The organism is Streptomyces cellostaticus (assembly GCF_023630175.1).
GTDB lineage: Bacteria > Actinomycetota > Actinomycetes > Streptomycetales > Streptomycetaceae > Streptomyces > Streptomyces cellostaticus_A.
Window position 1 is genome coordinate 1 of the sequence record NZ_JALLIN010000008.1, and the last position, 115343, is coordinate 115343.

Below are 115343 nucleotides of genomic sequence, written 5' to 3' on the forward strand. Positions count from 1 at the left end.
CCGCGGGCCCGGGCACGCGCCCCGGAGCCGCCGCGCGGGGTGTGGGCGCCGGGACACGAGGGCAGGCGGGGGACGAGCCACGAGGACCGAAGCGGGGCGGAGACATGACCTCATCGGTACGAGACCCGTACGCCGGGGCGCCGGACGCCCTGGTCGTCGAGGGTCGCACGGTAGGTGACCGGGCCTTGCTCCGGGCGCGCGGGGAGCTGGTGCACGGCTGCGCGGACACGATGACGAGAGCCCTGGCCGCCCTCCCCGCGGACGTGGGCCGGGTCGAGGTGGACGTGACGGACGTGGCCTTCATGGACGCCTCGGGCCTGCGGTTCCTGGACGTGCTGGGCGAGTACGGGCGCCGGCGCGGCGTGCCGGTCGCGCTCACGGGCTGGCAGGGGCAGCCGCGCCGGGTGCTGGAACTGATGGGCCTGGACGGCACCGACCCGCTGCCCGCGGCACCGCTCGCCGCCTCGGCCGCCCGGGGTGCCTCCGCGGTGGCCCGCGAGCGGGCCGAGCAACTGCGGCTGCTGCGGGCGGAGGTGGCGCAACTGCGGCACGCGATCGACTCCCGCCCCGTGATCGACCAGGCGCGCGGCATCCTGATGGCCGCTCACTCCTGCACGCCCGAACAGGCCTGGCACGTCCTGCGGGAGGCCTCCCAGCGCACCAACACCAAACTGCGTGACGTGGCGGGCGCGCTCACCGCGAGCACGGCACCGGACGGCCCCGCGCCGCCCCGTGACCTGCGTGCCGCGCTGAGCGCGGCGGTGGCCCGCCATGTGCCGCCGGCCCGCGCCGGGCGGTGACGACGGGCGCGGCGGTCAGTACGGGAGGATGCGCCCGGAAGGCGTCCTGCGGTCGATCTCCTGCCCGCGCGGGGCGGGCCGACGAATGACACGTACCCGGATACGACGGTCCATGACGCCCTCCTCCTGCCGGCGCCGCCCCCGCGGCGGCCTCCGGTAGGAGGTGCGTGCCCAGCGCAGGGCATGTCCAAGCCAAATTCACGGCACGTGATGACCGTTCGGGAGTCGTCGACCGAACCACCGCACACCGGCGGAACACTTCACCGGGCTGCCCGGGCACGGAACACACCGGCGAGCCGGTCCGGGGCCGCAGGGTACCCGCGTACGCCGGGGCCGCGCGGACCTACGCATCAAAAGTTCCATTTAATAGGGATATTCCAGAGAATGCGGCTCCCCAGAAGGTAGGTTCCCCGCGTGGAGCGGCCGCCCAGGGCGGATCGACTCCTTTGCGAGCGGCCGCGGCCGCTCGGGGCAGGGTCCCGGGCGAGGGCACACCCGGGTACGGGACACGAGGCAGGGGGCGACGGTGAAGGCACGAGGAGAGCTGAACGAATCCCAGGTGGCGGCTCTGGCCCGGGCGATGCTCGACCGGGCGGCCGCCGTGGCACCGGAACAGGTGGCCGCTGAACGCCCGATGTTCGGCCTGCTGTCCCGGACCTACTTCTCGGATCCCCGAAGGGCACTGGAGGCCCGTGAACTCGCGGGGCACAGCGGTCCTCTGGGTTTCGGCGCGCCCGAGGTCGCGGAGCTGCTGACCCCGCTCTTCCTCGCCGCCGCCTCCGCGGTGGTGGCCGACCTGACCTGCAGGGCCACCGAGGTGTCGCAGGAACTGATGCGCAGGCTGCTGAACCGCGGCGCCCCCGGGCCGGAGGAGGACGGTTCCGCCGACCGGCAGGTACCCGCGCCCGTGGCGTTCACCGGCGACCAACTGCGGGCGATGCGCCGCATCGTCGCGCACACCCTGGTCCGGCACGGAGGGCTGAGCGAGGAGCGGGCCGACCTGCTCGCGGCCGCCGCGGTCGGTGACGCCGCCGTGGGCGAGGTCACGGAGTGACCGACTTCGGAGACGGCGGTCCGGCCGCACGGCGAGCCGGAACGGGCCCGCGAGCGGGGCCGGTTCCGGACCCGGGCCGGTTGCTGCGCGGCCGGACAGACCTGCGGTTCGCCACTCTCGTGGCCGCGGTGCTGGCGTCCAGCGTCGTGGCGTTCGGTGTCGTGTTCCTGGCCCTGCCGTCGTCGGAGCGGATGTTCCAGGACGAGGTGCGGCCCTGCTACACGCGAGCCGAGCGGACCGTGGCGCCCGTCCGGGACGAGCGGGAGCGCCTGAATCTGCGGATGAAGCTCGTCAACCGCTGTGCCAGGCCGTACTTCGCGAGCGAGGCGCGCTGGGTGGGCTCCGGGCTCCTCGTCGAGTCGGCCGTGGCCGGGGTGCTGTACGGGCTGCACCCCTGGTGGCCGACCCTGCGGTGGAGCCGGGCCCGGCCGCGCGACGGCAAGGGACGGGGACGCCGCACGCGGTTGCGGCTCGGCGGACCTGTCACCACCAGGCTGCGTCCGGAGGACGCCGCCGACGTGGTCGCGGAGTTGGACGCGCTGGCCCGCGAGGCGGATCCGAACCGGACCCCGGCCTGGCTGGTGGACGCGCGTGCGCCCACGGTCGGGGGCAGTGCGTACGGCCTGCCGGGACGGCCTCGGGTCCGTCTCGACATGGGACTGGTCCTGCGCCGTCACGAGGACCCCGAGGGCTACCTGGCCGTGGTCCGCCATGAGCTGGCTCATCATCACAACCGTGACGTGGGCCGCACCTACCTCACCATAGCCATCTGGTGGGCGTTCGTGCTGACCGCGCTCATGCCCTTCGTCGTCCTGACCCTCTGTCCGCACGCGCTGCAGAGCACGGGCGGCCCGGTGGAGCTGGGAGCCTTGGGCGCGCCGGGGAAGCTCGCCCACCGGCTCGGCGCACTGGCGGTGCTCGGCCTCACCGTGTATCTCGCCAGGAACGCGATCCTGCGCACCCGCGAATTGCACGCGGACGCGACGGCGCACGCGTGGGACACGGCAGGTGAGGCACTTCCCGACATGGTCCGAACCCTGCCCTGGCCGACCCGGCGGGAAGCATGGCGACTGTGCCTCGCCCGGGTCGGCCGCCATCCGAGCCCGGCGCGGCGCGTCGAGGCGATGGCCAGGCCGGATCTGCTGCTGCGGACCGGTGTGTGGGAGATGGCGGGCCTCGGGCTGGTCGCCGGGCTGGCCCTGGACAACCTGACCCTGCTCGTCGGCAACCTGTCGGAGGAGTACCTCACGGTCGGCCTGACACTCCTGGCCCTGCCCGTCGGAGCCCTCCTCGCCGGGTCCCTGGCGGGTGCGGTGGAGCGCGGCGCCGCGGTCGGGTCCGGCACGAACCGGTTGCGGCACCTGCTGCCGCCGGCGACGGCCCTGGCCGCGGGCTTCGGATGCAGCCGGGTGGTGTCTCTGGTCGCGGCCGACCTGACGGTGTTCGGGCCCAGCACGGGCCAGTTCGCCCTGAGCACCGCCATCCTGGCCGTGGGACTGCTCCTGCTCGCCGTCTGGGTCGACTCCGTCGTGCGGCACCATCGGGGCGCCGACGATCCGGCCGCGGAGCACGGCCGACCCCGGCGCGCGGGAAGAGCCGTCACACTCGCGGCCATCGTGGTGTGGGCCCCTCCGCTGGCCATGTGGCACACCTTCGCGCTGAACCCCGGAGACTTCACGACGCTGTACCTGCGTCCCTTCGCCGCCTCGGGGCACGGCATCGTCTGGTACGAGCGACTCGGCGAGTGGACCGGGGACGTGTACTTCTACCTGCCGTTGGCCATGCTGCGTTCCACCCCCGTTGTGCCGCTCGGCCTCGTCCTGCTCGTGGCGGTGCCCGCGGTACTGGTTCCACGGCTGCGGGCGGGCACCGGAACCGACGTGATCCGCGCGGTGCGCGTCGGCGCCGCCGCGGGGTGCGCGGCGGTCCTGACCGCGACGGTCCTCCCCTTCGCGGCACGCGCCGCGCTGCCGTCCGAGGTCCGTAACCCCTCGGGTCCGGTGCTCGACCTGCCCGGCGGCCTGGCCTTCACCGGGGTGTACACGTACACGTACATGCTGGCCGTCGCGTTCCTCCAGGCGGCGGCCGCGGCGGTCACAGCGGGGACCGGGCGCCGCCTGCGCCCCGTGCTGGTCCCGGTGGCGGTGGCCGTCACCGCGGTGCTGGGCGGGGTCGGCCTCTACGTCGGCCGGGGTGTGTCCGCCTGCGTCCGGCTCACCGGTGGCCCGCCCCACTCGTGCTCCTGGGCGCCCTTCGTGCCCGACGCCGATGCCGGACTGCGCCTGCAGGAACTGGTCACGTGGGGTGCGGTCGCCTCCGTGGCCGCCGGGCTGATCGGGACAGCCGTCGCGGAACTGACCGGACGGCGGCGCGCGGACGACCGTGCGCGCTCGTCGGGCAAGGCGCTCCGGCCGCACCGGTGGGGAGCGGTCACCGTCGGCGCCCTCGCCGCCCTCGGCACCCTGATCGCCTGCGCGGCGGCCGCGGCCCTGCCGCAGGACTACGCCGTGTGGAAACCGGCCGCCGCAACCGACGCTCCGCAGCCCGCGCACGAGCCAGGGGGTGCGGGCGGTTCGTTCGTCCCAGCCGTGGACAGATGCCTGATCGGGTCATGGCACGTGACGGCCTGGCTGCGCACCCTGCGGGTCGGCAGCAGCACGGCCCACGTCAGGGAAACGGGCCAGATCATCACGTTCCGGACCGACGGAACCACGACCTTCGACAACGGCCGGAGGGCGGTATCGCGCGGCGCCCTCGGCGGGCACTCCCTCGAAGTCACCCTGACGGGCGCCACCACGGCCCGCTACCGGGCACGGGGACACACGATCAGCTACTCCGGCGGAGCCGTCGTGCGTCCGGGCTCGGCCACCCTGCTGATCGACGGCGTGCGGCGCGCGCGGCAGGAGGTCACCCCGACGTTCGTGCCCGACCACTACACCTGCGCCGGGGACACCCTTCGGCTCACCCCCGCCGAAGCGGCGGACGCGGGGAACTACGACATCACCCTCCGGCGCGGTACGGGCGCGGGCGCGTAGGGGGCCGGGGGACCCAACTGCCCGTCCCGTTCCCGGCGGTGGGCCGAGCCGGCGGCGGAGTGCGGGCATCCCGTGCGCACACGCCGACCGATACGCCCCGCCCCCTGCGCGTCCCCTGGAACTTGGTCCGAACGCGTGAAGGAGGGTCGCCATCCTGAAGTGGTGACCCCCGTTCTCGCGTCTCCGGAGGTAGAAACGGTTCCCCTGGGAGAAGCCTGGGTGGGGCGGGTGGGACTCGAACCCACGGCCGACGGATTATGAGTCCATCGGGGATCTTGGCGGCTCTTGTCGATCAACGACTATTTCTTGACGTTTTCGCAGGTCAGACAGGTCAGACCGCCCCTTCGCCGGAGGCGATCGCGGCCCAGCGCGCCGAGCCCTGCCGATCCGGGTGGACGAGCGTGGATCAAGGCCGGCTCCCGCGCCACCGCAGAAGGGTTGATCTGCGGGGTCACCGGGTCACTGACGACAGCCGCACCTGGCCGCCGTAGCTCACCTTTCGCGCGGTTCGCTCATCGCGCTCTTGCTGGGGCCGACGTTGATCGAGGTGCCCGACCGCCGTGCGACCGCTGGCGGGCCACCGGGCGCAGCCGCACAGCGACGTCCAGGCCGGTGCCCGGCGCCGGATGCAGGGTAATGGCGCCGCCGGAGGCATCGACGAGGTGACGGACGATGGGCAGACCGAGGCCGGTGCCGTCGTGGTGGGAGTCGGAGGCACGCCAGAAGCGGTCGAAGGCGCGGGCGCGATCGGCCTCGCTCATCCCGGGCCCCTGGTCGACGATGTGCAGCACGCCGCCCGGAACGCGGTGGAGGGTGATGCTGCTGCTGGGCGGGGAGACGCGCAGGGCGTTGGCGACGAGATTGTCGATGATCTGCTCCAGTGCCCCGGGGATCGCCCACACCTGGCCGACGGGCGGCCCGGTGATGTCGATGGCGACGTACTGTTCGGCGGCCAACGACTCCCACATGGCGACCCGATCGGCGAGGGCGGCATCCAGGTCAACGGCTTCGGGCGTGGTGGCGGTGTTCTCCAGACGGGCCAGGGCGAGCAGCCCCTGCACCATGCGGCCAAGGCGTTCCACCTCGCCGACGGCTTCCTCCAGGCTGCCGTGGGCGCGCGGGTCGAGGTAGGACTCGAAGTTCTCCAGGCGCAGCCGCAGCGCGGTCAGCGGTGTTTTCAGCTGGTGGGAGGCTTCCGAGGCGAACGCCTGCTGGGCCTTGAGGAGCTGTTGGAGTCGGGTGGCGGTGCGGGTGAAGGAGGCGGCCAGCCTGCGCAGTTCAGGTGGCCCGGTCGTGGCGTCGGGCGGATTGGTGAGGTGACCGTCCGCCAGCTGCGTGGTAGCGGCTTCCAGAGTGCGCAGGGGCCGGGTGATCCAGCGGGCCATGCTGAATGCAACCAGCGCAACGGCCGTCAGGACGCAGGTGCCGGCGAGCGCCAGAGCACCCCAGATGCGGTGGACGCGAACGGAGACCTCGTCCAGCGGGTAGGTCAGGCGCAGGGTGCCGCGGATCGTGGTGCCCGAGGAGCCGGGCATGGTGGCCGCCAGGACGTCCGTGCCGTTGCTGTCCTTCGTGGTGGTGACGGTGGGCTGATTACGCAGGGCGCGGGCGATGTCCGGCTGGGCGGCGAGGCTGACGCCGGTGCGTCCGGCCGGGTCGGAGTCGGCCAGGACGATGCCCTGCTTGTCGGTGACGATGACCCGGCCGCCGGTGCGCTCAGCGTAGTCGCCTGCCGCATCGGGCAGTTCGTCGAGCTGGCCCTTCTCGATGTTCTCCTCGGTGATCTCGGCGAGCATGGCGGCGTCGCGCTCTATGTTCTGGGAGGCGCGGGCGGTTTCACCGCGGGCGTAGATGTAGCCGAGGGGGATCTCCAGGCCGGCCAGCACGAGCAAGGCCAAGGCGACGTAGCTCAGCAGCAGCCGCCTGGTCAATTGTCCCCCTCGGAGGCTGTTCGGTGGCCGGGGACGGTGAGGCGGAAGCCGACCCCGCGGGCGGTGGTGATCCAGCCCGGGTCGCCGAGCTTGCGGCGCAGGGCGGCGACGTGGGCATCCAGTGTCTTGGTGGGGCCGAAGAAGTGCGGATCCCACACCGTGTCCATGATCTGCTGGCGCGAGTACACCGTCCCGGGATCCTCGGCAAGGTAGGCAAGGAGGTCGAACTCCCGGGGGGTCAGGGCGATGTGCTGTCCGTCGAGGTGGACTTCGCGGGTGCGGCGGTTGACGGCCAGCGGCCCCAGCGCCTGTGCGCCGGAGACCATCTGGCGCACCTCGGGTTCCTCGGGCGCTTCCGCAGTCCCGGTCGGTGCGTAGGCGGGCGCACCGGCGCGTCGGGTGACGGCGCGGATGCGGGCGATGAGCTCCCGCACGCCGAAGGGCTTGGCGAGGTAGTCGTCGGCGCCGAGTTCGAGGCCGACGATGCGGTCGGCTTCCTCGCCCCGTGCGGTGATCATGATGATCGGGACGGCGGAGCGGGCGCGCAGGCTGCGGCAGACGTCCAGGCCGTCCATGTCGGGCAGGCCGAGATCCAGCAGCACCAGGTCCGGCGCGGCTTCGGCGTCGGCCAGGCCGGCGGCTCCGGTGCGGACATGATCCACGGTAAACCCGTAGCGCCCCAGGCCCTCGGTGAGGGGGTCGGCGATCCGGTCGTCGTCTTCGATGAGCAGCAGCCGCATGGCGCCAGGCTCGCACAGCTGTGCCAGGGGAGTTGGAGAGTTCACAGGAAGCCGCCTGGGACCAGGGAGACGTACGGGATGACAGTGGACAAGCAGGTGCCGTCAGGCCGAACGGTGCGGGGTGCTGTCGGCCGGACGGCGGGGCTGGATGGCGGGCGAAGCCAATCGTGGAGTCAGTCGCCGGCGTCGCCGGCGTCGTCGCCGTCCTCGCGTCCCCGCTCACCCGGGCCGTGCTCCTCGTCACGGCCCCGGTCCTCGCCGGCGCACGGCAACGGGCTCGTCTCCGTCGGCGCGGCGCTGGCGCCCGCGCCGATACCAGGCCCAGCGGTGGCCGAGGCGACCGGCGGCAGTGGCTGACCGGTCGGTGATTTCGGCGCGGAGACCTGCGCGGTGCCGCCCGGGGTGGGGTCGGACGAGACGGTGTCGCTGACGGTGGACAGAGCGAGCCCGAAACCGCCCAGCAGGAGCACGGCCGCGGCAACCATCAGAATCGACCGGTGCCGGACGGCCGCCTGCTGCCATCCGTTCGCACCCCATGCCCCACCATGTCCAGTTCCGCGCGCCTTGGCCGCTGGCTGGGGGCGGCGGCTGTCGCACCGGCGATCGCGTCCGACGCCGACGCCGCCTCGGCGGACCAGTCCCGCGCGGCCGACGACGAGGGGTAGTCCAAGGCGTCCTCGGCAAAGCGGTCCCCGTAGCCGACTGGCGCCGACACACCGGGTACCGCATCCAGGATCGCCGTCTCCTCAGCATCCGAGAAGGACGGCGAGGCGTGTTCGGTGTCGGTCGGCATCGGGCTCTCTCCCTTCGATCGACTCAGGCCGCCTCCGTCAGCCGGCGTCCTCCGTCTCCTCGGTGCCTTCCTTCTTGGTGTCGGTGACCTGGAAGGACTTGTCGATGTACACCTCGATCGAGGTGCCGTCCGCCTGCTTCACCTCCACCGCGTACATGCCGGGCTTCTCCGCGTCTTCCTCGGACTTGACGACCGTGCCCGGGTACGCGGCCAGCGCGGCGGCCTCGGCCTTCTGCTTGATGTCCCCGGTGAGCGGCGGCTCCTTCTTGTCGTCGGTGTCACCGCCGGCCTCGCCGGCCGCCTCGGCGCCGCCGGCGCTCTGGGCCGACTGCTGGGTGTCCGCGGCACCGGAGCTGTCGGAGCCGGAGTCGGAGCCGCCGCAGGCGACCAGCGCGAACATCAGCACAGCAGCGGGAGCGGCAAGCACGGCGCGACGGGGCAGAGCACGCATCAGGGTGTCTCCAAACAACTGGGGAACTTGCGGGTTCAGAGGTCTGCTGAACCGGACCTCCTGGGAATGAGAACGACCCTAGGAACCCGATGTTGAGAGACAACCCAACAAACGGAGAGTGAGAGACCAGCAGATTGCCAATCTTCCGCCGACCCTGTCCAGAAGAACGGGACAGCACTCGATTGCGGGATGCAGAGGCGGACAGCAGAGGGAACGAACCGCCCTCTTCACAGGATTCGACGGCAGCCCGAGGAGCCTTCCAGACCGACGCGCAGGTCTGGGAGGATCTCGCGGTTGACCAGCACTGACGACGCCACCCGCAGGGCGCTCGTCCGCCGCGGCTTTGCCCTGGAGTACGCCACCCTCGGCTGGAACGAGACCGGGATCGTGGTGCACCGCATGCCCTTGCCGAGCCGGTCGACCACGCGGGCAACCAGCACCCGCGGCCATACGGTGGCGAGCGCGATGAGCAACTTGCCCAGCGCAGCCAGCCCGTGGCCCGCGCCGATGAGCGGTCGGCGCGAGAACCGGTCGGCCAGGCGCCCCGCAGCGACCTTGGTGACCGATGCGGCGCCCTCGGCCAGGCCCTCGATGGCACCGACCACGGCGGGCGGGGCGCCGCACCCGTGCACGCCGACGCACCCATCTCGGTGACTCAGCGGCTTCCCGACCGGACTACGGCCGCGCCCGCAGGGGCGAAGGTGGGGAGCGCCCCCGCGGCCGGGAGCAGGTATCGCCGGCGTCGTACCGCGCATCTCACCGCGCGAGGTCGGCCAGCAGGTCGTCGAGCAGGGCCTCTTCCTCGATGCGCACACCGAGTTCGGTCAGAGCCGGGCGCAGGTCCGGGTCCCATGCCGCGGTGGCGGGTGTGCCGGTCAGCGGTGGGGCCAGGGGGACGGCGGCGGTCGCGGCTCGGTAGTCGGCGGCCGTGTAGCGCCAGGGCCGCCACGGCACGCGGCGCAGCAGTGCGGTGGCGATGCGCAGGCCGCCCCAGTCGAAGTCGCCGTGGTAGCGCAGGGCTGTGCCGTGGTTGTGCAGGTGGCGCAGCAGGGTGAGGGCGGCGGCCGAGGGCTGGCCCTGGAGGCAGACCAGGGGCGGGCAGGAGGCACCCAGGGTGTCGGCCGCGGTGGCCAGGACGGCCGGATTCTCGCAGACGTGCACCGGGTCGGGTGCCGTGCGGGGCGGGGTGCGCGTGAGCTGACGCAGGGTCAGCACAGCTGGTTCGCCCGCCTCCGCGGCCCAGTCGAGGGCGGGAGTGCCGCGCAGCCCGAGGGTGAGAACGGTGGAGGAGAGGGCGTCCTTGAGGAGCCCGGCCGAGGCCCAGGCCCCGCGGCGCCACTCGGCTCCGCCGCCGTCGGGGAAGCCGGTCATGGCCCGGGCGCCGGACAGGACGAGGGTGGCGAGCGGCGTGCCGTCGTCCAGGGCGTGGGCGTCGCCGAGGGCGGTGGCGGCGAAGGCGGAGAGGGAGAAGGCTGGATCGGCGGGCAGCCGACGCAGCGCCTCGGCGGTGTCGCCGAGCAGTCTTTTCGCCGCGTGCGGGGTGCGGGCGAGCCGGCGTACGAGGCCGTCGCGGCGCAACCGGTCGGCCCAGTCGGCGAGGTCGGGTCTGCTGGTGCGGATCAGGGCATCGAGCGGGACGTACGCCTCCCGCCAGGCCTTCTCCTCCTGCTCCTGTACGTCCGTGAGCCGGGTGACGGGGCCGGTGAGGGCGGTGACGGCGGCGGCCAGGCCGTCGGGACTGGCGCCGGAGCGCCGCAGGACGGCGTCCACCGCGTCGAGGCGCAGGCTCAGCGAACGACCGGCGCCGGGGGCACGGCCCAGCAGGCGTTCGGCCGCGGCGCGCTGCGCGGCGGTGGGGGCGGCCAGGGTGACCAGGCCGGTGAGGGGTTCGTCCCGTGCCATGCGGCGGCGTACCCGGTCGACCAGCCAGGCGAGGTCGGAGCCGCCGAGCAGGCGGGCCAGGCGCTCGCGGTCTACGGGCGCGGTGGGCGGCTGTGGCGTGCTCATGCCGGGCGTCACCTCCTCGTTCACCTCCAAAGTGCGTCCTGGCTCTCGGCAGCGGGCGCGACGGCCTGCTCGGGGAGGGACACGAGCCCGTGGTCCGGCTCTGTGCCCCGCACCCGCTCGGCGCCGTCCCATTCCCAGCGGGTCACCAGGACCGCCGGGATCTCGTCGACGCGGGACAGCTGGGCGATGGCGATGCCGGGGACCTGCGGGTAGCAGGCCCATTCGCGTTCGCTGGTCATGACGACGTCCAGGTCGAAGGCGTGCAGCAGGCCCAGGCACTTGGCGCGGGAGTCGTCGTCGACACCGGCGAAGGCCTCGTCCAGGGTGACCAGGCGCGGGGCGTGGGGAGCGGCTGTGGCGTAGTGCGAGGAGGCCGCCGCGAACAGCGGCACGCTCACGGCGAGGACGCGTTCGCCGCCGGAGGCTGGGCCGGTGGCCGGGACCCACTTGCCGTGCTGATGGCGTTCGATGCCGAACTCGTGCCAGCCGCGGTGGTCGAGGGCTGCGGTGAGCACCTCCAGCCAGCTGCCCGCGGTGTCGTCGGCCTGCCTGCGGGCGATCTCGGCCTGCAGGAACTCACCGACCGCGGCCCGGTCCTCGATCGTCCAGGCGTCGGCGGACTGGCGCAGTCGCTCGCGGACCTGGGCAAGCCCGGCAGGGGCCTTGCGCGAGGGGCGCCAGACGAGGCGCAGCCTCATACCCGTGGAGGTGGGCCGTTCCTGGAGTTCGGCGTTCATGGCCTGGACCTGGCGTTCGGCGGCGCCGATCAGCTCCTGCAGGGTGCCGGCGACCTCGGTGAGCAGGTGGGTTTCGAGGATCTCGCGTTCGTGTGCGGACAGGATGCGGGTCAGCTCGGCAACCTCCGCGGCGAGGGCTTCGGCGAGCTCGGGGACGGCCCGCTCACGGCCCTGGTAAACGATCTCGACGACCATGCCGTCCTCGACCATCCGGGCGGAGGCGCTGTGTCCTCCCCGGGAGAGGGCGTCCTGGAGCTTCTTGTACTCCTCGCTGAGCCGCTTCTGGACGCGCTCCCAGGCGCCGTCGGAGTCGTCGGTGCCGGACAGTTCCGCCTCGATGGAACGGGCGAGGGCGACGGCCGGAGTGGCGGCCCACGGCCCGGCGCCGAGCGGGGGTACGGCGGCCTCGGGCAGGGCAATGGACAGCAGCCCGGTGGCCGCGAACCGCTGAAGGGCGGCGATGGCCTCGGCGCGGGCCGCGGTCGCCTCGCGGACGTCCACCTCAAGGCGTTCGATGTGCCCCTGGGCGAGATGGGCGCGCCGGTCGGCGGCGGTGTGCGCCTCGCGGGCCCGCCGGTGGTCGCTCTCGCACGCGGCCAGCGCGTCGGTGGTCTCGACGAGGCGTCGCTGAAGCTCCGCGACGGCGGCGCCCACGGTCGAGCGCAGGGTGGTGTGGCGTTCATCCGCGGCGGCGGCGAGTCCGGCGGACTCCTCAGCGCGCAGGGTCAGTTCGGCCACCCGGATGCCGGCCCGCTCGGCCTCGGCGCGCTCGTCGGCCAGGGCGCGCACCGCGTCGGCACGCTCCCGCAGAGCGGGCCACAGGGCGGCGAGGACGGCGGTGTAGTCGGCCAGGGCCTGGCGGACGGCGGCCAGGCCCGCCCGGTCCGCAGGCAGGTTCACCGCAGCGGCGGTCTCGGCGAGTTCGGTGGCGGCCTCGGCCTCGTGCCGGGCCGCCTCCTCCTGTTCGGCCGCGCGTTCGTCGCGGCGGGCACGGGCCCGGTGCGCGGCGTCCGCGGCAGCACCAATGAGGGCGTGCGCATGGCGCAGGGCGGCGTCGTCGGGGACGGTGGCCAGCTCGGCGTCGAGGATGTCGCGGCGCCGGTCGACGGCGGTACGCTCGGCGGCGAGCTGGGCCATCTCGTCCGACAGGGCGCCGAGTTCGGTGCGCAGGGCGGCGATCCGGGCCCGGCGCGCCTCCTCGCGGGCGCCCTCACCGACGTACACGGCTGCCGGTTTGGACCAACTGCCGGTCAGCGCCCCGACGCGGAAGCGGCCGTCGGCCACCACCCAGGTGCCTCCCCCGCTCTCGACTTCGCTCGAGCGGGGGGACCCCCATCCGGAGCCGAGGCCCACGGCCGCCAGCAGCCGGGAGACGGTCTCCTCGCCGGCCTCGAGGGCCCGTGCGTCACCGTGGTCGACGGCGGGCCGCAGCACGTCGGCGAGTGTCGGTCCGTTCAGGGGGGCACCCGGCGACAGCAGGACGTCGTGCCCGTCCGCGTGTACGGCGGTGCCGTCGGGGCGTACCCAGGCGTCCAGGAGGCCGGAGGCCTCCAACGCTGCCTCCAGACCCGCGCGTTCATCGGCTCCGACATGGTCGCGGAAGTCCACCAGCCGCCACAGCGGTGCGCCGGGCGCCTGCTCGCGGACGCCGGGCGTACGGGTGTGGGGTACCGTCGGTCCGCACTGGCCGCCTGCCTCCAGCTCGGCCAGGTCCCGCTCGGCCTCGGCGCGCCGGGCCTGGAGCGCGGCGAGTTCCTGTCCGAGGACGGCCGTACGGTCGGCCAGGCGAGCCGCCCGCTCGCGGTGTACCTCACCCGCCCGTTCCCGCGCCGGATACGGCCCCCGGCAGTGGGTGACCCAGTCCTGCACGGCATCCAGCAGTCCGGCCGGGTCGGCGACGGCCAGTTCCTGGCAGGCGTCCAGGTGCGTGCGGACGCGGTCGACGAGGTACCGGCCCACCTCGGCGGCCCGCTCCTCGGCCTCGGCCTGCCGCCGCACGGTGTGGCCGAGCTCGGTCTCGGCCTCGTCCAGGCGGCGGGCGGCGGCGCGCCGCTCGGCGGCGGCCTCGTAGGCGCTCGCCGCCAACTCCTCCATATGCGCGATAGTGCGGTGCCTGCGGGCCACTGCCTCCTCGGCTGCACGCCGCAGCTCGCTCTCCGGCACGTCGCCGGTGCGCAGCTCGCCGTCGAGACGGGCCGCCCCTGCCGCTTCCCGCTCGCGGGTGAGCGTGTCCTTGACCTGCTCCTCGGCCGCGTCGAGGCGTCGCCGGGCCACCTCGAGGCGGCCGAGCGCCCGGGTGTGGGCCCGGGTCGCCTCGTCCCGGTCGGCCTGGGCGCGGGCCAGCTCGCCGGCGGTGCGACGCGCGTCGGCCGCCGCCTGCTCCAGCTCCCGGGCACTGCGCATCTCGGGGCCCTCGCGCAGTGCCGCCTCCTGCGCCCTCAGACGGGTGGCGGTCTGCTCCAGCTGAGCGATCCGCTCGGCGGCCTCCGCCCGGTCGCGCTCGGCCTCCTCCTGTTCTGCGCGGGCCTGTGCCAGGTCGCGGTGGAGCTGCTCGTAGCGTGCGTGCTCGCTACGGGGCAGCCGGGCCCGGCGCCTCGTCGCGACGCGGGCGTAGCGGCGGTAGTGGTCCAGGAACGCGGAGGCGGCCCGCTCGGCCTCGGCGGCGGCTCGCAGCTCATCCTTCTCTTCGTCCAGGGACCGGAACGCCTCGGCCACGTCCGCGACCACCGCCTGGTCCATCGGCGGCAGCGCCTCGGTCAGTGCCCGGGACAGCGCGGCCTCGTTGGGCCGTTTCGACAGCTGCGGCTGGCGCAGCTGGATGAGCAGGTCGACGAGTGCGGCGTAGCGCCGCTCGCCGAGGCCGAACAAAGCCTCGTCCACCGCCCTGCGGTACCCCGTGGCTGTGTCGTACACCACGCCGCGCCCAGCGACGGCCTCCGCGAGCCGGTCCCGCGACAGCGCGGTGCCGGTGGCGTCCAGCAGGCTCAGCTCCTCGCCGATGCGCTGGTCGGTGACCGCGTACCAGTGGCGGGCGATGCCGCGGCCCGCCACCGCCTTCAGCCCGCAGGCGAGGGTGCGGAAGCGGGCATGTCCGGTGTTCTCCTCGACGCGGCCGAACTCGATCCAGGTGTAGCCGAGCCGCTCGGGGTGCGGATGTTCCCCGCCGAGCAGCAGGTTCCACTCCATCCGCTTGCCCGGGTCGGCGTCGGGCTCCACGCGGCGCGCGGACAGGTCGCCGTCGAGGAGGAAGGGAAGGGTGAGGGCGAGGACCTTGGACTTTCCGGTGCCGTTGTTGCCGCGCAGCAGCAGCCGCCCATCGCGGAACCAGAACTCCTCGGCGTCGTAGTAGAAGAGGTCGACCAGGCCGATGCGCAGCGGTCGCCAGCGGCCGGGGGCGGGCTGGGGCAGGGCGGTCACGGCTGCGGTGCCTTTCTCCGGGAGACACGGGAGGTACGCGGGGTACTGCGGCCCGGCTCCACCACGACGGTGTCGCCGACCGCGTACCGGGCGAGCGTGGGCAGCGGAGCGACGCCGGTGGGGGTGCGGGTCACCAGGGCGAGCGCGGTCAGCTTGGCCAGCGCCTGCTCGACCAGCTCCCCTTCCGCGCCGGGCTGCTTGGCGCTCTTGGACCAGAACCCGCCGTGTTCGACGGCGAGTTCCCGCACCCGGTGTTCGAGCTCTTCGCGGCTCACCTCGCCGCCCGCCGCCGCGAGGTGCTCGGCGAGCAGCAGGGTGACGTGCCCGTGAGTGCCCTGTTCGGGCATCCTTACGTCGGTGAGGTCGTCCTGGGGGTCGACCATGGCGATGCCCTCGGCCCGCACCTCCGCCACCAGGCCGGTCAGTTCGCCGACGCGTGCGGTGAGGAAGGCCCGCTGGCGGGTCAGGTAGGCGAGTTCCTCGTCGGTCAGCTCGTCGTAGTACAGCACCGGGTCGTCGAGGAGGTGGCGGGTGAGCTTCTGGCGGATCGCGCGGAACCGCAGCTCATCGCTGTCCAGGGCGCTCTCCGCGGTGAGCCGGGCCAGCCGCTCCTCGAAACCGTCGGCCGTGATCGTCGACGGGCCGTGGCGGGCGGCGAGCAGTCCGGCGAGGACACGGCGCTGGACGTCGTAGAGCACGTCGCCCGTCCCGCTGACGTAGGCGTCCTCCTCCCCGGCGACCCGCCGCAGCACACCGTGGCGCAGCAGCAGCCGTACGACGGCGGCGAGGTCCAGGCGCTCGTCGCGCCGCTCCAGCGTGAACTCGATCCCGGCGGCGGCCAGGTGCGGGTCGGCGGCGTCGAGAACCACCTGTTCGGCGAGGCGGCCGAGCGCGATCTGCGCCTCACCGCGCTCCAGCGCAGCGAGCGCCAGACACAGCAGCACATAGCGGCGGCGGGTGAACGGCGTACCGGCCCGGGAGGCCTCCCGCGCCGGATGGGTCGCATCGGCGAGGCTGCCGGGCGCCTTGCGCAGCCGGGCGGCCTCCGCGTCCACCCTCAGCGACCAGCCGGTGTTGCGGTCGAACCAGTCGCGCAGTTCGGCGGCGTGCTGGCGAACGAGGCGATAGGCATCGGCGTCCGGGCCGTGCGCGAGCAGCAGCGGCTCCTTCAGCAGGGCGCGGGCGGCCTTGTGGAGCTCGGCGGTGCGCCGGCTGTCCAGGACCTCGCCCAGGGGGGTGGTCATCGCTCCTCCCGTGCGGGGGTGCCGGTGGTGAGGTCGGTGATCTCGACGAGGTGGTCGGGGCCGCGGAACACGCCACCCGGGGTGGGGATCTCGGCCGTCGTACCGTCGGTCAGCGCGGTCAGCCGGATCTCCATCGTGCCGTCGTTGCTGGTGGCGGCGGTCGTCGTCATGCCGGGCCGCCAGGTGGCCAGGGCGTCGCCGAGCAGGCGCAGGAGCAGGCCGAAGGCCACCGGGTCGAGCTCTCCCAGTGCGGACAGCCGGGTGGTGCCGTCCGTCGCCAGCCGGGCGCGGGCGGCGGTGATCTCCTCCGCCTGCTTGGCGGCGATCTCAGCGAGCTGGCGCCGCTGTTCGGACCGGTCCTGCACCTTGCGGGGCTTGCCGCGCCGCTCGTAGCTTCCGGTGCGGCGCAGCTGCGGGCTGATCCGCAGTGGCTCGGCCTCGGCCCACGGGGTGGACGCGGCCACCGGGTGGGCCGTGCGCTCGGCGAGCGTGTCGGCGTCGACGGTGAGATGCCGAGCGGGATACAGGCCGAAGGCGGCGCGCCACAGCCGGTGCCGCGCCGAGTCGTCGAGGGCCTCGGCGAACCAGCGGGCCAGCGTGCGGAAGTCCGCCGACCGGTCCGAACGCCCGGCCCGCCGCTCGTTCAACTGCCGTACGACGGCGAGGAGTTGCGGGATCGCCCCGAGGGCGCGTCCGCGCAGCAGCCGGGCCTGGGACTCGCGGCCGTCCGCCGACACGAACCAGGCGGCCAGGCCCGCCCACTTCGCCGCCCATCGTGCGTACGCCCGCGCCTCGGCGCTCTCGGCCTCGTCCGGGGCGGCGTCGGCCGCCTCCCGCGCCGCCGCCAGCCGCAGCAGGGCGTCGACCCGGCCCTGCTCCTCCAGTTCCCCGATGAGCAGGGCGATCCGCCCGCCGAGAGTGATCAGATCCTGGATGAACCGCTCCAGGTACTGGATCAGCCGGTCCTTGTAGGCGAGGAAGACCTCCACCGCGACGCCGTGCAGGTCGATGGTGCGCTGCAGCGACCCCATGAACGCCCGCGCGTTCTCGGCCAGCGCCTCGAACCGGCCGGTCAGCGTGGACAGCGCCAGGTGCGCCTTGGCCGCGTCCGGCTGCCCTTCCCCCTCCTCGACGGCGATCACCAGCAGGGCCCGCAGCTGCGTGACGATGTCGTGCAGCGCCACCGCCTGCAGCGCGCCCTGCCGCCCCAGTGCCTCGCCGTACGCGGTCAGCGCCTGCTCGGCGGCCTCGCCGGCCTGTGTGAGCTGGTAGATGAACCGCTTGCGGTAGAAATCCTCCACCGCCGTGACGCGCGAGGTGTCCGGGTCCGCGCGCAGATTGCCCCACTCGACGAGGCTGTCCAGTGCGTTGACCACGGCGTCCAGGGCTGCGGGTCGCCGCTGAGGGGGCAGCGCCGCGTGCACGTCCTCGGGCCGCAGATGCACCGCGAACCGCTCCTTGGCCGCGAGGAACGCCCCCATCACGTCGCGGTAGAGGGCGTTGTTGGGCGCGGTGAGGTGCGCGAAAGGAGCGTACGAGGCATGGCCGGAGGAGTCGGTACGCGCGGAGGATTCCGCGGACTCGGTGCGATCAGGCTCGGCAGGCTGCGGTGTCATCGTCTCGGCATTGTTCCCGACGCACACCTCGCCCCGACAATCGCGGGCCCAATCTTCACACTGAGTTACCGGGCATGATCAGGCCCGGGCGTCCCGCTGTTCCAGTTCCTTGAGCACCGCGGCCACGGCGGCGAAGTCGTTGTCCACGTGGAGCACGGTGTGGCCGTGGTGGACCGCTGTCGCGCAGACCAGAAGGTCGACGGCGCCCGCAGAGCGATGCTGACCGCGCTGGGTGAGCTTGTACTGGGCGGTGTCCACCCAGCGCCAGGCGTTCTTCGGCACCGGGGAGAGCCCGCACAACGCGTCCAACTCCTCGGCGAGTTCATCCCGGTGCACTGGTCCTGTGGCCGAGTACAAGAACTCGGTACGGGTGGGCTCGCAGATGTGGAACACCCCGGCGGCGATATGCCCCTCCCAGGGGCGCAGGGCCCCTGGGGTGCGGAAGAGGTGCCACAGGGCCGAGGTGTCGAGAAGATAGGTGATCACTCGAAGGCCGCCCGACGGGCACGCTTACGGGCCTCGTGCGCGGCCGCCGCGGCGTCGAACTCGCCTCGCTCACCGCGTGCGGCCAGCTTCTCCGCCGCCTCCAGCCGTCTGATCCGGGCTACGTAGTCCCGCAGGGCAGCATTGACCGTCTCCTTCTTCGTGGACGCGCCCATCAGGCGCATCGCCTCGGCCAGCGCCTCGTCATCGAGATCGATCTGGGTCACGGACATACGGCCACCCCCGCCAGTGAGAGGACACGATGTACATATCCAACGTACATCACCAACATGCGTTGCGTCGTGTCCTGAGTGTGCCGCGGCGACCCGCTCGCGCCCGCATCCGCCATGCTGGGGGCCATACGGCCGTGCACCCCATGGTCGGCCACCACAAGCCTGCACGTTCCCCGGCGCAAGATGCCCTGATCAGCGACATCCGCCGTTTCACCCCTGGCCGCGTGGCTGCACCGCCTCGATGCCGTGAACCTGGCGCAGGTACTGGAGGCACGGCCGGACGCCGCGTCCCCGCCTGCGCTCCGCTCGGCGAGCGAACTGGCCGACCGTCTGCAGCGCCCGGGCTCGGCGTCCCTGGCCCTGCCCCGGATCCCGCTGCCCGCGCTGCAGGTGGCCGAGGCACTCCCCGCGCTTGGGACACCGGCTCCGCGCGACGCCCCGTCCAAGGGCGGCACGGGTGAGGCTCACGGCTGCCGATGACCTTCCCCTGCCACAAGAAGCGCCTCCAAGCGCCCTCCGCCCGTTCCGTGCGCGACGAGGAGCTCAAGGAGCAAATCCAGAAGGTCTACACGTCCAACTACCGCGTCTTCGGGGCCCGGAAGATCTGGCGCGAGCTGAACCGGCAGGGCCACGAAATGGCCCGCTGCACCGTCGAGCGCCTGATGCGCGAGCTCGGCATCCAGGGCGCGGTGCGCGGCAGGCGCGTCATCACCACGATCCCCGGTGGACAGGCCGAGCGGGCGCCCGATCTCGTCGACCGCGACTTCGTCGCCTCGGCCCCGAACCGGTGCTGGGTGGCGGACTTCACCCACATGAAGACATGGTCCGCGACCGTCTATGTCGCGTTCGTCGTGGACACCTTCTCCCGCCGGATCGTCGGCTGGTCGGCGGCCACCGTCAAGGAGACCGTCTTCGTCCTGGACGCTCTGGAGATGGCGGTCTGGCAACGCGACCGCGACCAACAGCTCGTCCGGCCAGATAAGTTGATTCATCACTCGGATGCCGGGTCGCAGTACACATCGTTCAAGCTCGCCGAACACCTGGACGCCGCCGGCATCGCGGCGAGCATCGGATCCGTCGGCGACGCCTACGACAACGCCCTGATGGAATCGACGATCGGCCTGTACAAGACCGAGTTGATCAAACCCCAGCGGCCTTGGAAGACGCTCTCGCAGGTCGAGCTGGCCACCGCCGAATGGGTCGACTGGTACAACCACCGAAGACTCCACGGTGAGATAGGCCACGTTCCGCCCGTCGAATACGAAGCCAGCTACTACACCGAATCCACGAAACCCCAGGTCACCACCACAACCTGAGATCTCTACTGAACCCGGGGCGATTCAGTTCAGGCCCCCACGAGCAGGCGCCGTCATCACTGATCGATATATAAAAGATCTTGTATCTTAGTATACTCTAGTTGATACACGAAGGAGGATGCCCATGAGTCGTACCGTGATCGACCTCGACGACGAGGCCCTGGAAGAAGCGGCCAAGGAACTCGGCACCACGACCAAGCGCGAGACCATCAACACCGCCCTGCGGGAAGTCACGGCGCGTTACCGGCGTCTGCGCGCACTCGACGAGGCCCGCGAGCTTGTGGCCGACGGCGCGCTGGACATGGACCTCCTCCTGGACAAGAGCAAGTACCGGCCCGCGAGCACGGCCGACGCCACCCCCGACACCGGAGCGCATGAGTGACCGTCGCCGATTACCTCATCGACACCTCCGCGCTCGCCCGCGTCCTGCTCCGCCAGAACACGGCCGACTGGGATGACAGGATCGGCGCCGGCCTCGTCGCGATCTGCGACATCACCGAACTCGAGGTCCTCTACTCAGCCCGTTCGGCCGCAGACCGTACGCGTTTGAAGGCGGCGCTCGACGCCCACTACGTCTGGTGCCCCATGCCGGACGGCGTCTACCGGCGCTCCCGCGTCGTCCAGGAACAGCTGACCGCCAAGGGTGAGCACCGCAGCGCAGGCCCCGTCGACCTCCTGGTGGCTGCCGCCGCCGAGGAAGCGGGGCTCACACTGCTCCACTGCGACCACGACTTCGACACCATCGCCCGCACCACGGGACAGCCGGTCCGCACGATGGACCTCAGGCAGTAGAGCCTCCACAGCCGCACAGTCGGCGATGAGGCACAGGGCGGCCCTACGGCAACGGCCTGTCGAGAACTCAGCCAAAGCCCGGGCGCCCGAGCCGCAGGTCGCGTCCCGCGAAATGGTGTAGCGATGTGGAGTTCGCGACTCTCGTGACCCCTTGCTCTCGGTCCCGGGTGGCCGAGGACGCACTTCGGATGCGTGCCAGGCACCCATGTAGCACTGGGCCCGCACCGTGCACCCTGCCCCGAGGTGACCTCGAAGGCAGGTTTCGCCGTACCCGTGTCCTCACAGCGTCCCCAATACGCCTCCGGCTCTTCGCCGAGGCCGCTCCTGGGCTCCTCCACCACCACGCTCCGGCGCGTTCACGCAGGTCAGCGCAACGCCTACCCCCATCCGCAACTCGCCGCCGAGCTCACGAGCAGCGGATTCAGTCCGATGAGCCGGAGTTGACGTTCCAACACTTCAGAAGAGATGTTTCCGCAGGTCACGGCCCTGCGCTGGTGGGGCGGGTGGGACTCGAACCCACGGCCGACGGATTATGAGTCCGCTGCTCTAACCGGCTGAGCTACCGCCCCATAGCGGCGTGTCGCGTACATGTGTGCGCGCCGTCTGCCGCAGCATAGCCGCTCATACGATCTCCTGCTTCGGATGGTCGGCTTCCGGGCTGCCGTCCGACCTCGAGGACTTCTCCAGGTCGGCGGCGGTTCCCACGGACATGAAAAAGGACCCCGGAGGGTCCTCGTCCAACGCGCTCCCCCGACTGGACTCGAACCAGTAACCTGCCGGTTAACAGCCGGCTGCTCTGCCAATTGAGCTACGGAGGACCGAAGCTCCCCCGACTGGACTCGAACCAGTAACCTGCCGGTTAACAGCCGGCTGCTCTGCCAATTGAGCTACGGAGGATCGCCTCGTTGCATCGAACGCACCTACCTGGGTATTCGCCAGGGGGCGCGCGCTCGCTGCGACACATACATTAGCGCAAGCAGGGGGGTGCTCCGCCAATCGGTACTCCCCGGCACCGACGCCGCACCAGAGACCTCGGACATTGGGAAGGGTGGCAGCCATGCGCTACCGGCTTACGTTCCTCGCCGGAGTGGCCCTCGGTTACGTGCTGGGCACGAGGGCCGGACGCGAGCGCTACGAGCAGCTCAAGAAGTCTGCTCGCCGGATCGCGGAGAACCCCGCCGTGCGGAACACCGCGGAGACGGCCGCCCAGCAGGGCCGCCAGTACGCGGGCAAGGCGTTCCACACGGTCAGCGACAAGGTGGGCGACCGGGTCCCGGCGTCGGTGACCCAGCGCGTGCGCTCCCTGCGGGAACGCAACGTGAACGGCACCCCCGAGGACGACTGGGGCACGAGCAACACATAACGCTCTCGCGGCACCCCTGCGCCCAGGGCCGAAGCAAGCGCCGCGATGCGGCAGAATTTTCGCCATGGGGATAGTCGCCGGGTTGGACAGCTCACCCGATTTCACGCGCATCGTGGTCTGCGACACGGACACCGGAGCCGTGCTGAGGCAGGGGTACGCCCCGCATCCGGTCGAGACGCCGGACGGCGGCGGGCGCCCGAGTGACGTGGACCCGCAGGCCTGGCTGCTGTCCCTGGGCGAGGCGGCGGGCGGCGGCCTGCTGGAGGGTGTGCAGGCCATCGGGGTCTCCACCCAGCAGAACGCGCTGGTCCCGCTGGACGCCCAGGGCAACACGGTGCGGCCTGCCCTGGTCGGCGGGGACAAGCGGGCGCAGGTCGCGGCGGCCGACCTGGTCGACGCGCTCGGCGGCCGGGAGGCCTGGGCCCAGGCCGTGGGGTCCGTGCCGCAGGCCGCGCAGCCGGTGACCAAGCTGCGCTGGCTCGCCAAGAACGAACCCGAGAACGCGCAGCGCACCGCCCTGCTGCTGCAGGCGCACGACTGGCTGGTCTGGCAGCTCCTGGGGCGGCCGGTGCGGCGGACCACGGACCGCGGCGGGGCCTCCGGCACCGGGTACTGGTCCGCGGCCACCGGCGGCTACCGGCCCGACCTGGTCGAACTGGCGCTGGGCCACCAGGTGATGCTGCCCGAGGTGATCGGCCCGTCGGACGCGGCCGGCACCACTCCGGAGGGGCTGCTGATCTCCGCCGGGACCGGCGAGACCATGGCCGCGGCCTTCGGTCTCGGGATCGGGCTCGGGGACGCGGTGGTCTCCCTGGGCGCGTCCGGGTCCGTGATGGCCGTGCACCCGGAGGCGCTCACCGACCAGTCCGGGATGATCACCTCCCTGGCCGACGCCACCGGCATGCACCTGCCGGTCGTGACCACCCTGAACGCCGTGCGCACCCTGCGCGGCACCGCCGAACTGCTCGGTCTGCCCGATCTGGAGAGCCTTTCCGACCTGGCGATGAAGTCGACGCCGGGGTCGCACGGGCTGGTGCTGCTGCCGTACCTGGAGGGCGAGCGGACACCGCAGCTTCCGCACACCGCGGGCACCCTGGCGGGACTGCGGCGCGAGTCGATGAAGCCCGAGCATCTGGCGCGGGCCTCGTTCGAGGGCATGCTGTGCGGGCTGGCCGACGCGCTGGACGTGCTGCGCGGGCGGGGTGTCGAGGTGCGGCGGGTGTTCCTGCTCGGCGCGGCCGCCGAGCTGCCCGCGGTCCAGGCCGCGGCACCGTCGCTGTTCGGCGCGCAGGTCGTCGTACCGCAGCCGGCGGACTACGCGGCGATCGGTGCGGCCCGGCAGGCCGCCTGGGCGCTCGGGGTGTCGCAGGGGGCGCTCGATCCGCGCACCCCGCCCGCCTGGAACGGCGCGGCCGCGCAGGTGCTGGAACCGGGCGAGGACCTGGCCGTGGGGCAGGCGGTGCGTCAGCAGTTCGTGTCGGTGCGGGAGCAGACCCACCCCGGAGCGTTCCGTCCGTGACCGCCCGGACCCCGGTGGGCGCGGGGAAACGCCGATGGCTTAATCGGTTGAGGTAACACGGGTGGAGTGTCCGACGATAGGGGCCAAGGGCGCATCGACCAGCCCCTGTCGCCGACTCCGAGAGACGTAGCGTGCTCATACGACTTCTACGGACCTATCTCAGGCCCTACAAAAAACCCATAGCGTTGCTGGTGCTGCTGCAGTTCCTGCAGACCTGCGCCACCCTCTACCTGCCCACGCTCAACGCCGACATCATCGACAACGGTGTCGTCAAGGGCGACACGGACCACATCCTGTCCTTCGGCGCCCTGATGATCGGCATCTCGCTGGCGCAGGTGGTGTGCAACATCGGCGCGGTGTACTTCGGCGCCCGGACCGCTTCCGCGCTCGGCCGGGACGTGCGCGGCGCGGTCTTCGACCGGGTCCAGTCGTTCTCCGCCCGTGAGGTGGGTCACTTCGGGGCGCCGTCGCTCATCACCCGTACGACGAACGACGTACAGCAGGTCCAGATGCTGGTCCTGATGTCGTTCACCCTGATGGTGTCGGCGCCCATCATGTGTGTCGGCGGGATCGTGCTCGCGCTCGGTCTCGACGTGCCGCTGTCCGCGGTCCTCGTCGCCGTCGTGCCGGTGCTCGGCGTCTCCGTGACGCTGATCGTGCGCCGGCTGCGGCCGCTGTTCCGGTCCATGCAGACGCGCCTGGACACGGTGAACCGGGTGCTGCGCGAGCAGATCACCGGCAACCGGGTGATCCGCGCCTTCGTCCGGGACGAGTACGAGCAGGACCGGTTCGCGAAGGCCAACGGGGACCTGACCGACATGCAGCTCGCCACCGGCCGGATGCTCGCCCTCATGTTCCCGATCGTCATGACCGTGGTGAACGTGTCCTCCATCGCGGTGGTCTGGTTCGGCGCCCACCGCATCGACAGCGGCGGGATGGCCATCGGTGACCTGACCGCGTTCCTCGCCTATCTCATGCAGATCGTCATGTCCGTGATGATGGCCACCTTCATGTTCATGATGGTGCCGCGCGCCGAGGTGTGCGCCGAGCGCATCGAGGAGGTCCTGGGCACCGACAGCAGCGTGGTGCCGCCGGTCGCCGCGGTGACCGAGCTGCACCGGCACGGGCGGCTGGAGATCCGCGGCGCGGGCTTCCGCTATCCGGGTGCCGAGGAGCCGGTGCTGAAGGCCGTCGAGCTGGTGGCCCGGCCGGGTGAGACGACCGCCGTGATCGGCTCGACCGGCAGCGGGAAGTCGACGCTGCTCGGCCTGGTCCCACGGCTGTTCGACGCCACCGAGGGCGAGGTCCTCGTGGACGGCGTCGACGTCCGCGAGATCGACCCGGGGCTGCTCGCCTCGACCGTGGGGCTCGTGCCGCAGAAGCCGTACCTGTTCGCCGGGACGGTCGCGACCAACCTGCGCTACGGCAATCCGAAGGCCACCGACGAGGAGTTGTGGCAGGCACTGGAGGTGGCGCAGGCCAAGGACTTCGTCACCGGGCTGGAGGGCGGGCTCGACGCGCCGATCGCGCAGGGCGGCACCAACGTCTCCGGCGGTCAGCGGCAGCGGCTCGCCATCGCCCGCACGCTGGTGCAGCGCCCGGAGATCTACCTCTTCGACGACTCCTTCTCCGCGCTGGACTACGCCACCGACGCGGCGCTGCGCACCGCGCTCGGCCGCGAGATCGCCGACGCGACCGTGGTGATCGTCGCCCAGCGGGTGGCCACCATCCGGGAGGCCGACCGGATCATCGTGCTGGACGAGGGACGGGTGGTCGGCACCGGCCGGCACCACGAGCTGATGGCCACCAACGAGACCTACCGGGAGATCGTGCTCTCCCAGCTGACGGAAGCGGAGGCAGCCTGATGGCCGGGCCCATGGGACGCATGATGGCCGGGGGCGGCCCCGACCAGCGCTCGATGGACTTCAAGGGCTCGGGCAAGCGGCTCGTCGCCCAGTTCAGGCCCGAGCGGGTCACCATCTACGCCCTGCTGCTGTGCGTGGTCGTCAGCGTGACCCTGAGCGTGCTCGGCCCGAAGATCCTCGGCAGGGCCACCGACCTGGTCTTCGCCGGCATCGTCGGCCGCCGGATGCCGGCCGGGGACACCAAGGAGCAGGTGCTCCAGTCGATGCGCGAGCACGGCCAGGGCCAGATCGCGGACATGCTCAGGGGCACCGACTTCACCCCCGGCGAGGGCATCGACTTCGGTGCCGTCGGGCAGGTGCTGCTGCTCGCGCTCGGCACCTTCCTGGTCGCCGGTCTGCTGATGGCGGTCGCGACCCGGCTGGTCAACCGCGCGGTGAACCGCACCATGTACCGGCTGCGCGAGTCGGTGCAGACGAAGCTGTCGCGGCTGCCGCTGTCGTACTTCGACAAGCGCCAGCGCGGTGAGGTGCTCTCCCGCGCGACCAACGACATCGACAACATCGGGCAGACGCTCCAGCAGTCGATGGGCCAGCTCATCAACGCGGTGCTGACCATCATCGGTGTGCTGGTGATGATGTTCTACGTCTCCTGGCTGCTGGCACTGGTCGCGCTGGTGACGGTGCCCCTGTCGTTCGTGGTCGCCACCCGGGTCGGCAAGCGGTCGCAGCCGCACTTCGTGCAGCAGTGGCGCACCACCGGCAAGCTGAACGCGCACGTCGAGGAGATGTACACCGGTCACACCCTGGTGAAGGTGTTCGGCCGGCAGGAGGAGTCGGCGAAGCAGTTCGCCGAGCAGAACGAGGCACTGTACGAGGCCGGGTTCCGGGCGCAGTTCAACAGCGGCGCCATGCAGCCGCTGATGATGTTCGTGTCCAACCTCAACTACGTGCTGGTGGCCGTCGTCGGTGGGCTCAGGGTCGCGTCGGGCGCGCTGTCGATCGGTGATGTGCAGGCCTTCATCCAGTACTCGCGGCAGTTCTCGATGCCGCTGACGCAGGTCGCGTCGATGGCCAACCTGGTGCAGTCGGGTGTCGCCTCGGCGGAGCGGGTCTTCGAACTCCTGGACGCGGAGGAGCAGGAGGCGGATCCGGTGCCGGGCGTGCGCCCCGAGGAACTGCGCGGACGGGTGTGCCTGGAACACGTGTCGTTCCGGTACGACCCGGAGAAGCCGCTGATCGAGGATCTGTCGCTGACGGTGGAGCCCGGGCAGACGGTGGCGATCGTCGGCCCGACCGGTGCGGGCAAGACCACGCTGGTCAACCTGCTGATGCGGTTCTACGACGTCTCCGGCGGGCGCATCACACTGGACGGGGTGGACGTGCGGCGCATGTCCCGGGACGAACTGCGCTCGGGCATCGGCATGGTGCTCCAGGACACCTGGCTGTTCGGCGGCACCATCGCCGAGAACATCGCCTACGGTGCCGGTGTGGAAGGGGGCGCGCGAAGCGCACCCGGTCAGGACGGCGGCGGCCGTCGGGTGGGCGACGTCACCCGGGGTGAGATCGAGGAGGCGGCCCGCGCGGCCCACGCGGACCGGTTCATCCGCACCCTGCCCGACGGCTACGACACCGTGATCGACGACGAGGGCTCCGGGGTCAGCGCCGGTGAGAAGCAGCTCATCACGATCGCTCGGGCCTTCCTGTCCGACCCGGTGATCCTGGTGCTGGACGAGGCCACGAGTTCCGTGGACACCCGTACCGAGGTGCTGATCCAGAAGGCGATGGCCAAGCTCGCGCACGGCCGTACGTCGTTCGTCATCGCGCACCGGCTGTCGACGATCCGGGACGCCGACACCATCCTGGTGATGGAGAACGGCTCCATCGTCGAACAGGGCGCGCACAACGAGCTGCTGGCGGCCGACGGGGCGTACTCCCGGCTGTACAAGGCCCAGTTCGCCCAGGCCGTGGCCGAGGTGGACTGATCCCGCGGCGGGGGCCGCTCACCTGGTGGGCGGCCCCGGTCAGTCGAGGTAGCCCCGCAACTGGTCCGCGAACGTGTGGTCGCGGAGCTTGTTGAGGGTCTTGGACTCGATCTGCCGTATCCGCTCCCGGGTGACACCGAACAGGCGCCCGATCTCCTCCAGGGTGCGGGGGCGGCCGTCGGCGAGGCCGTAGCGGAGCTGGACGACCTTCCGCTCGCGCTCGCCGAGGGTGGAGAGCACGGCCTCCAGGTGCTCCCGGAGCAGCAGGAAGGCGGCCGACTCCACGGGGCTCGCGGCGTCGCCGTCCTCGATGAGGTCGCCGAGGGCCACCTCGTCCTCCTCGCCCACCGGGGCGTGCAGGGACACCGGTTCCTGGGCGAGCCGCAGCACCTCGCGGACGCGCTCGGGCGGCAGGTCGAGCTGGGCGGCGACCTCTTCGGGGGCGGGCTCGTAGCCGCGCTCCTGCAGCATGCGGCGCTGGACGCGGACGACCCGGTTGATCAGTTCCACCACGTGCACGGGCACCCGGATCGTGCGGGCCTGGTCGGCCAGGGCTCGGGACATGGCCTGCCGGATCCACCAGGTGGCGTAGGTGGAGAACTTGTAGCCGCGGGCGTAGTCGAACTTCTCCACGGCCCTGATGAGCCCGAGGTTGCCCTCCTGCACCAGGTCGAGCATGGTCAGGCCGCGGCCGACGTACCGCTTCGCCACGGACACCACGAGCCGCAGGTTGGCCTCGATCAGCCGGCGCTTGGCCATCCGGCCCATGACGACCAGCCGGTCCAGGTCGTGCGCGAGCCGGCTGTCCAGGTCGGGGGTGCCGCTCAGCTTCTCCTCGGCGAACAGTCCGGCCTCCACCTTGCGGGCGAGGTCGACCTCCTCGGCGGCGGTGAGCAGCGGGATGCGGCCGATCTCGCGCAGGTACTGGCGAAACAGATCCGCGGAGGGGCCGCCGGTCTCGGCCCGCGCGGCGACCGCGGGCCCCGCCGGCTCGGCGGACTCGGCGGGCTCAGCGGGCTCAGCGGGCTCCTCCGCCAGCGCCTCGGCGGGTGGCTCCGCCGGCTCACCGGTCTGCTCCTGGCCCGCCTCGGGGTGGCCGAAGGCGCGGCTCTGCGGGGGGACGGCCACGAGGACTCCGGACTCCGCGCCGGGCCCGTCGGCCGTGCCGGCGGCGCTGGTGTCGGTCTGGGTGAGGGTACGGGTCTGCACGGGGGGCGACCTCCTGGGGCAGGCACCGGGGACTCGGGCACCGCCCCCAGTGTGGGGGAAGACACATCGCCGCCACGAGGGGCGTGCGGTGACTTTTTGCGTCCGCTTCGTGACGCGGCGGATATCCGGCCCGGCCGACGCACGGCCGGGACCGGCCCCTCACAGCGCTGCGGCGCCCCGTTCGCGCAGAGCCTGGTCGTACTGCTGCAGGACCCACATCTCGTTCTGCACGGCGGCCAGTTGGGCCGGGTCCCCGCCGGTGGACAGGCGGGTGAGCTGGGACTGGATGTCGCGGATGCGGCGCTCCACGGCACGGCGGCGGATCTGCACCAGCACCGTGCCCGCGTACGTCTCGTCGACGGTGCGGCGCAGGATCGGTTCGACGGCCAGCTCGGTGACCATGGCGCGGGCGGTGTCGTCGGGTGCGGCGTCCCGGACGCGGACCAGGTACCCCTGTCCGTCCTCGACGCCGTACTCGGCGCCGCCCGCCTCCGCGATGGTCAGGCGCACGGCGGCGTAGGGCGGGGCGGTGAACTCGTCCACGCCGTACGCGTCGAAGGCCGGGGAGACCAGGTCGGGGCGCTGGAGGGCGAGTTTGAGCAGCTCGCGCTCGGCCGCGTGGACGGGGTTGCGCAGGGTGAGGGCCGGGCCGGACGGGGCCGCGCCCTGGGGGCCGGTCTCCCACTGCTGCTGCGGGCCGCGGGGCTGCTGCTGCGGGCCCCCCTTGCCGCGTTCGCGGGCCCAGCGGGCGAGCTGGGCGACCCGCTTGACCACGAACTGGGTGTCGAGGATGCCGAGCATCCCGGCCAGCTCGACGGCGACCTCGTGCTGGGCGCCGCTGTTCTTGATGCGGGCGACGATCGGGGCGGCCTCGTCCAGGGCGGCGGCCCGGCCGGCCGGGGTGTCCAGGTCATAGCGGGCGACGATCTGGCGCAGCGCGAACTCGAAGAGCGGGGTGCGCGGTTGGGCCAGGTCGGCGACCGCCTCGTCGCCCTTGGCCAGGCGCAGCTCACAGGGGTCCATGCCGTCGGGGGCGATCGCGATGTAGGTCTCGGCGGCGAACTTCTGGTCGTCCTCGAAGGCCCGCAGGGCCGCCTTCTGCCCGGCCGCGTCACCGTCGAAGGTGAAGATCACCCGGGCGGAGCCGTTGTCCATGAGGAGCCGGCGGAGGATCTTGATGTGGTCGCCGCCGAAGGCCGTGCCGCAGGTGGCGATGGCCGTGGTGACCCCGGCGAGGTGGCAGGCCATGACATCGGTGTAGCCCTCGACGACGACGGCCCGGCTGGTCTTGGCGATGTGCTGCTTGGCCAGGTCGATGCCGTAGAGGACCTGGGACTTGCGGTAGATCGCCGTCTCCGGCGTGTTCAGGTACTTGGGCCCGTTGTCCGCCTCGTACAGCTTGCGGGCGCCGAAGCCGACGACCTCGCCGCCGATGTCCCGGATGGGCCACATCAGACGGCCCCGGAACCGGTCGATGGGGCCGCGGCGGCCTTCCTGGGAGAGGCCGGAGAGCAGCAGCTCCTTGTCGGTGAAGCCCTGGCCGCGCAGATAGCGGGTGAGGTGGTCCCAGCCCTGGGGGCTGTAGCCGACGCCGAAGTGCACGGCGGCCGCCTGGTCGAAGCCACGCTCGGCGAGGAAGACCCGGCCGGTCTCGGCCTCGGCGCTCCGGGCGAGCTGTTCGGCGTACCACTGGGCGGCGATCTTGTGCGCCTCGACCAGACGGATGCGCTCGCCGCGCTGGTGGGCGGGGTTGTACCCGCCCTCCTCGTAGCGCAGGGTGATGCCGGCCTGGGCGGCGAGCCGCTCGACCGCCTCGGAGAAGGAGAGGTGGTCCACCTTCATCACGAAGGTGATGGTGTCGCCGCCCTCCTGGCAGCCGAAGCAGTGGAAGAGTCCCTTGCTCGGGCTGACCTGGAAGGACGGCGACTTCTCGTCGTGGAAGGGGCAGAGCCCCTTGAGGTTGCCGCCGCCGGCGTTGCGTAGCTGGAGGTACTCGGAGACCACGGCGTCGATCGGGACCGCGTCCCGTACCGCCTTCACGTCCTCGTCGTTGATCCGTCCTGCCACGATGCGATTCTACGGGGCCGGACCGACACCCCCCGGCACGCTGCCCGGCGCCCGCGGGGATCAGGAGGCGAGGCCGTCGAGGGGTACGTGGGGGTCGGCGAGCGCGTCGGTGTCCACCCGGGCGCGGGAGCGGATGAGGTTCTGGACGGGCTCCGTGACATCCCACACGTTCACGTTCATTCCGGCCAGTACGCGGCCCTCCCGGAGCCAGAACGCGATGAACTCCCGCTTGCCCGCGTCGCCCCGGATGACCACCTCGTCGTACGACCCGGGCGGTGCCCAGCCGCTGTACTCCATGCCCAGGTCGTACTGGTCGGTGAAGAAGTACGGCACGCGGTCGTAGGCGACGTCCCGGCCGAGCATCGCGCGGGCGGCGACCGGGCCGCCGTTCAGGGCGTTGGCCCAGTGCTCGACGCGGAGCCGGGTGTCGAACAGGGCGTGCGGGAAGGCGGCGACGTCGCCGGCCGCGTGGATGTCCGGGTCGGACGTCCGCAGCCGTTCGTCGACCACGACCCCGCCCCCGTGCGCCCGGTCGGCCAGCTCCAGGCCCGCCGCCTCGGCCAGGGCGGTCCGCGGGGCCGCGCCGATCGCCGCGAGCACCGCGTGGGCGGGGTGCTCCTCGCCGTCGTCGGTGCGGGCGGCGAGGACCACGCCGTCCTGGCCGACGATCTCGGTGAGCCGCACCCCGAAGCGGAAGCGGACGCCGTGGGCGTGGTGCAGCTCCGCGAAGACGTTGCCCAGCTCGGGGCCGAGGACGCCGTGCAGCGGGGTCGCCGCCGGCTCGATCACCGTCACCTCGGCCCCGTACTCGCGGGCCGCCGCCGCGACCTCCAGGCCGATCCAGCCGGCGCCGGCGATCACCAGGTGGCCGTTGTCCCGGCCGAGCGCGGCCAGCACGCGCTTGAGCCGCTCGGCGTGGGCGAGGCGGCGCAGATGGTGCACGCCCGCGAGGTCGGTGCCGGGGATGTCAAGGCGGCGGGGTTCGGCGCCGGTGGCGAGCAGCAGCTTGTCGTAGTGGACGAGGGTGCCGTCGTCGCCGAAGCGCACCGTCTTCGCGGCGCGGTCGATCCGGTCCACGGTCTGGCCGAGGTGCAGCTCGACGTCGTTGCGCGCGTACCAGGCGGGCTCGTGCACGAAGACGCTGTCCCGCTCCTCCTTGCCGAGCAGGTAGCCCTTGGACAGCGGGGGGCGCTCGTACGGGTGGTCGCGCTCGTCGCAGATCAGTATCACCCGGCCGGTGAAGCCCTCCGCGCGGAGCGTCTCGGCCGCCTTCGCGCCGGCGAGGCCGCCTCCGACGATGACGAATGTCTGATCCGCGTCGACCACTTGATGCCTCCTCGTAAGGGTGCCGCCACATGCGAGCGTCCCGCACCGGGCGGGCTGCGGGAAGGGGGAGTGCCCCGATCAGGCCACCGGCGGGGCACTTTCCCGCTGGATATGCCCCGTCAGTCTCGCGTGCAGCGAGCGGGCGGAGGCGTCGGTCAGGGAGGCGATCTGGTCGACGATCACCCGCTTGCGCGCGTGATCGCCGGGTGCCGCGTCGAACAGGGCCCGGAACTGGGGGTCCAGGCCGTCCGGCGCGCGGGCGGTGAGCGCCTCGGCCAGTTCGGCCACGACCACCCGCTGGTCGGCGCGCAGCCGCTCCTGCTCGGCGCGCTGCATGACGTACCGGTCGGCCACCGCCTTGAGCACCGCGCACTCCATGCGGGTCGCGCGGGGCACGACGAGTTCGGCGCCGTAGCGGGTGAGCCGGCCGCCGCCGTACGCGGCCCGGGTCGCGCCCTCCGCGGCCAGGCAGAACCGGCCGATGAGCTGGCTGGTGGCGTCCTTGAGGCGGGCCTGGGCCACCGCCGTGCCGTCGTAGCCGTGCGGCCACCACTGCTGGTCCTGGAGCCGGTCGAGGGCCTCGGCCAGTTCGGCCGGATCGGTGTCCGCCGGAACGTACCGGCCGACGGCGACCTCGAACACCGCCCGCCGCTCGGGTTCGGCGTGCAGGCAGTTCGGGTCGATGTGGCCGGCGTGCAGCCCGTCCTCGACGTCGTGCACCGAGTAGGCCACGTCGTCCGACCAGTCCATGACCTGTGCCTCGAAGCAGGTGCGGGTGCCGGGGGCGGTACTGCGCACCCAGTCGAACACCGGGCGGTCGTCCTCGTACACGCCGAACTTCACGGACGCCGGGTCGGTGGGGTGGGCGCCGCGCGGCCAGGGGTACTTGGTGGCGGCGTCGAGGGCGGCGCGGGTGAGGTTGAGGCCGACGGAGCCCTCGGGGGTGAACCGCTTGGGCTCGATCCGGGTGAGCAGTCTGAGGGACTGGGCGTTGCCCTCGAAGCCGCCGCAGTCGTCGGCGAACTCGTTCAGGGCCTGTTCGCCGTTGTGGCCGAAGGGCGGGTGGCCGAGGTCGTGCGAGAGGCAGGCCGCCTCGACCAGGTCGGGGTCGCAGCCGAGGGCGGCGCCCAGCTCACGGCCGACCTGGGCGCACTCCAGGGAGTGGGTCAGGCGCGTGCGGGGACTGGCGTCCCAGGCCTGGCTGGAGGTCCCCGGTGTGACCACCTGGGTCTTGCCGGCCAGGCGGCGCAGGGCCCCGGAGTGCAGGACGCGGGCGCGGTCGCGCTGGAAGGCGGTGCGGCCCGGCCGTTTGTCGGGTTCGGGCGCCCAGCGTTCGACCGAGGCCTGGTCGTAGGCCGAAGCGGCTGCGGTGCCGGTGACTGCGGTGCCTTCCATGGCTCGACAGTACGGGGCGGTGGTGACAATCGGGGGTACGGGGCGCCGGATCGCCCGCCGGGGTGTGTCGGGCCGCCGCCGCGGGTGCGTCGTGGCGCGCCCGCGCGGCGGAGCCGCACGCCGCCGCGGTCCCGCGCCCGCCGGGAAGGGCCGCCCTCGGGCTCAGGCCGACGCCAGGTCCGCCCGAACCGGCGTCTGCGCCCGGTCGTAGCGGTGCAGGACCAGACGGGCCATCGCCTCGTGGGCGCCCAGGGGGGCCGAGACGATCCACGGCGCCGTCCGTGCGCACTGGGCCGCGAACCGCCCCGGTGCGGTGAAGCAGGAGGCGATCGCCACCCGGTCGCGGCCGCGTGCGGTCAGGGCCCGCACCGCGGTGTCGACCGTCGGGGCGGCCGCCGAGGCGTAGGCGGGGACGACGGGGACGCCGAGGCGCTCGGCGAGGAGGCGGGCCGTGCGGCGGGTGTCCGCGGCCGAGTCCGGGTCGCGCGAGCCCGCCGCCGCGAGGACGACCGCGCCCGTCCGGCGCGTGGCGGCGTCCTGGCCCGGGGGCCAGCCGGCCTCGAGCAGACGGGCGTGCAGGGTGTCCACCAGCAGCGGGTGCGGGCCCAGCGGGGCGGCCACGCGCGTGCGTGCGGGCGAGGCGGCCGCCATCTCGGGGATGTCGCGCTTCACGTGGTACCCCCGGCCGAGAAGCAGCGGTACGAGGATCGCGGGGGTCGCGCCCAGCGCGGCCAGGGTGTCCGGGAGCAGGGGCTCGTTCAGCTCGATGTGCCCCAGGTGGACGGGGAGGCCGGGGCGCTGCTCGCGCACCCGGTCCCGCAGGGCCCGTACGGTCCGCAGCGCGCGCGGGTCGCGGCTGCCGTGGGCGACCAGGACGAGGGCGGGCGGGGCGGGACGGCGGCGTCCGCTCGGCGAGACGAGCCGGAGCCGGTCGGCGAGTCTGCTGCTGATGCTGTTCATGAGGTGCGCCGTGCTGTCGAGATGGAGGATGGACTCGTCGCTGAGGGGGTTCGACGCCGTCATGGCACGATCCTGACGTGGGTACGTTGCGCCGCCGTTGCCGGGCGGTCACGGGTGTTTTCCGCGGCTTCACCGCGTACGGATGCGGCCGGTGAGGCCGATCCGGGCGTCCGGGCGAACCGGATCACCCCGGCCCGCGTCCTCCTGGTCGGAACCGACGCAGGGGGGAACCGCATGACGACGCGCCGACCTCGGCTGCCACGCACCCGCAGGGGGTGGCGGCGGCTGGTGCAGGCCGTGATGGCCGGGTGCGTGCTGGCACTGCTGCCGGCGACCTGGCTGTACGTGTCGACGGCGGACCGGCTGCGGACCGCGGCGGACGTGCCGCGCACCGAGGTCGCGGTGGTGTTCGGGGCCGGGCTGTGGGACGGGGAGCCGTCGCCGTACCTCGCGCACCGGCTGGACGCGGCGGCCGGGCTGTACCGGCAGGGGCGCATCGAGGCGGTCCTCGTCACCGGGGACAACAGCCGTGAGGACTACGACGAGCCCGACGCCATGCGCGCCTATCTGACCCGGCACGGGGTGCCGGACGCGCGCGTCGTCAGCGACTACGCGGGCTTCGACACCTGGGACTCCTGCGTGCGGGCCAAGAAGATCTTCGGGGTGGACCGGGCGGTGCTGATCAGCCAGGGCTTCCACATCCGGCGGGCGGTGGCGCTGTGCGAGGCGGCGGGAGTGGACTCCTACGGTCTCGGGGTCGACGCCAAGCACGACGTGACCTGGTACTACGGCGGGACGCGCGAGGTGTTCGCGGCGGGCAAGGCACTGCTGGACGCGGTGTTCCAGCCGGATCCGCGGTTCCTCGGGCCGAAGGAGCACGGCGTGGCACGGGCGCTCGCGTCCGGCCGGTGACCGGCGCCTCACGGCGGGCGGGCGGGCGCGGGGAGGACGGCTTCCCGGCCGTGTAACAGGGAGCCGCCGCGGGCCGTAACACTCCGGAAGCACGCTGGTCGGCATGGAGACCACCTCGACGCCCACCCACTGCCCGTACTGCGCCCTGCAGTGCGGGATGAACATCACGCCCCTGCCCCAGGGGGGCGTCGAGGTGACCGAACGGCCGGACTTCCCGGTGAACCGGGGGGCGCTGTGCGGCAAGGGCCGCACGGCCGCCCGGGTGCTGTCGCCGGCGGCCCGGCTGACCTCGCCGCTGGTGCGGTCCGGGGGGCGGCTGGTGGAGGCGGGCTGGGACGAGGCGCTGGACCGGGTCGCCGGGGCGCTGTCGTCGGTGCGGGCGCGGGGCGGGCCCGACGCGGTGGGGGTGTTCGGCGGGGGCGGGCTGACGAACGAGAAGGCGTACGGGCTCGGCAAGTTCGCGCGGGTGGTGCTCGGCACCTCGCAGATCGACTACAACGGCCGGTTCTGCATGTCCTCGGCGGCGGCCGCCGGGACCAGGGCGTTCGGCCTCGACCGGGGGCTGCCGTTCCCGCTGGAGGACATCCCGCGCACCGGCTGCGTCGTGCTGGTCGGCTCCAACCTCGCCGAGACGATGCCGCCGTCGCTGCGCTTCTTCCGCGAACTGCGCGACAACGGCGGCACGCTGATCGTCGTCGACCCGCGCCGCACGAGGACCGCCGAGCAGGCCGATCTGCACCTGGCGCCCCGGCCGGGCACCGATCTCGCCCTCGCGCTGGGCCTGCTGCACCTGGTGGTGGCCGAGAACCGCACGGACGAGGAGTACATCCGGGAGCGCACCACCGGCTGGGAGGAGGCCCGGGCGGCGGCGATGGCGCACTGGCCGGAGTACGTGGAGCGGATCACGGGGGTGTCCGTTCCGCGGCTGCGGCAGGCGGTGCGGATGTTCTGCGAGCCGGAGTCCGCGATGGTGCTCACCGCGCGGGGGCCCGAGCAGCAGTCCAAGGGCACGGACACGGTGGGCGCGTGGATCAACCTGTGCCTGGCGACCGGCCGGGCGGGCCGTCCGCTGTCCGGGTACGGCTGTCTGACCGGGCAGGGCAACGGGCAGGGCGGACGTGAACACGGGCAGAAGGCGGACCAGTTGCCCGGCTACCGCCGGCTGGACGACCCGGCGGCGCGGCGGCACGTGGCCGAGGTGTGGGGCGTGGCCCCGGACAGCCTGCCCGGCCCGGGCCGCAGTGCGTACGAACTGCTGGACGCACTGGGCACGGACGTCCGGGCGCTGCTGCTGATGGGGTCCAACCCGGTGGTGTCGGCGCCGCGCGCGGCCCATGTGGAGGAGCGGCTGCGTTCGCTGGACTTCCTGGCGGTGTGCGACGTCGTCCTCTCGGAGACGGCCGAACTCGCGGACGTGGTGCTGCCGGTCACGCAGTGGGCCGAGGAGACGGGCACGACGACCAGCCTGGAGGGCAGGGTCCTGCTGCGCCGCCGGGCCGTGGCCCCGCCCGCCGGGGTCCGCAGCGACCTGGAGGTGCTGCACGGCCTGGCCGTGCGGCTCGGCGTGGAGAAGGGCTTCCCGACCGACCCCGAGGAGGTCTTCGGGGAACTGCGCCGCGCCTCCGCGGGCGGCCCCGCGGACTACTCGGGCATCACCTACCGGCGCCTGGCCGACGAGAACGGCGTCTTCTGGCCGTGCCCGGAGGTGCCGGCGCAGGACACCGGAGCCGCCGGTGCGGCCACCGGTTTCCCCGCGCCGCACCGGCCCGCCCCGGCCACCGCCCACCCCGGCACCCCGCGGCTCTTCCTCGACCGGTTCGCCACCGACGACGGCCGGGCTCGGTTCGTCGCCGTGGCGCACCGGGCCGGCGCGGAGGAGCCGGACGCGGAGTATCCGCTGCTGCTGACCACCGGCCGGGTGGTGGCCCAGTACCAGTCGGGGGCGCAGACCCGCAGGGTGGCCGAGCTGAACGCGGCCGCGCCCGGCCCGTTCGTCGAACTCCATCCGCGCCTGGCGGCCCGCCTCGGCGCGGCCGAGGGCGACCCGCTGGCGGTGGTCTCCCGGCGCGGCCGCGCCGTGGCTCCCGCCCGCATCACCGCCGCGATCCGCCCCGACACGGTCTTCATGCCGTTCCACTGGCCGGGCGAGGGCCGGGCCAACACCCTGACGAACCCGGCCCTGGACCCGGTGTCGAAGATGCCCGAGTTCAAGACCTGCGCGGTGCGGGTGGAGCTCCTCGGACCCCGGACCTGAGGGCTGTCCCGCGATCCCCGGCGGGCGCACGACGACGGCCACGGCACCTCGCCGCGTTGCCGGATCGCCCGGACACGCCCCGTACGAGGACGACCCTCCGCCGTGCGAGGCACCGCATCCGACGCCGTGCGCCGACCCACCGGGGATTGTCCCCGCCGGCCTGGCGATGCTCCTGAGGCCGCCGGCAGAGCCTCGCCGAGCCTGCCCGATCGGCGACCCGGGAAGTCTTGACGGGGTGACGGCGACGACATGACTCCCACCCCAGCGGCCGGGGAACGACAGGACCGGCCACCACGGTGCCGACAGCGTCCCCACACCCCAGGACACGGCATCTGGCCAGCAGGATCCGAGGACGAGGCGAAACCGATGAAGTAGAGCACCACCTGGGCGGTGTCGGTGCCCCGGGACCCCCACCCGGTTCCGGCCCTCGTGAGATGAACGGGCGACAGGCCCACGGCACGCCCGGGACCTTCGCCGCCTCCCGAGATCACGGCGCATACGCTCATGCGCATGGTCGAGCACCACATGGTTGACGTGAACGGCATTCGGCTGCACATCGCCGAAGAGGGCGACGGCCCCCTGGTCGTGCTGCTGCATGGCTTCCCCGAGTCATGGCACTCCTGGCACCGACAGTTCGGCCCGTTGTCCGATGCGGGTTTCCGGGTGGTCGCGCCCGACCAGCGTGGGTACGGACGCAGCGACCGGCCCGACGCCGTCGACGCGTACACCATCCTTCACCTGGTCGGCGACGTCGTCGGACTGGTCCAGGCCCTGGGCGAGAAGAAGGCGTACGTCGTCGGGCACGACTGGGGCGCACCCGTCGCCTGGCACACGGCTCTGCTGCGACCGGACATGGTGCTCGGGGTGGCCGGCCTGAGTGTGCCGCCCCCGTTCCGGGGGACCCGGCCTCCGCTCACCGAGATGGACAAGAGGTTCGGCGGCCGCTTCTACTGGAACTACTTCAACCGCCCCGGCGTGGCCGACGCCGAGTTCGCGAAGGACGCGCGCGCCGCTTTGCGGAAGCTCGTCTATTCGGCCTCCGGCGATGCTCCCGACGCCGACGAGCGCAAGCAGCCGCTGGTTGATCCCGAGCGTGGCTGGGTCGCGAGCATGCCGGATCCCGAAGTACTGCCCGAATGGTTCACCGAGGACGACCTCGACCAACTCACCGAGAGTTTCTCCAAGGGCTTCACCGGGGCCCTCAACTGGTACCGCAACATCGACCGCAACTGGGAACTCACCGCACCGTGGCACGGCGCCGTCGTCACCTCGCCCGCCCTGTACGTCTACGGCGACCGCGACGCCGTCCCGGCCTTTCCCGGCACCCCCGAACTTATCGCGAAACTGCCGGAGTTGATGCCCAATCTGTGGCGCGAGCCCCTGAAGCTGGCGGGCTGCGGGCACTGGACTCAGCAGGAACGCCCAAACGAGGTGAACACGGCCCTCATCGACTTCCTCAGGGCGAACCCCTGACCCGGCATGCGGGCAGATGGTGGTGTGCCCGCTCCGGCGGGTCGGGGGCCGACGGCCGCCGTGAGGGTGCGCGACAGGCCACCTGGCCTTCCTGATCGGCCTGGTCGGGCTCACCGCGGTATCCGTCGCCGACGGCCGGATGCAGGGACGGCGGTGCGGGCGTGGCGGACGGCTGCCGGCGGGGTGACGCCCGACCCGCGCGGCACGGGAACGCGGGGCGGCCGCCAGGTCGAACCCCGTCAGCCGCGTTCCAGCCAGTCCCCGCTCGTGATGCGTCGCCCCCCGGCCCGCAGGCGCAGCGCGACGGCGGGGGACGCCAGGTAGACCCAGGCCGGGGTCGTGGTGCCGTCGGGGCGTTCCACGGGGCGGGCGACCCGTTCGTAGAGGTTGCGGGGGTCGCCCTGGACGTACTCCTCCAGGCGGTCGAGTTCGGTCAGGAGCCCGGCGTAGGACCGCGCTGACGCGGTGACGAGTTCGCCGCTGACCGTGGCGCCGGGCTCCTCGACGGCGTAGGGGTAGCCGGGGCCCTCGTACAGTGCGGCACCCGGGAAACGTCCCGGTTCCTCCCGGTCCGTCCGGCCGCGCAGGAACAGGTCGTGGTTACGCTCGCCGGGGCGGAGAGTGCCGTAGACGAAGAACGGCAGGGGGCCCCGGGCGTCCGGAGTGATCACGGAATCGATTCTCCTCCTGCGCCGCCTTCTCACACATCTCCCTGTAGGCGCTATGGACATGACATGTCATGCCCACTTAAATCTCAGTGGACAGCGCCAACTCCCCCACGCCTCGAAGGCGCCTCCCCAAGGAGACAGATGAGTCGGATACGTCAGCACATCCGGGGTTCCCGTCGTCTCGCCACCACCGGCGTCGCCGCCACCACCGCGGCCCTCCTGGCCGCCGCCCTCTCCCCCGCCGCGCACGCCGACGGCCGCCCGACCCGGGCCACCGCCGTCGAGAACGCGGCCTCGGCCGTCGCGGCCCAGGCGAAGAACCTCGGCCTGACCTCCGCCCAGGACACCAGTGTCCGGGACGTGATCGTCGACGGCAACGGAACCCAGCACGTCCGGTACGACCGTACGTACCATCAGCTTCCGGTGCTCGGCGGCGACTTCGTCGTCCACCTGGCGCCGGACGGCGCCTACCGGAGCGCCGACCGCGCGACCGGGGCCAGGATCTCGGTCCCCTCCACCACCCCGAGACTGTCCGCGCCCAGAGCCGCCGGCCTCGCGGTGAACGCCCTGCGGGCCGCCAACCTCGGGGAGAGGCTGCGGCAGGTGAAGGCCAAGCCCGAGCTGGTCGTCGACGCCCTGCACGGCGCCCCGAAGCTCGCCTGGCGCACCAACGCCACCGGCCGGGACTCGCTCGGCAACCCGGTCGCCCGCACCGTGCTGACCGACGCCGTCACCGGCGCCCAGATCGACGCCTGGGACAGCATCGAGACGGCCACCGGCGACGGCAGGTCGCTGTACGGCGGGACCGTGCCGATGGAGACCACGCAGTCCGGCTCCTCGTACCAGCTCAAGGACCCGACCCGCGGCAACACCTACACCGGTGACGCCGAGGGCAAGACCGACCTGTGCTTCTTCGGGATCTGCTTCATCCGGGCCCCCGCCACCCTCTTCACGGACGCCGACAACCACTGGGGCACGGGGACCACCGCCGACCGCGCCTCGGCCGCCGTCGACGCGCAGTACGGCACCAACGAGACCTGGGACTACTACAAGAACGTCCACGGCCGCAGCGGCATCGCCGGCGACGGCAAGGGCTCGTACAACCGCGTCCACTACGGCAACAAGTACAACAACGCCTTCTGGGACGACAGTTGCTTCTGCATGACGTACGGCGACGGTGACGGCACCACCTTCGGGCCGCTGGTGGCGCTGGACGTGGCCGGGCACGAGATGAGCCACGGCGTGACGTCGAAGACGGCCAGACTGACCTACTCGGGCGAGTCCGGCGGCCTGAACGAGGCCACCTCGGACATCCTCGGCACGATGGTCGAGTGGTACGCGAACAACTCCTCCGACCAGGGCGACTACCTCATCGGTGAGAAGATCGTGAAGCCCGGCTTCGGCAAGGCGGCCCTGCGCTTCATGGACAAGCCGTCCAAGGACGGCAGCTCCGCCGACTACTGGAGCTCGTCGGTCGGCAACCTCGACGTCCACTACTCCTCGGGCGTCGCCAACCACTTCGCCTACCTGCTGAGCGAGGGCAGCGGCGCCAAGACCATCAACGGCGTCGACTACAACTCGCCGACGTACAACGGCTCGACGGTCACCGGCATCGGCCGGGACAAGGTCGGCAAGATCTGGTACCGGGCGCTGACGGTCTACATGACGTCCTCCACGAACTACAAGGGCGCCCGCACGGCCACCCTGAACGCCGCCAAGGACCTCTACGGCGCGGGCAGCGCCGAGTACGACGCGGTGGCCGCCGCCTGGAGCGCGGTCAACGTCAACTGAGCACGGCCGAAGCACGCGTGGGGCGGCCGTCCCGGTCCAGTGGGTACCGGGGCGGCCGCCCTGCTCGTGCGCCGTGCGGCGCGGCCGGACCGCCGCCGTCCGCCGTGCCGGGCCCGGCCGGCGCCGGGCGGGGTCCCACCGCCCCACAGGGGTACCGGTCACCCGTTCACCCCCGCCCCGCACGCCATTCGTGTGCTCTTGCCCGGACCCCCCTCACCCGCCTCTGACCAGCCATGATTCGCCCTCGCTCACCCGTGTGGGGGTCCGGCGCGCCACCCGTTCAGCACGTTACTGACCCATCGTCAGCAAGCGCCGCGGCCCGACTGCGATTTTCCTCGGAAGGGCAGGGGCGTGCCCCTGGAGGAGTCGGAGGAACGAGACGGACAAGTTCTGGGGAGCACCATGCGACGCACCGCCCGTCTGCTGACCGGTACCGCGCTCGCCGTGGCCACGGCGGGACTCGCCACGGCCCCGGCCCACGGCGGCGGGGTTCCGGCAGCGGCTCGCCTGCGGGGCGCTCCGGCCGCGGCCGGGACCGGCAGCCTGCAGGTGAGCCCGGCCACCGCGGTGCCCGGCGGCCGGATCACCGTGAACACCACGGAGTGCGGCGCGCGGGGAACCGCGATCGCCGACGCGGGCTCGGTCGGCGCCGGGACCTTCATGCTGGCGCCCGGCACGAACGAGGGCGAGGCGGTCGGCGAGTTCCGGGTGCCGACGGGTGCCCAGCCGGGGACGTACGAGATCGTCGCGAAGTGCGCCGAGGGCGACCGGCAGGTCACGGGTGACCTGGTGGTGGCGCTCAGCACGGCGCGGATGGGCGCGGCGCACGAGCAGGTGCGGCCGCGGGGAAGCGTGAAGACGGGGGTCGGCGGCGCACTCGGCACCGACCCCGTGCAGACCGCGGCGGGCGTGGCGGCTCTGGCCGTCGCCGCCGCGGGCGGTACCTGGCTCCTGCATCGCCGGGCGAGAGGCGACGGGATCTGACGGACACCCTCCGCTGTCCGTCCGCCGGTACCGCACATCCCGCCCCCTTCGGGTCCGACGCCCCTCGCGGCCCGGAGGGGGCGGGGGTCCGCCCCGTGGCGGGCCGACCCGATGTCGAAGGGCCGTTCGGGGTGCGCCCCGGGAGAGGGGAACTCATGCGCAGAGTCGGGGACACCGCCATAGCCGCCGTCACCGTGGTCGCGCTCGGCTCGGGGACGTGGCTGCTCGCCGCTCCGGACGCGACGCACACGCCACCGCAGCCGGCCGCCGCCGAGGGACGGCCCGACCCGGGCGAGGAACGGCTCGGGGCCGGCGCGCTCGCGCCCTCCCCACCGACCCGCATCCGCATCCCCTCGATCCGGGTGAACGCCCCGCTGACGGGCCTGGGCCTCACCCCGGCGGGCAGCCTCGACGTGCCGCCCGCCGGGAACAAGAACCTCGCGGGCTGGTACGAGGCCGGCACCACACCCGGAGAGACGGGCACCGCGATCGTCGCCGGCCATGTGGACAACGCCGAGGGCCCGGCCGTCTTCTACGACCTGGGCGCGCTGAAGCGGGGAGCCGCCATCGAGATCGACCGGCGCAACGGCGGCGTGGCCGTGTTCACCGTCGACGCGGTGGAGGTGTACCCGGCCAGCGCCTTCCCCGACGACAAGGTGTACGGCGCGGCCCCGCGGCCCGAACTGCGGGTCATCACCTGCGGCGGCGGCTACTCGAAGGCCACCGGCTACCAGGGCAACGTGGTGGTCTTCGCCCACCTGACCGGCAGCCGCTGACGGCCGCGCCCGGGGCCCGCGCGGTGGGCGCGCCCCGGCGTCCGCGCACCTCACAGCCCTCTCCCGGCCCCCGGCAGGACCCTCACACCTCCCGCCCGGCACCACTGAGGGCAGCGTTCCCGCCGGGAAACAGAGGTGATGCGGCCGGGTAACGTCGGCGCAGCACGCTGCGTCGCATGACCTCGAATACGCGTGTGGTGGTGATCGGCGCCGGCCTCGCGGGCGTACGGCTCGCCCGGCGGCTCGGTGAGCTGGGCACGCCCGCGCTGCTCGTCGGCGAGGAGGAGCACCGGCCCTACAACCGGGTGCTGCTCGCCGAGGTGCTGGCCGGGCGGTACGCCCCGGAGGTGATCGCCCTCCCCGCACCCGGCCGGCTCCGCCGCGCCCGGGTCACCGCCATCGACCGGGCGGCCCGGCGGCTGCGGTGCGCCGACGGCTCGCTGATCGGATACGACACCCTGGTGCTGGCCACCGGGTCCAACCCGGTGCTGCCGCCGCTGCGCGGGCTGTTCACGGACCGTCACCTCCCGTCGGCACACGGGGCCGGACGTCCGGCCCCTTCCTGCGGCCCAGGTGCCGGGGGACGTCCGGCGAAGGGGCGGGGCAGCACCGCCGGGCAGCGGCTTCCCGAGGGCGTCCACGCGTTCCGCACGATGGACGACTGCCTGGGCCTGTCGGGGGCGGTGCGGCCGGGCGCGCGGGCCGTCGTCGTCGGCGGCGGGCTGCTCGGGGTGTCCGCGGCCCGCGCGCTGGCCGTGCGCGGCGCCCAGGTGGTGCTCGCCCAGCAGGCCGAGCGGCTCATGGAGCGCCAGCTCGACCCGAACGCCTCCCGGCTGGTGCTGCGGCACCTGACGGACCTGGGGGTGGAGGTGCACACCGAGTGCCGGGTGCGGGACGTGCGGTGCGCCGGCGGCGCGGTCCGCGCGGTGGAACTCGCCGACGGTTACGCCCTGGACGCCGATCTCGTGGTCCTCGCCTGCGGAGTCCACCCGCGCACCGGGCTGGCGGAACAGGCCGGCCTCGCCGTCCGCCGGGGCGTCCTCGTCGACGACGAGCTGCGCACCTCCGACCCGCACATCCACGCCCTCGGCGACTGCGCCGAGCACGACGGCACGGTCTACGGCCTCGCCACCCCGGCCCTGGAACAGGCCGAGGCGCTGGCCGCCCTGCTCGCCGGCGACACGGGCGCCCGCTACTGCGGGACCCGTTCGCTGACCCGGCTCACCCTGACCGGACCCGACTCCCCCTTCGACCTGGCCGCGTTCGGCGAGACCGAGGCCGGCCCCGGCGACGACGTGGTCCAGCTCGCCGACGCCACCCGGGGCACCTACCGCAAGGTCGTCGTCCGGGACGACCGCCTGGTCGGCGGGGTCCTGGTCGGCGAACTCGGCACCGTCGGCGCGCTCGCCCGCGCCTGGGAGGGAGCGGAGCCGCTCCCCGGTGACGGTCCCCTGCTTCACCTGCTCACCAACGACGGAGGCTCCTGATGACCGCCACCCCGGGGGCCACCCCCACGATCGTGCTCGTCGGCCACGGCATGGTCGGCCAGCGCTTCCTCGAAGCACTCGCCGAACGCGGCCTGACCGCCACGCACCGCGTGGTCGTGCTGTGCGAGGAGCCGCGCCCGGCGTACGACCGGGTACAGCTCACCTCGTACTTCTCGGGCCGCACGCCCGAGGAGCTGTCCCTGGCCGACCCGGAGTTCATCGAGGCCCACGGCATCGAGCTGCACGTCGGCGACCCGGCGGAGACGGTCGACCGCGAGGCGCGCGCGGTGACGGCCCGCTCGGGCCTGGTCGTCGGCTACGACATCCTCGTCCTGGCGACCGGCTCCTACCCGTTCGTGCCGCCGGTGCCGAACAAGGACGCCGTCGGCTGCTTCGTCTACCGGACCGTCGAGGACCTCCTCGCGATCGAGGACTACGCGAGGACGAGGGCGGCCACCGGCGCGGTGGTCGGCGGAGGCCTGCTGGGCCTGGAGGCGGCGGGCGCGCTCAAGGGGCTCGGACTCAGCGCCCACATCGTGGAGTTCGCGCCGCGGCTGATGCCGGTGCAGGTGGACGCGGGCGGGGGCGCGGCGCTGCTGCGCACGATCGAGGACATGGGCCTGAGCGTGCACACCGGAGTGGGCACGCAGGAGGTCGTCGTCGGCGCGGACGGGGCGGTCACCGGCATGAAGCTGTCGGACGGCTCCGAACTCGCCACCGATCTGGTGGTGTTCTCCGCGGGTGTCCGCCCCCGCGACCAACTGGCCCGGGACTGCGGCCTGGCGGTCGGCGAGCGCGGCGGGATCACCGTCGACGACCGGTGCCGTAGCGTCTCGGACCCGCACGTGTTCGCGATCGGGGAGTGCGCGCAGGCGTCGGACGGCCGGGTGTACGGCCTGGTGGCTCCCGGCTACGAGCAGGCGGAGACGGCGGCGGCGGCCATCGCCGGGAACGAGGCGTCCTTCACCGGCGCCGACCTGTCCACCAAGCTGAAGCTGCTCGGCGTGGACGTGGCCTCCTTCGGTGACGCGCACGGCACCGCCGAGGACTGCCTGGACGTCGTCTACGCCGACTCCCGCGCGGGCCTGTACAAGAAGCTGGTCATCGGCCGGGACGGCACGCTGCTCGGCGGCATCCTGGTCGGCGACGCGGAGGCGTACGGCACCCTGCGCGCGCTGACCGGTTCGGTTCCCCCCGTCTCCCCCGAGTCGCTCGTCCTGCCCGCCGGAGCGGACTCGGGGGCTCAGCTCGGCCCGTCGGCCCTGCCGGACGAGGCGGTCGTCTGCTCCTGCCACAACGTCAGCAAGGGCGCCATCCGCGGTGCGGTCACCGAGCACAACTGCACCACCGTGCCCGAGGTGAAGAAGTGCACCAAGGCCGGCACCGGCTGCGGCAGTTGCGTGAAGGTGCTGGGCCAGCTCGTCACCGCCGAGCTGGAGGCGTCCGGCGTCGAGGTCGACAAGGGGCTGTGCGGCTGCTTCGGCCGGACCCGCGAGGAGCTGTACGAGATCGTCCGCGCCCTGCGCCTCACCTCGTACCGGGAACTGCTGGACCGGTACGGCCGCGAGGACGCCCGGGGCGGCGACGGCTGCGAGGTCTGCAAGCCGGCGGTGGCCTCCGTCATCGCCTCGCTCGCCCCGGTGATCGGCGCGAGCGGCCATGTGCTGGACGGGGAGCAGGCCGCCCTGCAGGACAGCAACGACCACTTCCTCGCCAACCTGCAGAAGAACGGCTCCTACTCGGTCGTGCCGCGCATCCCGGGCGGTGAGATCGCGCCCGAGAAGCTGATCGTGATCGGTGAGGTCGCCCGGGACTTCGGCCTCTACACGAAGATCACCGGCGGTCAGCGGATCGACATGTTCGGCGCCCGGGTGGAGCAGCTCCCGCTGATCTGGGCCCGCCTGGTGGACGCCGGCTTCGAGTCGGGCCACGCGTACGGCAAGTCGCTGCGTACGGTGAAGTCCTGCGTGGGGCGGACCTGGTGCCGCTACGGCGTGCAGGACTCGGTCCGGATGGCGATCGACCTGGAGCTGCGCTATCGGGGCCTGCGGTCCCCGCACAAGCTCAAGTCGGCCGTCTCGGGCTGCGCCCGCGAGTGCGCGGAGGCCCAGTCGAAGGACTTCGGCGTCATCGCCACGTCCAACGGCTGGAACCTGTACGTCGGCGGCAACGGCGGCGCCACCCCGCGCCACGCCGACCTGCTCGCACAGGACCTGTCCGACGCCGAACTGGTGCGGCTGATCGACCGGTTCCTGATGTTCTACATCCGCACCGCCGACCGCCTGGAACGCACCTCCACCTGGCTGGAGCGCATCCCCGGCGGCCTGGACCACGTGCGGGACGTGGTGGTGCACGACTCGCTCGGGATCTGCGACGAACTGGAGGCCCTGATGCGGGCCCATGTCGCGCACTACCGGGACGAGTGGGCCGAGACCATCGACGACCCCGAGAAGCTGGCCCGGTTCGTGTCCTTCGTGAACGCCCCGGACACCCCGGACCCGGTGGTCGCCTTCGTGCCCGAACGCGACCAGATGAAGCCCGACCTGCCGCTGCTGTCCATCGGCCTGCGACCGGCCGACGACGTCCTGGAAGGAAGCGCCCAGCGATGACCCTGGCACCCGAGACGACCGACCTGCTGGTCCAGCTCCGGCTGGAGGACGGCTGGTTCACCGTGTGCGACCTGCACCGGCTGACGCCCGGCCGCGGTGTCGCCGCCCTGCTGCCGGACGGCCGCCAGGTGGCGGTGTTCCGGGACCGCGCGGACCGGTTGTACGGCATCGACAACCGCGACCCGTTCGGCGGCGCGGCCGTCCTCTCCCGCGGCCTGACCGGCACCCACCGGGGCCGCCCGTTCGTGGCCTCCCCGCTGCTGAAGCAGCGCTTCGACCTGGAGACCGGGCAGTGCCTGGACGACGCGTCGGTCCGGGTGACGGCGTACCGGGTGCGCAGCGCCTGACGTTCCGTGGTGGCTCTCCCCAGGCCGGCTCGCCGGCTCTGCTTCGAGGACGAAGCCCGGCCAGGGGGCAGTCGCCGAGGCGGCTCCGATCCGCACCGGGGCCGGTCGCCATCGGCTGTCAGAGATCTCGGGTCAGAACGCAGTGAGGATCGTCGTTGTCCTCGTCGCCCACGCGGGTCCAGAGCATCAGGGTCTTTCCCTGCCGCAGAGCGCCGAGGACGTCTCCCACCTCATCCCCCTCGGGGCCTTTGGCGTCGAACGACCGCCGGACGGCGGTCCCTGCCCTGCCGGAGCCGGCTTTCCAGGTGCCCGATCCCGACCGGGGTTCCGTCCAGTTCCAGTCCGAGGCGCCCATCCAGTCGCCGCACACGTGGTGGGCGCTGAAGGTTCCGTCCGGCCTCAGCGTCAGGGTGCCGCCGTCGGTGTCGGTCCATGTGGTCGTGAGGTCGGCCGGCTTCAGCACGACGGGTTCGCCCTCGGGCGGCGGCCGGTTCCAGATCCTGCCGCAGGCCGTGAGTGCCAGAGCCAGGGCAAGGAGGACCAGCGCGGTCCGGCGGGAACGCAGCACACTCCACCTCCGGCGCCCTCTGCAGGTCGCGTGCGCGACCAGGTGGATCAAGGACGTGCTCCGCAGCCCGGCACAGAATTTGAACACGTTCAAGTCTGCGTTCCGGTGGAGCCGGAGCCCCACGGGTCGTCGCGGCCGTACCGCGACGAAGTGCGCCAACCGCGTGTCCGCTGCCCGATCTTCCGCCGCACGAGGACGATCGCGGTGCGCGCGGCTTCGAGCCTCATGCCCTGCGCGCGGGCGGGAGAGGGGTGGGCGTCCAGCAGGCTCTCGTCCGCGGCGAGCCTGTCGGCGTGGTTCTGCGGCAGCGCGCTCGCCCGGTAGCTCTCCGGTTCCGCGACGACCGCACCGAACGGCGGGTCCGGGGAGCGCCGAGCGGCGATCCTGAGCCTGCTGACCACGTCGACCAACTCGCGCAGCTCGGCCGTGACGCCCTCCACGGCCGTCGTGAGGGAGCGCGCGAACCCGCCAGTACGGGCGCGAGTGCCGCGCCGTGTACGTGGACGAGCCTGGCCGCTGTGTCAGGCCTCGAGGGCGGCGTAGGACACACCCGTCAGCCGCGCCGAGGCGTCCCAGAGCCGTCGCGCCGCCTCGTCGTTCCGGGCCCAGGGCGCGCGGCCGGACGGTGCCGGGGAGCCGCGCCACATCGCGAACGACGGCCCCCAGAACGAGTCCGGCCGTACGCCGGGCGCGGTCGCCGCGTACAGCGTGGGCAGGGCGCCCGCCTCCGCCGGCTGGGCGAAGATCCGGTTGCCCAGCTCCATCATCCGCTCGGCGCCCCGGCGCCCCTCGGCACGCGGCCCGGCCGTCTGGAGGTTGGTGGCGGCGTACCCCGGGTGCGCGGCGGCCGCGACGGCGTCGGAGCCGTGGGCGGCCAGCCGGCGGCACAGCTCGTGTGTGAAGAGCAGGTTGGCGGTCTTGGAGCGGGCGTAGGCGGTCCAGCGCCGGTAGTGCCGCTCGCCGTCGAGGTCGCGCAGGTCGATGTTGGCGAGGACGTGCATGAGGCTGGACACGGTGACGATCCGGGCGCCGGGGGTGGCCAGCAGGGCGGGCAGGAGCAGCCCGGTGAGCGCGAAGTGCCCGAGGTGGTTGGTCCCGAACTGCCGCTCGAACCCGTCGGCGGTCGTGCCGTACGGCAGCGCCATCACACCGGCGTTGTTCACGAGCAGGTCGAGCCGGTCGTACGGCAGCCCGGCCGCGAACTCCCGGACGGACGCCAGGTCGCCGAGGTCCAGTAGACCGAGCTCCACCCGCACGCCCGGCACCTCGCCCCGCAGCCGCTCGACGGCGCCCCTCCCCCGCGTCTCGTCGCGGCAGGCGAGCACCACGCGGGCCCCCTTGCGGGCCAGCTCGCGCGCGGTGACGTAGCCGAGGCCGCTGTTGGCCCCGGTGACCACGGCGGTGCGCCCGCTCTGGTCGGGGATGTCCTGCGCGGTCCAGCCCATGGGGACCCCTCTCAGGGAACGGAGTGGCCGGGCCGACCGCTCGGCCCGGAACCCGGCGGCTCGGGTGTGCCGATCAGCCTAGGGCGTCGCGTCGCGCCGTGCCCCACTCCCACATGCTGCGCACCACCGGTTCCAGCGCCCGGCCCTGGCTGGTCAGAACGTAGCGGACACGGGGAGGCCAGCCCGGAGTGCGGTGACGCTCGACGACGCCCGCCCCGGTCAACTGGGCCAGCCGCTCCGAGAGGACCTTGTCCGAGAGAGCGGGCAGGGCGGCGGAGAGTTCGGAGTACGTGGCCTGGCCACGGCGCAGGAACTCGCGGACGACGAGCGGCGTCCACCGACCACCCAGCGCGGCGAGGGTGATGTCGACAGGGCACCGCGGTTCGTGGCCCGGCGGAACGAGGGCGCTGTCGGGACAGTCCGCCAGCGGGCCGGCCCGATCACCCGCCGGTGCGTGTCCAACGGTTGGTGAGTCACGAAGCCCCCTCCTAACGTCCGTCGAGAACACCCCGCCAGCTCGCCTCCAGGGGGCCTCGTGCGTATCCACCACCTCAACTGCGGTTCGCTCCGGAAGATTCCACCACTCGGCGGACCGGCTCCGTCCGGCGCCGGGAAGCGCGAACGGGCCCTTGTCTGCCATTGCCTGCTCATCGAGACGGACTCGGACGGGCTGATCCTGGTCGACACCGGTCTCGGCACCGCCGACCTGCGGCACCCCGACCGATCGCTGGGCGCGGACTGGGTCGCCCACGCCCAGCCCGCGCTGAACCCCGAGGAGAGCGCGCTGCGCCACGTCGTCCGCCTGGGGTACGCGCCCCAGGACGTGCGGCACATCGTGCTCACCCACCTGCATCGTGACCACACCGGAGGACTGCCGGACTTCCCTCACGCGCAGGTGCACGTCCACCCCGACGAGTACCGGGCCGTCACCGACCCCACGGCAGCGCACCACCGGCACAGCCTCGACCGCTTCATGCCGGCGCACCGGGAGCACGGCCCGCTGCTCACGCCCTCGGTCGCGGCGGACCGCACGGACTGGTTCGGCTTCCCCGGCGTGACGCGGCCGCAGGGGCCGGCATGCGAGCTGCTGCTGGTGCCGCTGCCCGGCCACTCGGCGGGACACTCGGGCGTCGCCGTGCGCGACGGCCGGGGACGGTGGCTGCTGCACGCGGGCGACGCGTACATGTACCACGGCGAGCTCGAACACACGCCGCCCCTCTCCCATCCCGTCCTCGACCCGGTCCAGCAGGGGGCACAGACCGACGTCACGGCCCGCGACGCGACCCGCGACCGGCTGCGCTCCCTCCGCCGCGACCACGCGGACGAGGTCACCGTCTTCAGCGCACACGACCCCTGGGAGCTGGCCTACTTCACCGCGCCCGAAAGCTGGCCGCCGTCCGAACGGCCGCGCGGACCGCGTCGGCCGTGAAGGTCTCGTCCAGGATGCTCATGCGTTCGCTCCGTTCCCCGGCAGCTTCCCGTACGCCTCACGTCGGTGACGGGTTCGAGCCATTCGTTGCCGGACAGCGTCCTGCGTGTCCTGGCCTCCATGACGGACACCCCGGCCTTCATCCGCAACGGCCGCCTCGACATCCTCGCCACCAGCCCCCTCGGCCGCGCCCTCTACGCCCCCCTGTTCCCCGGCCCCACCGCGAAGACCACCGACATCGCCCGCGCCCGGTTCCTCACCCCCGAAGGCCGCGACTTCTTCCCCGACTGGGAAGCCGGTGTGAACACCACCGTCGTCCTCCTGCGCACCGAAGCAGGACGCGCCCCGCACGACACCGAGCTGACCGGGCTGATCGGTGAACTCGTCACCCGCAGCTGGCTCAACTTCCGTGGACCTGTTGCGGAGCGTTACTGGTGACGATCCCGGTGGCGTGCGCAGGTGAGCGATCGTGCAGGCTGGACGCATGGCCAGTCGCGTGGAGAAGTACCTCGCCCATCTTGATCGGCTTTCCGGAGGAAGAGAGCCCCGCTTCTTCCCTGTCGAATCGACCAAGCAGGGACTGCGGGGTGTGACGGAGATCGTGTACGACAACCTGCCGGACGGGCTTCTCACGGCGCTCACCTACGGCTTGTCGCTGGCAGAGCATCCGGATTGGCAGCACGGCTCGCCGGAACTCTGCCTCAGCGTGAACTCGACCAACGTGATCTGGGCTCACGCGGTGGGCTTCCTCGCCGAGCAGCTCCGTGGAACGTGCCCCTTCAGTTACGGCAGCACCATCGACTTCGGTGAGCGCATCGTGCCCGAATCAGAGATGACGGCGTTCTGCGTGTTCGCGCCGCTGGTCCTCGGCAGGGACGACTACCTGGGCATCGACGTCGGCGTTCCGGGACACGAGGGGCACGACGTGATCAACGTTCAAGGGATGTACCCCATCCACGAGGTCGAAAGGCAGTTCATCGACGAGCACGGGCTTGAAACCTTCTGGAAGAGCGACTGGGAGCCCACCGACGTGCTCCGGCGCCCCGCGATCTGATCCGGGGAGGAGTCTGAACGGACCAGCCACACCCGGAAGGCACAACGAGGGCACAACGGCTTCGCCCGGGCTCAACGGCGACCAGGGCCGGCAATCGCCATTTCGCCTGCTCGGCGGCGTAGCTTGAAGTCCCCGCAGATGATGTGTGAAGGGGCGGCACCCCCGCACAGGGTGCCGCCCCTCCTTGGTGCGCCGGAGCCGCCGTCGATCGGTGTTGAGGGTCGGGGACCGACGACGGCTCCGGGGCCTGTTGGGGTCAGCGGTGGTCGCTGCCCGCCGACTGGGTGGCCGCCCGGCCCGCTTCCAGGCGGGCGACCGGGATGCGGAACGGGGAGCAGGAGACGTAGTCCAGGCCGGCCTCGTGGAAGAAGTGGACCGACTCCGGGTCGCCGCCGTGCTCGCCGCAGACGCCGAGCTTGAGGTCGGGCCGGGTGGCGCGGCCGGCCTGGGCGGCCGCCTTCACCAGGGAGCCGACGCCGTCCTTGTCGATCGTCTCGAACGGGCTGACGCCGAAGATGCCCTTCTCCAGGTAGGCCGTGAAGAAGCTCGCCTCCACGTCGTCCCGGGAGAAGCCCCACACCGTCTGCGTCAGGTCGTTGGTGCCGAAGGAGAAGAACTCGGCGGCCTCCGCGATCTGACCGGCGGTCAGCGCGGCGCGCGGCAGCTCGATCATCGTGCCGATGGCCAGCTTCAGCTTCGTGCCGGTCGCCGCCTCCACCTCCGCGATGACCTGGTCGGCCTCGTCGCGGACGATCTCCAGCTCCTGGACCGTGCCGACCAGCGGGATCATGATCTCGGCGCGCGGGTCGCCCTTGGCCGCCCTGCGCTCGGCGGCGGCCTCGGCGATGGCGCGGACCTGCATGGTGAACAGGCCGGGGATGACCAGGCCGAGACGGACGCCGCGCAGACCGAGCATCGGGTTCTGCTCGTGCAGGCGGTGGACCGCCTGGAGCAGGCGCAGCAGGTTCTCGTGCGGCTCCTGGCGGGCCTCGGCGAGGGCCACCCGGACGGAGAGCTCCGTGATGTCGGGCAGGAACTCGTGCAGCGGCGGGTCGAGCAGGCGGACGGTGACGGGCAGGCCGTCCATCGCCTCGAACAGCTCGACGAAGTCCTTCTTCTGCAGCGGCAGGAGCTGCTTCAGGGACTCCTCGCGCTCCTCCTCGGTGTCGGCCAGGATCAGGCGCTCGACCAGTTCCCGGCGGTCGCCGAGGAACATGTGCTCGGTGCGGCACAGGCCGATGCCCTGGGCGCCGAACCGGCGGGCGCGCAGCGCGTCCTCCGCGTTGTCGGCGTTGGCGCGTACCCGCAGCCGGCGCTTGCGGTCGGCGAACGCCATCATCCGGTGCACGGCCTCGACCAGCTCGTCGGCGTCGTCGGCGCCCGGGTGCATCCGGCCCTCGAAGTACTCCACGACCGGGGAGGGGACCACCGGGACCTCGCCCAGGTAGACCTTGCCGGAGGAGCCGTCGATGGAGATGACGTCGCCCTCCTCGACGACGTGGCCGCCCGGCACCGTCATCCGGCGGCGCTTGGTGTCGACCTCCAGCTCCTCGGCGCCGCAGACACAGGTCTTGCCCATGCCGCGGGCGACGACGGCCGCGTGGGAGGTCTTGCCGCCGCGCGAGGTCAGGATGCCCTCGGCGGCGATCATGCCGTCCAGGTCGTCGGGGTTGGTCTCCCGGCGGACCAGGATGACCTTCTCGCCCGAGCGGGACCACTTGACGGCGGTGTAGGAGTCGAAGACCGCCTTGCCGACCGCGGCGCCCGGCGAGGCGGCGATGCCCCGGCCGACCTTCTCGACCTTGGCGGACTCGTCGAAGCGCGGGAACATGAGCTGGGCGAGCTGGGCTCCGCTGACTCGCTGGAGCGCCTCGGTCTCGTCGATCAGGCCCTGGTCCACGAGCTGGGTCGCGATCCGGAAGGCGGCGCCGGCGGTGCGCTTGCCGACGCGGGTCTGGAGCATCCAGAGCTGGCCGCGCTCGATGGTGAACTCGATGTCGCAGAGATCCTTGTAGTGGTTCTCCAGGGTCTCCATGATCTGCATGAGCTGGTCGTACGACTTCTTGTCGATCGACTCCAGCTCCGCGAGCGGGACCGTGTTGCGGATGCCCGCCACGACGTCCTCGCCCTGGGCGTTCTGCAGGTAGTCGCCGTAGACGCCCTGGTGGCCGGAGGCGGGGTCGCGGGTGAAGGCGACGCCGGTGCCGGAGTCGGGGCCGAGGTTGCCGAAGACCATGGAACAGACGTTGACGGCGGTGCCGAGGTCGTGCGGGATGCGCTCCTGGCGGCGGTACAGCTTGGCGCGGTCGCCGTTCCAGGAGTCGAAGACCGCCTTGATGGCGAGGTCCATCTGCTCGCGCGGGTCCTGCGGGAAGTCCCGGCCCGCCTCGGCCTTGACGATCTTCTTGAACTTGGTGACGAGCTTCTTGAGCTCGGCGGCCTCGAGGTCGGTGTCGACGGTGACCTTCTTGGCGGCCTTGGCGGCGTCGAGCGCCTCCTCGAACAGCTCGCCGTCGACGCCGAGGACGGTCTTGCCGAACATCTGGATCAGGCGGCGGTAGGAGTCCCAGGCGAAGCGGTCGTCACCGGCCTGCTTGGCCAGTCCCTGCACCGACTTGTCGGAGAGGCCGATGTTGAGGACGGTGTCCATCATGCCCGGCATGGAGAACTTGGCGCCGGAGCGGACGGAGACCAGCAGGGGGTCGTCGGCCTGGCCGAGCTTCTTGCCCATCTTCTGCTCGAGGGCGTCGAGGTGCGCACTCACCTCGTCACGCAGTGCCACGGGCTCCGAGCCGCTGTCGAGGTAGACCTTGCAGGCCTCGGTGGTGATGGTGAACCCGGGAGGGACCGGCAGGCCCAGGTTCGTCATCTCGGCGAGGTTGGCGCCCTTGCCGCCGAGGAGGTCCTTGAGGTCCTTGTTGCCCTCGGTGAAGTCGTAAACGAACTTCGCTACGTGGGGTTCTTTGTTTTCCGACACGGGTCTCGACTCCTTGAGGCCGCGGTGGCTGCCCTGACGGCGAGGAACATACCCAGATCGAAGGCACCTGGGTACGTCCACTTGTGCGTCATGCGCCTGTAACCGCGCGGCCGCCAGTGGATTGAAAGTCAAGGCTTGGCAAGTGGAGAGGCCTCGATGTTTTCACTTCTTGAACGCATCCATGCCCCCAGGCTCGGTTATCCGCTCATGTGAGCAGCTCCCGGCACGTCTGATTTCGATCGATGAACGATCAAAGGGTGGCACCCAGTGCCACCCTTTGGAGAAGTGCAGCCGCCCAAGATCCGCTCATCTGAGCGCTACCCTTATCAAGGGTGGCGAGAATCACGCTGTCACACAGAGCCGGATTTCACCATGCGGACGCCGCGACGCCCGGTTCACACGCCGAGCGCGGTGAGCCGTTCCTCCACCCGCTGCGGCGCGTACAGGTGCTCCACGACCAGCGCACCCGCACCGACCAGCGCGGCCCGCTCACCCAGGCGCGAGGTCACGACGTCCAGGTGGGCGGTGGAGCGGGGCAGCGCCCGCTGGTAGAGCAGCTCGCGCACGCCGGTGAGGAAGGGGGTGCCGGCCAGATCCCCGGCGATCATCAGCACGCCCGGGTTGAGCAGCGTCACGACCGTCGCCAGTACGTCACCCACTCGGCGGCCCGCCTCCCGGGCCAGCGCGGCCGCCTCGGGGTGCCCGGCGGACAGCAGGTCCCGCACGTCCGAGCCGGAGGCGGCCGGCACCCCGGCCTCCGTCAGCCGCCGGGCCACGGCGCCGCCGCTGGCGACGGCGGCGAGACAGCCGTACGAACCGCACCGGCACAGCGCATCCGCGCCCACCCGGATGTGCCCGAGGTCGCCCGCGCCGCCGTCCACGCCCCGGTAGATCGAGCCGTCGACCACGACCCCGGCGCCGATCCCGGTGGACACCTTGACCAGTACGAAGGCCGCGCAGTCCGGGTGCCCGGTGCGCTGTTCGCCGTACGCCATGAGGTTGGCGTCGTTGTCCACCAGTACCGGGACCGCGGGGGCGCCGGTGTGCTCGGTGAAGGCGCGGGACAGGCGGCCCCGTATGTCGTAGCCGTCCCAGCCGGGCATGATCGGCGGCTGCACCACCCGGCCGCTCTCGCGGTCCACCGGCCCGGGCACCGCGAGCCCGATGCCGCAGACCTCCCCCGCCCCGTGCCCCGCCTCGGCCAGCGCCCCGGCGAACCAGCCGCCGAGTTCGCCGAGCACGGCCTCGGGCCCGTCCTCGATCACCAGGGTGCCGGAGCGCTCCGCGAGCATCTCGCCGGTCAGGGTGAGGACGGCGGCCCGGGCGTGCCGGGTGTCCAGGTCGGCCACGAGGACCACCGCGTGCGAGGCGTCGAACTCCAGGGTGATGGAAGGGCGCCCGCCGAGCGGTGAGCCGACCGGTCCGCCGGCCCCCTCGCGCAGCCAGCCGGCCCGGAACAGCCGGTCGAGGCGCTGACCGACGGTGGCGCGGGACAGGCCGGTGGCCTGCTGGAGCGCGCCGCGTGTCACGGCTCGCCCACTGCGCACCAGTTCGAGCAGATCGCCGGCGCTCGCCTGGCTTCCGCTCCTCCCGGTCCTGCCCGGCCGTCCGGTCATGCGCACCCCCTTGTGTTTTCCAAGCATGCATTACATATTGAGTTTTGCGTGTTAAATAGACGTAACCCTGCGCTACGCACAGCCAAACCTGGCCGGCCGGACGTCTTCGGGGAGCCCCGAGTGGATCGCACTGCCCAGCTCACAGCACACCTCCCGGACCGGGGGTTCGCATACGATCCGCCGGCGACGGCCTCGCCCCTGCACACCGGGGCCGCCCGGGTGCTGGCGGAGAACTGGACGGGCACGTCGACGGTCCCCTCCCGCAGCCTGTACCCGCACCAGTGGTCGTGGGACTCCGCCTTCATCGCGATCGGGCTGCGCCACCTCTCGCCGTTACGGGCGCAGACGGAGCTGGAGACGCTGCTGGCGGCCCAGTGGGGCGACGGGCGCGTCCCGCACATCGTCTTCAACCCCTCCGTACCCCTCGACGCGTACTTCCCGAGCCCCGACTTCTGGCGCTCCTCCACCGCCGGACGCGCCGCCGGCGCCCCGCGCACCGTACAGACGTCCGGCATCGTGCAGCCACCGGTGCACGCGCTGGCCGCCTGGCTGGTGCACCGCGCCGATCCCGGCCTGTCCCGGGCGCGCGGCTTCCTGGCCCGGGTGTACCCGCGGCTGGCCGGCTGGCACCGGTATCTGCTGCACCGGCGTGACCTGGGCGGGAGCGGCCTCGTCTCCGTCGTGCACCCCTGGGAACAGGGCATGGACAACAGTCCCTGCTGGGACGCCCCGCTCTCCCGGATCACCCCGGCCCCGGCCCGCTCCTTCCGCCGCGCCGACCTCGACCACGGCGCGCCGCAGGACCGGCCGACGGACCTCGACTACGGGCGGTACGTGCGGCTGGCGGCGGACTACCGCGCCGGCGGGTACGCCGACGGCGGCGGGGACTTCGCCGTCGAGGACCCGGCGTTCAACGCACTGCTGATCGCCTCCGAGCAGGCGCTGGCGCGGATCGCCGGGGAGCTGGGGGCGGCCGGCACCGCCCGGTACGCACGCGCGGAGCGGCTGACGGCTGCCCTGGTGGAGCGGCTGTGGGACCCGGCGAGCGGCGTGTTCCGCTGCCTGGACCTGCGGGGCGGGGGCCAGGTTCCCGGGCGGAGCGTCTCGGGTCTCGTGCCGCTGCTGCTGCCGGGGCTGCCCCGGTGGACCGCGGACGCGCTCGTCCGCACGCTGTGCGGGCCGCACTTCGGGCTGGGCACGAGCACCGAGCTGGTCCCGAGCTACGACCTCCTCGACGAGGCCTTCGACCCGCACCGGTACTGGCGCGGCCCGGCGTGGTTCAACACGAGCTGGCTGCTGGAGCGGGGCCTGCGCGCGCACGGCCACCCGGAGCGGGCCGACGCGCTGCGGGCGGCAGTGCTGCGCCTGGCCCGGGCGGGCGACTTCGCCGAGTACGTCGATCCGCACACCGGCGAGGCCTGCGGCGCGACCGGCTTCGCCTGGACCGCCGCGCTCGCACTGGACCTGCTGCACCGGGGACCGGAGGGCGACGACGCGGCCGGCACCGGGGACGGCGACGACATGAGGGACAAGGGAGGGGATCGGGGATGACGGATCGGCAGCATCTGCTCGTGTACGGGGCGACGTTCGCCGCCGTGGGCGACCGGGGTGACATCAGCGGGGTGCGGGGCTGCGGCTCACCGGACGGGCTGTTCGTACGTGACGCCCGGCATCTCAGCCGGTGGCAGCTCACCGTGGACGGCGCGGTGCCCGAGGTGCTCGCCCCGGTCACGGACGGCGACGTGGCCCGCTGTGTGCTGGTACCGCGCGGGGGCCGGCAGGAGCCGCCCGCGTGCACCCTGTTCCGGGAACAGGCGGTCGGCGACAGCTCGTTCGTGGAGTCCGTGCTGGTGACCGGCAACCGTCCGGTGCCCACCACGGTCCGCCTCGCCGTCACCGTGGACGCCGACTTCACCGACCAGTTCGAGCTCCGTTCCGACCACCGCACCTACGCCAAGGCCGGTGCCGTGCGCTCCCGCACGGTGCTGGACGACGGCGTCGAGTTCACCTACCGGCGCGCCGAGTGGCACTCCGTCACGACCATCACGGCCGACCCGGCCCCGGAGGCCGTCGAGGAGACCGGCACCGGCGCCCGCCGCCTGGTGTGGACCCTCGAAGTGGCGCCGCACGGCACCACCGAGCTGGTGCTGCGTGTGATGGCCCGCCCGCACGGCGACCGGCGTGCCCTGCGCGTGCCCCGCTCCCCCGCCGCGGTGAACGAGCAGCTCGCCGCGGCGGAGAGCCGATTCGTGGAGGGGGTGGCCTTCCCCACGGGCCGGCCGGAGCTGGCGGCGGCCTGCGCCCGGGGCCTGGCCGACCTGGCCGCGCTGGAGATCCCGGCGACCGGGCCGGACGGCGAGGAGCTGCGGGTGCCGGCGGCGGGAGCCCCCTGGTTCCTCACCCTGCTCGGCCGGGACGCCCTGCTCACCTCCCTGTTCACGCTGCCGTACCACCCGCGGCCCGCCGCCGCCACGCTGCTCGCGCTGGCCGCGGCCCAGGCGACCGGCGCCGGAGTGTCCTCGGCCGCCCAGCCCGGCAAGATCGTGCACGAGGTACGGCACGGGGAGCTGGCGCACTTCGGGCAGGTGCCGTTCGGCCGCTACTACGGCTCGGTCGACGCCACCCCGCTGTTCCTCGTCCTGCTCGGGGCGTACACCGAGGGCACCGGCGACGCCGCCCTGGCCCGGCGCCTGGAACCGCACGCCCGTGCGGCGATCGGCTGGATGCTGGACCACGGCGGGCTGACCTCGCGCGGCTACCTCGTCTACCGGGCCGACGAGGGCGGCCTCGCCAACCAGAACTGGAAGGACTCCCCGGGCGCGATCTGCTGGGCGGACGGCACCCGGCCCACCGGGGCGGTGATGGCGGCGGGCGCCCAGGGCTACGCGTACGACGCGTTGCGCCGCACCGCGTGGGTGGCGCGCACGGTGTGGGGCGACGCGACGTACGCCGCGCTGCTGGAGCAGGCGGCGGGCGATCTGCGGGACCGCTTCCAGCGGGACTTCTGGATGCGTGGGCGCTCCTTCCCGGCGCTGGCACTGGACGGCACCGGCCGCCAGGTCGACGCGCTGGCCTCCGACGCCGGGCATCTGCTGTGGTCGGGGCTGCTGGACAAGGAGTACGGGGAGGCGGTCGGGCGGCGGCTGCTGGAACCGGACTTCTTCTCCGGCTGGGGCGTCCGCACGCTCGCCTCGGGCCAGTCGGCGTACCACCCGCTCTCGTACCACCGCGGCTCGGTCTGGCCGCACGACAACGCGCTGATCGCGCTGGGGCTGGCCCGCTACGGCCTGCACGACGAGGCCCGGACGGTGGCGCAGGCGCTGGTCGACGCGGCGTCGGCCAGCGGGCACCGGCTCCCGGAGGTGCTGGCGGGCTACGGCCGCGACACCCACCCGGAGCCGGTCCCCTACCCGCACGCGTGCGCCCGCGAATCCCGTTCGGCGGCGGCCCCGCTCGCCCTGCTCACGGCGGTCGGCGGGGTCTGAGGGGTGCCTTGACCAGGGGTTTGCCCGGTGTTTGCCCGGTGCCGTGAACAGCGGTGAGCGGCCACCCGTACGACATGGGCGGCGGGCCAGGCGGGCCGGGGTTGCTTCGGCCCTGCCCATCCTCCCAGCGTGGCCCGCCGCCCATGTCACGGGTCTCGCAGGGAAGGACCTCCGGGTTGCCTCAGCACACGAGTACGCGCCAGTCACCGGATACGGCCGGAGGAACCGAGGCCGTCCTCGACGAACAGGAACATCGGGAGGAGGCCGAGCGGACCGATCAGCCGGGGCAGGCCGAGCCGGCCGCCACCGCCGACCGGCCTCCCGCCCCGGAAGCAACCGGCGCGGAAGCGGCCGCCCCGGAAGCAGCCGCCCCGGAAGCAGCCGGCGCGGAAGCAGCCGGCGCGGAAGCAGCCGGCGCGGAAGCAGCCGGCGCGGAAGCAGCCGGCGCGGAAGCAGCCGGCGCGGAAGCAGCCGGCGCGCAAGCGGCCGGACGCGTTCGCCGTGTCCGGGCCGCCTGGTCCGCCCGGGCCGAGCGCTGGCGGCAGGCGCATCCGGGGGCCGCCCGGGCGCTGTCCGTGACCGTCACGGTGCTGGCCGCCGTCCTGGTCGTCGCCGCGCTGGTGCTGCCGAACACCGTGGTCGGGCTCGGGCCCGCCAAGTTCACCCGCATACCGGGCGAGGCGGTCATCGGCGCCGCCGTGCTGCTCGCGCTGCCGCGCCGCCCGCGTGTGGTGCTGGCCGCGCTGTCCGGGGTCGTGCTGGCCGCCATGACGGTGCTGAACCTGCTCGACATGGGGTTCAACCAGTACCTGGGCCGCCCCTTCAACCCCGTGCTGGACTGGAGCCTGCTCGGCGACGCCCAGTCGTACCTGGAGGACTCGCTCGGCCGCACGGCCACCCTCGCCGCCACCGCCGGCGTGATCGTCCTCGTGCTGCTGCTGGCCGTCCTGCTGGCTCTGGCCACCGTCCGGCTGGGCGACCGGCTCGCCCGGCACGGCGCGGCCGCGACCCGCGGCACCATGATCGCGGGCGTCGCCTGGATCACCTGCTCCGCCCTGGGCCTGCAGATATCCGGTGTGCCGGTCGCCTCCGACCGCACCACCACCGCGCTGAAGGTCGAGTCCCAGCGGGTCTCGGACACCCTCAGGGACGAGGCGCAGTTCCAGAAGATCGCCGGGGAGGACCGGTTCGGCGGCACCCCGGGCAGCCAGCTCGTCCCCGACCTGCGCGGCAAGGACATGGTCTTCACGTTCATCGAGAGCTACGGCCGCAGCGCCATCGAGGACCCGATCATCGCCCCGGGCGTCGACACCACCCTGGACGCCCGCACCAAGGCCCTCGCCAAGGCCGGCTTCCACGCCAGGAGCGGCTGGCTGACCTCCGCGACCTACGGCGGCAGTAGCTGGCTCGGGCACTCCACCACCATGTCGGGCCTGTGGGTCAGCAACCAGCAGCGCTACCGCACGGTCATGGCGAGCGACCACCTCAGCCTGACCGAGGCCTTCAAGAAGACCGGCGCCTTCGACACCGTCGGCGTGATGCCGGGCGTGCAGAAGGGCTGGCCCGAGCAGAAGTGGTACGGCCTCGACAAGGTCTACAACGCCTTCCAGCTCGGCTACCGGGGCCCGAAGTTCAGCTGGTCCACGATGCCCGACCAGTACGCGCTCCAGCAGTACGAGGAGCGGGTGCACAGCAAGCGCCCCTCCGACGGGAAGTCGCGGATGTCACTGCTCATCCTGACCTCCAGCCACCAGCCCTGGGCGCCGGTGCCGAAGATGGTCGGCTGGGACGAGCTGGGCGACGGCTCCGGGTTCAAGGAGATGGAGGCGGCGGGCGACCGGCCGGCCGACGTCATCGCCGACACCACCAAGTCGCGTGAGCAGTACGGCAAGTCGATCCAGTACTCGGTGACCGCGCTGACCGAGTGGCTGGAGCGCCACGGCACCGACGACACCGTGCTCGTCTTCCTGGGCGACCACCAGCCGATCGCCCGGGTCAGCGGCAACCACGCCAGCCGTGACGTGCCCGTCTCCATCGTGGCCAAGGATCCGAAGGTGCTGGACCGGATCGCCGACTGGCACTGGACGCAGGGGCTGCGTCCCGCGCACGACGCCCCGGTGTGGCGGATGAGTTCCTTCCGCGACCGCTTCCTGACGGCGTACGGCTCGGTCCCGCACCCCGAAAAGGGCTGATCAGCCGCCGGAGGTGTCCAGCTCCGCGTCCTCGCCGACGCCCGCGCAGTCGTACGGGTCCTTCAGCCAGCCGTCCGGCAGCACCACACGGTTGTTGCCGGACGTGCGGCCGCGGGGTCCGTCGGCGCCGGTGGGCCAGGGCTGGTCCAGGTCCAGCTCGTCGAGACCGGCCCGCAGTTCCCGGAGCGAGGAGGTGATCGCGAGCCGCTTGCGCATCTCGGAGCCGACCGCGAAGCCCTTCAGGTACCAGGCGACGTGCTTGCGGAAGTCGACTACGCCCTTGGACTCGTCGCCGATCCACTCGCCGAGCAGGGTGGCGTGCCGGACCATGACGTCGGCGACCTCGCGGAGGGAGGGCCGCGCGATGTCGTTCGTCCGGCCCTCGAAGGCGGCCACCAGGTCGGCGAACAGCCACGGCCGGCCCAGGCAGCCGCGGCCCACCACCACGCCGTCGCAGCCCGTCTCGCGCACCATGCGCAGCGCGTCCTCGGCCGACCAGATGTCGCCGTTGCCGAGCACCGGGATCTCCGGGACGTGCTCCTTCAGGCGGGCGATGGCCCCCCAGTCGGCGGTGCCGCCGTAGTGCTGGGCGGCCGTGCGGCCGTGCAGCGCGATCGCCGTGACGCCCTCCTCGACGGCGATGCGGCCGGCGTCGAGATAGGTGATGTGGTCGTCGTCGATGCCCTTGCGCATCTTCATCGTGACCGGACGGTCCCCGGCTCCGGAGACCGCCTCGCGCAGGATGGCCCGCAGCAGGTTCCGCTTGTAGGGCAGCGCGGAGCCGCCGCCCTTCCGGGTCACCTTCGGGACCGGGCAGCCGAAGTTCAGGTCGATGTGGTCGGCCAGGTCCTCCTCCGCGATCATGCGGACGGCCTTGCCGACGGTCGCCGGGTCCACTCCGTAGAGCTGGATCGAGCGCGGCTTCTCGGTCGCGTCGAAGTGGATCAGCTGCATGGTCTTCTCGTTGCGCTCCACCAGCGCCCGGGTCGTGATCATCTCGCTCACGAACAGGCCCTTGCCACCGCTGAACTCTCGGCACAGGGTGCGGAAGGGAGCGTTGGTGATACCGGCCATGGGGGCCAGGACCACCGGCGGCCGGACGGTGTGCGGGCCGATCTGCAGGGGGGACTCGGGCGTGGGCATTCCCCCATTGTCACGTATCCACGGAGATCATGTAACAGTCATTAGTTAACCGCACTATCGAAATCCCGTAGCATGGCCCCATGCCCGAGCCCAGTCACCGCCGACGCCTGCTCGTCCTCGCGATCTGCTGCATGAGCCTGCTGATCGTGAGCCTCGACAACACCGCCCTGAACGTGGCGCTGCCCTCGATGCAGCGCGAGCTGCACGCCACCACCTCCGGCCTGCAGTGGACGATCGACGCCTACACGCTCGTCCTGGCCTCGCTGCTGATGCTCGCGGGCTCCACGGCGGACCGGATCGGCCGCAAGAAGGTCTTCATGTCGGGCCTGGTGATCTTCTGCGTCGGCTCGCTGCTCTGCTCCCTCGCGCCGAGCCTGGAACTGCTGATCGCCTTCCGCACGGTCCAGGCGGTCGGCGGCTCCATGCTCAACCCGGTCGCCATGTCGATCATCACCAACACCTTCACCGACGCCCGCGAGCGGGCCCGTGCGATCGGCGTGTGGGGCGCGGTGGTCGGCATATCCATGGCGGCGGGCCCGCTGGTCGGCGGCCTGCTGGTGGAGTCGGTCGGCTGGCGCTCGATCTTCTGGGTCAACCTCCCGGTCGGCCTCGCGGCCCTGCTGCTCACCCTGCGCTTCGTCCCCGAGTCCCGCGCGCCCCGGGCCCGCCGGCCCGACCCGGTCGGCCAGCTCCTGGTGATCGCGCTGTTCGGGTCCCTGACGTACGCGATCATCGAGGCGCCCGACGCGGGCCCCGGCACGGTGGCGCCCTTCGGCGCCGTGGCCCTCGCCGCCCTGCTCGGTCTGCTCGGCTACGAGCCCCGGCGCGCCGAACCCCTGATCGACCTGCGCTTCTTCCGCTCGGCTCCGTTCAGCGGGGCGACGGTGACAGCGATCAGCGCGTTCGCCGCACTGGGCGGTTTCCTGTTCCTGTCCACGCTGTACCTGCAGAACGTGCGCGGCCTCGACGCCCTGCACGCGGGCCTGTGGATGCTGCCGATGGCCGCGCCGACGTTCCTGTGCGCGCCGCTGTCCGGCCGGCTGGTGGGCAGCCGGGGGCCGCGGCTGCCGCTGCTGGTGGCGGGCGCGGCGATGACCGCGAGCGGCGTGCTGTTCGCGGCCTTCGAGGCGGAGACGTCGAACCTCACCCTGTTCACCGGGTACGTGCTGTTCGGCATCGGCTTCGGCTTCGTGAACGCGCCGATCACCAACGCGGCGGTCTCCGGGATGCCCAGGGCCCAGGCCGGGGTCGCCGCCGCCGTCGCCTCCACCAGCCGGCAGCTCGGGCAGACGCTGGGCGTCGCCGTGGTCGGCGCTGTGCTGGCGGCCGGGGTGGGCTCCGCGCCGTACCGGGACACGTTCGTCGCGGCGGCCCGGCCCGGATGGTGGATCCTCGCGGGGTGCGGTCTGGCCGTCCTGGTCCTCGGCTGGGCCAGCAGTGGCCGCTGGGCCCGGCGCACCGCCGAGCGGACCGCCGGCGCACTGGAGTCGGCGGACCTGAGGGACGCCGTGGGAGCCGCGGCGGGCCGCTAGTGCCGGTCAGGGTCTGCCCGCCGAGGAGCGGCGTCCGGTGGGTGCTCCCGGCGTGCCGCCGGGGCCGCGGCGGGGCGAAGCTCGGCCGACGCGGCACTGGCGCTCCGGGACTACCGCGGACCGGCCGCCAGTGCGGACAGCATCTCCAGGCGCTCCCGGGTCTCCTCGTTCTTCGGCGCGTACGTGACCATCCGGGGCCCCGGCTGCGGACCCAGCCACAGGTCCGTGTGCTCCAGGGTCAGATGGCCGACGTACGGGTTGAGGAACTCCTTGGTCTTGGAGCGGTTGCCGACGACCTCGTAGCGCTCCCAGTTCTCGCGGAACTCCGGGGACTCGCACTCCAGGCGTTTGAGCAGCATCTTCCAGGCGGGCTCGCCGAGGTGCCCGGCCATGGAGGCGCGGAGCCGGGCGGCCATCAGGCGCATGGTCTCCTCCAGGTGCACGATGGCAGCCCGCCAGTCGCTGTGGGTGTACACGAGGAGGATGCAGTTGCGGTCCTCCGGCGGGACGGCGTCCAGGTCGCCCATGAGCCGGGCGTAGGTGCGGTTGTAGGCGAGGATGTCGTACCGGCTGTTCTGCACGCAGGCCGGGAACGGCTCCAGCGCGCGCAGTGTCTCGCGCAGGGCGGGGGTGACGCTGGGGCAGCTCGCGGCCGGTGTCGGATCGGCGGCCGCGGCGAGCTGGAAGAGGTGGGCGCGCTCGCTGGCGTCCAGCAGCAGGGTGCGGGCCAGGGCGTCCAGGACCTGGACCGAGACCTGGATGTCCCGGGCCTGTTCGAGCCAGGTGTACCAGGTGATGCCGACCGCGGAGAGCTGGGCGACCTCCTCCCGGCGCAGCCCGGGCGTGCGGCGCCGGGTGCCGCGGGGCAGCCCCACCTGCTCGGGTGCGATCCGCTCGCGCCGGCTGCGCAGGAAGGCGGCCAGCTCGTGCCGACGGATCTCCGCGCCGCGCGGCGGCCGCGGGGTGGCGGTCACCGGTGCAGTCGTCGTCATGCCCTCAGGGTGCCGTACCGCGGATCCTGTTGCCAGGTACTTCTTCTACCAGGATCAGGACACTCTGGTACCAGCCTGGGCGCGGGCGCAGGCTCGGTGCCATGACAGAGACCGTCACCCCTCCCGCCGTCCGCGCCCGGGCGGCCGCGCCGCCCGCGCTGAGCGGGCCGGGGCTGTTCACCGTTCTGCTGGCCGCGGCGCTGCCGCTGGTCGACTTCTTCATCGTCAATGTCGCGCTGCCGACCCTCGGCGCCGATCTCGCCGCGGGCGAGGCCGTGCTGGAGCTGGTCGTGGCCGGGTACGGGGTCGCCTACGCCGTGCTGCTGGTGCTCGGCGGGCGGCTCGGGGACCTGTTCGGGCGGCGCCGGCTGTTCCTGGTCGGGATGGCCGCCTTCGGGCTGACCTCACTGGCCTGCGGGCTCGCCCCGGGCGCCTGGAGCCTGGTCGCGGCGCGGGTCGCGCAGGGTGCCTCGGCCGCCGCGATGCTGCCGCAGGTGCTCGCCACCATCCAGGCCGCCACCAGCGGCACCCGCCGGGCGAAGGCCATGAGCCTGTACGGCGCCACGGCCGGGCTGTCCATGGTGGCGGGCCAGATCCTGGGCGGGCTGCTGGTCGCCGCGGACATCGCCGGGAGCGGCTGGCGGGCGATCTTCCTCGTCAACGTCCCGGTCGTCCTGCTGGGGCTGGTGCTGGCCGTGCGGTACCTGCCGGAGACCCGCTCGCAGCGACCGGAGCCCGTCGACGTACCCGGCACCGTCCTGCTCGCCGTGTCCCTGCTGACCCTGCTCGCCCCGCTCACCGAGGGCCGCGCGGCGGGCTGGCCGCTGTGGACCTGGCTGTCGCTGGCCGCGTTCCCGTTCGCCGCGGCCGCGTTCTACGCGGTGGAGCGGCGGGCCGACCGGCGGGGCCGGACCCCGCTGGTCCCGCCGAGCCTGTTCGCGCTGGCGTCGCTGCGGCGGGGGCTGGCGCTGATGGTGCCGTTCTCGATCGGCTTCAGCGGGTTCATGTTCGTCATCGCGCTGGCGCTGCAGCAGGGTGCCGGGCTCGGTCCGGTGCCGGCGGGGCTCGCGCTCGCGCCGATGGCCGTGGCGTTCCTGTTCGTGTCGCTGGCCGGGCCGCGCCTGATCGCCCGGTACGGCTCCCGGGTGGTCACCGCCGGCTCCGCCCTGCAGGGCGTGGGTGTGCTGCTGATCGCCCTCGCCGCCTGGCGGGACTGGCCGCACCTGGGCTTCGGCTCGCTGCTGCCGGGTGCGGCGGTCGCCGGTGCCGGGCAGGCGCTGCAACTGCCCAACGTGCTGCGGATCGTGATGTCCGAGGTGCCCGCGGTCCGGGCCGGGGTGGGCAGCGGTGTGATGGTCACCACCCAGCAGTCGGCGTTCGCGCTCGGTGTGGCCACCCTCGGCACCCTGTTCCTCACCCTGGTCCCGCACCAGGGCATGCGGGACGCGCTGGTCATCACGCTGCTGGTGCAGCTCGCGGGCATCGTCCTGACCGGCGTGCTGAGCCTGCGGCTGCCCCGCCGGGTCGGCTGAACCGGACACGGCCGGGGGCAACTCGCCTCCGGGGCAGCCCCGTTGATGTTGGACTTGCTGCACACTCCTTGCGGTCGGACGTGCCGGACACGGGGAGGCGTCATGCCGCGGGGCGACAGCACGAGCAAGGTCAGCCGGTGGGACGGGCACGGCCGGGAGCACGTGGTGCGGATGCGGCGCACCGGTGTGCTGCGCACGATCGGATGCGACACCTGCGGCTGGACCCGGAACGCCCGGTTCCTGCCCTGGCTGAAGGCCGAGGAGCATCTGACGGCGGCCCACCAGGCGACGGTGGACCCGGCGCGGACCCGGCATCCCTCACGCTGACGGCCGGCGCCTGTGGCCGTTCACCCGCCCGCTGTCCCCCGGCGCCAGGTGCACCCCGCGCGCTTCGTCCCGGCTCACGGGTGCCTTCCGGGGTTCGTCCCGTGCGGGGGAACGGGACCGGTCGCCGCCCCTGCGCGCCGCGGCCGCTCAGCCCCGGCCGTCGGCCGCCCGCAACCCGCGCAGCAGCAGGGCCACGACGGCTGTGAACTCCTCCTCGATGCCGGGCTGCTGCCACTCCCGGGCGTAGCACGGGTCGTGGAAGCGGCCGGTGGCCTGGAAGACGGCGCGGGCCGTGCTCGCGGGGTCGGTGGGGGCGAAGGCGCCCGAGGCGAGGCCCGCCTCGAGGATGCGGGTGAGCTGGCCGGTCAGGTCGGCGAGGTGGTCGCCGACCACGGTGCCGTTCTCGTCGGTGAGCACCGTGTAGGTGGCGAACAGTTCCGGGTCGCCGCCGGCCTTGTGCCGCTTGGCCTCGAACAGGGCCGCCAGCCAGTCCCGCAGCCGGTCCTCCGGGGCGCCGGTCCCGGCGGCGATCCCGGCCAGCCGCTCGGAGGTGCGGTCCAGCCACCGCTTGGTCACCGCCTCGCGCAGCGCCGCCTTGGTGCGGAAGTGCCGGTAGACGCTGCCGTGGCTGACGCCGAGCGCGCGGGCCACGTCGACCACGGTGGCCTTGGCCGGGCCGTGGCGGCGCAGCACCTCCTCGGTCGCCTCGAGGATGCGCTCGGCGGTCAGGGTCTCGCTGGTCGGTGCCATGCCCTAGACCGTACCGGGGGGCCGGATCAGCGTTCGCTGTCGAGGAGTGCCATCTGCGCGCTCGGGTAGCGGTCGCCGGCCGCCGCGTCCGCCGGGACGGCCTCCTCGATCGCGGCGAGGTCGGTCCCGTCCAGGACGACGTCCAGGGCGCCCAGCGACTCGGTGAGCCGCTCCCGGGTGCGGGCGCCGACGAGCGGCACGATGTCGTCGCCGCGCGAGAGCACCCAGGCGATGGCGATCTGCGCGACCGTGACGCCCTTCTGTTCGGCGATCTTGCGCAGTGCCTCGACCAGGTCCAGGTTGTGCCGGAGGTTCTCGCCCTGGAAGCGGGGCGAGAAGGAACGGAAGTCCCCCGCGTCCAGCCGCCGGTCGCGGGAGTAGTGCCCGGAGATCAGGCCGCGGGAGAGCACGCCGTAGGCGGTGACGCCGATACCGAGCTCCCGGGTGGCCGGCAGGATCTCCCGCTCGATGCCGCGGGAGATCAGCGAGTACTCGATCTGGAGGTCGGCGACGGGCGCGGTGGCGGCGGCCCGGCGGATGGTCCCGGCGCCGACCTCGCTCAGGCCGACGTGCCGGACGTACCCCTTCTCGATCAGCTCGGCGATCGCGCCGACGGTCTCCTCGATGGGGACGTCCGGGTCGAGGCGGGCGATCCGGTAGACGTCGATGTGGTCCACGCCGAGGCGCTGCAGGGAGTACGCGGCGAAGTTCCGTACGGCGGCGGGCCGGCCGTCGATGCCGCTCCAGTTGCCGTCCGGATCGCGCAGGGCGCCGAACTTCACACTGACCAGCGCCCTGTCCCGGAGGGCCGCCGGTGCGGTGCGCAGGGCCTCGCCGAGCAGCATCTCGTTGTGGCCCATGGCGTAGAAGTCACCGGTGTCCAGCAGCGTCACGCCCGCGTCCAGGGCCGCGTGGACGGTCGCGATGGACTCGGCGCGGTCGGCTTCGCCGTACAGCGCGGACATGCCCATGCAGCCGAGGCCGAGGGCGGAGGTCCGGGGGCCGGTGTTTCCGAGGTTTCGGGTTCGCGTCGTCATGCCTCCACCCTGCCATGACGAGTGACAGATTTCAATATCTGTCACTCCATACTTGTCAGCGAGTGGTGGGCTGCGGGGACCTCGGCCGGCCCGCCACGTCCCGGACCGGCCCACTCGCCGCCATCGACGGAGCGCGGGGCGCGTTCGGGCGTACACAGCGCGAACGCCCGCCCCCCGGCCGGGGAGCGGGCGTTCGGATGTGCGTGCCGCGGGCCTCAGCAGCCCAGGAGGCGCTGGGCCAGGTAGCCCTCGATCTGGTCCAGGGACACGCGCTCCTGCTTCATGGTGTCGCGCTCGCGCACGGTCACCGCGTTGTCCTCGAGCGTGTCGAAGTCGACGGTGACGCAGAACGGCGTGCCGATCTCGTCCTGGCGGCGGTAGCGGCGGCCGATGGCGCCCGCGTCGTCGAACTCGATGTTCCAGTTCTGGCGCAGCGCCTGGGCGAGACCCTTGGCCTTGGGCGAGAGCTCCGGGTTGCGGGACAGCGGGAGCACCGCGACCTTCACCGGCGCGAGGCGGTGGTCCAGGCGGAGCACCGTGCGCTTCTCCATCTTGCCCTTGGCGTTGGGCGCCTCGTCCTCGACGTACGCGTCGAGGAGGAAGGCCAGCATGGCGCGGCCGACACCGGCCGCGGGCTCGATGACGTACGGCGTCCAGCGCTCCTGGGCCTCCTGGTCGAAGAAGGAGAGGTCCTGGCCGGAGGCCTTAGAGTGCGCGCCGAGGTCGTAGTCGGTGCGGTTGGCGACGCCCTCGAGCTCGCCCCACTCACTGCCGCCGAACTGGAAGCGGTACTCGATGTCGGCGGTGCGCTTGGAGTAGTGGGAGAGCTTCTCCTTCGGGTGCTCGTACCACCGCATGTTCTCGGTGCGCAGGCCGAGACCGGTGTACCAGTTCCAGCGCTGCTCCATCCAGTACTCCTGCCACTTCTCGTCCTCGCCCGGCTTGACGAAGAACTCCATCTCCATCTGCTCGAACTCGCGGGTCCGGAAGATGAAGTTGCCGGGCGTGATCTCGTTGCGGAAGGACTTGCCCATCTGCGCGATGCCGAACGGCGGCTTGCGGCGCGAAGTGGTCTGGACCTGGGCGAAGTTGGTGAAGATGCCCTGGGCGGTCTCGGGGCGCAGGTAGGCGACGGAGCCGGAGTCCTGGGTCGGGCCGAGGTGCGTCGACAGCAGGCCCGAGAACTGCTTGGGCTCGGTGAACTGGCCCTTGTTGCCGCAGTTCGGGCAGTTGATGTCGGCCAGGCCGTTCGCCGGGGCGTGGCCCTTCTTCTCCTCGTACGCCTCCTCGAGGTGGTCGGCGCGGAACCGCTTGTGACACGAGGTGCACTCGGTCAGCGGGTCCGTGAACGTGGCGACGTGGCCCGAGGCGACCCAGACCTCGGAGGCCAGGATGACGGACGAGTCGATACCGACCACGTCCTCGCGCGACGTCACCATGTAGCGCCACCACTGGCGCTTGATGTTCTCCTTGAGCTCGACACCCAGCGGTCCGTAGTCCCAGGCGGCACGCTGTCCGCCGTAGATCTCACTGCAGGGGAAAACGAAGCCACGGCGCTTGCTCAGGCTGACGATGGTGTCGATCTTGTCGGCGGCCACGGTGCTCTCTTCATTACGACGACGGGCGTTGAAGCGAGATGCTTCCAGCGAATGATTCAGGTTACCGGCGCATGCTCCCCCACAACCAAATCGGCCCCCTGTCCACAGCCTCACCCGGGCGTTGTTGACAACGGTTTCCATGTTTGTTGAAAATGACTGTCATGAACAAACGTCGACGCCGCGCGTCCTTCCGAATAGGCACGGCCGGATCCGCCGTCGCGGTCGCCACCGCGCTGGGCCTCGCGACCCTCACCGGCTGCTCGACCGGCAGCGCGGCCGCGGGCGACCCGGACAGGTTCCATGTCGTCGCGTCGTTCTACCCGATGACCTTCCTGGCCGAGCGGATAGGCGGCGCTCACGTCGACGTCACCACGCTCACCTCGCCCGGCCAGGAGCCGCACGACCTGGAGATCAGCCCCAGGCAGATCGGCCGCCTGGAGCAGTCCGACGCCGTGCTGTACCTGAAGGGCCTGCAGCCGAGCGTCGACGACGCGGTGGCCCAGTCCCCGATCCGGACGAAGATCGACGCCGCGTCGCTTACCACCCTGAAGCGGCACGGCGACGAGGTGGGCGGCCACGCGGCCGAGCACGACCCGCACGAGGGCGAGGAGCCCGGCGGCAGGGACCCGCACATCTGGCTCGACCCGGTGCGCTACGCCCAGGTCGCCGAGGGTGTCGGCAGGGCCTTCGAGAAGGCCGACCCGGACCACGCCGCCGACTACCGCGAGAACACCGCGGCCCTGGTGAAGAAGCTGGACGCCCTGGACACCCGGTTCCGGGACGGCCTGGCGAAGACGGACACCAGGGTGTTCGTCACCACCCACGCCGCCTTCGGCTACCTCGCCGAGCGCTACGGGCTCACCGAGGAGGCCATCAACGGCCTCGACCCCGAGTCGGAGCCCAGTGCGGCACGGATCAGGGACCTGCAGCGGATGGCCGGGGCCGACGGCGTCACCACCGTCTTCTACGAGACGCTCGTCAGCGACCGGACCGCGAGGACCGTCGCGAACGACGCCGACCTGCGGACCGACGTCCTGGACCCGCTCGAGGGCATCACGGCCAAGTCCCGCGGCACGGACTACTTCTCGGTCCAGGAGGCGAATCTCACGGCGCTCCAGCGGGCCCTGGGCGCCAAGTGACCGGCACGGAGGGGAAGATCATGGACGAACCCGTCATAGCGATGCGCGGCGTGACCGCCGAACTCGGCGCGCGTCCGGTACTGCGCGGCATCGATCTCACCGTGCGCCGCGGCGAGGTGGTCGCGCTGCTCGGCGCCAACGGCTCCGGCAAGTCCACGGCGATCCGCGCGATCATCGGCCGGGTGCCCGCCTCGGACGGCACCATCGAACTGTTCGGCACCCCCCGCCGCGGCTTCCGCGACTGGGCGCGCGTCGGCTACGTGCCGCAGCGCACCACGGCCGCCGGCGGGGTGCCGGCGACGGTGAGCGAGATCGTCTCCTCGGGCCGGCTGTCCCGCACCCGGTTCGGTCTCTTCCGCAGGGCCGACCGGGAGGCCGTGCGCCGCGCCCTGGAACTGGTCGGCATGGCGGACCGCGCCGGAGACCCGGTGAACGCCCTCTCGGGCGGCCAGCACCAGCGGGTGCTGATCGCCCGGGCCCTGGTCGCCGAGCCCGAACTGCTGATCATGGACGAGCCGATGGCCGGTGTCGACCTGGCCAGCCAGGAAGTACTGGCCTCGACCCTGCGCGAGCAGGTCGCCCGGGGGACGACCGTCCTGCTCGTCCTGCACGAACTGGGCCCCCTGGAGCCGCTGATCGACCGGGCGGTCGTCCTGCGCGACGGCTGCGTGCTGCACGACGGCCCACCGCCGAAGGCCGTGGGACAGCACGCCCTGCCCGGCCACGACCACGTGCACCCGCACGCGCCCGCGGGCACCGAACCGATCCGCACGGGACTGCTGAGCTGATGGAATTCCTGAACTACGCCTTCATGCAGCGGGCGCTGCTCGCGGCCGTCCTGGTCGGCGTCACCGCGCCCGCGATCGGCATCTTCCTCGTCCAGCGCCGCCAGCCCCTGATGGGCGACGGCATCGGGCACGTGGCGATGACCGGCGTCGGCCTCGGCTTCCTGCTGAACGCCTCCCCGGTGTGGATGGCCACGGCCGTCTCGGTGCTCGGTTCGGTCCTGATGGAGCTGATCCGCTGGTACGGCAGGACGCGCGGTGACATCGCGCTCGCCATGCTCTTCTACGGCGGCATGGCGGGCGGCGTGATGTTCGTCAACCTCGCGCCCGGCGGCTCCAACGCGAACCTGACCTCGTACCTGTTCGGCTCGCTGTCGACGGTCTCCCCGTCCGACGTGAACGCGATCACGGTGCTGGCCGCGTTCGTGGTGCTGGTCACCCTGGGGCTGCGCCGCCAGTTGTTCGCGGTCAGCCAGGACGAGGAGTTCGCGCGGGTCACCGGGCTTCCGGTGCGTGCGCTGAACCTGCTCACCGCGGTCACCGCGGCGGTCACCGTGACGGTCGCCATGCGGGTGGTGGGGCTGATCCTGGTCTCCGCGCTCATGGTGGTGCCGGTCGCCGCCGCACAGCAGCTCACCCGCAGCTTCGCCGCGACCTTCGCGATCGCCGTCGCGCTCGGCGTCACCGTGTCGATCAGCGGCACGATCACGTCGTTCTACCAGGACGTACCGCCGGGCGCGACGATCGTGCTGCTGACCATCGCCGCGTTCGTCGCGCTCACCGCGGCCGCCGCGCCCCTGGCCCGCCGACGCGCTCGTGCCGCGGCCGCGGCACGGCCGGCCGGGGAGCCCGCGGAGTGCTCGATTCCGGCCGGACGGGCGGCCGGGGACGGCCTCGGCGTCTGACCGCCGTCTGCCCGGGCTGGCACAATGGCCCGGGCAGACGCGAGACGAGGAGGCAACGGTGACGACCGCTGGACCGCCCGTGAAGGGCCGCGCCACGCGGCAGCGTGCAGCCGTGGCGGCGGCCCTGGACGAGGTCGACGAGTTCCGCAGCGCGCAGGACCTGCACGACATGCTCAAGCACAAGGGCGACTCGGTCGGGCTCACCACCGTCTACCGCACCCTGCAGTCCCTCGCCGAGGCCGGCGAGGTGGACGTCCTGCGCACCTCCGAGGGCGAGTCCGTCTACCGCCGCTGCTCCACCGGCGAGCACCACCACCACCTGGTCTGCCGCACCTGCGGCCGGGCGGTCGAGGTGGAGGGCCCGGCGGTGGAGAAGTGGGCGGAGGCCATCGCGGCCGAGCACGGTTATGTGAACGTCGCCCACACGGTGGAGATCTTCGGCACCTGCGCGGACTGCGCGACGGCCACCGGCGGCTGACCCGTCGCCCCCGGTCGGACCTGTCACGCGGCCCCGTTCCGCCCGTCCGCCGCGAGGCCGCCCGGCGCCCCTCCGGGCGGCCGGGCCGAGCGGGCGCCCGGACGCCGTCGACCGGCACCGCCGAGTCGCCCGTCCCGACCGGGACCGCGCCCTGCGGGCCGAGGGCGCGTGCGACCGGGCCATGGCGCCCGGCCCGCCGCGAGCCCGTCCCACTCCCCCTCACCGGCCGACCGGCACCGCCGCGCGACCCGGCGCACGACGGGCGCCCGGGTGCCGGTGGACCCGGCGGCGCCCCACGGCCCACCGGCGCGCCGGCCGTCAGCCCTCCTCGGCGCGGCCCTCCATCGCGGCGAGTTCCTCGTTGGGGATCGCCCCGCCGAAGCGGCGGTCGCGGGAGGCGAACTCGAGGCAGGCCCGCCACAGGTCGCGGCGGTCGAAGTCGGGCCACAGGACGTCCTGGAAGACCATCTCCGCGTAGGCGCTCTGCCAGAGCAGGTAGTTGGAGGTGCGCTGCTCGCCGCTGGGCCGCAGGAACAGGTCGACGTCCGGCATGTCCGGGTAGTACAGGTACTTCTGGACGGTCTTCTCGTTGACCTTGGACGGGTCGAGGCGGCCCGCCTTCACGTCCTCGGCGAGCCGCTTCGCGGCGTCGGCGATCTCGGCCCGGCCGCCGTAGTTCATGCAGAAGTACAGGGTGAGCAGGTCGTTGTCCTTGGTCTGCTCCTGGGCGACCTGGAGTTCCTTGGCCACCGACTTCCAGAGCCTGGGCATACGGCCCACCCAGCGCACCCGGATGCCCAGCGCGTCGAGCTCGTCGCGGGTCCGGCGGATGAAGTCGCGGTTGAAGTTCATCAGGAAGCGGACCTCGTCGGGCGAGCGCTTCCAGTTCTCAGTGGAGAAGGCGTACAGGGAGATGTTGCGGACGCCGATCTCGATCGAGCCCTGCAGCACGTCCAGCACCCGCTCGGCGCCCACCTTGTGGCCCTCGGTGCGGGGCAGCCCCCGGTCCTTCGCCCAGCGGCCGTTGCCGTCCATGACGATCGCCACGTGGTCCGGTACCAGCTCGCCCGGGAGCTTCGGCGCGCGGGCACCGGACGGGTGCGGCTCGGGCGCCCTGTACTCGCGGCGCCGGCTTCCCAGGATCCCGCGTACGACCATGTGCTCCTCGACTCCCTCTAGCTCTTCTCGCGCTTATTTCTCGACGTACCGGAGCGAGCGCAGCCCGCGCTCCAGATGCCAGTGCAGATAGGCGGACACCAGCCCGCTGCCCTCCCGGACGTACCGCGCCTCGCACGTGTCCGCCGTCTCCCAGTCTCCCGTAAGCAGCGCGCCCAGCAGCACCAGGGTCTGCGGGGAGGGCACGACGCTGCCCGGCACGCGGCAGTCGACGCAGACGGAGCCGCCGGAGGCGACCGAGAAGAACCGGTTCGGGCCGGGCATCCCGCACTTCGCGCAGTCCCCGAAGCTGGGCGCGTAGCCGTTGACGGCGAGCGAGCGCAGCAGGAAGGCGTCGAGGACGAGGTTCGGGGCGTGCTCGCCGCGGGCGAGGGTGCGCAGCCCGCCCACGAGCAGCAGGTACTGCTGGACGGCCGGCTCGCCCTCGTGGTCGGTGAACCGCTCGGCGGTCTCCAGCATGGCGGTGCCCGCGGTGTACCGGGCGTAGTCGGCCACGATCCCGCCGCCGTACGGGGCGATGGTCTCGCTCTGCGTGCACAGCGGCAGCCCGCGTCCGACCAGCTCACCGCCCCGCGCGAAGAACTGCACGTCGACATGGGAGAACGGCTCCAGCCGGGCCCCGAACTTCGACTTCGTGCGACGCACCCCCCTGGCCACGGCCCGCACCCGGCCGTGCCCGCGGGTGAGCAGCGTGATGATGCGATCCGCTTCGCCGAGCTTCTGGGTCCGCAGGACGATGCCGTCGTCGCGGAACAGACTCATGGCTCCATTCTGCCCGCCCGTACGGCCCGCCGGGCCCGCGGGCGGTTCTTCAGGCCGCCGGGCCCGGCAGCCCGGCGGTGCGGGTGCCGCCGGACGCGGTCTCGGCGCGGAGCCGTTCGGCGTGGGTGGCCTCCCGCACGGCCAGCGGATCGCAGTCCCACTCCCGGCCGCCGCCGTGGGGCCGCAACTGTACGTACGGCCCCTCGAACCCCATGACGATGCCGAGGCGTCCGGTACGGGTGTCGACGGCGCAGGAGCCGACGGGGAGATTCATCGCGTCCACCTCCGGTGGGTCCCCTGCCTCCGGCAATTTCACTCATCGCATGCCCCTGGTGGCCCAGCGTGTCTACACTCGGCCGGAGTCTGCCCGCGGCGACACCCACCCCGCGTGTCAACCTCACGCCCGGAGGGTGCCGTTGGCGGCCATCGCCGCGGCCCGCGGCGGCCGCCGGCAGCCGGGCCGCCCGCGCGCGGTCCCTTGACCACCCGGGTGGGTCCTCCGGCGGTCACGCCGTCCGGCGCGCCGGACGTCCCGGTCCGCGTGCGGGACCGGAACCCGCTGCCGGATCCGCGGGAGCGCTCGGGGCGGGCCCGCTGCCGACCGGCCGGCCGGCCGTGCGCGCGGGGGATGCCCGGGGTCCGGGCCGCGTCGCGGCCCGGACAGCGCCGCACCCGCCGCCATCCTGTGGAGGACCAGCCGATCCGCGACCCAGCCCGCCAGGAGCCGTGAATGACCTTCCCCGCCCCGCTCACCGGTGTCGTCCCGCCCGTCTGCACCCCGCTGACACCCGAGCGCGAGGTGGACGTGCCCTCGCTGCTGCGGCTGGTGGACCATCTGGTCGCGGGCGGGGTGCACGGGCTGTTCGTGCTCGGTTCGACCTCGGAGGCGGCGTTCCTGACGGACCGGCAGCGCCGGCGGGTGGTCGAGGCCGTCGTGGGCCATTGCGGCGGGCAACTGCCCGTGCTCGCCGGGGCCATCGACATGACCACCCCGCGTGTCCTGGAGCACGTCCGGGAGGCGGGCGCGGCGGGGGCGCAGGCCGTCGTCGTCACCGCCCCGTTCTACGCCCGCACGCACCCCGCCGAGATCGTCCACCACTACCGCCGCATCGCCGCCGCGAGCCCGGTCCCGGTGATCGCCTACGACATCCCCGTCGCCGTGCACACCAAGCTCCCCGCCGAGCTGGTGCTGGGCCTGGCCGCCGACGGGGTGCTGGCCGGGCTCAAGGACTCCAGCGGGGACCTGGCCGCGTTCCGGGAGGTCGTCATCGGGGCCCGCGCCCACGCCGGTTTCAGCGTGCTGACCGGCTCCGAGCTCATCGCGGACTCCGCACTCGCGCTGGGCGCCGACGGGGCGGTCCCCGGGCTGGCCAACGTCGACCCGCACGGATACGTACGCCTGTACCGGCTGTGCCGGGCGGGCGACTGGGAGGGCGCACGGGCCGAACAGGAGCGGCTGTGCGCGCTGTTCGGCATCGTGGGGGTGGGCGATCCGGCGCGCATGGGGGGCGGTTCCTCGGCCCTGGGCGCGTTCAAGGCGGCCCTGCACCTGCGCGGTGTCATCGGCTGCGCGGCGACGGCCGAGCCCCAGGTGCCGTTGTCGGGCGACGAGGTGGCGGGCGTGCGGAAGCTGCTGGCGGGGGCGGGGCTGCTGTAGGTGACCGGAGCCCCGTCTCGCCTCTCCCGCCCGTCACGCGTCTCGGGCGGCTCCCGCTCGACCACCCGGGTGCTCACGTCCGTCCCGGCAGCCGCCGGAACTCGATCGTCTCGTACGGCCCCTCCGTCCCCGTCTCGTACAGCAGCCCGACCGTGTCCGCGTCGACCGGGACGAGGTCGGAGTAGGCGGCGGGCCGGTCGGACAGGGTGAGTGCCCGGGCGAAGGTCCGGCCGCCGTCGGTGCTGCGCCACAGGGTCATGGCCCGGCGGGCCGTGGGCGCGGAGGGGGCGGAGAACAGCAACGCGGCCCCGGCGTCCGGTGGTTGCAGGACACCGCCCTGGACCACCGGGACGTCGTTCAGGGTGCTCTGGGCGGTGTAGGGGCCGTCCAGGGTCTCGCCCGCGTCGCTCGACCAGGCGCCGAGCCGGTTGCCGGGGCTGGTGCCGAACTGGTCGCGCGAGGAGAAGTACAGTCTCCCGTCCGGGAGTTGGGCGACACCGGTCTCGTTGGCGTTGGTCACGCCGTCGTAGCCGTCGTCCACGAAGCCGAGCCGCCAGGTGCGGCCGCCGTCGTCGCTGTAGAGGGCGTGGGCGCCGTAGTAGCGGGGCTCCTCGCCGGTGTCGGCGGAGCCGGGCGGCGGCGCGGCGGAGTGGTCGGCGGGGACGAGGAGGCGGCCGGCGTGGGGGCCGCGGGTCACGGCCAGGGCGTGGCCGGGGCCGGTCGCGTACCAGCGCCAGTGCGGCGGCTTCACCGCGGCCGTGACGTCCCGCGGCGGCGTGAAGCGGCGGCCGTCGTCCCGGCTGCGCTGCACGAACACCCGGCGGCTCCGCGCGGGGTCGACCTCACCGCGCATGATCTGCGCCTCGGTCACCGTCCCGCCGTTGTACGAGGTGACGACCACGACCGTGCCGGTGCGCGGGTCGACCACGGGTGCCGGGTTGCCCCGGGTGTCGCCCCGCCCGGCGGCCACCACCGTCAGCGGTCCCCAGGTGCAGCCGCCGTCGGTGGAGCGGCGCAGCACGACGTCGATGTCACCGCTGTCCCGGGCGCCGTCGTGCCGGCCCTCGGCGAAGGCCAGCACGGTGCCGCGCCGGGTGACGACGGCCGCGGGGACGCGGTAGGTGTCGTAGCCGCCCTGCCCGGCCGTATACGGCACCGAGGAATCGCAGCGGAAGGCGGCGTGGGCGGGCAGGCGGACGGTGAGCGGGGCGAGCAGGGCCAGAGGGACGAGGAGGAAGCGGCTCAGCTGAGACACACATCCATGGTCGCCGGAATGACGCGTCGTTCACAGGAGCGCGGGCGTGTTGGGGGGGTACGGCCCGGTGAGCGTGGGGCAGGATCACCCCCGGCGAGCAACGGCCAGCCGGCGAGGTCCTGCGGGGTCGAAGGGGGAGACACGCATGGTGACACTTCTGTTCGTGCACGGCACCGGGGTACGCGAACCCGGTTACGGCAACGCTCTGCGGCGGGTCCGGGAGGCGGTGGCCGCGCGTCGTCCGGACGTTCGTGTCGAGCCATGTGACTGGGGGTCCGCCCTCGGCTCGTATCTACGCGACGGCGGAGTGTCGATTCCGGGCTTCGCACAGCAGGACGGTCGCGGGCCCGAGGCTCCCGCTCCGGACGACGAACAGGTGGCCCGATGGGCCCTTTTGTATGCCGACCCGCTGGCGGAGCTCAGGCTTTCCACGCTTATCGGCACGGCTGTCGCGGATCCCGCGCCGTTCGTGCCGGGAGGTACCGCACCAGGGGACGAGCTGCTGGAGGCACTGGCCGGACTGCCCTCGTCGGACGCGGCGAGCGCGGCGTGGACAGAGGCCGGTCTCGGTCTGCCGCTGGCCCGTGCCGCGGCCGGGCTGGCCGGAGCGGCGGAGCTGCGCCGGGCGGTCACGGCGGCCGGTGGTCCCTCGTCCGTGCTGCCCAGGCTCACGGCTCGCGCCCTGGTGGCACAGGCCCTGCACCAGGGAGGCGACCCCGGCCACATACCGGCCGCGACACGCGACGCACTCGTGGACCGGCTAACCGGGGCGCTGGGCGGTGACGCCCGGGGTGTCGGTGAAGCCCTGGCCGCCGGGGCCCGGTTCGCAGCCCGTCTTTTCGAGAACGTGCTGGGCTCCCGTCTGGCGGTCGCCCACCGGACCGCTCTGAGCGGCAGGTCCGTGGGCTTCGTCGGCGACATCGTGAGCTACCTGGTGCGCGGCGAGGCCGTCCGCGCGCTGGTCGCCGAACGGATACGTGCCCAGTCCGGCCCGGTCGTAGTGCTCGCGCACAGCCTGGGCGGGATCATCTCCTTCGACCTCCTGGCCTCGGGAGTCCTGCTGGACGGCGCGGAGACGGGCCCCGGCGCCCGCCCCGGCCAGGTCAAAGCCCTCGTCACCGTCGGCTCCCAGGCACCACTGCTCTACGAACTGGACGCGCTTCCCTCGCGACCTCACGGGAGCGGCCTGCCGAAGGGCTTCCCGCCCTGGGTGAACGTCTACGACCGCCGCGATCTGCTCTCGTACCGGGCGTCCGAGGTCTTCGTCGACGGGGTGACGGACGTGGAGGTCGACAACCGGCAGCCGGTCTCGGCGGCGCACAGCGCCTACTGGTCGAACGACACCCTCTGGGCGGTACTCAAGGACGTCCTCGACCGGGTCGCCTCTTCCTGAGGGAAACAACCACCCGGCTGGGTACGGTCGTTGTGAGCCAGTTGACGGGACATGCGGGCCGGCCCGCCCGCCGGGTTCGGCGTCCCGCGTTCGTACCAGGACATGTACGAAGGGAACACGCGTGGCGACGCATCACCCGTTGGACGAGGACCAGCTCCGCATCATCGAGGAGATCGTGACGGTCCTTGAGGAGCCCGACGCCAATCTGATGCGTGAGGCCGGGCGCAGGCTGTGGCGACAGCTCCTGCAGGACGCGGTCGGCGGTCTGCCACAGGAGTCGTACGCCGTGCCGCGTCAGGAGCTGGTGAGCATCGTCCGCGCGTGCGTGCGCAAGGGCGCCCTCACGCCCCTGAGGCAGGCCACCGAGCTGGTCGCGCCCTCGCTGGACCGGCACCTTCAGCCCCTGCTGGAGGAGTGGCAGGCGCACACCGTCTACGGCACCCGGAGCTGGGCCCTGCTGCGCGAGACGCTGCAGCGGCAGCTGAGGGCGGGTGAACTGGCCGCGGTGGTGTCCCGCGTGACCGACGGCCGGCGGGTGCTGCCCCCGTACTGCACGACTCCGTGGCAGGCGTTCGTGCACCTCTCCGACCTCAACTCCCCGGCGTCGGGCTTGCCGCCGTCCATGGTGCTGCTCGAACACCTGGCCCGTCTTCCTGAGTTCGCGCCCTGTGCCACGGAGATCGGCGGCTGGAACGACCACTTCGCGCGGCAGTGGGGACTGCTGCACGAGGTCGACGGCCTGCTCGCCCTGCGGGCCGGCCTGCGGACGGCGTCGCCCGGCTCCGGCACCGAGACGGCACGCCCGTCGAGACCGCGCCGGCCGGAGATCCGCGTGTACATCCGCGTGGCGCCCGACCAGCGGCCCCAGGCCGCCGGGGCGCGCAGGCGCGCACGCCGGTCCCAGCGCTACCACGTGTCGGCCTGCGTCAAGTACTGGGAGTCCCCCACCCTCCACCGGGAGCCGGGCACCGACTCCGGTGCCCCGGTCACCCGCGCGCAGCTCGGAGCCTGCGTCTCGGGGCTGCTGAGCAGGATGGCCCCCCAGTGGCGCGACCGCTCGGAAGAGGTGGCCCTGGAGTTCTTCCTCCCGCTGGAACTACTGACCGAGCCGGTCGAGTGGTGGGACCGCGATCCCGCACGCCGCTTCGCCAAACCGCTGCTGAGCCAGTACCGGGTGTCCCTGCACAGCCTGGAGCGGGTGCAGCGCCAGGAGTTCCACCGGGCGTGGCGGGCGCGCTGGGCCCACTACAAGGCCACCACCGGCGACGGGCCACGCTCACGGACCACGGTGTACCAGTGTCCTTCCGAGCCCGCAGTCGCCGACGAGACCCACCTGGGGCGGCTGGACGTCGCGGTGGGGAGCGACCACGACGTGATCGGTCTACTGCTGTGCGCGCCTCCGATGCGGAAGGGCGAGCTGGGGGCCGAGGAACTGGTGCTGGCGCTGGAGCTGGGCGTTCCGATGCTGCTGTATCCCCGCGAGAGGGGGGTACCGGACGCCTGGCCGGCCGCGGTGCGGGAGATGCCGGCCGGCGAGGGGCTGCGCGGTCTGCGCCGGCTGGCGCAGCAGTGGCGGATCGACGCCGCGTCCGGCCGGCCCGCGCCGCACGACCTCACCGCGATCCGGTCGATGGGCCTGATCTGGGACAACCCCGATCATCTGCTCGACGGGGGTCCGAGTGCTCCCGCCACGTTCGTAGGGGGGACCGAGTGAGCATGATGCCGCAGCCGGGGTCGCGGCCGCCGGGGCCTCTGTACCGAGGGACGGGCGTACCCGTGCCCGAGGTGCCCTACGAGCAGCGCACATGGCCGGCCGGCCCGCCGTGGCGCACCTTCGGCACCCCGCCGGCCATGCCCACCCCACCGGACGACGAGGAGGCGGGGCGCAGGCTCGGCCGGACCTTGGTCCATCGGCTCCCCCGCCATGACGAGGTCCGTCTGGTCAATGCCGCCCTGCTGCTGCGCCGGCCCCTGCTGGTGACCGGACGTCCGGGCGTCGGCAAGTCCGGCCTCGCCTACCGCATCGCCAGTGAGCTGCGTCTGGGCCGCGTGCTGCAGTGGGCCGTCACCAGCCGGACCACCCTCGCCGCCGGCCTGTACGAGTACGACGCGATCGGACGCGCCCAGGCCGGTCACGCGGCGTCGCGGCCCGCGGAGGCGCCCAGTACCGGGAACTACGTCCAACTGGGGCCGCTGGGAACGGCATTGCTGCCCTACCGGCTGCCGCGGGTCCTGCTGATCGACGAGATCGACAAGTGCGACATCGACCTGCCCAACGACCTGCTGACCCTGTTCGAGGACGGCTACTACGAGATTCCCCCGCTGATCCGGGTGAAGACGCAGGAGCCGACCGCCGTCGTCCATACCGCGGACCCGGGCCAGACGGCGACCGTCACCGCAGGGGTGGTGCGCTGCCACGCCTTCCCGGTCATCGTGATGACCTCCAACGGCGAACGGGAGTTCCCCGAGGCGTTCATGCGCCGGTGCCTGCGCCTGGACATCCCCGAGCCGGACGCGGCGGCGCTCGGGGAGATGGTCGCCGCGCACTTCGGCGACCGGCTGGGAGCGCGGCAGGACCGGCTGATCGAGGAGTTCATGAGACGCAGTGACCGGGTGGGCGGTCTGGCGGCCGACCAGTTGCTCAACGCGGTGCACCTGATCGCCGCGGGGCACTTCCCCGAGAATCTCGACAGCCCGGCCGCGGCGGAGGAGTGGACAGCCCTGCTGGAGTCCGTGTGGCACCCGCTCGGCGGTGAGGAGGCGGCGCCGGAGTGAGCGGTGATGCCGTGCCCGGGGAGCGCGACGAGCGGGGCCGGGACGGGCCACGCGTGGCGGACAACCCGTCAGGGCTGCCCTCACCGTCCGGCCTGGAGCCCCGGGAGCTGGCCGATGCCCTCTGGCTGGCGAGCGAGCACCCGTGGCTCACCGTGCCGTCCGCCCGCCGCCGGCCCGGCGGCGGGAATCGCGGCGAGCGGGACCCGCACGCCCGCCCCGGGGCGGGGGGCCGTCCTGGGGCGGGTGAGCCGCACCGGGCGCCCGCGGACCCCCGCGCCGACGGGACCGGGCCGGAGCCCGGCGCACAGGACGCGAAGCCGCGGGCGCAGGAGCCGGACGCGGACGGTGCCGGCGGCGGGAACGGTTCCCGGCCTGCCCCGGGTGCCGGTGCGCGCAAGGTGTCGTGGCTCCTTCCGCAGTCCGGTGAGCGACGGCCGAAGGGCCGGGCCGTCGGCAGAGCCCTGCGTCCGTTCCGCACCGCGGTGCCCTCCGCGCACACGAACGAGCTGGACGAGGACGCCACCGCCGACCGGCTGGCGCTGGCGCCGTTCCTGCCGCCCGTGCTGCGCCCCTCGCCGGAGCGCCGCTGGCGGGTGATCCTGCTGGTGGACACCGCGCCGCAGATGGCCGTGTGGCGGCCGGCCGTGGCGCGCCTGACCGAGGCGACCCGGCGCTTCGGAGGCTTCCGGGACGTCACGGAGCTGGCCCTGGACGCCTCCGTCGCCCGCCAGGCCGTGGTGTCCCTGCCCGGTCCCTACCTCGGCGCACGGCGGGTCTCGCCCCGCAGCCTCGTCGATCCCGCCGGACGGACCGCTGTACTCGTCCTCACCGACGGGACTGCTCCCGCCTGGCGTTCGGGAGCGGCCCAGCGGCTGCTCGCGCTGTGGGGCCGGCGGCAGCCGGTGGCGGCGCTGCACATGCTGCCCCAGCGCCTGTGGCACCGCACCGGACTCCACCCCTACTTGGTCAGGCTGCGTGCCGCGGGCGGGCGGGCGGCACAGTGGCGGCCCGGCTGGGAACCGGCCGAGGCGGTCTCCGCCCTGCTGTGGTCGCGTTCCCGCCCCGAGGACACCGTGCCGGTACCGGTGCTGGAGCCGCACCCGTCCTGGCTGGGGCCCTGGTCCCGGTTCGTCGCCGGGGACGGCCCGCGCGAGCTGGTGCTCGGCGCCGTCCTCACGGGCTCCGCCCCGGCCGAGCCCGCGTCCGTACCACGGGCGGCGACGGCCTTCGAGAAGGTCGCCGCCTTCCGCGGCTGGGCCTCCCCGGAGGCCTTCCAGCTCGCCACGCGCATGGCGGCCGTGCGGCTCGAGCTGTCGACGATGACCGAGGTCCAGCGGCGCACCCTTCCCGGCACCCGCGCCGAGCACATGGCCGAGTTCCTGCTCGCCGGGCTCGTCTCGCCGGTGCTGTGGTACGACAACGGCCGTTGTGTGTACCGGTTCGGGCCTGGCGTACGGGAGGAGTTGCTTGCCCACGGCACGCGGAGCGCCACCGAGCAGGTGATCGAGCAGACGGCCGAACTACTCGCGCCGCGCAGTGCCGCGGCCCGGGACCTGCTCCGCTATCTCAAGGGGGAGCGGTCCTTCGTCGTCCAGGCCGATGACGCCGACCAGGACTTCCGGTCGGTGGAACGCTCGGTGCTGCACGCCCTGAGCGGTCCGCACGCGCGTCGGGCGAGCGCACTGGACGCCGTGGAGGACGGCACGGTGAGGCATGAGCGCTCGTCCGGGGCGGCGACGTCCGTGGACGCCGCTCCGATGGCCGTGCAGGGGGCGGGCGATGCCTCGGACGCCGAGGGGGAAGCCGACGGGGAAGAGGAGACCGCACGAGGGAACGCCGCACCCGGCCCGTCCGATACCCGTCAGAACGACGGCGGCCGGCCCGTCCGGAAGCCCTTCGTTCCCGGAGGGAAGCCCTACGTCCCCCGACCTGCCGTCTGGGGGTATGTGCCGCCGCGCAACCCCCGGTTCACCGGCCGTCGCGAACTGCTCGACGCACTGGAGACGGGGCTGGGTTCGGACCCGGTGGCGGCGGTACTGCCGCACGCGCTGCACGGGATGGGCGGCGTGGGCAAGTCCCAGCTCGCCCTGGAGTACGTGTACCGGCACGCCTCCGAGTACGACCTGGTGTGGTGGCTGCCCGCCGAGGACGAGACCCGGATGAGAGCGGCGTTCACCGACCTGGCCCAGAGAATGGGACTGACCGAGCACGCGGATACCACGAGAGCCGTGCCTCTCGTGCTGGAGGCCCTCCGTACCGGCCAGCCGTTCCGCCGGTGGCTGCTGGTCTTCGACAACGCGGAGGACCCGTCCCTCGTCCGGCCCTATCTGCCGAACGGCCCGGGCTCCGTGATCGTCACCTCGCGCAACCCGCGCTGGGGCGCCTTGGCCCACTCGGTGGAAGTGGACGTATTCACCCGCCAGGAGAGCGTCCAGCTGTTCCGGCACAGCGGCCCCGGGACCACCGAGCAGGAGGCCGACCGGATCGCGGAACTCCTCGGGGACCTGCCCCTGGCCGTGGAGCAGGCATCGGCCTGGGTCGCGGAGACCGGTATGTCGGTGGACGAGTACGTGGAGATCTTCGAGCAGCAGCGCGCCGAGATCCTGGAGATGTCCGACCCCTCGGCCTCGTACCCCGAGGCGGTCGCCAGGGCTTGGGACATCTCCCTCAACCGCCTGGAGACGAGCAGCCCCGAAGCCCTGCACCTGCTGAGACTGTGCTCGTTCCTGGCCGCGGATCCGATCCCCCGGTCGTTCCTCCAGCAGCGCGGCCGGCAGCACGTCACGGCGGAGCTCGACGCCGTCCTGGGCGACCCCCTCCGGCTCGGCAGGGCCCTTCGGGAGATCAATGGCTATTCGCTCGCCCGCATCGACTACCGCGCGGACTCGGTCCAGCTCCACCGGCTCGTCCAGACTGTGCTGCGCAACCGCATGACCCCGGCCGAGCAGGAGCTTTTCCGGCACGCCGCCCACCTGCTGCTCGCCGACAACCTGCCGGGAGGGCCGGCCGATCCGGGCCGCTGGCCGTCCTTCCAGGCGCTGTACCCCCACGTGCTCGCCTCACGGGCCTGGGAGTCGTCCGACGGCTTCGTGCGGCAACTGGCCTACGAGATGGCCTTGTTCCTGTTTCACTGGGGCGCGCACGATGCCTCTCTAGACTTCACCGAGAGGGTGTACGCGCACTGGCGGGAGCGGTTCGGAGAGGCGGAGGTCCAGGTGCTGTTCCTCGGTCAGCACCTGCACCAGGTGCTGCGGAGCGCGGGACGCCACGAGGATGCCGCACGGCTCACCGCCCGTATGGTCGCAGTCCTGGAGGAGGCGGGAGCGGACGAGGAGGGATATCTCCGCGTTCAGCGTCTGGCCGCCGGTGACCTGCGCGCACGTGGCGACCTGGGCGGCGCGCTGCGGCTGGACACGGACATCCACGCACGGTCCGCGCGGGAATTCGGCGACACGGATCCCTTCACCCTGGAGTGCGCGTCGGCTCTCGCGGTGAGTCTGCGGGCAGGCGGCGACTTCGCACGGGCCCTGGAGGTGTCCGAGGAAACGCAGTCGCGGGCGGCGGAGATGTACGGAGACGATCACCCCCTGACGCTGAGCGCGCTGGCCTCGGTGGCGCTCGACCGCCTGGAACTGGGCCAGTACGCACAGGCGCTGTCCTTGTCCGAGACGCACGTGGAGCGGGTCCGCGCCGTGTTCGGCGAGGACCACCCGGAGACGGCTCTCGCGGTCACGCGGCTGGCGGTCGTCCTGCGCAGGGCCGGGCGGGTCGCCGAGGCGGAACGAAACTCGGACGACGCCCTCGATGCGCTCACCCGCCGCTTCGGCGCGGAGCACCCCGACGCGCTGCGCGCCGCCGTCAACCACGCCGTCGACCTGCGGCACGCGGGCTGGTCGCGGGACTCGGTCCTGCTCAGCGATCGCACGCTCGGGGTCCTTGAGGCCGTCTTCGGCCCCCGGCATCCGCACACGCTCTGCGCCGTGGTCAACCGCGCGGTGACACTGCTGGGGCTGTACGAACCGGACCGGGCCGGGCCGTTTCTCGAGCAGGCCCTGGCACAACTGGCCGACACGCTGGGCGCGGGCCATCCCTTCACCACGCTGACCGAGATGAACCTGGCCGGCGTCCACTTCGCGCTGGGCGACCCGGACCGCGCGCGTTCCCTGGACGCCCAGGTCCTGGCTCGGCTGCGGGAGCACCGCGGCGAGACGCATCCGCTCACTCTTACCGCACAGGCGAATCTCGCGACGAGCCTGCGTGCGCTGGGTCTGTCGGACGAGGCGGCCGAGCTGCACCGCCAGGCGGCCGAGCGGATCGAGGAGTCGCTGGGAGCCGGGCATCCGCAGTGTCTGCGGGCTCAGGCCTGGGGGCGGGCCAACGCTGATCTCGACCCGCTGTACCTGTGAGAGCGCGCCTGGTTCAGCTCCATCGTTCGCTGTCCTCCGGTGCGCCGCTGTACCACTCCGGGAACTCCCCCAGTACGGCCTCCAGGTCGTCGCGCGCTTCGGTGCCGGCGTCCAACAGCGAAATGGCGCCCCAGAGATGGCCCAGACCGTTCTCGAACAGCGTGCACGTTCCGAGGAGTTCCAGGATCTCGATCCGCATGACCGGGGAACGGGGCACCGACGAGCAGATCTCGGGAGGAAGGCGGGTGATGACGGCGGCCCTCAGTCCCGGGTCCCGCATCACCGGTACGACGGCCAGCGCCTCGTACAGCCTGCGCTGCTCCGCGATCGTCAGACGCCGTCGCGCGCGGGCGCGGGTGACCTCGGTACGGCTCGACCGGCCGGCGTCGTCGAACCAGAGCGAGGTGGGCGACCGCGCCCCCGACCTGCGGTGCGCGCCGGCGCGGAACTCCTGCCGTAGCGCCGCGGCCAGAGGTTCGGTGTCGGTCGCCCATCCCGGGTGGGCCCGCAGCAGATCGAGGACGGCGGCGCTGAAGGGGCCCGCGGCACGCGCGAGCCGCGCGCCATACGCCGGGCCGCGCGGTTCCCGGGGTTCCTCGCCGGGGCGGTTGGCGGTGGTTCCGCCGGGCCCGCAGGCGAACAGCGCCCGCTGCCCGGACACCTGCCGCAGCCGGCCCCGGGGCACCGGATCGGGGCGCAGGGCGTAGGCCGACGCGGTGGCGTCGACGAAGGTCTGGCAGGTGTCGATCACCCAGAGCTGCCGCGGATACCCGGGTGCCACGTCCGAGCGGAACGCGGCGAGCGCGGCCTCCAGATCCAGACTGCGCAGGTCCCCGACAGTGGCGTCGAGGTACGGCAGGCGCCGGTGTCCGTCCATGTCGATGAGCCCGTGCCCGGACCAGGCCACGAAGAGCCAGTCCCCGGACTCGTCGGCCACCTCGCGGAACAGAACCCGGTGGACGTTCTCCCGGGTGGCCGCGCGCCAGTCGACGCCGTGGTCCGTCAGCAGGTCACGGCTGTGCGGCAGGGGCGCCGCGAGCACCGTAATCGCTCCGGGGGCGAGCCCCTGTTCCATGAGCCAGGCGCGGTGGGCCAGAACGTCGCGCACGGGTCCGTCCAGCTCCCACGCGCTTCCGGCCTCGTACCTCTCGACCGCGACGAGTACCGCTCGGCTGCCCACCAGCTCTCCCCCTGGCGCCATCGTGCGTGAAACGGTGGCCGAGGCGGTCGGTGCGCCGGCCGGCCCGCTCGGACCTGGACCCTACGACGGCGTGCGCGCGGCCGCCAGCAGCCTGTTGACGTCGTCGGCGCAGATGGTGAGGGCGGTGCCGACGGTGGTGAGGGCGTCGCGTTCGGCGGGTGTGTAGGGGCCGTCCGCCAGGGCGATGCGGGCGGCGCCGAGGAACAGGGACTCGCGGCCGGCCGGGGCGAGGTGCGGGGCGAGCGGGTCCAGGGCCTCGTGCAGCTCTATGGCGAGGCTCGCGCCGCACGGGCCGCCGAGGACCCGGCCGGTGTCGGCGGCGAGTGCCTCGACCAGGGCGGCCAGCCGGTCCTCGGTGCACTCCTGGACGCCGGCGGCGCGGACGGTGCAGGCGGCCGTCTCCAGGGCCGTGCGGGAGGCGGTGCCGCCCGCGGCGAGGACGGCGAGGGCGACGGTGTGCACCGCGTCGCGGAGCATCGCGGAGAAGCGGCGGGTGGTGGGGTGGTCGAGGACCTCGGTGCCGTAGTGGTGGCCGCAGGCGGCGCACTCCACGACGGGTCCGGTGGCTCCGCGCGGCAGCAGGGGCACCCCGAGGAGGGTGAGTCGGCGGCGGCCGGAGAGCCGCTGGTAGTTGCGGTCGCCCCCGCAGCCCGGGCAGTAGAACTCGCCGTCCCCGACGGGGGTCCACGCGGTGCGGGTGCCCAGGATGCGCGCAGCCCTGGCGGCACGGCCGTCTCGTCCCCGTACTGGCAGCACGTCGCACCTCCGTAACCGCGCGGCAACATCGCAGCGCTTGCGTGATGTTAGCCACATCCCGGAGGCTGAGTCAGTACCCCGTACGAGACCTTTCCGTGACCTGCCCGGCGCGATGGCCGATACACGACGTTCCCCGGCCGCCGGGTACGGCGGCCGGGGAACGGAAGTGCCCGGTCGGAGGGGTCAGCGGGCCGCCCGGTTCACCGCGGAGACGACGGCCTTCAGCGACGCACGCGTCGTGTTCGCGTCGATGCCGATGCCCCACAGGACCTTGTCGTCGATCGCGCACTCGATGTACGAGGCGGCCTGCGCGGAGGCGCCCTCGCTCATCGTGTGCTCCTGGTAGTCCAGCAGGCGTACGTCGATGCCGATGGACTGCAGGGCGTCGAAGAAGGCGGAGATCGGGCCGTTGCCGGAGCCGGTCAGGACGGTGTCCTGGCCGTCGACGGTCGCCTCCACGGTCAGCGTGTCCACGCCGTCGGTGTCCGTGGTCGACTGGCCCGTGCGGACCTGGATGCGGCCCCACGGGTTCTCCGGGTTCGGCAGGTACTCGTCCCGGAAGGCCGCCCAGATGTCCTTCGGCGTGATCTCGCCGCCCTCGGCGTCCGTCTTGGCCTGGATGAGCCTGGAGAACTCGATCTGCATCCGGCGCGGCAGGTCCAGCTTGTGGTCGTTCTTCAGGACGTAGGAGACACCGCCCTTGCCGGACTGCGAGTTGACGCGGATGACCGCCTCGTAGGACCGGCCTACGTCCTTGGGGTCGATGGGCAGGTACGGCACCGCCCACTCGATGTCGTCGACGGTGACGCCCCTGGCCTTCGCGTCGGCCTCCATGGCGTCGAAGCCCTTCTTGATGGCGTCCTGGTGGGAGCCGGAGAAGGACGTGTAGACCAGGTCGCCCACGTACGGGTGGCGCGGGTGGACCTCCATCTGGTTGCAGTACTCCCACGTGCGACGGATCTCGTCGATGTCGGAGAAGTCGATCTGCGGGTCGACGCCCTGCGAGAACAGGTTCATGCCCAGGGTGACCAGGTCGACGTTGCCGGTGCGCTCGCCCTGGCCGAACAGGCAGCCCTCGACGCGGTCGGCGCCGGCCATCAGCGCCAGCTCGGCGGCGGCGACGGCCGTGCCGCGGTCGTTGTGCGGGTGGACGGACAGGCAGACGTACTCCCGCCGGGACAGGTTGCGGTGCATCCACTCGAACCGGTCGGCGTGCGTGGACGGGGTCGAGCGCTCCACCGTGGCGGGCAGGTTGAGGATGATCTCGCGGCCCGGGCCCGGCTGGTAGACGTCCATCACCGCCTCGCAGACCTCCAGCGCGAAGTCCAGCTCGGTGTCGGTGAAGATCTCCGGGGAGTACTGGTAGCCGAACTCCGTCTCCGGGCCCAGCAGTTTCTCGGCGTACTCGACCACCAGGCGGGTGCCGTCGACGGCGATCTGCTTGATGTCGTCCTTGGAGCCGCGGAAGACGACCCGGCGGAACACCGGGGCGGTCGCGTTGTACAGGTGGACGGTGGCCCGCCTGGCGCCCTTCAGGGACTCCACGGTCCGCTCGATCAGGTCCTCGCGGGCCTGGGTCAGGACGGAGATCGTCACGTCCTCGGGGATCGCGCCCTCCTCCTCGACGATCGAGCGCACGAAGTCGAAGTCGGTCTGGCCGGAGGCGGGGAAGCCGACCTCGATCTCCTTGTAGCCCATCGCCACGAGCTGGTCGAACATCCGGCGCTTGCGCTCGGGCGACATCGGGTCGATCAGGGCCTGGTTGCCGTCGCGCAGGTCGGTGGAGAGCCAGCGGGGGGCGACGGTGATCCGCTTCTCCGGCCAGGTGCGGTCCGGAATGCCGACCTGCTCGTAGCGGCCGTACTTGTGGATCGGCATGGAACTGGGCTGCTGGCGGTTGGCCATGATGCGTGGGCTCCTCAGGGTGTCCGGATGTCCGAGTGGACGGCCGACGACGCAACGCCAGAGCACCGCGGGGAGGGGGTCGGCCTTGTCTACAGGCCCTCGCCGCGGCAGCTAAGGAGAAGCAGCCCGAAACGCATGATGCTCCGCAGCCTAGCCGAGGCCGCACCGGATGCGCGGGCCTGTCCCAGTATGCGGGACCGCCCGAATTATTCGGACATAAGGTGTGCAACCCCACTCGGCGACACCCGTCTCCTACCACTCGGTGACGTAGCGCGACGACGGATGTCCGGGTATTTCACCAATCATGGTTGCGACTGGTGACAGTCACATCACACAGTGCGATGGTGCCGAGTATGACCACCAACGGGGGCTTCGAGCCCGTCTTCTGCACGATCGTCCCGCCGCACGTCCTCGACCGGCTCGCGCAGGCCGAGGACTCCGCGGTCTCCGGTCCCGCCCGCAGGTCCCTGGAGCACGACGCCCTCCAGCGCACCAGGCGCCGCCTGACCACGGTGCTCGGCGCGCCCGCGGTCGCCCCGCCCGCCGGCGCCACCGCCGGCCGGCCGCACCGGACGGTCTACGACGCCCGGCACCGGCAGGACCTGCCCGGCGCCAGGGTCCGCGAGGAGGGCGCCGAGCCCGGCGCGGACGCCTCGGTCAACCGCGCCTACGCGGGCCTCGGCGCCACCTTCGAGCTGTATCTGAAGGCATACGGCCGTGACTCCATCGACGGCGAGGGTCTGCCGCTGGACGCCAGCGTGCACTTCGGCACCGACTACGACAACGCCTTCTGGAACGGCGAGCAGATGGTGTTCGGTGACGGGGACGACGAGATCTTCCTGGACTTCACCATCCCGGTCGACGTCATCGGCCACGAGCTGACCCACGGCGTCACCCAGCACACCGCCAACCTCACCTACTTCGGTCAGCCCGGCGCGCTCAACGAGTCGCTGTCCGACGTCTTCGGCTCACTGATCAAGCAGTACAGCCTCGGCCAGACCGCGGCCGAGGCCGACTGGCTGATCGGCGCGGGCCTGCTGGCCCCGCGCGTGCGGGGCACCGCCCTGCGCTCGATGAAGGCTCCGGGTACGGCGTACGACGACCCGAACCTGGGCCGGGACCCGCAGCCGGCGACCATGGAGCACTACGTCCGCACCGGCCGCGACAACGGCGGTGTGCACATCAACTCCGGCATCCCCAACCACGCGTTCTACCTGGTCGCCACCGCCATGGGCGGCCACGCGTGGGAGAAGGCGGGTCAGCTCTGGTACGACGTGATGACCGGTGGCGAGCTGGAGCAGCAGGCTTCGTTCGGGGACTTCGCCACGCTGACCGTCAAGGCGGCCCGCGAGCGGTACGGCGCCGGCGACGAGCTCGAGGCCGTGCGCAAGGCCTGGGAGCAGGTGGGGGTGCGGACGCCGTAGATCCGTACTAGACAGGCACCCATGCGTATTCAGGTACGGCGCACGGGCGGCTTCGCGGGCATCGAGCGCCGGGCCGAGGTGGACACCTCGACCCGGCCCGACGACCGGGAGTGGCGGTCCCTCGCCGAACGGGTCCTGGCCTCGGGCAGGCCCACGCCACCGGACGGGGTACCGGACGGCTTCGCCTACGAGATCACGGTCGACGGCCGCACGGTCTACGCGGCCGACCCCCGACTGACCGAGGAACAGCGGGAGTTGATCACCAAGGTGCTGAAGGAGGGGGCCTAGGGACAGCGCGCCCAGGGCGCCGCGCGCAGCTTCGCGCCGGGGCGTTGACTTCCGTTACCGGCGGTACGGATGATCCGGGCCATGGCGACTGACACAGGCAAGGCGATCCCCCGCTTCCCGGCCGGCTTCCTGTGGGGGGTGTCGACCTCGGCCCACCAGATCGAGGGGGCGGCCGACGAGCGGGAACCCTCCGTGTGGGACGTGTTCACGGCCGGGCCCGGCCGGGTGAAGGACGGCTCGACGGCGGCGGTGGCCTGCGACCACTACCACCGCTACCGGGACGACGTGGCGCTGCTGGCCGGTCTGGGCGTGGACGCCTACCGCTTCTCCGTGTCGTGGCCCCGGGTGAACTCGCCCGGCGGCCTCGGCTTCTACGACCGGCTGGTGGACGAACTGTGCGCGGCGGGCGTGCGGCCGGTGCCCACCCTCTTCCACTGGGACCTGCCCGCGGGCCTGGACTGGCTGGAGCGGGACACGGCCGCCCGGTTCGCCGACTACGTGTCCGTCGTCGCCGGGCGGCTGGGCGACCGGGTCACCAAGTGGATCACGCTCAACGAGCCGGCCGAGCACACCCTGCTGGGCCACGCCCTCGGCGTGCACGCCCCCGGCCGGAGACTGCTGTTCGACGCGCTGCCCGTCGCGCACCACCAGCTCCTCGCCCACGGCCTCGCGGTGGGGGCCCTGCGCGCGGCCGGGGCGACGGACATCGGCATCGCCAACTCCCACGGCCCGACCTGGCCGGCCTCCGGGGACCCGGCCGACCGGGAGGCGGCGGGCTTCTACGACCTGCTGCTCAACCGGCTGTTCGCCGATCCGGTCCTGCTGGGCACGTACCCGGAGGGCATCGGCGAGCTGATGCCGGGGGACGTGGCGTCCGACCTGCCGGTGATCTCCGCTCCGGTCGACTGGTACGGCGTCAACTACTACGCGCCGGCCAGGGTGGGCGCCCCGCAGGGCACCCCGACCGGGTTCGGCGGTATCGACATGCCCGCCGAACTCCCCTTCTCGGTGCGGGAGATCGAGGGCCGCGCGACGACGGACTTCGGCTGGCCGGTGGTCCCCGAGGGGCTGACGGAGCTGCTGACCGGCTTCCGCGACCGGTACGGCGACCGGCTCCCGCCGATCGTCATCACCGAGAACGGATGCTCCTACGAGGGCGTCGACGACCAGGACCGGATCGCCTACCTGGACGCCCACATCCGCGCCCTGCACACGGCGCTCGAGGCGGGCGTCGACGTGCGCGGGTACTTCGTCTGGTCGCTGATGGACAACTTCGAGTGGGCGGAGGGGTACGCGCGCCGCTTCGGTCTGGTGCACGTGGACCACGCGACGCTGGAGCGCACCCCCAAGGCCTCCTACCACTGGTTCCGGGAGGTGCTGCGGACACAGAGATGACCGCCGCGCCGGCCGCCCGGGCCGAGCCCGTCGAGCCGGTCCGCCCGGGCTGGACGGCGGCTCTCGCACTGGCCGACGGGGCGATCCGGGTGGGCCGGTTCGGCCCGCCGCAGATCCTGCTGGATCTCGGCGTGCTCAACGCGGCCAGTGCGCTGCCGCGGGTCGCGGCGCCCGCCCTCGCCGCGCCGATCGTGACGTACCTGGGCGGCCACCGGGTGCTGCACCTGGTGTAGGCCGCGATCGGTCGGGCGGGGGCGGTGCCGGCGGGACGGATCAGGGGCGTGCGGTGAGTGTCACAGGGCGCCCGCGTCCCGGGCGCTCCACAGGGTCGGGAACCGGGGACGGTAGCCCAGCTCGCGGCGGATGCGGTCGGTGGAGGCGAGCCCGTACCAGGGATCGGGGTCGGGGCCGTCCGCGGGCGGCTGGACGCCGAGGAGCTGGTGGATCTCCAGGACCGTGACCGGGGCGTCGTCGGCGATGTTGTAGGTCCGGCCGCCCGCCCCGGGGGCGTGGAGCAGCCGCGTCAGGCCCTGCGCGACGTCGGCCACGTGCACGAGGTGGTGCCGTTTGGTGGCCGGCTGGCTCGCGGTCCAGCGGGTGATGCCGGGCAGGTGCGGGTCGCCCTCGCCGTAGACGAAGGCGAGCCGGCCCACCCGCACGTCCAGCCCGTCCAGCGCCAGCAGCCCGCGCTCGGCCTCGAGCTTGGACTCCGGGTACGTCATCCACAGCGGGCCGCCCGGCACCGTGGGGTCGTCCTCGACGTGCGGCCGGCCGCGCCCGGTGCCGTACGACAGGATCGTGCCGGTCTGCACGAATCGCCGGACCCCGGACGCGACCGCCGCCCGGCCGAGTTCCACCGCGGCGTCCCGGTTGACCGCCCACACCTCCTCGTCCGGCACACCGCGGAACGAGGCGGCGACGTTGACCACGGCGTCGGCCCCGGCGAGGGCCTTGCCGAGCACGTCGGTGTCGCGAAGGTCGCCGACGACGACCTCGGCGCCGCGGTCGGCCAGATCGGCGGCACGGGACTCGTCACGCACGAGCACACGGATCCGCTCGTCCGGCCGGGACTGGGCGAGCAGCCGGGGGACGAATCCGCGTCCCACCTGTCCGGTCGCACCGGTGATCAAGGTCAGCATGGCTGGGTTCCTCTCGTTCGGTGCCACCAGCCTCGGCCGCGTCCGGCGATACCGGGAGAGACCTCCCGATCGGGGGATCGGCGGTCCCTGGATAACGCCGCCCGACTGCCGCAGCCTGGGAGGGTGAACCGAGCCGAACTCGCCGACTTCCTGCGCCGCGGCCGGGCCCGTCTGGAGCCGTCCGACGTGGGCCTCGCCCCCGGCACCCGCCGCCGTACCCCGGGACTGCGCCGGGAGGAGGTGGCCCAACTGGCCGGGATGTCCGTCGACTACTACACCCGGCTGGAACAGCGCCGCGGCCCCCGTCCGTCCCGCCAGACCCTGACGGCGCTGGCACGCGCCCTGCGGCTGACCGACGACGAACGGGACCACCTCCACCACCTGGTGGGCGAGGAGCCCCCGAGGCGGGGCCCGGGCTCTGCGCACGTGCGTCGGGGGCTCCTGCTGGTCCTGGACCGGCTGTACGACTCACCGGCCCAGGTGGTGACGGACTGCGGCACGGTGCTGGCGCAGAACGCCCTGGCCAGAGCGCTGGTCGGGGACGCGCTCGCCCGACCGCCGCGCGAGCGGAACCTGACGCGGCGGTTCTTCCTGGACCCCTCGGCCCGTGACCTCTTCCCGCCCGAGGACCGCCAAGGGCACGCCTTCGACCACGTGGCCAACCTCCGCGCGGTGGCCGCGGCCCGCCCCGACGACCCGGAACCGGCCGCCCTGGCGGCCGAACTGCGTTCGGCCAGCGAGGAGTTCGCCCGGCTGTGGGAGGCCCACGAGGTGTCCCTGCGCCGCCCGTCCACGAAGCGCTTCGTGCATCCGGTGGTGGGCCTGCTGGAACTGGACTGCGAGGTGATGCTGAGCCACGACCGCCATCAGCAGCTCATCATCCACACGGCACGCCCGGGCTCGGAGTCGTACGAGAGGCTGCGGCTGCTGAGGGTGGTGGGGCTGCAGGACATGGCCCCGTCGAGCCCGTGAGCCCGTCCGGGGGCGTCGTTCAGAAGCCCAGCCGGCGGAGCTGCTTGGGGTCCCGCTGCCAGTCCTTCGCCACCTTGACGTGCAGGTCCAGGAAGACCGGCGTGCCCAGCAGCGCCTCGATCTGCTTGCGGGACTTGATGCCGACGTCCTTCAGCCGCTTGCCCTTGGGGCCGATGATGATGCCCTTCTGGCTCGGCCGCTCGATGAAGAGGTTGGCGTGGATGTCCAGCAGCGGCCGGTCCGCCGGGCGGTCCTCGCGCGGGAGCATCTCCTCCACGACCACCGCGATGGAGTGCGGCAGCTCGTCGCGGACGCCCTCCAGGGCCGCCTCGCGGATGAGCTCCGCGATCATCACCTGCTCGGGCTCGTCGGTGAGGTCGCCCTCGGGATAGAGGGCCGGCCCCTCGGGAAGCAGCGGGATCAGCAGGTCGGCCAGGAGGTCCACCTGCTTGGCGCCGACGGCCGACACCGGGACGATCTCCGCCCACTCGATGCCCAGGTCCTTGCCGAGCTGGTCGATCGCGATGAGCTGCTCGGCCAGTGTCTTGGAGTCCACCAGGTCGGTCTTGGTGACGATGGCGACCTTCGGGGTCTTGCGGATCCCGGCCAGCTCCTTGGCGATGAAGCGGTCGCCGGGACCGATCTTCTCGTTCGCCGGCAGGCAGAAGCCGATCACGTCGACCTCGGCCCACGTCGTCCGCACGACGTCGTTCAGCCGCTCGCCGAGCAGGGTGCGCGGCTTGTGCAGCCCCGGGGTGTCCACCAGGATCAACTGGGCGTCGGGGCGGTGCACGATCCCGCGCACCGTGTGCCGCGTGGTCTGCGGCTGGTTGGCGGTGATCGCCACCTTCTGCCCGACCAGAGCGTTCGTGAGGGTGGACTTGCCCGCGTTGGGGCGGCCCACGAAGCAGGCGAAGCCGGCGCGGTGGACGGTCTCGCCCGACGGCTCGGATGACTGGGTACGAACGCTCATGGCGTTCATTGTCCCTGATCCGCAAGGCCGCGCCGTACCAACCGCCGCCACCGTCTCTTGATGTGAGCTTGACGAAACCGCCACGCAACGAAACGTGACGGAAACACACCCGTACGCAACCGGAAATGCCGAGCCGTGACCCTCTGACGAGCCCCCACACCGTTGGAGACGCCCGTGACCCTCGCTGCAGCCCACGTCGACACCGGCGACACCGCCTGGCTCCTCGCCGCCACCGCCCTCGTCCTGCTGATGACCCCGGGCCTGGCCCTCTTCTACGGCGGCATGGTGCGCACGAAGAGCGTCCTCAACATGCTGATGATGAGCTTCGTGTCGATCGCCCTGGTGACGGTGGTCTGGCTGGCGGCCGGCTACTCCCTCGCCTTCGGGGACGACGTCTTCGGCGGGCTGATCGGCGGCCTGGGGCACGCCGGCATGGCGGGGATCGGCCCGGGCAGCGTGCACGGCACCGTTCCCACGCTGCTCTTCGCCACCTTCCAGCTCACCTTCGCGATCATCACCGCGGCATTGGTCAGCGGCGCGGTGGCGGACCGCACGAGGTTCTCCGCCTGGCTGGTGTTCGTGCCGGTCTGGACGCTTGCCGTATACGTTCCCGTGACCCACTGGGTGTGGGGTCCCGGTGGCTGGATCGTGGACCGGCTCGGGGCGCTCGACTTCGCCGGCGGCCTGCCCGTGGAGATCACCTCCGGCGCCTCCGGGCTCGCCCTGTGCCTGGTGCTCGGACCGCGGCTGGGGTTCAGGAAGGACTCCATGCGCCCGCACAACCTGCCCATGGTGCTGCTCGGCGCCGGTCTGCTCTGGTTCGGCTGGTTCGGCTTCAACGCGGGCTCCGCACTCGGCGCGAACGGCCTCGCCGCGGCGGCCTTCCTCAACACGCTCGCGGCGGGCTGCACCGGACTGCTGGGCTGGCTCTTCGTCGAGCAGCGGCGCGACGGCCACCCGACCACCCTGGGCGCGGCCTCCGGCGCGGTGGCCGGCCTGGTCGCGATCACCCCGTCCTGCGGCACGGTCTCCCTGCTGGGCTCGCTGGTGGTGGGGCTCGCGGCCGGTGTCGTCTGCTCCTACGCGGTGAGCTGGAAGTTCCGGCTGAACTACGACGACTCGCTGGACGTGGTCGGCGTCCACCTGGTCGGCGGCGTCATCGGCACCCTGCTGATCGGCCTGTTCGCCGAGAAGGCGATGACGGGCGGCGCCGAGGGCCTGTTCCACGGCGGCGGGCTGCTCCCGCTGGGCCGGCAACTGCTGGCCGTGGCGGCCGTCGGGGCCTACGCCTTCGGGGTGACCTACGGCCTCGGCAAGCTGATCGACCGGGCGCTGGGCTTCCGGGCGAGCGAGGAGCAGGAGCACACCGGCCTGGATCTTACGGTGCACGCCGAGACGGCTTACGATCACGGGGTCCTGGGTCATGGCGCCCCGGTCACCCATTCCCTCGTCCCCGGCCGGCAGGCCCCCACCCGGAAGGTCGAGAGCCAGGCATGAAGCTCATCACCGCGATCGTCAAGCCGTACCGTCTGGACGAGGTCAAGACCGCCCTGCAGGAGTTGGGCGTGCACGGCCTGACCGTCACCGAGGCGAGCGGGTACGGCCGGCAGCGCGGCCACACCGAGGTCTACCGGGGCGCCGAGTACCGGGTCGACCTGGTGCCGAAGGTGCGCATCGAGGTCGTGGTGGAGGACGCGGCGGCGGACGACGCGATCGACGCGATCGTCAGGGCCGCGCAGACGGGGAAGATCGGGGACGGCAAGGTCTGGGCGCTGCCCGTGGAGACCGTCGTGCGGGTACGCACCGGCGAGCGCGGCCCGGACGCCCTCTGACGGGCAGCGCCGCCCGCTACCCGGCGGTGCCCGCCGGGACCGTCCGCCGCACCTCCCCGTCGGGGCCGGCGAGCAGCACCGGCGTCCCGGCCCCGCCGAGGTCGGCCACGGCGGCCCGGTCCTCCGGGGCGACCTCGGCGGCCTCGCTCACCACGGCCGCCGCCTCCAGCGACCGCGCGCCCGAGGCCACGGCCATGGCGACGGCGGTCCGCAGGGCGCTCAGCCGCAGCGAGGGCAGCCCCACCGACCCGGCGGCGTAGGTGCGCCCGGTCTCGTCCCGTACGGCCGCCCCCTCGGGCACACCGTTGCGGGCGCGCACGGAGCGGGCCAGCGTGACGATCTTGCGGTCCTCGGGGTCAAGCGCGTTGCTGTCGGTCATGCCCTGAGCATACGAAGCCACCGTGGGCTCATCCCGCCACGGGGTGCCCGGCGTCCCCCGGCCCGGCATTCGCCGCGTGTCCGCCACGGCCGCCGGCCCGGTCCCGGGCCGGGATCAGTCCAGGGTCTGCACGATCTCGCTCCGCGTGGCCGTGTGCACCACACGGCCGCGCGCGCCGTTCACCAGCGCCAGGTAGGGCGGCACGTGCCCGCACTCGACGTCGGCGACGATCGGCACCCCGAGCGGGCCGAGGGCGTCGAGGACGGCCTCGGTCTGGGTGAGGGTGCGGCCGTCGGGGGCCTTGGTGCGTCCCACGAGGACGGCGGCGGCGCGGTCGAAGAAGCCGGCGAGCCGCATGCCGTGCAGATTGCGGCAGATGCTGTAGGCGTTGTCCTCGCACGCCTCGACGTAGACGAGCAGGTCGTCGCCGCCCGCGAAGGACCGGGTGTCCAGCAGGCGCGTGCCCGCGACGTTGACCAGGGTCTCGATGCAGCCGCCGATCAGCCGGCCCTCGACGTCCACGTCACCGGTGCCGTCGAGCCGGGTCCAGGTGCCGGCCGTGTCCAGGGTGAGGTCGCGGATCTCCGGGTGGAGGGCGTAGTCGTCCCAGCCGGTGGCTCGGTGGCGGCCGGGCGGGGTCTGGGCGAGCGGCCGCCCCTGCGGGGCGGTCACGACGTCCAGCCAGGACAGCAGGCCGTCGGGCGTCCGGTACGGCGTGTCCATCAGGTTGTTGCCGTGCACGGTGGCGACACCGGTGAGGAGGGTCAGCGGGGTGATGATCGTCGAGATGTCGGACCAGCCGACGACCCAGGTCGGTTCGGCCCGGCCGATCGCCGCGAAGTCGAGCAGCGGCAGCAGGTCGACGGCGGTCTCCCCGCCCCACGGCGGCACCACGGCCCGGATGGTGGGATCGGTGAGCATCCCGGTCAGTTCGGCGGCGCGTTCGGCGGCCGGGGCGCTGACGTGGCTCGAGCCGTCCATGCACCGGCCGACGACGACCTCGAGGCCGCGCGCTTCGAGGTCCCGGATCGCCACGTCGAGCCGCCCCCGGTGCTCCTTGGCCACTCCGCTGGACGGAGAGGTCACGCCGACACGGTCACCGGGGCGCAGGGGGCGCGGATATCGAACAGTCATGCGCGATTCTGACATGGCGTCAGCGGGTCGCCGCAAGGCGTTTACGGCCGGTCCAGCCGCAGCCGCTCCGCCCTCGGCAGCCCCGCGACGACCAGGTCGTAGGAGTCCTCGACCAGTTCCCGGACCTGGCGGTCGGGCAGACCGCCGTCCGCGGTCACGGTGTTCCAGTGGCGCTTGTTCATGTGCCAGCCGGGGACGATCAGCCCCGCGTGCTCCCCGCGCAGCCGGACCGCGTCCTCCGGGTCGCACTTGAGATTCACCGTCAGGGGCCGCGCGCCCAGGTTCGTCAGGGCGAACATCTTGCCGAGGACCTTGAAGACGGAGGTCTCCGGGTTGAACGGGAAGTCCTCCACCACCGCGTCGAAGGACAGGCAGAAGGCGCGCAGCTCCTCGGGGCTCACTCGGGTGCCTCCTCCTGCGCGGACTTGCCGGCCGGCTCCACCAGCACCGTCACGATCTTGTTCCGGCGTCCGGCCGCCGCCTCCGCGGTCAGCCGCAGCCTGCGCTCGTCGGGGAGTTCGACCTCGGCGGACGCGCCCGCGATGGGGACGCGGCCGAGCGCCTTGGCGAGCAGCCCGCCGACGGTCTCCACGTCCTCGTCGTCGTACTCCTCCAGGCCGTACAGCTCGCCGAGATCGGTGATGTCCAGGCGCGCGGTGACCCGGTGCCGGTCGCCACCGAGGTCCTCCACGGGCGGGAGTTCCCGGTCGTACTCGTCGGTGATCTCGCCGACGATCTCCTCGAGGATGTCCTCGATGGTGACGATCCCGGCGGTGCCGCCGTACTCGTCGATGACGACGGCGACGTGGTTGCGCTCCTTCTGCATCTCGCGCAGCAGGTCGCCGGCGTTCTTGGTGTCGGGGACGAACACGGCCGGGCGCATGGCCGTGGACACCAGGTCGTTCTCGGCGTCACGGCTGATGTGCGTCTTGCGGACCAGGTCCTTCAGATACACGATGCCGACGATGTCGTCCTCGCTCTCGCCGGTGACCGGGATGCGGGAGAAGCCTGAGCGCAGGGCGAGGGTGAGCGCCTGCCGGATGGTCTTGTAGCGCTCGATGACCACCAGGTCGGTGCGCGGCACCATCACCTCGCGCACCAGGGTGTCGCCGAGCTCGAAGACCGAGTGCACCATGCGGCGCTCCTCGTCCTCGATCAGCGACTCCTGCTCGGCGAGGTCCACCATCGCGCGCAGCTCCGCCTCGGAGGCGAAGGGGCCTCGGCGGAAGCCCTTGCCGGGGGTGAGCGCGTTGCCGATGAGGATCAGCAGCGAGGGGACGGGGCCCATGATCCGGGCCAGCGGCAGCAGCACGTACGCGGCGGCCGTCGCCGTGTTGAGCGGGTGCTGGCGGCCGATGGTGCGCGGCGAGACGCCGACGGCGACGTACGACACCAGCACCATGACGCCGATGGCGGCCAGCAGGGCCTGCCAGGTGACGGCGAACTCCTGCAGGCACGCGTACGTCACCAGGGCCGCGGCGGCCATCTCGCAGGCGACGCGGACCAGCAGGGCCACGTTCAGGTAGCGGGTGGGGTCGGCGGCGACCTGGGCCAGCCGGGCGCTGCCGCGCCGGCCGGACTTCACGGCCTCCTCGGCCCGGAAGCTGGAGACGCGTGCGATGCCCGCCTCGGCGCAGGCGGCCAGCCAGGCGACGACGACCAGCGCGATCGCGCCGATCACGATCTGCGGATTCATGCGTGGACCGACCCGCCTACGAGACGGTGGGCGCCGGGGACGGCCCGGTCAGTCCCCGCTCGGACCGCCATCCGTCGACGATGGCGGCCTGGAGCCCGAACATCTCGGCCTTCTCGTCGGGTTCCTCGTGGTCGTACCCGAGCAGGTGCAGCACTCCGTGGACGGTGAGGAGCTGGAGTTCCTCGTCCATGGAGTGCTGCGTCGGCGCCTCTTCACCCTGCTTCTCGGCGACCTCCGGGCACAGCACGATGTCGCCGAGCAGCCCCTGCGGCGGCTCGTCGTCGTCCTTCGAGGGCGGCCGCAGTTCGTCCATCGGGAACGACATGACATCGGTGGGCCCGGGCAGGTCCATCCACTGGATGTGCAACTGCTCCATGGCGTCGGCGTCCACGACGATCACCGAGAGCTCGGAGAGCGGGTGGATGCGCATCCGAGCGAGCGCGTAGCGGGCGATGTCGAGGATCGCCTGCTCGTCGACCTCGGTGCCGGACTCGTTGTTGACGTCGATCGACATGGGCGTGCTGGTCTACTTCCCCTTGGAACCCTTGGCGCCGGTCCTGCCGCGGCCGCCCGGGTGGGAGCCGTTCTCGGTGCCGTGCTTGCTGTCGTACATCTCGTACGCGTCGACGATACGGCCCACCAGCTTGTGCCGTACGACATCCTGCGACGACAGCCGGGAGAAGTGGACGTCCTCGACGCCCTCCAGGATCTCCTGCACCTGGCGCAGACCGCTCCTGGTCCCGTTCGGCAGGTCGACCTGGGTGACGTCACCGGTGATGACGATCTTCGAGTCGAAGCCGAGCCGGGTGAGGAACATCTTCATCTGCTCGGGCGAGGTGTTCTGGGCCTCGTCCAGGATGATGAAGGCGTCGTTGAGCGTGCGTCCGCGCATGTACGCCAGCGGCGCGACCTCGATGGTCCCGGCGGCCATCAGGCGCGGGATGGAGTCCGGGTCGAGCATGTCGTGCAGCGCGTCGTACAGCGGGCGCAGGTAGGGGTCGATCTTCTCGTAGAGCGTGCCGGGCAGGAACCCGAGGCGCTCGCCCGCCTCCACCGCCGGGCGGGTGAGGATGATGCGGTTGACCTGCTTGGACTGCAGGGCCTGGACCGCCTTGGCCATGGCCAGGTAGGTCTTGCCGGTACCGGCGGGGCCGATGCCGAAGACGATCGTGTGCTTGTCGATCGCGTCGACGTAGCGCTTCTGGTTGAGCGTCTTGGGCCGGATCGTCCGGCCGCGCGAGGACAGGATGTTCTGCGTCAGCACCTCGGCCGGGGTCTCCGGGCCGTCGCTCGTCCCGTTCTCGCTCGCCTTGAGCATGGCGATCGAGCGTTCCACTGCGTCCTCCGTCATCGGCTGCCCGGTGCGGAGCACCAGCATCATCTCGTCGAACACGCGCGAGATCAGGGCGACGTCCGCGGGGTCGCCGACCGCGCTGATCTCATTGCCCCGGACGTGTATGTCGGCTGCCGGGAAGGCCTTCTCGATCACGCGCAGGAGGGAGTCGCCGGAACCCAGCACGGTCACCATGGGGTGCTGGGCGGGGACGGTGAGCTGTGCTCGCGCCTGCTCCCGCGCGGGGATGTGAGCTTGGGGTGTCTGAGTCATGGGCCGGCGCTCAAGGCCTGCGGTTCCTCCTCGTCACGGCCGCGTAGCTGAGGGCGGCCTCGCACTGTCCAGAGTACGACGGGCCACCGACAACGCTGTAGGGCTTTTCCGCGAGGGGGCGCACCGCGCGCCTCCCGGCCGGGACCTGCCCGCGCCGTCAGGCCGAACGCCCGAACCCGATCGTCGGCACCGCCCGGCGCAGCGGCCACGGCCGGTCCAGTTCCTCGGGCACGAGCCCGTCGAGGAAGCCGTACCGGCGCAGCGCCTCGGGGTTCTGGCCCGGTACCGACTGGACGCGGCGCCACCACGCCCCGATCTCGGACCACCCGGGCGCCGACAGCGAGCCTCCGAACTCCTGCACGGACAGGGCCGCGGTGAGCCCGGCGAGGGCGAGCCGGTCGGCGAGCGGCCGGCCCGCCAGGGTCCCCGTGACGAACCCGGCGACGAAGACGTCCCCGGCCCCGGTGGGGTCCAGTGCCTCCACCGCGATCGCCGGGACCTCCGCGGTCTCCCGGGTGCGCCGGTCCACGGCGTACGCCCCCTCCGCGCCGAGGGTGACGACCGCGACCGGGACCAGCTCGGTCAGCGCGTGCGCGGCGGCGCGCGGGCAGTCGGCCCCGGTGTACCGCATCGCCTCCGCCGCGTTGGGCAGGAACGCCTCGCAGTGCCCGAGGTCGGGGAGCTGGGCCAGGTCCCAGGCTCCGGTCTCGTCCCAGCCGACGTCGGCGAAGATCCGGGTGCCGGCGCGTGCGGCCGCCGCGATCCAGGGGGCGCGCTCGCCGGGGACCAGCGAGGCGACGGCGGCCCGCGCGCGGGGCGGGAGGTCGGGCGCCGGTTCCTCCGGGGGCGGCTCGTGGCCGTGGGAGACCATCGTCCGCTCCCCCTCGTACGCCATGGAGACGGTGACCGGCGAGTGCCAGCCGGGCACGGTCCGGGAGAGCGCGAGGTCGATGCCCTCCCCCTGGGCGAGGGCGTCCCAGCAGTACTCGCCGTAGTGGTCGTCGCCGAAGGCCGCCGCGAGGGAGGTCCGCAGACCGAGCCGGGCGAGCGCGGTGGCCATGTTGGCGACCCCGCCGGGGCTGGAGCCCATCCCCCGGGCCCAGGACTCGGTGCCGCGCACGGGTGCCGAGTCCAGGCCGGTGAAGACGATGTCGAGGAAGACGGTGCCCGTGAGGTACACGTCCCAGGGTGGGTCGCCGGGCGCGCGGAGGGCGGCGAGCGGGTCGACCTGGGCCTGGCGGCGCGCTGCCTGTGTGAGGTGCTCGGGTTCCTCTCCGGCGATCGTGCGGGACGGGGTCACGGGTGCTCCCTGAGCTGGTGCGGATCTGGCCAGTGTGCACCACTTCACCCCGGGGGCACGGCCGCTCGCGCGGGGGCGTCGGGGCGTCACCGGCGGAGTGCGGCCGGCGCCTGCCACCCGGGGTCGGCGAGCCGCGTCGTCGCGGTCCGCCGGCGTCCACGCCGTCCCGGACCCGGCTGTGGTCCACGGCGCGGTCGAGGGCGAAGCGGACGTTCACGTCCGTGACCGAGCGCTCGGCGAGCCACCCGGCCGGGGCGGGCGGCGAGGGCGGCGGGTGCGGGGCCGGTGAGCGGGCGCGGACCGGGTCGGCGCGCTCCCCGGGCGACCGGGCCGCCGCCTTCACCGGGGTATCGCGCGCCCGGGGGCGCGGTCGCACCGTTCGGCCAGGAGGACAGGCCAGCGAGGCGAGTTGGAAGCCCCGGCGGCTCCGGGATCGCTGCGCGGCCGCCCTCCCGCGGCGCGGCGAGGAAGGCGCCGGCGCTGTCGGGGTGAAGGTGTGCGCCGCGGACGGGCGGGCGGGGACTCCGGCGACGGTGTGGGCGCCGACCCGGCACACCGGTTGGTCATGTAGGAGAACAAAGTCTGTATAGGTGAACGTCCGTCGCCGATGACGCCCCGGAAGCCGGGCGGTGGGCCGACGGTCAGGACCTCAGTTGGGGAACGCTCCTACCCGTGATCATTTGAGGCAAACGCAAAAGTGATCCAGATCACCTGGCCCGAACTTCTTCTGGAACCAGGTGATTGATACAACTTGCTCGCGCGTTCCCGTCCGTCGACGGCCGTCGCCCTCCCCTCTCCCCCGGCTCTCGAGCCGCTCCTTCGCCTGCCCTGGGAACGCCCGTGTCCGCCCCCCGCACCATGCCCTGGCCCCTCGTCGCCCTTTTCACGGCCGGGTACCTCGCCCCGTATCTGCTGCCGACCACCGTCGGCAGGCTGGACACCGGGCTTCCGCTCACCACCACCCAGGCCGGGGCCATCGGCAGTGCCCTGCTGCTGAGTTCGGCGGCCGCCGGCTTCGCGCTGGCCTCCCGCGTCGAGCGGGCCGGCGCCCGCTCCCTGGCCCGCCTCGGCCTCGCACTCGCCTTCCTCGGGTACGGCGGGGCCGCGCTCAGCGACGCCGTACCGGCCGTCGTCGTGGGCGCCCTCCTCGGCGGGTTCGGCTCCGGCACGGTCACGGCGGTCGCCAGCAGCGGCATCGCCGCACAGCGCGACCCGCACCGGGCCACCACGTTCGGCCTGCTGGGCGTCTCCGCGCTCGCCGGTGCGCTCTATCTGACGATCCCCCACCTCGGCCCCGGCCACGGCCTGCCGTTCGCCGCGATCGCCCTGACCGCGCTCGCGGTGTGGCCGTTCACCGGACGGCTGACCGGCGCGGCGGCCCCGGCCCGCCGTCCGGCCGGGCCCGGCGCCCGGCTGCCCCACCTGCGGGCCGGACTGCTGCTCGCCGCGGCCATGCCCTGCTGGTCACTGGCGCAGAACGCGCTGTGGGGCGTCAGCGGACGCATCGGTCTCGGGCAGGCCCACCTGACCGAGGTCACCGTCGGCGCGGTGTTCGCCGTCGCGCTCGGCGCCGGACTGGTCGGCGTGGTGGGCGCCGGTGCGCTCGGGCCGCGCCTCGGCCGGGCGGTGCCGATCGGCGTGGGCACGGCGCTCATCGCCGGCTGCGTCGCCCTCAGCGCCTCGGCGGACGGCCTCACGGCCTTCGCGGCGGGCGAGATCTCCTGGAACCTGCTCTACCCGGTCGTGCTCTCGTACGTCATCGGCCTGGCCGCGTCCCTGGACCCGCGCGGCCGCTGGGCGGTGCTGGTCGGCTCGGCGGCGTCGCTGGGTACGGCGGCGGGCCCGCTGACCGGGAGCGTGCTGGCGGCGGGGGCGGGCTTCCCGGTCATGGGCCGGGTCCTGGCCGCCGGACTGCTGGCGATCGCGGTGCCGATGACGCTGGTGGCCCTGCGCGCGGGGCGGCTGCCGCTGCCCGTGGTGGAGATCCGGGTGGAGACCCCGGCCCCGGCCGCGCGGGGGGCGTACGACACCGCCGCCGCCTACCCGAACTCGTAGGCCTCCACCTCGGCGAGGTAGCGGGCCCGGCGCTCCTCGTCGTCCTCCAGGAAGGAGGCGAGGAAGGAGTTGCGGGCCAGTTCCCGGAGGCGTTCGTCACCGAGGCCCAGTTCCGAGCGCACCGCGTCGAAGTTGTCGCCCGCGTACCCGCCGAAGTAGGCGGGGTCGTCGGAGTTGACGGTGCACCGCAGCCCGGCGTCCAGCATCGCGGGCAGCGGGTGCCCGGCGAGCACGTCCACCGTGCGCAGCCGGACGTTGGACAGCGGACACAGAGTCAGCGGGACGCGGTCCCGGACCAGCCGCTCGACCAGCGCCGGGTCCTCCATGCAGCGCAGGCCGTGGTCGACGCGCTCCACACCGAGGACGTCCAGGGCCTCGGTGATGTACTCCGGCGGCCCCTCCTCACCGGCGTGCGCCACGCGGCGCAGCCCGAGCGCGGCGGCGGCCTCGTACACCTCCCGGAACTTCACCGGCGGGTGGCCGACCTCGGCGGAGTCGAGGCCGACGCCGGTGATCCGGTCCAGGTAGGGCCCGGCCGCCCGAAGGGTCTCCAGCGCCGACTCGGCGGATTCGTCACGCAGGAAGCACATGATCAGCCTGGTGGAGACGCCGTGCTTCTCCTCACTGCGGCCGAGCGCCCGCCACAGCCCCTCCACGACGGTGCCCATGCCCAGTCCCCGGGCGAGGTGGGCCTGCGGGTCGAAGAAGATCTCCGCGTGCCGGACGCCCTGCGCGGCGGCGCGGGCGAGGTAGGCGTCGGCCAGGTCCGCGAAGTCCTGCTCGGTGCGCAGGACGGCCATCAGCTCGTAGTACAGGTTCAGGAAGGACTGCAGGTCCTCGAACCGGTATGCCTCACGGAGCTGTTCGGTGTCGGCGTAGGGCAGCTCGACACCGTTGCGGGCGGCCAGCTCGAACGCCAGCTCGGGCTCGAGAGTGCCTTCGATGTGCAGGTGCAGTTCTGCTTTGGGGAGGGGCATCAACGCATCGTACGGCGGTTTCATCTCCGTTTCGGAACCGGCACCCGCAGCAGGTCGTGGGCCACGGTCAGCTCGCCCTCGAAGCCGGCCGACCGTGCCTGCCGCTCGAACTCGCCGGGGTCCGGGTAGCGCTGGCTGAAGTGGGTGAGGACGAGGTGCCGCACACCGGCGTCGCGTGCCACGGCCGCCGCCTGTCCCGCCGTCAGATGGCCGTGGTCCGCGGCCAGGGCGGCGTCCTCGTCGAGGAACGTGGACTCGATGACGAGCAGGTCGCAGCCCTCGGCGAGCGCGTGCGCCCCGTCGCACAGCCGGGTGTCCATGACGAACGCGAACCGCTGCCCGCGCCGCACCTCGCTGACGTCCTCCAGTGCCACGTCCCCGAGCCGGCCCTCGCGCTGCAGGCGGCCGACGTCCGGGCCGGCGATGCCGTGCGCGGCGAGCCGGCCGGGCAGCATCCGGCGCCCGTCGGGCTCGGTCAGCCGGTAGCCGTAGGACTCGACGGGGTGGGACAGCTTCCGGGCCTCGAGCGTGTACGCCGGGGTCTGGGCGAGGACGCCGTCGGCCGCGACCGGTGCCTCGGTGAGGCGGACCGTCTCCCGGTAGGCGGTCGCGTACCGCAGCCGGTCGAAGAAGCGCCGGCCGGAACGCGGGTAGTGCGCGGTCACCGGGTGCGGCACCTGGTCGAGGTTGATCCGCTGGATCACTCCGGCCAGCCCGAGGGAGTGGTCGCCGTGGAAGTGCGTGACACAGATCCGGTTCAGGTCGTGGGCGGCGACCCCGGCGCGCAGCATCTGCCGCTGGGTGCCCTCGCCGGGATCGAACAGGATGCCCTCGCCGTCCCAGCGCAGCAGGTAGCCGTTGTGGTTGCGGTGCCGGGTCGGTACCTGGCTGGCGGTGCCGAGGACGACGAACTCGCGGACGGACATGACCGGTTATCCGGGAGGCCATTCCAGGCCACGGCCGCCGAGGACGTGCGCGTGGGCGTGCCAGACGGTCTGGCCGGCGCCGCTGCCGGTGTTGAAGACGACGCGGTAGCTGTCCAGCTTCTCCTCGTCGGCGACGGCGCGCGTCTCGGCGAGCACGTCGGCGGCGAGCCGCGGGGCCCCGGCGGCGAGTTCGGCCGCGTTCTCGTAGTGGGCCTTGGGGATCACCAGGACGTGGGTGGGGGCCTGCGGGTTTATGTCCCGGAAGGCCACGGTGGTCTCGGTCTCGCGGACGACCGTCGCCGGGATGGCCCCCGCGACGATCTTGCAGAACAGGCAGTCGTCCTGCGGTTCCCCTGCCATGGGTGTGCCTCCTGACGCCGGTGATCAGTACCGGGGCATCGTATCGGGGGTGCCGAGCAATCCGGTCACGGCAGTTCGGGCGGCGTCTTGGCGGGGGTCGCCTCCAGAGCCTCCAGGGCCAGCCGGATCGCCTCGTCCAGTTGGACGTCCCGGCCCGCCACGTGGTCCTGCGGGCGCTGCACGACCTCCACGTCGGGGTCGACGCCGTGGTTCTCCACGCCCCACCCGGCGCCCTCCAGCCAGAACGCGTACTTCGGCTGGGTGATCAGGGTGCCGTCGACCAGGCGGTAGCGGCTGTCGATGCCGATGACCCCGCCCCAGGTGCGGGTGCCGACGACGGGGCCGATGCCGAGCGCGCGGATGGCGGCGTTGACGATGTCCCCGTCGGAGCCGGAGAACTCGTTGGCGACGGCGACGACGGGTCCGCGCGGGGCGTCCCTCGGGTAGCTCTCGGGCCGCATCCCGCGGGGCAGGTCCCAGCCGACGATCCGCCGGGCCAGCTTCTCCACGACGAGTTGGGAGGTGTGGCCGCCGCGGTTCTCGCGGACGTCGACGACCAGTCCCTCGCGGGCCACCTCGATCCTCAGGTCGCGGTGGATCTGGGCCCAGCCGGGCGCCTGCATGTCGGGCACGTGCAGATAGCCGAGCCGGCCGCCGGACCGCTCGTGGACGTGGGCGCGGCGCCCGGCGACCCAGGCGTGGTAGCGCAGGGGCTCCTCGTCGGCGAGCGGCACCACGACCACATGGCGCAGATCGCCGCCGCCGGCCGGCGACACGGTCAGCTCGACGGGCTTGCCGGCCGTGCCGGTCAGCAGCGGCCCGGGGCCGGCCACCGGGTCGACCGGCAGCCCGGCGACCGCGACGATCGCGTCCCCGGGGCGCACGGCGACGCCGGGTGCGGCCAGCGGGGAGCGGGCGTTGGGGTCGGAGGTCTCCGAGGGCAGGACGCGGTCGACGCGCCAGCCGCCGTCCTCGTGGCGGGAGATGTCGGCGCCGAGCAGTCCCTGCCGGGCACCGTCGCCGAAGCCGCCGCGCGGGGTGACGTAGGCGTGCGAGGTGCCGAGTTCGCCCTGCACCTCCCACAGCAGGTCCACCAGGTCGTCATGGGTGGCGAGACGGTCCAGCACGGGACGGTAGCGGTCGAGGACTCCGTCCCAGTCGACGCCTCCCATGTCGGCGCGCCAGAAGTTGTCCCGCATGATGCGGCCCGTCTCGTCGTACATCTGCCGCCATTCGGCGACCGGGTCGACGGTCTGCCGGATCCGGGTCAGGTCGACGGCGATGTTCGAGTCGCTGTCCTCGTCGTCGGAGGCGTGCCGGTCGGCGGGTACCACCCGGAGCCGGCCGTCGCTCCACAGCAGCACCCTCCTGCCGTCGCCGCTGACCTCGAAGTGGTCGGCGTCGGCGGCGAGGTGCTCCAGCCGACGCTGGGCGAGGTCGTAGCGTTCGAGCCGCGTCTTCGGGTCGGGGGCGTCGGGCGTGGCGCGGCCGGCGCCGAGGACGCCGCGCACCGGGTGGCGCAGCCAGAGCACCCCGTCCCTGGCCGCGCGCAGGTTGGAGTAGCGGGCGGCCTCGACCGGGAAGGGCACGATGCGGTCGGCGAGCCCGTCGAGGTCGATCCGGGTCACCGGGGTGCCCTCGCTGTCCGGCGTCTCCTCCTTGTCGGGGGTGCCGAAGGGCCGGCCGTGCCGCTGCGGCCCGAACGGGGACGGGGTGGTCGCGGCGAGGGTGATCAGGTGCGGGCGTACGCCCTCCACGAAGGCCAGGTCGAAGACGTGCTCGTCGTAGACCGGGTCGAAGGAGCGGCTGGAGAGGAAGGCGAGGTGCTTGCCGTCCAGGGTGAAGGCGGGCGCGTAGTCCTGGAAGCGCAGTGGGGTCGCCTCGGTGACCGACAGGTCGGTGGTGTTGGCGAGACGGAGCTGGGAGAGGGGTTCGGGGCCGGGATGGGCCCAGGCCAGCCAGCCGGAGTCGGGTGAGAAGGCGAGCCCGTGGACGTGGCCGTGCTCGCTGCGGGTCACCTCGCGCACCTCGCCGGTCTCCCGCTCGACCAGCAGCAGCCGCCCGTCGTGCGCGGCGACGGCGGCCCGGCTGCCGTCGTGTGCCATGGCCAGTTCCAGGACGCGGCCGAGCCGCCCGGCGGCGAGCCGGCGCGGGGGCGTGCCGGGGGCGGCGCCGGTGGCGGGCGCGAACTCCAGGGCGTCCTCGCCCTCGGCGTCCGTCACCCACACCACCCATTCCTCGCCCTCGGCGCGGAAGGTGCGCGGCAGCCTGGTCCGTACGCCCGGCTGGGCGGCGAGCGCGCGGGCGGGCCCGGAGCGGTGGGTGACCCAGTGGACGGCGCCGCGCACGGCGACCGCGCTGCCGCGCGCGGTGTGGTCGGGGGCGGCGGTGCCGAACCAGTGGGAGGCGTTCACCGGGAACGGCTGGAGGTCCACCCGCGGTCCGCCGAGGCGGATGTCCAGCCGGCGCGGTTCGGCGCCGTCGAGGTCGTCGAGCAGCCACAGTTCACCGGCGCGGGAGAAGACGACCCGGGTTCCGTCGGTGGCGGCGTGCCGGGCGTAGAAACCCTCGAGCGCGGTGTGCCGGCGCAGGTCGGAGCCGTCGGCGAGGGAGGAGTACAGCGCGCCGGTGCCCTCGTGGTCGGAGAGGAAGGCGATCCGGTCGCCGGCCCACAGCGGGTACTCGATGTTGCCGTCCAGCTCCTCGTGCAGCCGGACGAACTCGCCGTCGCCGTCCCGGTCGATCCACAGCTTGCCCGCGGTACCGCCCCGGTAGCGCTTCCACCAGGCGGCCTCGCGGCCCATCGGGGCGGACAACAGCACGGTGTGCGGGCCGTAGGCGACGTCGCCGACCGGCCCGTACGGCAGGGTGGCGGCCGGTCCCCCGTCGAGCGGAACGGCCCGGGCCCAGCTGCGGCGCAGACTCGCCCGGCCCTGGGTGCTGAGCGCGAGCACCTCGCCCCGTGGGGTCCAGCCGCGCACCTGGGTCCGCCAACTCCCCCAGTGCGTCAGCCGCCTGGCGGGGCCGCCGGCCACCGGGGCGAGGTGCACCTCGGGGGCGCCGTCGCGGGTGGAGGTCCAGGCGACGGCGGTGCCGTCGGGCGAGAGGCGGGGATGGTTCACGGGGACGTTGTCGGCGCTGACCCGCCAGGCGCGGCCGCCGTCGAGGGGGGCCAGCCAGACGTCGTCCTCGGCGACGAAGGTCACCAGGTCGCCGTGCGGGTGCGGGAATCGGAGGTAGCCGGAGGATGCCGTCGAAGCCGCCTGAGTCACCCCGTCACTGTACGCAGCGACCGGCGCCCCTCGCTCGCGGTTCCGATCACTTGCCCTCCACGGGCCGGCAACTCGGGTCCTTCACACACCAGATGGTCCGCGTCACCGTCACCGTGACGGTCGGCTGCCCGCCCCGCTGGTCGGGCGGCCGGTACGTCGGACCGGGCGTGGCGTCGCAGTCGCCCAGCCCGCTGACCCGGAAGACCTGCCGGCCGCCGACCCTGGCCGTCAGGTCCCCGCGCACACAGGCCCCGTCGACGGCCCGGGTCACCTTCCCCGTGACCGTGATCCTCCGCCCGTCCTCGGTCTGCCCCTGGCAGTCGACGGACACGACGGTGCTCTCCGTCGGCGAGGGTGAACTCCCGGACGCCCGGCCACTCCTGCCGCCGTAGTCGCCGGTGCAGGTGAGCCAGCTCACGTCCACGTGGCGCCGCTTCAGCTCGGCGGTCGCGGTGCTGTCGGTGGTGTACGCGGCCGCGGCCGCGCTCAGGTCGCCCGGCTGGCACGCCACCACCGCGCCCGCGCCCATCACCACGAGCCCCGCCACGGCCGCGCCGCGCACGGCCCGCGGTCGGCGCCGAATCCGCCTCGATGCCCCCATGGAGGGCAGCGTGCCACCACCGCTCCCAGGACGGAAGGCCGCATACGGCCACTCACCCGATCGGGCAGCGGCGGCCCGGGGCCTTCGCCCGGTCCGAACGCGCTCCCCGCCGTCAGGTGCGCAGGAGCAGCCATTCCTGGAGTTCCACCACGTTGCCCTCCGGGTCCTTGATGTGGGCCACGCGCATGCGCTCGGTCATCGGGGCCGGCCCGTGCAGCACGGTCGCGCCCCGGGCCGTGATCTCCGCGCAGTACGCGTCGAGGTCGTCCACCCGCAGCACGACCAGGGAGCGGTGCCCGGTGGCGGTCTCGCCCAGCTCCGCCAGTACCCCGGCCATCATGGCGCGGTCCTGCAGGGCGATCCCGGCCGAGCCGGCGTGCGGGCTGAACTTCTCGTACGGCCCCGCACCGGTGCCGGACTGCGGCCTGAGACCGAGGACGTCGGCGTAGAAGCGGTAGCAGGCGGCGAAGTCGGTGACGAAGAGCCGGACTTGGGCGAGTTCCATGGTGTCTCCTCGGTGGTCAGGACCAGCGGCCGGTGCGGCCCAGCAGGAGGGCCGCCGCGGCGGTGCCGGCGGTGGACGTGCGCAGCACGGTGGGCCCCAGCACGCACGGCTTGGCGCCTGACTCCTCGAAGAGCGCCAACTCGTCGCGGGCCACGCCTCCTTCGGGTCCCACGACCAGCACGATCTCACCCTGTGCCGGGAGTTCGGCGGCGGCGAGGGGGACGCTGTCGTGCTCGAAGTCGGAGTGGAGCACGGCGGCGAAGTCGGCCGCCGCGAGCAGGGCGGCGACCTGCTTGGTCGTCGCCGCGTCCGCGACCTCGGGAAAGCGCAGGCGGCGGGACTGCTTGCCGGCCTCGCGGGCGGTGGCGCGCCACTTGGCGAGTGCCTTCTGCCCGCGGTCGCCCTTCCACTGGGTGATGCAGCGCGCGGCCTGCCACGGCACGATCGCGTCGACGCCGGTCTCGGTCATCATCTCCACGGCCAGCTCGCCGCGGTCGCCCTTGGGGAGGGCCTGGACCACGGTGACGCGCGGGCTGGGTTCGGGCTCCACCGGGAAGGCGCGGGGCTCGACCACCAGGTGGTCCTTCCCCGAGGTGCTGAGCA

General features: G+C 72.9%; 98 protein-coding genes, 4 tRNA genes and 1 pseudogene (1 of these 103 running past the window's edge). 46 read left to right on the forward strand and 57 right to left on the reverse strand.

All coding sequences use genetic code 11. The features are described 5' to 3' along the window. Positions 1-104 precede the first annotated feature (104 nt). From MXD57_RS06965 to MXD57_RS06975, 3 genes are all read left to right on the forward strand, one after another. Positions 105-800 carry an ANTAR domain-containing protein gene (locus MXD57_RS06965; RefSeq protein ID WP_250400427.1) on the forward strand — a complete coding sequence of 232 codons (696 nt, stop codon included), beginning with the start codon at positions 105-107 and terminating at the stop codon, positions 798-800. Between the two features lie 526 nt (positions 801-1326). After that, positions 1327-1854 (forward strand): hypothetical protein, encoded by a 528-nt coding sequence (locus MXD57_RS06970; protein ID WP_250400428.1) that lies wholly within the window; start codon positions 1327-1329, stop codon positions 1852-1854. After that, a complete protein-coding gene (locus MXD57_RS06975; RefSeq protein ID WP_250400429.1) occupies positions 1851-4889 on the forward strand; it encodes a M48 family metalloprotease in 3039 nt (1012 codons plus the stop codon). The genes MXD57_RS06970 and MXD57_RS06975 overlap by 4 nt, the downstream gene beginning before the upstream one ends. A 220-nt stretch (positions 4890-5109) precedes the next feature. On the opposite strand, the gene MXD57_RS06980 is transcribed toward MXD57_RS06975, so the two are convergent. From MXD57_RS06980 to MXD57_RS07040, 13 genes are all read right to left on the reverse strand, one after another. Next, positions 5110-5232: transfer RNA gene (locus MXD57_RS06980), tRNA-Met, on the reverse strand. A 169-nt stretch (positions 5233-5401) separates the two neighbouring features. Continuing rightward, on the reverse strand, positions 5402-6820 hold the full coding sequence (locus MXD57_RS06985) for a sensor histidine kinase (RefSeq protein ID WP_250400430.1): 1419 nt from the start codon (positions 6818-6820) through the stop codon (positions 5402-5404). Beyond that, complete coding sequence (locus MXD57_RS06990) at positions 6817-7560, reverse strand: response regulator transcription factor (RefSeq protein ID WP_250400431.1); 744 nt, start codon at positions 7558-7560, stop codon at positions 6817-6819. The genes MXD57_RS06985 and MXD57_RS06990 overlap by 4 nt, the downstream gene beginning before the upstream one ends. A 173-nt stretch (positions 7561-7733) precedes the next feature. Further along, positions 7734-8045, reverse strand: a complete 312-nt coding sequence (locus tag MXD57_RS06995; RefSeq protein ID WP_250400432.1) for a hypothetical protein — start codon at positions 8043-8045, stop codon at positions 7734-7736. After that, positions 8045-8353, reverse strand: a complete 309-nt coding sequence (locus tag MXD57_RS07000; protein WP_250400433.1) for a hypothetical protein — start codon at positions 8351-8353, stop codon at positions 8045-8047. The genes MXD57_RS06995 and MXD57_RS07000 overlap by 1 nt, the downstream gene beginning before the upstream one ends. Positions 8354-8390: 37 nt before the next feature. Next, positions 8391-8804, reverse strand: coding sequence for a PepSY domain-containing protein (locus MXD57_RS07005; RefSeq protein ID WP_250400434.1), 414 nt, complete (start codon positions 8802-8804; stop codon positions 8391-8393). A 227-nt stretch (positions 8805-9031) separates the two neighbouring features. Next, positions 9032-9409 carry a hypothetical protein gene (locus MXD57_RS07010; protein ID WP_250400435.1) on the reverse strand — a complete coding sequence of 126 codons (378 nt, stop codon included), beginning with the start codon at positions 9407-9409 and terminating at the stop codon, positions 9032-9034. A gap of 151 nt (positions 9410-9560) precedes the next feature. Beyond that, on the reverse strand, positions 9561-10811 hold the full coding sequence (locus tag MXD57_RS07015; protein ID WP_250400436.1) for a TIGR02679 family protein: 1251 nt from the start codon (positions 10809-10811) through the stop codon (positions 9561-9563). Between the two features lie 20 nt (positions 10812-10831). Then, a complete protein-coding gene (locus tag MXD57_RS07020) occupies positions 10832-14965 on the reverse strand; it encodes a TIGR02680 family protein (RefSeq protein WP_250400437.1) in 4134 nt (1377 codons plus the stop codon). Continuing rightward, positions 14962-16209 carry a TIGR02678 family protein gene (locus MXD57_RS07025; protein WP_250400438.1) on the reverse strand — a complete coding sequence of 416 codons (1248 nt, stop codon included), beginning with the start codon at positions 16207-16209 and terminating at the stop codon, positions 14962-14964. Before MXD57_RS07025 ends, MXD57_RS07020 begins: the two co-directional genes overlap by 4 nt. After that, positions 16206-17825 carry a TIGR02677 family protein gene (locus tag MXD57_RS07030; RefSeq protein ID WP_250400439.1) on the reverse strand — a complete coding sequence of 540 codons (1620 nt, stop codon included), beginning with the start codon at positions 17823-17825 and terminating at the stop codon, positions 16206-16208. Before MXD57_RS07030 ends, MXD57_RS07025 begins: the two co-directional genes overlap by 4 nt. Before the next feature lie 78 nt (positions 17826-17903). Further along, entirely contained in the window at positions 17904-18311 is a 408-nt protein-coding gene (locus tag MXD57_RS07035) for a PIN domain nuclease (protein WP_250400440.1), read from the reverse strand. Continuing rightward, on the reverse strand, positions 18308-18541 hold the full coding sequence (locus MXD57_RS07040; protein WP_250400441.1) for a type II toxin-antitoxin system VapB family antitoxin: 234 nt from the start codon (positions 18539-18541) through the stop codon (positions 18308-18310). Before MXD57_RS07040 ends, MXD57_RS07035 begins: the two co-directional genes overlap by 4 nt. A 246-nt stretch (positions 18542-18787) precedes the next feature. Between MXD57_RS07040 and MXD57_RS07045 the strand changes: the two genes are divergently transcribed. The 4 genes from MXD57_RS07045 (at position 18788) to MXD57_RS07060 (ending at position 20649) form a co-directional block, all read left to right on the forward strand. Further along, complete coding sequence (locus MXD57_RS07045; protein WP_250400442.1) at positions 18788-19021, forward strand: hypothetical protein; 234 nt, start codon at positions 18788-18790, stop codon at positions 19019-19021. Beyond that, positions 19018-19857: an IS3 family transposase gene (locus MXD57_RS07050; protein WP_284505207.1), complete on the forward strand. Its 840-nt coding sequence runs from the start codon at positions 19018-19020 to the stop codon at positions 19855-19857. Before MXD57_RS07045 ends, MXD57_RS07050 begins: the two co-directional genes overlap by 4 nt. 124 nt (positions 19858-19981) lie before the next feature. Next, entirely contained in the window at positions 19982-20239 is a 258-nt protein-coding gene (locus MXD57_RS07055) for a type II toxin-antitoxin system VapB family antitoxin (RefSeq protein WP_250400444.1), read from the forward strand. Further along, positions 20236-20649 (forward strand): PIN domain nuclease, encoded by a 414-nt coding sequence (locus MXD57_RS07060; protein WP_039657117.1) that lies wholly within the window; start codon positions 20236-20238, stop codon positions 20647-20649. The genes MXD57_RS07055 and MXD57_RS07060 overlap by 4 nt, the downstream gene beginning before the upstream one ends. Positions 20650-21141: 492 nt before the next feature. Here MXD57_RS07060 and MXD57_RS07065 read toward each other — a convergent pair. From MXD57_RS07065 to MXD57_RS07075, 3 genes are all read right to left on the reverse strand, one after another. Then, positions 21142-21218: transfer RNA gene (locus MXD57_RS07065), tRNA-Ile, on the reverse strand. 176 nt (positions 21219-21394) lie between these two features. Next, positions 21395-21467, reverse strand: a tRNA-Asn gene (locus MXD57_RS07070). Between the two features lie 6 nt (positions 21468-21473). After that, positions 21474-21546: transfer RNA gene (locus MXD57_RS07075), tRNA-Asn, on the reverse strand. Between the two features lie 160 nt (positions 21547-21706). Here MXD57_RS07075 and MXD57_RS07080 point away from each other — a divergent pair. The 4 genes from MXD57_RS07080 (at position 21707) to MXD57_RS07095 (ending at position 27378) form a co-directional block, all read left to right on the forward strand. Further along, entirely contained in the window at positions 21707-22012 is a 306-nt protein-coding gene (locus MXD57_RS07080; protein WP_250400560.1) for a YtxH domain-containing protein, read from the forward strand. A gap of 64 nt (positions 22013-22076) precedes the next feature. Continuing rightward, entirely contained in the window at positions 22077-23531 is a 1455-nt protein-coding gene (locus MXD57_RS07085) for a xylulokinase (RefSeq protein WP_250400445.1), read from the forward strand. Positions 23532-23662: 131 nt separating this feature from the next. Further along, positions 23663-25396, forward strand: coding sequence for an ABC transporter ATP-binding protein (locus MXD57_RS07090; RefSeq protein ID WP_250400446.1), 1734 nt, complete (start codon positions 23663-23665; stop codon positions 25394-25396). Next, positions 25396-27378 carry an ABC transporter ATP-binding protein gene (locus tag MXD57_RS07095; protein WP_250400447.1) on the forward strand — a complete coding sequence of 661 codons (1983 nt, stop codon included), beginning with the start codon at positions 25396-25398 and terminating at the stop codon, positions 27376-27378. The genes MXD57_RS07090 and MXD57_RS07095 overlap by 1 nt, the downstream gene beginning before the upstream one ends. Positions 27379-27417: 39 nt before the next feature. Here the strand turns inward: MXD57_RS07095 and MXD57_RS07100 are convergent, their stop codons facing one another. The 5 genes from MXD57_RS07100 to MXD57_RS07120 all read right to left on the reverse strand — a co-directional run bounded on the left by MXD57_RS07100 (position 27418) and on the right by MXD57_RS07120 (position 34398). Further along, on the reverse strand, positions 27418-28587 hold the full coding sequence (locus MXD57_RS07100) for an RNA polymerase sigma factor (RefSeq protein ID WP_250400448.1): 1170 nt from the start codon (positions 28585-28587) through the stop codon (positions 27418-27420). A 159-nt stretch (positions 28588-28746) separates the two neighbouring features. After that, complete coding sequence (dnaG, locus tag MXD57_RS07105) at positions 28747-30654, reverse strand: DNA primase (RefSeq protein ID WP_250400449.1); 1908 nt, start codon at positions 30652-30654, stop codon at positions 28747-28749. A 60-nt stretch (positions 30655-30714) separates the two neighbouring features. Continuing rightward, complete coding sequence (locus MXD57_RS07110; protein WP_250400450.1) at positions 30715-31980, reverse strand: NAD(P)/FAD-dependent oxidoreductase; 1266 nt, start codon at positions 31978-31980, stop codon at positions 30715-30717. A 78-nt stretch (positions 31981-32058) separates the two neighbouring features. After that, positions 32059-33375, reverse strand: coding sequence for a deoxyguanosinetriphosphate triphosphohydrolase (locus MXD57_RS07115; protein ID WP_250400451.1), 1317 nt, complete (start codon positions 33373-33375; stop codon positions 32059-32061). A 162-nt stretch (positions 33376-33537) separates the two neighbouring features. Then, positions 33538-34398, reverse strand: a complete 861-nt coding sequence (locus MXD57_RS07120; RefSeq protein ID WP_250400452.1) for a sirohydrochlorin chelatase — start codon at positions 34396-34398, stop codon at positions 33538-33540. Between the two features lie 171 nt (positions 34399-34569). On the opposite strand from MXD57_RS07120, the gene MXD57_RS07125 reads away from it, so the two are divergent. The 3 genes from MXD57_RS07125 to MXD57_RS07135 all read left to right on the forward strand — a co-directional run bounded on the left by MXD57_RS07125 (position 34570) and on the right by MXD57_RS07135 (position 38974). After that, on the forward strand, positions 34570-35247 hold the full coding sequence (locus tag MXD57_RS07125) for a SanA/YdcF family protein (RefSeq protein ID WP_250400453.1): 678 nt from the start codon (positions 34570-34572) through the stop codon (positions 35245-35247). 103 nt (positions 35248-35350) lie between these two features. After that, the gene (locus MXD57_RS07130) at positions 35351-37501 is read left to right on the forward strand and encodes a molybdopterin oxidoreductase family protein (RefSeq protein WP_250400454.1); all 2151 of its coding nucleotides are present in this window, start codon (positions 35351-35353) and stop codon (positions 37499-37501) included. 510 nt (positions 37502-38011) lie between these two features. Then, positions 38012-38974: an alpha/beta fold hydrolase gene (locus MXD57_RS07135; RefSeq protein ID WP_250400455.1), complete on the forward strand. Its 963-nt coding sequence runs from the start codon at positions 38012-38014 to the stop codon at positions 38972-38974. Positions 38975-39213: 239 nt separating this feature from the next. Here MXD57_RS07135 and MXD57_RS07140 read toward each other — a convergent pair whose 3' ends face one another. Further along, positions 39214-39645, reverse strand: a complete 432-nt coding sequence (locus MXD57_RS07140) for a gamma-glutamylcyclotransferase family protein (protein WP_374114664.1) — start codon at positions 39643-39645, stop codon at positions 39214-39216. A gap of 138 nt (positions 39646-39783) precedes the next feature. Between MXD57_RS07140 and MXD57_RS07145 the strand changes: the two genes are divergently transcribed. The 6 genes from MXD57_RS07145 to nirD all read left to right on the forward strand — a co-directional run bounded on the left by MXD57_RS07145 (position 39784) and on the right by nirD (position 47636). Then, positions 39784-41433: a M4 family metallopeptidase gene (locus MXD57_RS07145; protein ID WP_250400456.1), complete on the forward strand. Its 1650-nt coding sequence runs from the start codon at positions 39784-39786 to the stop codon at positions 41431-41433. 402 nt (positions 41434-41835) lie between these two features. Then, complete coding sequence (locus MXD57_RS07150; protein WP_250400457.1) at positions 41836-42417, forward strand: hypothetical protein; 582 nt, start codon at positions 41836-41838, stop codon at positions 42415-42417. 155 nt (positions 42418-42572) lie between these two features. Further along, the gene (locus tag MXD57_RS07155) at positions 42573-43193 is read left to right on the forward strand and encodes a class F sortase (RefSeq protein ID WP_250400458.1); all 621 of its coding nucleotides are present in this window, start codon (positions 42573-42575) and stop codon (positions 43191-43193) included. A gap of 176 nt (positions 43194-43369) precedes the next feature. Beyond that, positions 43370-44680, forward strand: a complete 1311-nt coding sequence (locus MXD57_RS07160; RefSeq protein WP_250400459.1) for an NAD(P)/FAD-dependent oxidoreductase — start codon at positions 43370-43372, stop codon at positions 44678-44680. Then, positions 44680-47289 (forward strand): nitrite reductase large subunit NirB, encoded by a 2610-nt coding sequence (gene nirB, locus MXD57_RS07165; protein ID WP_250400460.1) that lies wholly within the window; start codon positions 44680-44682, stop codon positions 47287-47289. The genes MXD57_RS07160 and nirB overlap by 1 nt, the downstream gene beginning before the upstream one ends. Continuing rightward, positions 47286-47636 (forward strand): nitrite reductase small subunit NirD, encoded by a 351-nt coding sequence (gene nirD / locus MXD57_RS07170; RefSeq protein ID WP_250400461.1) that lies wholly within the window; start codon positions 47286-47288, stop codon positions 47634-47636. Before nirB ends, nirD begins: the two co-directional genes overlap by 4 nt. Positions 47637-47754: 118 nt before the next feature. On the opposite strand, the gene MXD57_RS07175 is transcribed toward nirD, so the two are convergent. The 4 genes from MXD57_RS07175 to MXD57_RS07190 form a co-directional block, all read right to left on the reverse strand. Next, positions 47755-48204: a hypothetical protein gene (locus MXD57_RS07175; RefSeq protein WP_250400462.1), complete on the reverse strand. Its 450-nt coding sequence runs from the start codon at positions 48202-48204 to the stop codon at positions 47755-47757. A gap of 89 nt (positions 48205-48293) precedes the next feature. Beyond that, positions 48294-48644 carry a hypothetical protein gene (locus MXD57_RS07180; RefSeq protein WP_250400463.1) on the reverse strand — a complete coding sequence of 117 codons (351 nt, stop codon included), beginning with the start codon at positions 48642-48644 and terminating at the stop codon, positions 48294-48296. 81 nt (positions 48645-48725) lie between these two features. Continuing rightward, on the reverse strand, positions 48726-49649 hold the full coding sequence (locus MXD57_RS07185) for an oxidoreductase (protein WP_250400464.1): 924 nt from the start codon (positions 49647-49649) through the stop codon (positions 48726-48728). A gap of 73 nt (positions 49650-49722) precedes the next feature. Continuing rightward, positions 49723-50157, reverse strand: coding sequence for a winged helix-turn-helix transcriptional regulator (locus tag MXD57_RS07190; protein ID WP_250400465.1), 435 nt, complete (start codon positions 50155-50157; stop codon positions 49723-49725). 27 nt (positions 50158-50184) lie between these two features. Here MXD57_RS07190 and MXD57_RS07195 point away from each other — a divergent pair, with 27 nt between their 5' ends. From MXD57_RS07195 to MXD57_RS07205, 3 genes and pseudogenes are all read left to right on the forward strand, one after another. Beyond that, positions 50185-51078, forward strand: a complete 894-nt coding sequence (locus MXD57_RS07195; protein WP_250400466.1) for an MBL fold metallo-hydrolase — start codon at positions 50185-50187, stop codon at positions 51076-51078. An 87-nt stretch (positions 51079-51165) separates the two neighbouring features. Continuing rightward, positions 51166-51474 (forward strand): annotated as a pseudogene (locus MXD57_RS07200) (MmyB family transcriptional regulator); the annotation flags it as partial. Positions 51475-51562: 88 nt separating this feature from the next. Then, the gene (locus MXD57_RS07205) at positions 51563-52132 is read left to right on the forward strand and encodes a suppressor of fused domain protein (protein ID WP_250400467.1); all 570 of its coding nucleotides are present in this window, start codon (positions 51563-51565) and stop codon (positions 52130-52132) included. 256 nt (positions 52133-52388) lie between these two features. On the opposite strand, the gene ppdK is transcribed toward MXD57_RS07205, so the two are convergent. Beyond that, a complete protein-coding gene (ppdK, locus tag MXD57_RS07210; protein ID WP_250400468.1) occupies positions 52389-55109 on the reverse strand; it encodes a pyruvate, phosphate dikinase in 2721 nt (906 codons plus the stop codon). 395 nt (positions 55110-55504) lie between these two features. Then, complete coding sequence (locus tag MXD57_RS07215) at positions 55505-56725, reverse strand: ROK family protein (protein WP_250400469.1); 1221 nt, start codon at positions 56723-56725, stop codon at positions 55505-55507. A 120-nt stretch (positions 56726-56845) separates the two neighbouring features. Here MXD57_RS07215 and MXD57_RS07220 point away from each other — a divergent pair, with 120 nt between their 5' ends. Further along, complete coding sequence (locus tag MXD57_RS07220) at positions 56846-58276, forward strand: MGH1-like glycoside hydrolase domain-containing protein (protein WP_250400470.1); 1431 nt, start codon at positions 56846-56848, stop codon at positions 58274-58276. Beyond that, positions 58273-60210, forward strand: coding sequence for an amylo-alpha-1,6-glucosidase (locus MXD57_RS07225; protein WP_250400471.1), 1938 nt, complete (start codon positions 58273-58275; stop codon positions 60208-60210). The genes MXD57_RS07220 and MXD57_RS07225 overlap by 4 nt, the downstream gene beginning before the upstream one ends. Positions 60211-60413: 203 nt before the next feature. Here the strand turns inward: MXD57_RS07225 and MXD57_RS31750 are convergent, their stop codons facing one another. Then, on the reverse strand, positions 60414-60761 hold the full coding sequence (locus MXD57_RS31750; RefSeq protein ID WP_250400472.1) for a hypothetical protein: 348 nt from the start codon (positions 60759-60761) through the stop codon (positions 60414-60416). A 24-nt stretch (positions 60762-60785) separates the two neighbouring features. Between MXD57_RS31750 and MXD57_RS07235 the strand changes: the two genes are divergently transcribed. Then, entirely contained in the window at positions 60786-62402 is a 1617-nt protein-coding gene (locus MXD57_RS07235; RefSeq protein WP_250400473.1) for a sulfatase-like hydrolase/transferase, read from the forward strand. Here MXD57_RS07235 and dusB read toward each other — a convergent pair whose 3' ends face one another. Continuing rightward, positions 62403-63545 (reverse strand): tRNA dihydrouridine synthase DusB, encoded by a 1143-nt coding sequence (gene dusB / locus MXD57_RS07240; RefSeq protein ID WP_250400474.1) that lies wholly within the window; start codon positions 63543-63545, stop codon positions 62403-62405. It abuts the gene before it with no gap. Between the two features lie 80 nt (positions 63546-63625). On the opposite strand from dusB, the gene MXD57_RS07245 reads away from it, so the two are divergent. Continuing rightward, positions 63626-65077: an MFS transporter gene (locus MXD57_RS07245; protein WP_250400475.1), complete on the forward strand. Its 1452-nt coding sequence runs from the start codon at positions 63626-63628 to the stop codon at positions 65075-65077. 110 nt (positions 65078-65187) lie between these two features. On the opposite strand, the gene MXD57_RS07250 is transcribed toward MXD57_RS07245, so the two are convergent. Then, on the reverse strand, positions 65188-66069 hold the full coding sequence (locus MXD57_RS07250; RefSeq protein WP_250400476.1) for a helix-turn-helix transcriptional regulator: 882 nt from the start codon (positions 66067-66069) through the stop codon (positions 65188-65190). Between the two features lie 101 nt (positions 66070-66170). Here MXD57_RS07250 and MXD57_RS07255 point away from each other — a divergent pair, with 101 nt between their 5' ends. Together MXD57_RS07255 and MXD57_RS07260 are read left to right on the forward strand one after the other, a co-directional pair. Then, positions 66171-67601, forward strand: a complete 1431-nt coding sequence (locus tag MXD57_RS07255; RefSeq protein ID WP_250400477.1) for an MFS transporter — start codon at positions 66171-66173, stop codon at positions 67599-67601. 102 nt (positions 67602-67703) lie between these two features. After that, a complete protein-coding gene (locus MXD57_RS07260) occupies positions 67704-67928 on the forward strand; it encodes a hypothetical protein (protein ID WP_250400478.1) in 225 nt (74 codons plus the stop codon). Positions 67929-68075: 147 nt separating this feature from the next. On the opposite strand, the gene MXD57_RS07265 is transcribed toward MXD57_RS07260, so the two are convergent. The 3 genes from MXD57_RS07265 to MXD57_RS07275 form a co-directional block, all read right to left on the reverse strand. Beyond that, the gene (locus MXD57_RS07265) at positions 68076-68678 is read right to left on the reverse strand and encodes a TetR family transcriptional regulator (RefSeq protein WP_250400479.1); all 603 of its coding nucleotides are present in this window, start codon (positions 68676-68678) and stop codon (positions 68076-68078) included. Between the two features lie 26 nt (positions 68679-68704). Next, positions 68705-69715, reverse strand: coding sequence for an aldo/keto reductase (locus MXD57_RS07270; RefSeq protein ID WP_250400480.1), 1011 nt, complete (start codon positions 69713-69715; stop codon positions 68705-68707). A gap of 215 nt (positions 69716-69930) precedes the next feature. Next, positions 69931-71313 (reverse strand): glycine--tRNA ligase, encoded by a 1383-nt coding sequence (locus tag MXD57_RS07275; RefSeq protein WP_250400481.1) that lies wholly within the window; start codon positions 71311-71313, stop codon positions 69931-69933. Between the two features lie 161 nt (positions 71314-71474). Here MXD57_RS07275 and MXD57_RS07280 point away from each other — a divergent pair, with 161 nt between their 5' ends. From MXD57_RS07280 to MXD57_RS07295, 4 genes are read left to right on the forward strand one after another with little or no spacing between them, the layout of a single operon-like run. Further along, complete coding sequence (locus MXD57_RS07280; RefSeq protein ID WP_250400482.1) at positions 71475-72452, forward strand: metal ABC transporter substrate-binding protein; 978 nt, start codon at positions 71475-71477, stop codon at positions 72450-72452. Positions 72453-72472: 20 nt separating this feature from the next. Beyond that, on the forward strand, positions 72473-73240 hold the full coding sequence (locus MXD57_RS07285) for a metal ABC transporter ATP-binding protein (RefSeq protein ID WP_250400483.1): 768 nt from the start codon (positions 72473-72475) through the stop codon (positions 73238-73240). Beyond that, the gene (locus MXD57_RS07290; protein ID WP_250400484.1) at positions 73240-74142 is read left to right on the forward strand and encodes a metal ABC transporter permease; all 903 of its coding nucleotides are present in this window, start codon (positions 73240-73242) and stop codon (positions 74140-74142) included. Before MXD57_RS07285 ends, MXD57_RS07290 begins: the two co-directional genes overlap by 1 nt. A 58-nt stretch (positions 74143-74200) precedes the next feature. Next, entirely contained in the window at positions 74201-74620 is a 420-nt protein-coding gene (locus MXD57_RS07295) for a Fur family transcriptional regulator (RefSeq protein WP_250400485.1), read from the forward strand. 318 nt (positions 74621-74938) lie between these two features. Here MXD57_RS07295 and MXD57_RS07300 read toward each other — a convergent pair whose 3' ends face one another. From MXD57_RS07300 to MXD57_RS07310, 3 genes are read right to left on the reverse strand one after another with little or no spacing between them, the layout of a single operon-like run. Then, positions 74939-75778: an isoprenyl transferase gene (locus MXD57_RS07300; RefSeq protein WP_250400486.1), complete on the reverse strand. Its 840-nt coding sequence runs from the start codon at positions 75776-75778 to the stop codon at positions 74939-74941. Between the two features lie 33 nt (positions 75779-75811). Next, positions 75812-76558 (reverse strand): DNA repair protein RecO, encoded by a 747-nt coding sequence (gene recO / locus MXD57_RS07305; protein WP_250400487.1) that lies wholly within the window; start codon positions 76556-76558, stop codon positions 75812-75814. A gap of 49 nt (positions 76559-76607) precedes the next feature. Then, a complete protein-coding gene (locus tag MXD57_RS07310; RefSeq protein ID WP_250400488.1) occupies positions 76608-76832 on the reverse strand; it encodes a hypothetical protein in 225 nt (74 codons plus the stop codon). A gap of 456 nt (positions 76833-77288) precedes the next feature. Here MXD57_RS07310 and MXD57_RS07315 point away from each other — a divergent pair, with 456 nt between their 5' ends. Then, positions 77289-78215, forward strand: a complete 927-nt coding sequence (locus MXD57_RS07315) for a dihydrodipicolinate synthase family protein (RefSeq protein WP_250400489.1) — start codon at positions 77289-77291, stop codon at positions 78213-78215. 73 nt (positions 78216-78288) lie between these two features. Here MXD57_RS07315 and MXD57_RS07320 read toward each other — a convergent pair whose 3' ends face one another. Continuing rightward, entirely contained in the window at positions 78289-79470 is a 1182-nt protein-coding gene (locus MXD57_RS07320; protein WP_250400490.1) for a sialidase family protein, read from the reverse strand. Between the two features lie 145 nt (positions 79471-79615). Here MXD57_RS07320 and MXD57_RS07325 point away from each other — a divergent pair, with 145 nt between their 5' ends. The 4 genes from MXD57_RS07325 to fxsT all read left to right on the forward strand — a co-directional run bounded on the left by MXD57_RS07325 (position 79616) and on the right by fxsT (position 88044). After that, the gene (locus MXD57_RS07325; protein ID WP_250400491.1) at positions 79616-80863 is read left to right on the forward strand and encodes a hypothetical protein; all 1248 of its coding nucleotides are present in this window, start codon (positions 79616-79618) and stop codon (positions 80861-80863) included. Positions 80864-80984: 121 nt separating this feature from the next. Then, positions 80985-82577: a VMAP-C domain-containing protein gene (locus tag MXD57_RS07330; protein ID WP_250400492.1), complete on the forward strand. Its 1593-nt coding sequence runs from the start codon at positions 80985-80987 to the stop codon at positions 82575-82577. 62 nt (positions 82578-82639) lie between these two features. Further along, positions 82640-83638: an AAA family ATPase gene (locus tag MXD57_RS07335; protein ID WP_250400493.1), complete on the forward strand. Its 999-nt coding sequence runs from the start codon at positions 82640-82642 to the stop codon at positions 83636-83638. Beyond that, positions 83635-88044: an FxSxx-COOH system tetratricopeptide repeat protein gene (gene fxsT, locus MXD57_RS07340; protein WP_250400494.1), complete on the forward strand. Its 4410-nt coding sequence runs from the start codon at positions 83635-83637 to the stop codon at positions 88042-88044. The genes MXD57_RS07335 and fxsT overlap by 4 nt, the downstream gene beginning before the upstream one ends. Before the next feature lie 13 nt (positions 88045-88057). Here fxsT and MXD57_RS07345 read toward each other — a convergent pair whose 3' ends face one another. The 3 genes from MXD57_RS07345 to leuA all read right to left on the reverse strand — a co-directional run bounded on the left by MXD57_RS07345 (position 88058) and on the right by leuA (position 91906). Then, on the reverse strand, positions 88058-89224 hold the full coding sequence (locus tag MXD57_RS07345; protein ID WP_250400495.1) for an effector-associated domain 2-containing protein: 1167 nt from the start codon (positions 89222-89224) through the stop codon (positions 88058-88060). An 81-nt stretch (positions 89225-89305) separates the two neighbouring features. Then, entirely contained in the window at positions 89306-90001 is a 696-nt protein-coding gene (locus MXD57_RS07350; protein WP_250400496.1) for a TerB family tellurite resistance protein, read from the reverse strand. 183 nt (positions 90002-90184) lie between these two features. Next, complete coding sequence (gene leuA, locus MXD57_RS07355) at positions 90185-91906, reverse strand: 2-isopropylmalate synthase (RefSeq protein ID WP_250400497.1); 1722 nt, start codon at positions 91904-91906, stop codon at positions 90185-90187. A 353-nt stretch (positions 91907-92259) separates the two neighbouring features. Between leuA and MXD57_RS07360 the strand changes: the two genes are divergently transcribed. The 4 genes from MXD57_RS07360 to MXD57_RS07375 all read left to right on the forward strand — a co-directional run bounded on the left by MXD57_RS07360 (position 92260) and on the right by MXD57_RS07375 (position 95246). After that, positions 92260-93330, forward strand: coding sequence for a M4 family metallopeptidase (locus tag MXD57_RS07360; RefSeq protein ID WP_250400498.1), 1071 nt, complete (start codon positions 92260-92262; stop codon positions 93328-93330). Between the two features lie 21 nt (positions 93331-93351). Beyond that, complete coding sequence (locus MXD57_RS07365) at positions 93352-93618, forward strand: protealysin inhibitor emfourin (RefSeq protein WP_250400499.1); 267 nt, start codon at positions 93352-93354, stop codon at positions 93616-93618. An 81-nt stretch (positions 93619-93699) separates the two neighbouring features. Next, entirely contained in the window at positions 93700-95013 is a 1314-nt protein-coding gene (locus MXD57_RS07370; protein ID WP_250400500.1) for a GH1 family beta-glucosidase, read from the forward strand. After that, positions 95010-95246, forward strand: coding sequence for a hypothetical protein (locus tag MXD57_RS07375; protein WP_250400501.1), 237 nt, complete (start codon positions 95010-95012; stop codon positions 95244-95246). Before MXD57_RS07370 ends, MXD57_RS07375 begins: the two co-directional genes overlap by 4 nt. Positions 95247-95306: 60 nt before the next feature. Here MXD57_RS07375 and MXD57_RS07380 read toward each other — a convergent pair whose 3' ends face one another. Further along, a complete protein-coding gene (locus MXD57_RS07380; RefSeq protein ID WP_250400502.1) occupies positions 95307-96152 on the reverse strand; it encodes an NAD-dependent epimerase/dehydratase family protein in 846 nt (281 codons plus the stop codon). A gap of 123 nt (positions 96153-96275) precedes the next feature. On the opposite strand from MXD57_RS07380, the gene MXD57_RS07385 reads away from it, so the two are divergent. After that, the gene (locus tag MXD57_RS07385; RefSeq protein ID WP_250400503.1) at positions 96276-97124 is read left to right on the forward strand and encodes a helix-turn-helix transcriptional regulator; all 849 of its coding nucleotides are present in this window, start codon (positions 96276-96278) and stop codon (positions 97122-97124) included. A 19-nt stretch (positions 97125-97143) separates the two neighbouring features. On the opposite strand, the gene era is transcribed toward MXD57_RS07385, so the two are convergent. Further along, on the reverse strand, positions 97144-98097 hold the full coding sequence (gene era, locus MXD57_RS07390) for a GTPase Era (protein ID WP_250400504.1): 954 nt from the start codon (positions 98095-98097) through the stop codon (positions 97144-97146). A 174-nt stretch (positions 98098-98271) separates the two neighbouring features. Between era and MXD57_RS07395 the strand changes: the two genes are divergently transcribed. Both MXD57_RS07395 and MXD57_RS07400 read left to right on the forward strand, forming a co-directional pair. Further along, positions 98272-99594, forward strand: coding sequence for an ammonium transporter (locus MXD57_RS07395; RefSeq protein WP_250400505.1), 1323 nt, complete (start codon positions 98272-98274; stop codon positions 99592-99594). After that, positions 99591-99929: a P-II family nitrogen regulator gene (locus MXD57_RS07400; RefSeq protein ID WP_250400506.1), complete on the forward strand. Its 339-nt coding sequence runs from the start codon at positions 99591-99593 to the stop codon at positions 99927-99929. The genes MXD57_RS07395 and MXD57_RS07400 overlap by 4 nt, the downstream gene beginning before the upstream one ends. Positions 99930-99945: 16 nt before the next feature. On the opposite strand, the gene MXD57_RS07405 is transcribed toward MXD57_RS07400, so the two are convergent. The 7 genes from MXD57_RS07405 to MXD57_RS07435 all read right to left on the reverse strand — a co-directional run bounded on the left by MXD57_RS07405 (position 99946) and on the right by MXD57_RS07435 (position 106044). Continuing rightward, complete coding sequence (locus MXD57_RS07405) at positions 99946-100308, reverse strand: cytidine deaminase (protein WP_250400507.1); 363 nt, start codon at positions 100306-100308, stop codon at positions 99946-99948. Positions 100309-100422: 114 nt separating this feature from the next. Beyond that, entirely contained in the window at positions 100423-101442 is a 1020-nt protein-coding gene (locus MXD57_RS07410; protein WP_250400508.1) for a S66 family peptidase, read from the reverse strand. A gap of 41 nt (positions 101443-101483) precedes the next feature. Continuing rightward, positions 101484-101843 carry an MmcQ/YjbR family DNA-binding protein gene (locus MXD57_RS07415; protein WP_250400509.1) on the reverse strand — a complete coding sequence of 120 codons (360 nt, stop codon included), beginning with the start codon at positions 101841-101843 and terminating at the stop codon, positions 101484-101486. Then, a complete protein-coding gene (locus MXD57_RS07420) occupies positions 101840-103138 on the reverse strand; it encodes a hemolysin family protein (RefSeq protein ID WP_250400510.1) in 1299 nt (432 codons plus the stop codon). The genes MXD57_RS07415 and MXD57_RS07420 overlap by 4 nt, the downstream gene beginning before the upstream one ends. Before the next feature lie 16 nt (positions 103139-103154). Beyond that, on the reverse strand, positions 103155-103652 hold the full coding sequence (gene ybeY, locus MXD57_RS07425) for an rRNA maturation RNase YbeY (protein WP_250400511.1): 498 nt from the start codon (positions 103650-103652) through the stop codon (positions 103155-103157). Positions 103653-103664: 12 nt separating this feature from the next. Beyond that, positions 103665-104744, reverse strand: coding sequence for a PhoH family protein (locus MXD57_RS07430; RefSeq protein WP_250400512.1), 1080 nt, complete (start codon positions 104742-104744; stop codon positions 103665-103667). A 157-nt stretch (positions 104745-104901) separates the two neighbouring features. Continuing rightward, positions 104902-106044: a carbohydrate kinase family protein gene (locus tag MXD57_RS07435; protein WP_374114665.1), complete on the reverse strand. Its 1143-nt coding sequence runs from the start codon at positions 106042-106044 to the stop codon at positions 104902-104904. Between the two features lie 840 nt (positions 106045-106884). On the opposite strand from MXD57_RS07435, the gene MXD57_RS07440 reads away from it, so the two are divergent. Next, positions 106885-108099 carry an MFS transporter gene (locus MXD57_RS07440; RefSeq protein WP_250400513.1) on the forward strand — a complete coding sequence of 405 codons (1215 nt, stop codon included), beginning with the start codon at positions 106885-106887 and terminating at the stop codon, positions 108097-108099. On the opposite strand, the gene MXD57_RS07445 is transcribed toward MXD57_RS07440, so the two are convergent. The 7 genes from MXD57_RS07445 to MXD57_RS07475 all read right to left on the reverse strand — a co-directional run. Continuing rightward, a complete protein-coding gene (locus MXD57_RS07445) occupies positions 108084-109076 on the reverse strand; it encodes an adenosine deaminase (RefSeq protein WP_250400514.1) in 993 nt (330 codons plus the stop codon). The two genes, MXD57_RS07440 and MXD57_RS07445, sit on opposite strands and share 16 nt — an antisense overlap. A gap of 20 nt (positions 109077-109096) precedes the next feature. After that, complete coding sequence (locus tag MXD57_RS07450) at positions 109097-110002, reverse strand: ribonuclease Z (RefSeq protein WP_250400515.1); 906 nt, start codon at positions 110000-110002, stop codon at positions 109097-109099. 6 nt (positions 110003-110008) lie between these two features. Continuing rightward, a complete protein-coding gene (locus MXD57_RS07455; protein ID WP_250400516.1) occupies positions 110009-110362 on the reverse strand; it encodes a histidine triad nucleotide-binding protein in 354 nt (117 codons plus the stop codon). Between the two features lie 65 nt (positions 110363-110427). Beyond that, a complete protein-coding gene (locus MXD57_RS07460) occupies positions 110428-113634 on the reverse strand; it encodes a S41 family peptidase (protein WP_250400517.1) in 3207 nt (1068 codons plus the stop codon). Between the two features lie 46 nt (positions 113635-113680). Further along, positions 113681-114235, reverse strand: coding sequence for a hypothetical protein (locus tag MXD57_RS07465; protein ID WP_250400518.1), 555 nt, complete (start codon positions 114233-114235; stop codon positions 113681-113683). Between the two features lie 112 nt (positions 114236-114347). Next, positions 114348-114740: a VOC family protein gene (locus MXD57_RS07470; protein WP_250400519.1), complete on the reverse strand. Its 393-nt coding sequence runs from the start codon at positions 114738-114740 to the stop codon at positions 114348-114350. Between the two features lie 16 nt (positions 114741-114756). Beyond that, a protein-coding gene (locus MXD57_RS07475) for a 16S rRNA (uracil(1498)-N(3))-methyltransferase (protein WP_250400520.1) crosses the window boundary here: on the reverse strand, positions 114757-115343 show its 3' portion. The gene runs 166 nt beyond the window's last position; 587 of the gene's 753 nt are visible here — the last part of the coding sequence; its start codon lies off the right edge, out of view — the gene reads right to left on this strand; the stop codon is at positions 114757-114759.

Bases quoted from the DNA above. Each gene is read 5' to 3' on its own strand.
- MXD57_RS06965 (WP_250400427.1), top strand. From the start codon at position 105: ATGACCTCATCGGTACGAGACCCGTACGCCGGGGCGCCGGACGCCCTG.
- MXD57_RS06990 (WP_250400431.1), bottom strand. From the start codon at position 7,560: ATGCGGCTGCTGCTCATCGAAGACGACGACCGGATCGCCGACCCCCTC.
- MXD57_RS06995 (WP_250400432.1), bottom strand. From the start codon at position 8,045: ATGGTTGCCGCGGCCGTGCTCCTGCTGGGCGGTTTCGGGCTCGCTCTG.
- MXD57_RS07000 (WP_250400433.1), bottom strand. From the start codon at position 8,353: ATGCCGACCGACACCGAACACGCCTCGCCGTCCTTCTCGGATGCTGAG.
- MXD57_RS07005 (WP_250400434.1), bottom strand. From the start codon at position 8,804: ATGCGTGCTCTGCCCCGTCGCGCCGTGCTTGCCGCTCCCGCTGCTGTG.
- MXD57_RS07015 (WP_250400436.1), bottom strand. From the start codon at position 10,811: ATGAGCACGCCACAGCCGCCCACCGCGCCCGTAGACCGCGAGCGCCTG.
- MXD57_RS07025 (WP_250400438.1), bottom strand. From the start codon at position 16,209: ATGACCACCCCCCTGGGCGAGGTCCTGGACAGCCGGCGCACCGCCGAG.
- MXD57_RS07030 (WP_250400439.1), bottom strand. From the start codon at position 17,825: ATGACACCGCAGCCTGCCGAGCCTGATCGCACCGAGTCCGCGGAATCC.
- MXD57_RS07040 (WP_250400441.1), bottom strand. From the start codon at position 18,541: ATGTCCGTGACCCAGATCGATCTCGATGACGAGGCGCTGGCCGAGGCG.
- MXD57_RS07050 (WP_284505207.1), top strand. From the start codon at position 19,018: ATGACCTTCCCCTGCCACAAGAAGCGCCTCCAAGCGCCCTCCGCCCGT.
- MXD57_RS07055 (WP_250400444.1), top strand. From the start codon at position 19,982: ATGAGTCGTACCGTGATCGACCTCGACGACGAGGCCCTGGAAGAAGCG.
- MXD57_RS07080 (WP_250400560.1), top strand. From the start codon at position 21,707: ATGCGCTACCGGCTTACGTTCCTCGCCGGAGTGGCCCTCGGTTACGTG.
- MXD57_RS07085 (WP_250400445.1), top strand. From the start codon at position 22,077: ATGGGGATAGTCGCCGGGTTGGACAGCTCACCCGATTTCACGCGCATC.
- MXD57_RS07095 (WP_250400447.1), top strand. From the start codon at position 25,396: ATGGCCGGGCCCATGGGACGCATGATGGCCGGGGGCGGCCCCGACCAG.
- MXD57_RS07115 (WP_250400451.1), bottom strand. From the start codon at position 33,375: ATGGAAGGCACCGCAGTCACCGGCACCGCAGCCGCTTCGGCCTACGAC.
- MXD57_RS07120 (WP_250400452.1), bottom strand. From the start codon at position 34,398: ATGACGGCGTCGAACCCCCTCAGCGACGAGTCCATCCTCCATCTCGAC.
- MXD57_RS07125 (WP_250400453.1), top strand. From the start codon at position 34,570: ATGACGACGCGCCGACCTCGGCTGCCACGCACCCGCAGGGGGTGGCGG.
- MXD57_RS07130 (WP_250400454.1), top strand. From the start codon at position 35,351: ATGGAGACCACCTCGACGCCCACCCACTGCCCGTACTGCGCCCTGCAG.
- MXD57_RS07135 (WP_250400455.1), top strand. From the start codon at position 38,012: ATGGTCGAGCACCACATGGTTGACGTGAACGGCATTCGGCTGCACATC.
- MXD57_RS07145 (WP_250400456.1), top strand. From the start codon at position 39,784: ATGAGTCGGATACGTCAGCACATCCGGGGTTCCCGTCGTCTCGCCACC.
- MXD57_RS07150 (WP_250400457.1), top strand. From the start codon at position 41,836: ATGCGACGCACCGCCCGTCTGCTGACCGGTACCGCGCTCGCCGTGGCC.
- MXD57_RS07155 (WP_250400458.1), top strand. From the start codon at position 42,573: ATGCGCAGAGTCGGGGACACCGCCATAGCCGCCGTCACCGTGGTCGCG.
- MXD57_RS07160 (WP_250400459.1), top strand. From the start codon at position 43,370: ATGACCTCGAATACGCGTGTGGTGGTGATCGGCGCCGGCCTCGCGGGC.
- nirB (WP_250400460.1), top strand. From the start codon at position 44,680: ATGACCGCCACCCCGGGGGCCACCCCCACGATCGTGCTCGTCGGCCAC.
- nirD (WP_250400461.1), top strand. From the start codon at position 47,286: ATGACCCTGGCACCCGAGACGACCGACCTGCTGGTCCAGCTCCGGCTG.
- MXD57_RS07185 (WP_250400464.1), bottom strand. From the start codon at position 49,649: ATGGGCTGGACCGCGCAGGACATCCCCGACCAGAGCGGGCGCACCGCC.
- MXD57_RS07205 (WP_250400467.1), top strand. From the start codon at position 51,563: ATGGCCAGTCGCGTGGAGAAGTACCTCGCCCATCTTGATCGGCTTTCC.
- MXD57_RS07215 (WP_250400469.1), bottom strand. From the start codon at position 56,725: ATGACCGGACGGCCGGGCAGGACCGGGAGGAGCGGAAGCCAGGCGAGC.
- MXD57_RS07225 (WP_250400471.1), top strand. From the start codon at position 58,273: ATGACGGATCGGCAGCATCTGCTCGTGTACGGGGCGACGTTCGCCGCC.
- MXD57_RS31750 (WP_250400472.1), bottom strand. From the start codon at position 60,761: ATGCGCCTGCCGCCAGCGCTCGGCCCGGGCGGACCAGGCGGCCCGGAC.
- dusB (WP_250400474.1), bottom strand. From the start codon at position 63,545: ATGCCCACGCCCGAGTCCCCCCTGCAGATCGGCCCGCACACCGTCCGG.
- MXD57_RS07245 (WP_250400475.1), top strand. From the start codon at position 63,626: ATGCCCGAGCCCAGTCACCGCCGACGCCTGCTCGTCCTCGCGATCTGC.
- MXD57_RS07250 (WP_250400476.1), bottom strand. From the start codon at position 66,069: ATGACGACGACTGCACCGGTGACCGCCACCCCGCGGCCGCCGCGCGGC.
- MXD57_RS07255 (WP_250400477.1), top strand. From the start codon at position 66,171: ATGACAGAGACCGTCACCCCTCCCGCCGTCCGCGCCCGGGCGGCCGCG.
- MXD57_RS07260 (WP_250400478.1), top strand. From the start codon at position 67,704: ATGCCGCGGGGCGACAGCACGAGCAAGGTCAGCCGGTGGGACGGGCAC.
- MXD57_RS07265 (WP_250400479.1), bottom strand. From the start codon at position 68,678: ATGGCACCGACCAGCGAGACCCTGACCGCCGAGCGCATCCTCGAGGCG.
- MXD57_RS07270 (WP_250400480.1), bottom strand. From the start codon at position 69,715: ATGACGACGCGAACCCGAAACCTCGGAAACACCGGCCCCCGGACCTCC.
- MXD57_RS07280 (WP_250400482.1), top strand. From the start codon at position 71,475: ATGAACAAACGTCGACGCCGCGCGTCCTTCCGAATAGGCACGGCCGGA.
- MXD57_RS07285 (WP_250400483.1), top strand. From the start codon at position 72,473: ATGGACGAACCCGTCATAGCGATGCGCGGCGTGACCGCCGAACTCGGC.
- MXD57_RS07290 (WP_250400484.1), top strand. From the start codon at position 73,240: ATGGAATTCCTGAACTACGCCTTCATGCAGCGGGCGCTGCTCGCGGCC.
- MXD57_RS07300 (WP_250400486.1), bottom strand. From the start codon at position 75,778: ATGGTCGTACGCGGGATCCTGGGAAGCCGGCGCCGCGAGTACAGGGCG.
- recO (WP_250400487.1), bottom strand. From the start codon at position 76,558: ATGAGTCTGTTCCGCGACGACGGCATCGTCCTGCGGACCCAGAAGCTC.
- MXD57_RS07310 (WP_250400488.1), bottom strand. From the start codon at position 76,832: ATGAATCTCCCCGTCGGCTCCTGCGCCGTCGACACCCGTACCGGACGC.
- MXD57_RS07315 (WP_250400489.1), top strand. From the start codon at position 77,289: ATGACCTTCCCCGCCCCGCTCACCGGTGTCGTCCCGCCCGTCTGCACC.
- MXD57_RS07325 (WP_250400491.1), top strand. From the start codon at position 79,616: ATGGTGACACTTCTGTTCGTGCACGGCACCGGGGTACGCGAACCCGGT.
- leuA (WP_250400497.1), bottom strand. From the start codon at position 91,906: ATGGCCAACCGCCAGCAGCCCAGTTCCATGCCGATCCACAAGTACGGC.
- MXD57_RS07360 (WP_250400498.1), top strand. From the start codon at position 92,260: ATGACCACCAACGGGGGCTTCGAGCCCGTCTTCTGCACGATCGTCCCG.
- MXD57_RS07365 (WP_250400499.1), top strand. From the start codon at position 93,352: ATGCGTATTCAGGTACGGCGCACGGGCGGCTTCGCGGGCATCGAGCGC.
- MXD57_RS07370 (WP_250400500.1), top strand. From the start codon at position 93,700: ATGGCGACTGACACAGGCAAGGCGATCCCCCGCTTCCCGGCCGGCTTC.
- MXD57_RS07375 (WP_250400501.1), top strand. From the start codon at position 95,010: ATGACCGCCGCGCCGGCCGCCCGGGCCGAGCCCGTCGAGCCGGTCCGC.
- MXD57_RS07380 (WP_250400502.1), bottom strand. From the start codon at position 96,152: ATGCTGACCTTGATCACCGGTGCGACCGGACAGGTGGGACGCGGATTC.
- era (WP_250400504.1), bottom strand. From the start codon at position 98,097: ATGAGCGTTCGTACCCAGTCATCCGAGCCGTCGGGCGAGACCGTCCAC.
- MXD57_RS07400 (WP_250400506.1), top strand. From the start codon at position 99,591: ATGAAGCTCATCACCGCGATCGTCAAGCCGTACCGTCTGGACGAGGTC.
- MXD57_RS07405 (WP_250400507.1), bottom strand. From the start codon at position 100,308: ATGACCGACAGCAACGCGCTTGACCCCGAGGACCGCAAGATCGTCACG.
- MXD57_RS07410 (WP_250400508.1), bottom strand. From the start codon at position 101,442: ATGACTGTTCGATATCCGCGCCCCCTGCGCCCCGGTGACCGTGTCGGC.
- MXD57_RS07420 (WP_250400510.1), bottom strand. From the start codon at position 103,138: ATGAATCCGCAGATCGTGATCGGCGCGATCGCGCTGGTCGTCGTCGCC.
- ybeY (WP_250400511.1), bottom strand. From the start codon at position 103,652: ATGTCGATCGACGTCAACAACGAGTCCGGCACCGAGGTCGACGAGCAG.
- MXD57_RS07430 (WP_250400512.1), bottom strand. From the start codon at position 104,744: ATGACTCAGACACCCCAAGCTCACATCCCCGCGCGGGAGCAGGCGCGA.
- MXD57_RS07445 (WP_250400514.1), bottom strand. From the start codon at position 109,076: ATGCCCCTCCCCAAAGCAGAACTGCACCTGCACATCGAAGGCACTCTC.
- MXD57_RS07450 (WP_250400515.1), bottom strand. From the start codon at position 110,002: ATGTCCGTCCGCGAGTTCGTCGTCCTCGGCACCGCCAGCCAGGTACCG.
- MXD57_RS07455 (WP_250400516.1), bottom strand. From the start codon at position 110,362: ATGGCAGGGGAACCGCAGGACGACTGCCTGTTCTGCAAGATCGTCGCG.
- MXD57_RS07465 (WP_250400518.1), bottom strand. From the start codon at position 114,235: ATGGGGGCATCGAGGCGGATTCGGCGCCGACCGCGGGCCGTGCGCGGC.
- MXD57_RS07470 (WP_250400519.1), bottom strand. From the start codon at position 114,740: ATGGAACTCGCCCAAGTCCGGCTCTTCGTCACCGACTTCGCCGCCTGC.